Raw genomic sequence first — 111,296 nt, 5'->3', positions numbered from 1 at the left:
AGGAGAACCAGCGGCAGCTTGAACACGAAGCCCAGCGTCAGGAAGCCGGTCCATGTCTGCCGGAGCGCGGTCGACAGGTTGTAATGCTGGCTCGAATGGTGGTTCACATGGCTCGCCCAGAACCAGCGCACGCGGTGGCCGAAGCGATGGACCCAGTAATAGGCGAGATCGTCGAGCACGAAGCACAGGGCAAATGCCCACGAGGTCCACGGCACGTCGAACAGGCGGAACTGCCACACCCACAGGAAAAGCGCGAGGAAGGCGCCACCCGAAATCAGCCCCGCGACCGTGCTCCCCAAACCGAAGGCAAGGCTGGTAAGCGTGTCCTTCGGTTCATAGGCGTCGGGGCGTGAGCGCCACGCCCAGATCATCTCGATCAGCACGAGGGCAACGAAGCCAGGCACGGCCAGTTCGGTGGGTGAGAAATCGGGCATCCTGGACCTATCCTATGCCTTTGATCGCCTGCATCCAAGCTGAAGCGTCGGCCAGCTTGAGGCGCGCGGCACCGTAACGCTTTTCGGCAGTGTCGATCACCAGCGTACCACCTTCGATACGCGCAGTCGCCGCGCGCGTCAGGACCCGTCCGGCGTAGTGCGATCCATGCGGCCGGAGCAGCAGGATACGCCCCGACGCATCGCGAAGCAGCGCGCCGTGGCCATCCTCGTCGATTGCGCAATCGACTGCCAGGAAGCCGCTCACCGCCTCGTCGGCAGCGCGTAACGCCGCCTCCCGGTCGGCCAGCCGGGGCGTCGGACCAAGCTTGAGCCACCATGCGATGGCGGCGAGCGCAAGGATCGCAGCCAGCGAGCCGAGGAACTGGATCAGGGCAGGGGGAAGTCCGCTCATGGCTGCGCGGATTGGCACGCGCGCCCATTTCCGGCAAGCAGGTCGCAACAAGGGAGACACAGATGAAATCCGCACTCGCCATCGCCACGGTCATGCTTCTCGCCGGAACTGCCGCACCTGCAATTGCACAGCAGGCCGACCCTCTCGCCGAAGTCACTGCGCAAGGGGACCGCACGGCAAGGGTCGCCAAGCAGATCTGGGACTGGGCAGAGCTCGGCTACCTCGAAACCCGCTCGAGCGGTCTCCTGCAGGACGAGCTCGACCGTGAAGGGTTCAAGGTCAAGGCAGGCGTTGCCGAAATTCCGACGGCATTCGTCGCCGAGTGGGGCAAGGGTGGGCCGGTAATCGCCATTCTCGCCGAATTCGATGCGCTACCGGGGATCACCCAGTCGACCTCTTCCGCGCGTGATCCGCTTGCAGAGAAGCTCGCCGGCCATGCCTGCGGGCACAATCTGTTCGGGGCCGGATCACTGACCGCGGCGATCGCGGTGAAGCGCTGGCTCGAAAAGACAGGCACGCCGGGCCGAATCAGGCTTTACGGCACGCCTGCCGAAGAGGGCGGTTCGGGCAAGGTCTACATGGCGCGGGCGGGCCTGTTCAACGACGTTGACGTGGCGATCAACTGGCACCCGTCCGATGAGAACAGCGGGGCAGCGCAGACCAGCCTCGCCAACCGTTCTGCCAAATTCCGTTTCAAGGGCGTGTCGGCCCACGCCGCTGGCGCTCCGGAACGGGGACGCAGCGCACTCGACGGGGTTGAGGCGATGAACATGATGGCCAACATGATGCACGAGCACACCGACATGGACACGCGCATCCACTACGTCATCACGCAAGGGGGCTCGGCTCCCAATGTCGTTCCCGACTTCGCCGAGAGCTTTTATTACGTGCGTCATCCAGATGCGGACGAGGTGCGGCGCCTGTGGACCCGGCTCGAAGCGGCGGCGAGGGGTGCGGCCATGGGAACGGGTACCGAAGTCGAGTGGGAGATCATCCACGGCAACAACCCGCTGCTGGTCAACGAGACGCTGCAGAAGGTGATGGACGCCAAGTTGCGGAGCCTCGGCGGCGTCGAATACACGGCCGAGGAACGCGCTTGGGCCACGGAAATCGCCAAGAGTTTCGGCGAGAAAGCCGAGCCGTTGGAGGATGCGGCCAAGATCCAACCCTATGCGAAGTCGCTCGGCTATGGGTCTACCGATGTGGGCGATGTTTCGTGGACCACGCCCACAGTCGGCCTCGACACCGCGACCTGGGTCCCGGGAACCAGCGCCCACAGCTGGCAGGCGGTCGCGGCGAGCGGCTCGACGATCGGTTTCAAGGGGGCGCAACTGGCCGCCAAGGCGATGACCCTGATGGCGGCCGAACTGTTCACCAACCCCGATCTGCGTGCAGCAGCACGGGCCGAGTTCGACGCGTCGCGCGGTCCGGACTACGAATATGTATCGCTACTGGGCGATCGCGATCCGCCGCTCGACTATCGCAAGTAGTCAGGCGGCTTTCGCGGCCAGCTGCTTCATGACGGGCAGGATGAGCACCGGGTTGTAGCCCGCATCGCGCACCATTTCCGCGACGACGTCGGGATCGCGGCCCTGCTTTGCCTGCGAGAGCGCCCAAAGCATGCTCGAGCGATTGCCCGATCGGCAGAAGGCGAGGATGTCACCGTCCGCTTCGGCAAGCGCACAAGCCATTGCGTCGATCTGCTCGGGGCCGATGCCCTCGGCCCCGACGGGTATCGAGACATAGGCGACGCCGGCAGCCTTGGCCGCTGCGGCAATCAGTGCCCCGTCGGGCTGGTCGTCTTCCTCGGCATCGGGACGGTTGTTGATGATGAGCGCGAAACCGCGGTCGGCTGCGCGCGCTACGTCGTCGGGAGAAATCTGTCCTGCGACGAAAACGGCCTCATCGATGGGGGTCCATTCGGTCATTGTGCGTCGTCCTGCTATTCTTCGCCTTGCGCCTGTTGCGCTGCAGCATGTTGAGCAGTTCGACACCTAGTGCGAATCCCATGGAAGCGTAGACATATCCTTTTGGCACATGGAAACCCAATCCATCGGCCACCAGGATCGCGCCGATCATGACCAGGAACGCGAGCGCCAGCATGACCAGCGTCGGGTTCTTCTCGATGAACTGGGCCAGCGGATCGGCAGCGACCATCATGATGCCTACGGTGATCACGACTGCAGCAACCATGATCGGGATGTCATCGGTCATGCCCACGGCGGTGAGGATCGAATCGATCGAGAAGACCATGTCGATTGCGATAATCTGCGCGATCACTGCTCCGAAGGTAGCGGTCACGGCAGCTGCCGTGCCCGGCGTCTTGTCCAGCAGGTCGCCCGAATCATCTTCAGGCTCCATCGAGTGATGAATTTCCTTGGTCGCCTTCCACAGCAGGAAAAGGCCTCCCGTGAGCAGGATCAGGTCGCGTCCTGAAAAGGCAGTCTCGAAGCTGGGTTCGCCGTACTGGTTTGGCGCACCGGTCAGGCCCAGGTCGAAAAGCGGCGTTTGCAGGGTCACCAGCCAGCCGATCAGCATGAGCAGGCCGATGCGCATGACGAGCGCGAGTGCCAGGCCGATCTTGCGCGCCTTCTGCTGTTGATGCTCGGGCAGCTTGTTGGACAGGATCGCTATGAAAATGAGGTTGTCGACGCCGAGAACGACTTCAAGAGCGATCAGTGTCAGCAGGGCCAGCCAGGCGGCCGGATCGGTGAGCAAGGCCATGATTTCCATCGTCCCGCTCTGCCAACTCGTTCCGGCGGTGACAAGGGAAACGGCTGACAAATCCGGCCTTGCGAAAATGTCACAATTTTGCCGCGCATCGGACGGTTGAGCTAAATCATTCGCGTATGGCGATGTTTCGCGCTATGAGGAGGACAAAATGTGGCGAATGCGTCCGAAATCGGTGCGCATGAGTCCGTGTCCGGCGTATCCTGCTGCCCCGCGCCGAAGCACAGTTACCCAAGGGCGGCCGAAGGTAATGTTCGAGTTATGGGTTACGACAGAGGGCGCCGCCGCGGACGGGACAAGCGCGACGGTTTCGGGGAGGAAGGTTTCGATCCGTTTGGCGGACCGCCGGCGGATTTTGCTCCACACAATTCATTCCGTGACGACCGCGGCGGCGGCGATCGCTTCGGCGGTGGCGGCGACCGTTTCGGCGGCGGCAACCGCGGCGGCGGTGGCGGCGGCTTCGGCGGCGGCCCGCGTGGTGGCGGTGGCGGTGGCGGCGGCTTCAACCGCATGCCCGCGCAAGTCGTCGGCACCGGCAAGGGCACGGTGAAGTTCTTCAACAGCCAGAAGGGCTTTGGCTTTATCCAGCAGGAAACCGGTGGCGAGGACGTTTTTGTCCACATCAGCGCTGTCGAGCGTGCGGGTCTCGAAGGCCTGGCTGAAGGTCAGGAGCTCGAGTTCAACCTCGTCGATCGCGGCGGCAAGGTTTCGGCTCAGGACCTCCAGGTCGTCGGCGATGTCATCGCTGTCGCCAAGCGCGAAGACGCGGCACCGCGTCGCGAGCTGACAGGCGAAAAGGCCAGCGGAACCGTGAAGTTCTTCAATTCGATGAAGGGCTTCGGCTTCCTGACTCGCGATGACGGCCAGCCGGACGCTTTCGTGCACATCAGTGCGGTCGAGCGTTCGGGCCTGTCCGGAATCGACGAAGGCCAGCGCTTCGAGTTCGATCTCGAAGTCGACCGACGCGGCAAATATTCGGCGGTCAACCTGGTTCCGATCTCGGAATAAGGTGCGCGCCTCGGCCCTCCCGGGTTTGACCCGGCAGGCGAGACGCAATAGATCGCTGACAAACACGCAGATGGCGGTTCCCTGACGGGACCGCCATTTGTCTTTGACCCGAGAGAGCCCCCGGAGACACCATGTCGATTTCGCCCCTGATGCCCGTCTATCCCCGCTGCGGCGTGCGCCCCGTTGAAGGGGACCACTGTCACCTCATCGACGAAGACGGCACCCGCTATCTCGATTTTGCCAGTGGCATTGCCGTGAACCTGCTCGGCCACAGCCACGCTGGCCTGATCGGCGCGATCCAGCAGCAGGCTGCGAAGCTGATGCACGTCTCGAACCTCTACGGCAGCCCGCAGGGCGAGGCGCTTGCACAGCGTCTGGTCGACAAGACATTTGCCGATACCGTGTTCTTCACCAATTCGGGTGCCGAGGCGGTCGAGTGCGCGATCAAGACCGCGCGTGCCTATCACCAGCATGTCGGCAATGACGACAAGTTCGAACTCATCACCTTCACCAACGCCTTCCACGGGCGGACAATGGCGACGATCAGCGCCTCGAACCAGGAGAAGATGCACAAGGGCTTCATGCCGCTGCTCGCCGGGTTCAAATATGCAGAGTTCGACGATCTCGAGAGCGCCAAGGCGCTGATGGGCCCGAATACCGCAGGCTTCCTGGTCGAACCGATCCAGGGCGAAGGGGGCATCCGCCCCGGCAGCGAGGAGTTCATTCGCGGCCTGCGCCAGCTCGCTGACGAAAACGACCTCATGCTGGTGTTCGACGAAGTGCAGTGCGGCGTTGCGCGCACCGGCAAGTTCTACGCCTACGAACACTACGGTATCGAGCCCGACATCATGGCGACCGCCAAGGGCATCGGTGGGGGCTTCCCGCTCGGAGCCTGCCTTGCGACCGAAAAGGCAGCGCGCGGCATGGGCTTTGGTACGCACGGCTCGACCTATGGCGGCAATCCGCTGGCCATGGCAGCTGGCATGGCGGTGATGGATGCCGTCGCAAATGACGAATTCCTCGCCGAAGTGACCGAGAAGGGGGAGCGCCTGCGCAGCCGGCTCGAACAGTTCATCGGCAACTATCCGGAGCTTTTCGAGCTCGTGCGCGGCAAGGGATTGATGCTCGGCCTCAAGATGAAGGTCGAAAGCCGGCCGTTCTACGTGCACCTGCGCGACAATCACCAACTGCTGACCGTTGCTGCGGGCGACAACACACTGCGCATCCTGCCTCCGTTGGTGGCCGACGATGCCGAATTCGACGAATTCTTCGACAAGCTCTCCGCCGGTGCGGCGAGCTTCGATCCGGCCACGGCCTGAGGAGACGATGGCGGTGAATCACTTCCTCGACCTCTCGGATGCGGGCGGGGATGCGATTGCCGCCATGCTTGCCGACGCACAGGATCGGAAGGCGGCGCGTGCGGGCTGGCCGAAAGGCAAGCCCGACGCCGACGCGCCGCTTGCGGGTCACGTGCTGGCGATGATCTTCGAGAAGAATTCTACCCGCACCCGCGCCAGCTTCGACATAGCCATGCGCCAGCTGGGCGGTAGTGCGCTAATCCTTGATTCGGGGACAAGCCAGCTCGGCCGAGGTGAAAGCATTGCCGATACGGCACGCGTGCTCAGCCGTATGGCCGATGCAATCATGATCCGCACGGACGACCATGTGAAAGCCGAAGAACTGGCGCACTATGCCAGTGTACCGGTCATCAACGGCCTGACCGATCGCTCGCATCCCTGCCAGATCGTTGCCGACCTTCTGACCATGGTCGAACAGGGCAAGGCCCTGCCGGGTCTCGAACTCGCCTGGCTGGGGGACGGCAATAATGTCCTCCACTCGATCCTCGAGGCAGCAGGCATCTTCAAGTTCAACGTCCGCGTCGGCACTCCGCAGGGTTACGAGCCGGAGACCGAATTCGTCGAGATGGCCCGGGCCGGCGGTGCGCAGGTCACGCTGACCAAGAATGCAGCCGAAGCTGCCGAGGGCGCGGACATCGTCGTCACCGACACCTGGGTGTCGATGGGCCAGGAGCATGTTCACAACAAGCTTGCGGCGATGGAGCCGTTCCGCGTCGACGAGAAACTGATGGCCCGCGCCAAGCCCGATGCGCGCTTTCTCCATTGCCTGCCAGCGCATGTGGGAGACGAAGTGAGTAGCGGCGTCTTCGAAAGCCCCCAATCGGTGGTTTTCGACGAGGCGGAAAACCGCATCCACGCGCAGAAGTCGATCCTGCTTTGGTGCCACGGCAAGCTGTAGGCGGGGCCGAGCCCCTACCATTTTGCTGCCCACGCCCCATATGGCGGCGATGAACGATACCCCCCTCCAGCCCGAAGAAACTTATTCGGGCCGCCTCCTCGGCTTCACCATCCCTTCGCAGAACGCGCGTGGCCGGCTTGTCCGTCTCGACGGTGTCCTCGATGAAGTCCTGTCGGCACATGCCTATCCTGCGCCGATCACGCACCTACTTGCCGAGGCGCTGGTCCTGGCCACGCTCATCGGCGGTCTGCTCAAGGACGATGGGTCGCAGGTGACCATGCAGGCGCAGACCGAAGAGGGCGCCGTTCGACTGCTGGTGTGCGACTTCAAGGGTGGCGCGTTACGTGGCTATGTTGATTTCGACGAGAGCCGACTTGCCGAACTGGGGGCCAATCCATCCCTCTTTGCGCTCTTTGGCAAAGGCTATCTCGCGATCACTTTCGATATCCCGTCGGGCCAGGGCCGTTACCAAGGCATCGTACCGCTGGAGGGTGGCAGCCTCTCGGAAGCATGCGAGAGCTACTTCTACCAGTCGGAGCAGGTCCCCACACTCATCCGTTGCGCCGTACGCTCCGGAAGCGAGGGAACGGTGGCTGCGGGCATGCTTGTCCAGCATCTGCCCGACGGAGAGGAAGGACGCGAACGCCTCCATGCGCGACTAGACCATCCCGAGTGGGAACATGTCGCCGTCATGGGCGGCTCTATCCGCCATGAAGAGTTGCTCGACAACGATTTGTCGCTGGAGGCCATAGCCTGGAGGCTGTTCCACGATGAAGACGAGGTCCGCATTCAGCCGGGTGCCGCCATCGCGCGTGGATGCAGGTGCTCGATCGAGCACTACGAGCAGGTTCTTGGCCGTTTCCCGGAAGAAGACAGGGAAGAAATGCGCAATGACGACGGGCTCATTCTGGTCGATTGTGCGTTCTGTTCGAAGCAGTTTGCCATCGCCCGATAACGGTCTGTCGATGTTATACAACGGTTAAGCGCAGTTTTGCTGTAATATGGACGAATCGGGGCGGCGATTTCGCTCCGCTTGAAAGGTGGTTCGAGTGAAGATGCGTGTATCTGCAAAGGCGATAGCCATTGCGGCGGCTTGTCTGGCGGGTCCTGTGCTTGCGCAGGGATCGCTGGCGATGCTCGACACGCTGCAAAAGGGCGGTTGGGAAGTGCGCTATCGCGATGGTAGTGCCAGCCGTAAGGTCTGCGTGCGCTCGGGCCGCGAGTTCATCCAGCTGCGCCACACGGACAGTGGCTGCAATCGCTTCGTCGTCGAAGACGGCGCCAGTGAAGTGACCGTTCAGTACACCTGCCGTGGCAATGGCTATGGCCGGACGAACATTCGCAAGGAAACCCCGGCCCTCGTCCAAATAGACAGCCAAGGGATCGCGGACGGCAAGCCATTCCAGTTTTCTGCCGAAGCCCGACGGACTGCGTCCTGCGACTGATGATTGCAGCAGGACGCGATCCGTTCTAGCGGCTCGCACCATGCCCAATGAAAACGATACTAAGCCCGGCCCGGCGGTAATCCTCCTGTCCGGCGGCCTGGATTCCATGGTGACCGCCGCCATTGCGCGCGAGCGTGGCCATGAAATCCATGCACTGACGATTGATTACGGTCAGCGTCACGTTCGTGAGCTGGAATCGGCAAGGGCAATCGCGCAGAAGCTGGGTGTCGTCCGGCACGTCCTGCTTCCGCTCGACCTTCGCCAATTCGGCGGCTCGGCACTGACCGACGATATCGATGTGCCCAAGGGCGGTGTCGGGGAAGACATTCCGGTAACTTATGTTCCCGCCCGAAACCTGGTCTTTCTGGCTCTGACCACCGCCTTCGCGGAAACGTCCGGATCCCGCGATATCTTCATCGGCGTAAATGCGCTCGACTACTCGGGCTATCCGGATTGCCGGCCCGAGTTCATCGCCAGCTTTGCCGAAACCGCACGCCTCGGGACCAAGCAGGGCGTGGAAGGCATGCCTTTCACCATTCATGCGCCTCTTCAGCACATGTCGAAAGCGGACATCGCACGTGAATGCGATCGGCTCGACCTGAACCCTTCCTGGAGTTGGTCCTGTTACGATCCAACACCCGAGGGATTGGCATGTGGCGGATGTGATTCGTGTCGATTGCGCCGAAAGGGCTTTGCCGAAGCGGGGGTTGTCGATAGCACTCCCTACGCACAGGATGCGCCAGCACTGACGGAGTAAGTAATTGACCGAAGCCACAGACGCGACCGCCCCCGCAACTGAACAGAACGGGAGTGGCGCCGAAACCAAGGTCTCGGCCTATAGCTGGTACGCGCTCAGCGTCCTCGTCCTAATCTACGTGCTGAACTTCATCGATCGCCAGATTCTTTCAATCCTGGCGAACGATATCAAGGCCGACCTCGGTGTCGAGGATGACTACCTTGGCTTCCTCTACGGCACGGCTTTTGCCGTATTTTATGCGCTGTTCGGCATTCCGCTGGGTAAGCTCGCCGACAGCTGGAAACGCGTGCGCCTGATGGCAATCGGCCTGACCCTGTGGTCGACCATGACCGCGTTGTCGGGATTCGCGAAAAATGCCACCACCTTGACCGTTGCACGCATCGGGGTGGGCGTGGGCGAAGCTACGGCCAGCCCCTCTGCGTATTCTCTCATCAGCGACTGGTTCCCCGCGCGGCTGAGAGCGACTGCCTTGGCGATATATTCATCGGGCCTGTACCTAGGCGGCGGAATCTCGCTGCTCATTGGCGGCCTGATCGTCGAAAACTGGAACGCGGCCTATCCGGAAGGTGGGCCACTCGGCCTCGCAGGCTGGCAAGCGGCATTCCTCGCAGTGGGCATCCCGGGGCTGTTGCTGGCACTCTGGGTCCTAACTTTGCGGGAACCAGTGCGCGGTGCGATTGACGGCCTCCCGACTCCCGAAGATCCCGAACCTTTCAAGGGCTTCGTACGCGAGCTCTTCCAGGTAATTCCGCCGTTCACTATCTTCGGAGCGGCGGCTCGAGGGACGAGCGCGTTGGCGATGAACCTTGCTGGCGCGGCATTCTTCGCAGCGCTCGCTTGGATCCTCTGGCGCTGGACCGGAGTGCTCGAACAATGGGTATTCCTGGGAGTCGGCTATTATGCCGTCTTCAGCTGGGCGATGGGCCTGCGCGCCCGTGACCTCCCGACGTTTCGTCTGACCTGGGGTTCACCGGCGTTCCTGTGCACGATCCTTGGTTACGGCACAGTATCCTTCATTTCCTATGCCGCATCGTACTGGGGTGCCCCTTACGCGGAGCGCGCGCTGGGCGCATCCAAGTCCGATCTTGGCCTCTTGCTTGGCGCGCCGGCCGCCGTGGCTGGTTTCGTAGGGGTCATCGTCGGGGGCTGGATCGCGGACATGCTGATCAAGCGACGCCCCAACGGACGCGTCTGGATCATCATGCTGGGCCTGCTGGCACCGCTTCCCGTGATGTGGGTGGCCTACACCACGAGTGATGTGACCATCTTCTACATCGCCAGCTTCTTTGCCCAGATGCTCAGCGCATCGGCGCTTGGAGGAGCGGCTGCAACAAGCCAGTCCCTGGTGTTGCCACGGATGCGTGGATTGGCGACCGCGACTTTTTTCCTCGCAACGACTCTGGTTGGCCTCGGCCTGGGACCCTTTATGGCGGGCTATGTCTCGGCTACCAACGGCGATGACCTCTCCAAGGGAGTGCTGTCGACATTCATCGTCGCGCCGTTCGGTTTCGCACTCCTCGTCGGGGCGCTTTGGCTGGTCCCGCGGGCCAGTGCCAATGTGCGCAACTGGGCCCGCGAAGCCGGCGAACCGATCGAGGCCTAGTTCGCTTCGAATACTCCGCATGCAATGCGTGACCCGGCATTGCCTGTCGGGTCGGTGCGATAGTCGTCAGCATTTGCGTGAATGACGATGGCCGTACCGTCGGCATCGAACAGGTCGGCCATTACGTTGGACGGTTCGCCCGGCAGATCGACCACGGCAGTGGCGGTTCGATTGGACGCCACGTCCAGATTAGGCATGTCGCCGAGGTGCTTGCCACCGGCCGATAGCGATCCGTGTGCTTTGCCCCCAGGATTGAGGTGTCCACCCGCGCTCGTGAAGTCAGGTGCGATGCACTTGCCGGTGGTGTGAAGATGGAAGCCATGGATACCCGGTTCGATACCGGCAACCGCCGCACTGAGGGTCAGCCGGTCGCCCTTGCGCGTGATCTGGGCTGAGCCAATCGGGATGCCGCTTGGCAGCCTGATTGTAGCTTCTCCGAGCCGTTCTTCGGGCAGACTGTCGATCGTGGTGCAGCCGCTGACAACAGCAGCAAGCGCAAGGCTGGCGACAAAAAAGCGCATTACTCAGTTCTCCCTTCCATGGATCCGACACGATCCCAACGAAAAAGGGGCCGGATTGCTCCGGCCCCTCGTTCGATTTCGCAATGAAGCGAAGATTACATGCCCGAACCCGGACCGTAGGTGATTTCCACGCGACGGTTCTGGAGTTCGCGGACACCATCCGCCGTCGGGACGCGCAGCTGCGATTCACCGAAGGCTTCGCTGGAGATCCGGCCATCCGGAATGCCACGCGAGGTCAGGTAGCCACGGACCGACGAGTTACGACGCTCGGCGAGGCCCATGTTGTAAGCCGTCGAACCCGACGTGTCGGTGTGACCGGCCAGCATGACTGCGGCGGTGCCGCAGTTGGCGTAGGCCGAAACCGCGTTGTCGAGGATCGTCGCTGCTTCCGGAGTGATGTCCGATTCGTCCCAGTTGAAGAAGACGATGTACGGACCCTGCTCGCAGACCGGAGCCGGCGGCGGCGGCGGCGGCGGGGGGGGAGGCGGCGGCGGGGGCGGCGGCGGCGGGGGCGGCGGCGGAGGTGCCGGCGGCTCGCCGAAGTTGTAGGTGAACGTACCGAGCAGCGAGTGGCTGCGGATCGAGTCGTTCAGCGAACGACCAGCAACGTCGACCAGCGTCACGTCTTCGGCAGTGAAGAGGCGATACTTGAGGCCAACGTCGATGTTGTCGGTCAGGGGCGCGCGGATACCCGCGAGAACCTGCCATGCCAGACCGCTGTCCGAATCATCGAAGGCCTGCTGAACGCCGACAACCGTGTCGAGGCTGGTGCGAGCCACACCGATACCGCCGCCGACGAAGCCCTGGAGGCCGTCATCGGGACCGAAATCGAACAGGCCATTGAGCATGAATGCCAGCGAGGTGAGTTCACCGTCGGCGACTTCATACTGGTTGGCACCGATGACACTGCCACCGCCCAGGGTGGTCGGGCCATTCACGATCAGCGTGTTCGGGTTGGCACCGGCGTAACGGACTTCTGCTTCCAGACGGAAGGCGCCGAAGTCATAACCGATGAAACCACCAAAGTCGTAGCCGGTGTCAAAATCGACACCGAGCGAGCTAGCGCCGTCGTCGACGTTGAAATCGATATCCTCAACGATGCTCGGACCACCCTCGACGCCGACATACCAGCTGTCTTCCTTGGCGAGGGCGGGCGATGCAAGTGCCGTAGAGGCCATCGCCATACCTATGACGAATTTCCGCATTATTGTTTCCCCTTTTTGCGAATTAGAGCCACCGAGTGGAAGATATCTAACTTTCAACCCCTACAGTGGCAAGCGGACAATGTCCGGGAACTGTTGCAATTATGCCGCTCTTGCGAACGAGATTCTTGCGATAAGAGAATGGGATATCCTCCATGGCGGTGCGAACGGCGCTAGAACAATTTCGTTCCCAGATTGTTACGATGATATGAGTCCGGCCTGTTGCAGGAGTTCAACAATGGTCTCGATCGCCTCGCGCGCCTCGCTGTCGATGGTCGAACCACCCGTCGGCAGCACCGGCTCCGGCGGCAGATTCCATCCTTCGCGAAAACACCGTCTACGCCCGAGATTCTTATCAAAGACATTCATTTGCGCGGTCGGGTCGATGAAGGTCCATTGGTTACCGTCCCATCCGGCGATACGATCCTCCTGACCAATCCAGGCTCCTGTCGCAGGCGTAGCTACAAGGTAAGCCTGCCCCTTTTGCGGGGAGGAAGGCGGATCGCAGACCTCGCCTTCGACCACCGGATGAAGAAGTATATCGAGACGTTCGAGCGCCTCGTTGACGAAAAATTCCTTCTGGGCCTGTCCTGCGACAAGAAATGGCAATGAATATCGGGCGGTGGATTCTGGAAAGCTGACAAATTCGGTCACGGTATGATCCTTCAAGGCGAAGTTACCCGGCCAAGTGGCCGAGCATTAGCGGTTGTGATTTGCTGTAGTCGCCGCACTGCCTCACCCAGATCGGGCTATCGGGGTGCGTCGCGGTGAGATCGGCCAAGGTCGCAGCCCCAAGGACCAGATCCGGGGTCGGGGTAGTAAACGACCGCAAGGGTGCCGAAGGCGGACCGATCCCGACTTCGTAAAGTTCCTGCCGTTCGACGAGGGGCTGTTCGACCTCGTCTTGCCAGATCCAGCCACCGCGGGCTCTTCGGGTCCAGGAAATGGCCAGGGCGCCGTCGTCAGTATGCCGGACGCAGCCGTGGCACGGGCTGGGAGGGCGCCTGCTTGCTCCCTGGTTCTCCAGCGAAGCCTTCACGGGTTCGCTCTCGGCGAGTCCGATCGCTGCAAACTCGGTGCTGCCGGCCAGCGCTGGCAGATCGACACGCAGTAACAATAAATCCTCGTCCAGAAGTGTTGCTTCGCTGCCTGCCGCATGTCCGGCAAGCGCGGGCCGTTCACTCCCGCCGCGACCGCGAAGGAGGCCGGTCAGTTTCCACTCGCCTTCACCGAGGGGTTCGGCCTGGGCGAATTGCAGCACTTCTTCGCCAACCAGCATCCGGTTGACCCCGCGTGCCAGGCCTGCAGAGTCGGTCGAGACCAGTTCGGAACTGTGGTCCAGCATCTTTACCAGCAGCGATGCTGCCTGTTCGAAACGATGTGCAGGGCTGGGTTCCAATGGCTGGAGGAGTTTGCCAGTCGTGGCGCGGGACGGCCCGCTATTGCCGACAGGTTCGAGCGCGGTACCTTGCTGCGCAAACAGCGCTGCCCCGGCCCAGGGGCCAGCGGGCGCGCTGGTTGCCCCAAAGATGCGGACCTCTTCATTCGATCCGTGTCCGTCCCAAGGCAACTCGAAGACGCGGAGGCTCGTGGCCCCGATCTCACGATCCGGTGGATGCCAGCCGTCGCCGGGGTCGGAAGTCACCGCATGGAATGCGCCCTGTTGGAGATGGCGGACAAGCTGCAATTCTATGCCAGCGCCTCGCCACTCCCATTCCGCCACTCGCCATGTGCCGGGAATACCGGGCACCTTTACCTTCGAACCCGGACCCAACGCAGGATCGAGTTGTGCGACCCGCCAGGACAGTGTTTCCTGTCCAATTGCTTCTCGCATGGAGGCCTCACGCAGCAGCATGCGCGCGTCCTGAGCAGACAGGACGCCGGGGAACTCCAATGTCCTTCTCTGTGTGGCTGTGGCACCTCCCTCAGCCCGCTGCATGCCCGGCTGATAGTCGCGCGCGGGATCGTAGTACCGCAGGGCCGATAGAGCATTGGCCGTCAGCGATCCGCGTGCGCGAGCACGCCCGTCCTCGCGACCAAATTCACCCTGATCCCAAGTCGCGGGGGGCGGGAGGGACTTGGTCATCTGTTCCGCCGTGCTGCTCCCGGCAAGCCGCAATGCGCCTCCCCGATAAAGCGGAACGACCGGTTTCAATCGGTCGACCTGCGCCAGCACGCCGGCAAGGCTGCCACCGTCATGGCTGTAGCCTTTGAGCTGATCCATCAGTGCCGATGTATCTACGGAACCGAGATTTCCGACCATCTCCGGGAGCAGCCCGGCTCCATCACCGGCGAGGATTTCGAATGTAAGGGCGGGAATGCGATTGCCGAAATCGGCCAGAGAAAGGTCTTCGAAAACAACATAGGCGCAGCCGCGGTGAGCCGGGCATTTGTCGCCCAGCTCGGCCGCCAGGAGGGGATCTGGTCGCTGGTCCCCATGGCCGGAATGAATGCGCAGGGCACCTGATGACTTGAGGTCGCCGCCCGAGCCTCGCAATAGATTGCCATCGGCCCAGATGCGGCCGATCCCCTCGATCGGTCTGCTCGAAAGCGCCACCGCGAAGGAGACGCTGTAGACATAGGAGGTGCTCGAGGGGCGTCCCTTGCCGCCACCGGATTTCTGCTTCGTCTCCTTGAGGTCGGTCGCCCAGATGACGGTCCCGGCAGCGCGCACGCTGCCATAATGACGGGCGATCGGCTGGCCATAGCTCGAAGTGCTAACGGCGAGGTCCTTCAGGCGCGGACCTTCGCTTTTTGGGCCGCTGATGATGGCGCCGTCTATCTGGCGACCGATGAGCGTTCCGACTGCGCCGCCAAGCGGTCCTCCGAAGAGCGAGCCCAGCGTGGTGAGTACGACGGTCGCCATGATCTATTCCTCGATTAGGGGCAGGAGCCGGTAGTGTCGGTGGATGGACCAGGTCAGCGTGCCGGCATGGATCGCGACGCGTCCCAAGCTTGCATGAGCGTGCACGAAGCGATCCAGTGAAGTTGCAACCACCAGGTGCGTTTGTGCAGGACCGGGCCGGACCAGCAGCAGGTCGCCCCGAACGATTGGCCCGACCGCGATCTCGAAACCATTTCGCCCAGCGAAGGTGAGATAGGGCTCCAACGTTGCGTTACGTAACGCATAGCCCTCGGGGGTTTTCACCCATCCCCGCGCTGCAGAGAGTGCGCAGGAAACAAGTCCGACGCAGTCGAGACCAGTTGCCGGATTCCTCCCTCGCAGCCTGAACGAGGTGCCGACCAGTTTCTCCGCCTCTCTGGCGAAGTTTTCCGCAAGGGTCATCGCGGCATGGGATACTGGGCCAGCATGTCGTTGCCGGGCAGGAATGGCTCGCCACGGAAGTTGCAGGCATTGTCGAAGCGACCAGTGCAGGTGGCGATGGTCTTGTCGCAGCCCTCGCGAAGCTTCACCCTTGCTCCGGTTGCCAGAGCCGGGTCCACCGGACGGTCGAGTGTTAGCCCTACCTGCGAAGTGGCGATGATCCGCGCGGAAAGTCCCGCCATCGTCCCATCGAGGAAGGTCACGGTGCCAAAGGAATATCCGGAGTGGTCGGCCTCTTCGGTCGCGATCCTGTTGGCATCGGGGTCCACCGACCGGATTGTCGTGCGCGTCTCGTGATCGAGCGGGTTCAACGCGCATTCCGGGCCACAGAAGCTTGCGCGACAGGTCGGACTGGAAAGCGGCACGGGATCGACATCGAGGTCGGCCTTGGCCGAGCGCAGCTGGGCGGCGAACTTCCCGCCTTCCTGCGATACCGAACCAATCGACCCGCCGTGCAGGGTGGCAGTTTCGAGCGATTGCCAGTCGACGATGCCGCTTTCGACGCGAGCTCCGTCATACCTGCCCGCGACCAGGTCCTCCTCGCGGATGGCGGCGTGCGAGATTGCGCCCTCTACTTCGCTCTCGTCGTCGGAGAACCCGATCGTCTTGCGGATCGCCGAGGGCAGCATGCCGGGCGCTGCCCGATGCAGCACCCCGTCGAAGAGGAGGTCGCGGTCATGCGTGGTGAAGCCGAGCGTCACTCCATCGCTGCGATAGATCCGCCACAGAGCATCGCTTCGGCCCCGTTGGGCCAGCGCAGCCTCCGCAAGGAAGGTTCGAAAACAGGTCTCCGTTCGGGCGGCGAGCAGGCAAGGATGCCGCTCTCGCCCTCGACCATGACGCTGCGCGCCTCGCCCAGGCTCGCGCCGATCAGTGCGATACGCGCATGGCGGTTCGCTTCGGCGAGCGAGCGGACCCATTCGGCCCCTGCTCGCGTCTTGCCGAAACCGCGTCCGGCCATGATCAGCCAGGTCCGCCAGTCGCCCGACGGTGGTAGCTGCCCGTCGTGCGCGGTGTTGGCGAAGTCGAACGACCATTCGTCCTTTTCCTTCTGGTCCAGTCCGGCAACGAAGCTGTCGGTGAGATCGCACGAGGCCTGCGAGAACAGGCGCGGCCTGCCGCTCAAGTCAGTCACGGGCCTTGCGCGCCTGTTCGGCGGCGACCTGCTGGCGGAAAATCTCGACCTTGCGCTCGATCGAGGCGCGCACTTCCGCGGCGCTGACATTGGCGCGGGCCGCTCGCTCGGTGGCGATAGTATCCTTGTGCGCGGTCAGCAGGCGCAGCGCCGCGGCCACATCCAGCTTCCGGGTCGGAGCCGGATCGCGCAGGAAGCCGAGCACCTCCATTTCCAGATTGGCATAGCCTTCGAAGAGGGCCGTGCGCCACTCGCCCGCGAAATCCTCGTCCGACCGCCGGGTGCGATAGACCTCGCGCACCGAGACATTGGCTTCGCTGGCCGAAGCGGTGACGTTGGAAGTCTCCGCCAGCATGTCGAGGAAAGTACGCTTCCACTGCCGTGGTGCTGGCTTGTCGGCGCTGTTGCGGATGACCCTGCCGCCATTGGCATGGAAAGCCTCGCGGGCCTTCGTGCAAGCTTCGACGAACTCCTCGCTGCGCTGGCGCCGGTTATAGACGGGTCCGGTGGTGATCCCGGCTGCGCTGGCTGCGCGTTTGACCGAGCCATACTTCCTGAGCGCCTTCAGGAAAGGCGCTTCCCAGGCATGGCGGTCGCCAGACTTGGCTTTGCCCATCTTGCCCTCCCGCAATAAATCGACTGAACGCGAAAGGGCGGCCGCTCCGGCTGGTGGAGATGGCCGCCCTTCAGTGCGAATCACACTATCGCGATGTTCCTTTTATGTGCCCAAACAGCGTGACGATGTCAATCAAAAAGAACCAAATAGGTTATTCAGTCGCGCTTGCCTACGCCGGGATGCTCGCCTAGTCCGCAAGGGACCACGGGACGCGAGGAATTTCACCAGACCATGCTGCGCAAGCTCTACGACTGGACGCTCGAAAAGGCGTCCCACCCGCATGCCGAATGGTGGCTGGCGATGTTCGCCTTTATCGAGGCGAGCTTCTTCCCGGTCCCGCCGCACCCGCTGCTGGGCCTGATGTGCCTTGCCGAGCCGAAGAAGGCGATCCGCTTCGCGGTTATCGCGACGCTGGCCTCGGTCGCCGGGGGCCTCCTCGGATATGCGATCGGCTGGGGTCTCTACGATACCATCGGGGCGGACCTGTTGCGCTGGCTCGGCCTGTCGGAGAGTTTCCCGGTCGCGGCGTGCTACCTGCGCGAATACGGGGTCGAGATCCTGATCGTGAAGGGCGCGACCCCGATCCCGTTCAAGCTGCTTACCATCACCGCGGGCTTCATCGGCATGGCGCTGGTGCCCTTCATCCTTGCCAGCATCGTTTCCCGCTCGATCAGCTTCATGATCGTGGGCGTGCTGTTCCGCATGTTCGGTGCCCCGATCAAGCGCTTCATCGACAAGTACCTCGGCCTCGTGACCGTGGGCTTCGTGGCGCTGGTGATCGCCGGCTTCGTCGCCATCGCCTATCTCGACGGCGGGGAAGACCAGGCCACGGCCGAGAAATGCGCCGCCGCTACGCTGGAGCAGTAAGCGGGACCTAGCCGAGGGCGAATTGTGCCAGCCGGTCGCGGACGGGGATCGTGACCGCCCCGTAGCCGCGCTGGACGAGGCCGAGCTTCTGCAGTTCGCGCAGCGCCGCATTGGCAGTCGCACGGGTCACTCCGAGCAGGTCGGCGAGTTCCTGTTGTGTCACCACCACGCTCGCCGGCTGGTCCTGGTCGGAGGCCATGTTGGCGAGGATCGCCGCCAGCCGCTGCGGATTGGTCCCGCGCCTCAGGCCGGCAAGTTGCGCCAGCGTGTCCTGAAGCTGCTCGGACAGGGCACCCAGCAAGGCTCGGGTCGATGCGGGGTAGTTGCTCAGTGCTTCGAGGAACGGGCGCGCCGCGATCAGCCTGACCCGGCTGTTGCCACGCGAAACCGCGTCGACGATGCGCGGCTTGCCGGCGAAGACCGCCAGCTCGCCATAGGAATCGCCAGGGCCGAGCAGTGCGACCGCGCGAAATTCCCCTTCGGGCAGGAACTGACCGACCATGACCGATCCTTCTTCGATCAGCCAGAAGCCGTCGGCTCGCTCACCCCTCTGCTGGATGATCTGACCGTCGCCGAATTCGCGCACCGCGGCATTGCGCAGGAGATGGACCCGCAAGGCAGGATCTAGCGCCGAAAACAGCATCGGCGACATCAACGAACGTCGAGTCGCTGTAGAATGTAAACTATTGGACATTCTTATTCGTCAGTAAACGCTAGACCGCGAATCGACAAGACCGTCCTCTTGGGAGAGAGACATGCCCGGATCGACCATCGCCATCATCGCCATCTATCTGGGCTTTGCCCTTGCCGAGCTGTGGCGCTCGGACCTGTTCTCGAAATCCGAGCAGACCCGCGACGACGGGATCGTCGAAGCCGTCAGCATGACGATGCTGATCGCGGTGACCCAGCCGACCGTCCTGTTTGCCGCCGGAGCCTTGGCCAATGCGATCGCCCCGCAATACGCAGGAGCACTGGCCGGCCTCAGCGTCTTCGCCGCGATTGCGCTGTTCCTCGTTTGCGAGGACATGATGCAATACTGGTGGCACCGCGCGAGCCATTCGACATCCTGGCTCTACAACCTCCACCGCGCGCATCACAACGCCAAGTACATGAGCGTCCGGCTCGTCTACCGGAACAACATCATTTATTACGCGATGATGCCCAGCCTGTGGCTCGCGGGCGTGCTTGTCTGGCTAGGCCTCGGCTGGGTCTATGCGGGCTACATCGTCGTCAAGATGCTGGTCATCATCGGTGCGCATTCCGATGTCGCCTGGGACAAGCCGCTCTACGCCATCAAGTGGCTCTCGCCCATCATGTGGGTGGTTGAGCGGACCATCTCGACGCCTGCCACGCACCATGCCCACCATGGTCGCCACGCCGACGATCCGGCGGTCAACTACAAGGGCAACTACGGGAACCTGCTGTTCTTCTGGGACGTGCTGTTCGGAACCGCGAAGATCACCCGCACCTATCCCACAAGCTACGGTGTCGAGAACCTCGCCCCGGCGACACTCGGCCAGCAATTGCTGTGGCCGATCTTCCCCGAGAACAAGATCATGCCCGAAGGCGGGGAAAAAGTTGCAGAGCAGGCAGCGCCCAGCGCCGCCTGACCGGGCGTGCCGGCCGGGAAGGAGAGCCTGGCCGGCACCTTTATGCTAGCGGTCGCGGTAATCGGGCCGCCGCTTGTCGAGGAAAGCGCGCTGTGCCTCCAGTGCATCGGCCGTCTGGCTCAGCATCACCTGCTGACGATCCTCGATCGCCAGCGCTGCCTCGAAGCCGGGCGCATCGATATTGCGATTTAGGGCATCCTTGCTGAGCCTCAGGCCCATCGGTGCGGTCAGGAGCATGTCGTCGACGATTCCGGCCGCTGCGGCATCCAGCTGGTCGCTCGCGACCACTGCACTGACGAAGCCTGAGGCGAGCGCGCGATCGGCATGGATGAAGCGACCTGTGAGGATCATCTCCGAGGCCAGCGACGAGCCGACCAGGCGCGGCAGGAAGTAGCTCGATCCCATGTCGCACCCGCCGAGACCGATCTTGATATAGGCCGCGTTCATGCGGAAATCCGGCGTGCAAAACCGGATGTCGCTCGACAGCAGCAACGACAGGCCGCCCCCGCAGGCAGCGCCCTGTGCCAGGGCGATGATCGGCTGGGGGCAGCTGCGCATCAGCTGCATCACCGTGGCAATGGCCCGCTGGGTGCGCCAAGTGTGATGGATCGCCCCCTCGTTGCCGGTATTCTTCCAGCTGCCCAGATCGAGGCCCGCGCAGAATGCCCGGCCCGCAGCCCTGAGCACCACGACGCGCACATCGAGGCGATCGTGCAGGCCGCGGAAATAGTCCTGCAATGCATAGATCAACGCCTCGTCCATGGCGTTGAGGCGCTCGGGCCGGTTCAGCGTGACCGTCTCGACCGGACCATCGGAGTGGATGAGGATCGGGTCGGTCACTGGCTGTCCCTTCGTCAGATGATGCCCACGGCCTTCCCGGCAACCTCGAAGATGCGCAGGATCTCGCCCACTTCCTCCTCGGAATGCTCGGCGCACAGCGAGCAGCGCAGAAGGGTCATGTTCGCAGGCGTCGCCGGCGGGCGGGCGAGGTTCACGTAGAGCCCGTTCTTGATCAACGCCTCCCACATGGCTGCGCCGCGCTCGAGGTCGGGCATGATCACCGCGATGATTGCGCTCTGCGGTTCGTCAGTGCCGAGCTGGAAGCCGAGGTCACGCAGGCCCTTGTGGAGGTTCTTGGAGTTCTCCCACAGATGCGCACGCTTGTTCGACCCGTGCATCAGCTTGCGGATCGAGGTCTCGGCCGTCGCGACCACGCTCGGCGGCAGCGAGGCGGTGAAGACATAGGGACGGCAGACGAGGCGCATGATCTCGAACTTCGGATGGTTCGATACGCAGAAGCCACCGACGGTGCCGACACTCTTGGAGAAGGTGCCGATGATGAAGTCGCAATCGTCGATGACACCGGCCTGTTCGCACACGCCGCGGCCATGCTCGCCGATGAAGCCCATCGAGTGAGCCTCGTCGACCAGCACCATGGCGCCGTACTTCTTGGCGACCGCGACCATTTCCTTGAGCGGCGCAATGTCGCCGAGCATCGAGTAGACGCCTTCGAGGACGACCAGCTTGCCCGCGCCTTCGGGGATGCGCTTGAGCCGCTTTTCCAGCGCTTCGATGTCGTTGTGCTTGAAGGGCACGATCTCGGCATTGCCCATCGCGCAGCCGTCCCAGATGCTGGCGTGGCTGTCGATGTCGAGGATGACGTAGTCGCCCTTGCCGGCGATGGTGCTGATGATCCCGAGATTGGCCTGGTAGCCGGTCGAGAAGACCATCGCGTGGTCCATGTCGTAGAAGTCCTTGAGCGCCTGCTCGACTTCCTTGTGGCCCTGGTAGGTGCCGTTAAGCACGCGGCTACCGGTGGTGCCCGAACCGAAATCGGCAAGCGCCTTCTTGCCCGCCTCGACCACATCCGGGTCGAACGTCATGCCCATGTAGTTGTAGGTGCCGAGCAGGATCGTCTCGCGCCCGTTGCAGATCGCGCGGGTCGGCGAGAGGACCTTTTCCATTACCAGGTTGAAGGGATCCTCCACGCCGCTGGCGAGGAGGCCTTCGCGCATGGCGATGATGTCGTCGAACTTCGAGAAAAGGTCCTTGCCCTCTCCTTCGAGCGTCTCCGGCTGGTCCGGCTGCAGGATGCCCTCGCTCATCAGTCGGCCTGCAGCTTGGTCACGGCATCGACGAGCTGGCCGTAATTCTCGATCTCGGCCTGCTGGTTCATCGAGATGATGATGTCGAACGCGTCCTCGATCTCGGCAACGAAATCCATGACCGTGAGGCTGTCGAATTCGAGATCGTTGGCAAAAGTGGTGCTGTCGGTGATCGCGACTTCCTTCTTGTTGAAGGGCTCGATCAGCGAGCGGATCATGGTGTCGACTTCGGCGCGGTCCATAGGGGGTCCAGTTCTCTGCGTTCTTCCGGTGCGCAGGGCGTAGTCCTGCATGATGTCGGGGCCAAACGGTTTCGCGCGGCGCTTGTCAAGCTTGCCTAGTCGGGCAGCAACGCGCGCACGGCGGCCATGAAGGGGCCGATTGAGACGGGTTTGGCGAGGTAATCCGCCGCACCGGCATCGCGGATGCGCTCTTCGTCGCCCTTGCCGGCGTAGGCGGTCACCGCCAGAACCGGGATGTCGCGCAGCGAGTAATCCGATTTGAGCTGGACGATCAGGTCGACCCCGCTGACATTGGGCAACTGGATGTCCATGATGACCAGGTCGGGCGCGAATCGCTTGGCCGTAGGCAGCACGTTGGAACCGTCAGCGACAGGCACGACTTCGAAGCCGTTGGCCTTCAAAACGTCGCAGAACAGTTTCCGGTTGAGATCGTTGTCCTCGACAACGAGGATTCTCTTTGCCACCTGCGGGCCTCCTCAGGGCGTGTGCAAGGCGCCATATGGAAATCGAAGGGAACTGACAATTATCCGCGACGCATCATCTTCGCAGGCAGAGGGCAGGGCGCCCGAGGTCTTGGCACTCGAGGCACTCGGCTGGGCGTTGGCGGACGGTCAGCGGGCCGACCGCCTGCTGTCGCTGACCGGCCTGACGCCCGAGCGCCTGCGGCACGGGATCGAGGATCGCGGCGTGCAGGCAGCCGTGCTCGAATTCCTCGCCAACCATGAGCCCGACCTCGTGCTCGCCGCCGATGCGCTGGGCACGACGCCCGAAGCTCTGGTGGCCGCCAGCCGGGAGCTCGCTCGATGAGCCGGCCGCTGATCATCTCCGACTGCGACGAGGTCCTGCTCTACATGGTCGCGCCCTTCCGCGACTGGCTGGCCGAGACGCAGGGCGTCGAATTCCGCATGGTCGGCAACGATTTTTCAAAGGCGCTGCGTTGGCAGAATAGCGGCGACTATCTTGCGCCCGAGGACATCTGGAAGATGCTTGGCGGTTTCTTCGACACGCAGATGCATCGCCAGACGCCGATCCCTGGTGCGATCGAAGGCATCAACGCGCTTGCCGACCATGCAGACGTCGTGGTGCTGACCAATCTCAACGATGCGCGCCAGCAGATGCGGCGTGAGCAGCTCGCGGACCACGGTTTCCATGCGCGGGTCTTCACCAACCAGGGGCCGAAGGGTCCGGCACTCCAGGCGATTCTCGAGGAATACAATCCGTCGCACGCCATTTTCATCGACGATCTTGCCCAGCATCACCGTTCGGCACGCGAAACGCTGGGCGGGACCGGCGCCAATATCACGACCCTCCACCTGTGCGGCGAACCCATGCTCGCCCCGCTGATCGATTGCGCACACAAGTCCGGCCATGCCGACGCGCGGATCGACACGTGGGAGCACGCGCTGCCCTGGCTGATGGGCAAACTCGAAAAGGAAGACGCATGACTATCGCCGCACGGCTCCAGGAACTCGGCATCACCCTGCCCAAGGCCGCAGCCCCCGTCGCCAGCTACGTGCCGGTCGTTGTCGACGGCCGCCGCGCATACCTTTCGGGCCAGCTGCCCTTCGTCGACGGCAAGCTCGTCACCGGAAAGCTGGGCGACACCGTGAGCCTCGAGGAAGGCCAGGCGGCGGCCCGCGCTTGCGGGTTGATGATTCTCGCCCAGCTCGAGGCTGCAGGCCTGCTCGAGCGGGTCGAACAGGTGGTTAAGCTGGGTGGCTTCGTCGCATCGACGCCCGATTTCACCGACCAGCCCAAGGTCGCAAACGGCGCGTCCGACCTGATGGTCGAAGTGTTCGGCGATGCCGGCAAGCACGCTCGCAGCGCAGTCGGCGTACCGGTCCTGCCGCTCGATGCCGCGGTCGAGGTCGATGCGATCATTGCTATCACGGCTTGATCGCTTCTTCGTCGCTTCGCCCGACCCTGAGCGGGTCGGGTGGCTGCGGCAATGGACCTATGCCCATCGCGGGTTGCATGGCGAGGGGCGGGTAGAGAACTCGCCTGCCGCTTTTCGCGCGGCGGTCGAAGAAGGCTTGGGCATCGAGTGCGATATCCAGCGCAGCCTCGATGACTGGCCCATGGTCTTTCACGACTGGGATTTTGCCCGCTTGCTCGGGTCTCCCGACCAGGGCGAACATCGCACCAGGGCGCAATGGCAAGCCTTGCATTATGCCGATGGCGAGGCGCCGATAGACCTTGCCGCCCTGCTCGAAATCGTTGCAGGTCGGGTCCCGCTGCTGATCGAGGTGAAATCCAAGCCACGCTACGATGTGACGCGGACTTGTCGCCGCGTCGTCGATGCGCTCGACGGATATACCGGACAGCACGCGGTGATGAGCTTCGATCCCCGTGTCTCCCGGTGGCTCAAGCAGCACTCGCCCATGACCGTGCGCGGCCTGGTAATGCGCGAGGATAGCAAGGGGCATACACAGAGCGAGATCAGTCGCCACCTCGCGCTATGGGCCGCCCAGCCCGATTTCCTCGCCTATCACGTTCACGCACTTCCCAACCGGATGGTCACGGCTGCTCGCACCGCAGGGCTGCCGGTGCTCACCTGGACCGTCAGTTCCCCCGACCTGCGCGAACGGGCGCGGCAATATGCCGATGCACCCATCGCCGAAGGCGCCGGCCTGCCATGAGCGATGGCGGCCTTGCCGCCCGCGTCGGCGGGTCGGTCGGCGCTTTCGACCGCGCGGAATGGAACGCGCTCGCAGGTGCCGACAATCCATTCGTGAGCCATGAATTCCTGACCGCGCTGGAAGATTCGGGTAGCGTCGGACCGGGCACCGGGTGGCAGGCGACACCGATCGTCATCAACGAGGAGGGCGGCCCGATCCTCGCCGCCATGCCCGCCTATCTCAAAAGCCACAGCCAGGGCGAATACGTCTTCGACCATAGTTGGGCCGATGCCTACGAGCGCGCCGGCGGACGCTACTACCCCAAGCTCCAGATTGCCGCGCCGTTCACCCCGGCGACGGGGCCGCGACTGCTGCTGTCGAACGAGGCCTATGCCGGGCCGCTGCTCAATGCGGCCGAGCAGCTGTGCCTCCAGAACCGCTTCTCTTCGGCCCATGCGACCTTCATCGAACCGGCCCAGCAGCCGCTGTTCGAGAATGCGGGGTGGATGCTGCGCTCGGACATCCAGTTCCACTGGCACAATCGCGGGTATTCAACCTTCGACGATTTCCTCGCCACGCTGTCGTCACGAAAGCGCAAGGACCTGCGCAAGGAACGCGCGGCTGCACAGGCGGAGGTCGAGATTGTCAGGCTGACGGGAGGCGACATTCGTCCCGAGCATTGGGACGCCTTCTGGCATTTCTACCAGGACACCGGCGCACGCAAATGGGGCCATCCATACCTGACGCGCGAGGCTTTCGACCTGTTCGGCGAGCGGATGGGAGAGAAGATCATGCTGGTGCTGGCAGTGCAGGACCGCTTTCCCGTGGCCGGAGCGCTCAATTTCATTGGCGATGATGCGCTATATGGCCGCTACTGGGGCTGCACGCGCGACATCCGCTTCCTGCATTTTGAACTGTGTTACTACCAGGCGATCGACGCGGCGATCGAACTGGGCCTGTCGCGTGTCGAAGCCGGGGCGCAGGGCGGGCACAAGCTTGCCCGCGGCTATGAACCGGTGGAGACCGTCTCGGCGCACTGGATCGCCGACCCCGGTTTCCGCGAGGCGGTGGCGGAATTCCTCCAGCGCGAGCGTGCCGGAGTGGCCGCCGACCGCAACTACCTTTCCGGCCGAACCCCGTTCAGGAAGGGCGGATAGGCTTCAGGCGGCCTTGCGCTGTCCTTCGAGGAGCCATTCGCGCGCACGGCGCTGGGCCTCGGCGATTTCGCGGGCGGTCATTTCCTCGGAAATGTCGGCGCGGCACCAAGCAGCTTCCTCGTGCCCCTTCGAGGCCGCGATGTTGAACCACTTGTGTGCTTCGATCATGTCGCAGGTCACGCCGTGGCTGGCGGTCGAAAAGGCGACACCGAGGTCATAGAGAGCATCGAGGCTGCCATTGCCGTAAGCGGCGAGACATTCGGCGACGAGTTCGGCAGCAGCCTTGCCCTGCACGATGGCACCGGCGCCTCCCTGGATAGCGGTAAAAGCCATTGTCATTTCCCCCATTGAGCCCGGCATTTGCCCCACCGGACAGCCAAGAGGTCGGCTTTTATGGTCAACAATTGGTTAACGCCCCGGCGATTTTCTTTGCGGAGGAGGTAATTCGCGCTGTTTGGGGCACGTGCAGCATCAATTTGGCACCTTGCCGGGATTGCCGCTTGTGTGCCTAGGGGCGCTTGCCTATAGGCCCGCCCAACAGGGCGTCGGGCACCGGAAAAATTCGGGCCAGCGGGGCGGCGGTGACCTGCGACTACGGTTCTTACAGGTGAGAGGGTCGAATGGCCTCAACGGCTTCGAGCGACATGGAGAAACTGGCCAAGGCCCGCGCGGCGGTCGGTGACGATTACAATCCCAGCGAAGACGAAGAGTACATGAATGACAGGCAGCTGGATTATTTCCGCATCCTGTTGCTCGACTGGAAAAAGTCGATCCACGACGCTGCCGGACAGACGCTGCAATCGCTCCAGGATGGTCCGATACGCGAACCCGACCTAAACGACCGCGCATCTTCCGAAACCGACTGGGGGATCGAACTGCGCACGCGCGATCGCCAGCGCAAGCTCATCGCCAAGATCGATTCTGCCCTGCGCCGCATCGACCGGGGCGAATATGGCTATTGCGAAGTGACCGGCGACCCGATCGGCCTGAAGCGCCTGATCGCGCGTCCCGTCGCCACGATGACCGTCGAGGCGCAGGAAGCGCACGAGCGACGCGAGAAGATCTCCCGCGACGACTAGGTGCGTTAACCTTTTCGTTTTACCGCTCTTTCAAGTCTCCTCGGGCATATAGCTCCACACACGCCGCATTTGCGTGGTGGTTGTTAAGGCTTGGGAGACGGAAGCTTAATGTCTTCGCTGGAAACCCGGAATGTCGTGCGCGACAGCCTTTTCCTGTTTGCGGATCTGGCTTTCGACGGACGCACGGAAGTGGTGCGCGCGAAAGTGCGCAATCTGTCGGCCGGTGGCATGATGGCTGAATCCGGCGTGGCGGTGGCCAGCGGCGATCGCGTCACAGCCGGCCTGCGCAATGTCGGCGAGGTGAAGGGCGTGGTTGCCTGGGTCCAGGGAATCCGCTTCGGAATCGCGTTCGATCGCGAAATCGACCCGATCCTGGTGCGCGCGGCGAATTCGGCGGGAACGCAAGGAAGCGAGGCTCCGCGCCATACGCGACCAGTGCGGACGGGACGCATCTTCGACAATGAACATGGCGTTCGCTCGATCTGAGTGAAACTTGCGGCTGACGCGGCGGCCCATGACTGCTAGTCGCGGGCGATGCGCTTCATCCCTGCCCTGATACTGGCACTGGCAACCGCTGCATGCAGCGGCGGGGTCAATGACGGTGTAGTCGATGTCGCCTTCATTGCTGCGCCGAGTGAACTTGCTACCGGCGGCGTCCGATTGGCCTATCCCGGGCAGGAACTTCGTGCTGCGCAGGCGCAGGGGTTGGTGTCGCTCGATCCGGCAGGTTCGGTCGTTCCCGCGCTGGCAGAGCGCTGGATCGTCACCGATGACGGCTCCAGCTACATTTTCCGCATCCGCGAATTCGACCTTCCTGATGGCTCGCGCCTGACGGCCCAGATGGTGCGCGACAAGCTGGCTGTGACCTTGCGGCGGCTGGACGGGACCTCGCTCGGCCTCGACCTTGCCAAGGTGCGCGATATCCGGGCGATGACCGGCAGGGTGATCGAAGTCCGCCTGAAGAGCCCCATGCCCGACCTGCTCCAGCTGCTCGCCCAGCCGGAATTGGGCCTGTCGCTCGACAAGACCCAGATCGGGCCGATGCGCGCCACTCGAGAAGCCGACTACATCCAGCTCGATGCCATGCCGCCCGAAGACCGCGGCTTGCCGAGCCAGGAGGGTTGGGAGGAGGCAGTCTCGCCGGTGCGCGTTTATGCGAAGGATGCGGCCACTGCTGCGGAGGGTTTCGCGCAAGGCAAGTACGACCTCGTTCTCGGCGGACGGATCGAAAGCCTCCCGTTAGTGAACGCCGGCCCGTTGAGCCGCGGCACGATCCGGCTCGACGCAGCGCTGGGACTGTTCGGCCTTGATGTCGTCAATCCCGCAGGCTTCCTCTCCACAGCCGAGAACCGCGAGGCCGTGGCAATGGCGATCGACCGATCAACCCTGCTCGGTGCATTCAACATCGGTGGCTGGGTCCCGACGACGCGGATTGTCGCTCCGGGACTACCTAACGATCCCGGGACCGTGGGAGAGCGCTGGAGCGACATGGACATGGGCGCGCGGCGTTCGCGGGCTGCCTCGCGCGTGTCGCGCTGGAAAGGCCTCAATGGTGGCGAAGTGCGCGTCAGCATCGAATTGCCGCACGGGCCCGGTTCCGACCTGTTGTTCGAGGCACTTGCACGGGATCTGTCGCAGGTCGGCATAGCAGTCGAACGCACGGCAAAGGGCAAGAAGGCCAACCTCGTCCTGCGCGATCGCGTGGCACGCTTCGGGGGTCCGCGCTGGTTTCTCAACCAGTTCAATTGCCGCGTCTCGCGCCAGGTTTGCTCCGAGGGCGCGGATTACCTCGTCGGCCTGGCCGTGGATGCGCGCGATCCGGCAGAAGAGGCCTCCTTCCTCGCCGAAGCGGAGCAGGCATTGACGGCGTCAAACCTGTTTATCCCGCTGGGCGCTCCTATCCGCTGGTCACTGGTGCGCGGTGACACTACTGGCTTTTCCGAGAACGGCTGGAACGTCCATCCCTTGTTCCCACTCTCCCACGCCCCCATCTAGGGAAGATGGACGAACGCTTCCCCCGCGCCCGACCGCTGGGCTTCGAAATGCCGACCGGCACCGACCCTCTGTCCGTGCGCAAACGCATTGAGGCGATGGAGCTATTGCTCGAACGCAGTCTCGTCATTCCCGGCACCAGCTATCCCATTGGCCTCGACTCCATCGTCGGCCTGGTCCCGGTGATCGGCGATTTCGTTACGGCTGCGATGGGCGCCTACATCGTCTGGGAAGCGCGCAACCTCGGCATTCCCAAATGGAAGCTGTGGCGCATGGCGGGCAATATCGTCTTCGACAGCGCGGTCGGCGCCGTGCCCGTGCTGGGCGATGCCTTCGACCTCGCCTTCCGCTCGAACAGCCGCAATCTCAAGATCGTCAAAAACCACCTCGACAAGCATCATCCCGCGACCCGCGTTATCGAGGGGTAGTTTCAAGCGAGACGATTGCGCGCTAGGGGTGCGCGCATGGCGCAAGACGTTACCTACGGGTCCTATCTCGACCTCGACCGCATCCTCGCAGCGCAGCATCCGGCATCGGACGCGCATGACGAGATGCTGTTCATCATCGTCCACCAGGCTTCCGAGCTGTGGCTCAAGCTGTGCATCCACGAACTGCTCGCTGCGCGCGAGTGCATCGTGGCCGACAATTTGCGTCCCGCGTTCAAGATGCTCGCCCGCGTCGCCCGGGCTCAAGGGCAGCTGATCCAGAGCTGGGACGTGCTCAGCACCATGACCCCGCACGACTATTCGACCATCCGCCCGCATCTCGGCGGCTCCAGCGGCTTCCAGAGCGCACAATACCGGATGATGGAGTTCCTCCTCGGCGGCAGGAAACCCAAGATGGTGGAGATGCACGAGGCGACCCCCGAGGTCGCGCGCGAGCTGCGGGCCGAACTCGACCGCAAGAGCATCTATGCCGAAGCGGTCGCGCTGCTGGCACGGCGCGGGTTCACGATCCCCGCGGAGGTCCTCGACCGACCAGTTGGCGCGGCGTGGGAGCATTCGCCTGCAGTCGAAGCCGCATGGGCAGAGATTTACCGAGACCCGCAGAAACACTGGGACCTCTACGAACTGGCCGAGAAGCTCGTCGACCTCGAATACCACTTCCAGCGCTGGCGTTTCGGACACCTGAAGACCGTCGAGCGCATCATCGGCTTCAAGACCGGCACTGGCGGGACGCCTGGCGTTCCGTACCTCGAAGGCGTGCTGAAGGCGGCGTTCTTCCCCGAACTGCTCAGCGTCAGGACCGCACTGTGAGCCGCATCCGGGATATTTCCCAGACCTTGCGCCCCAGCCTGCCGGTCTGGCCGGGCGACACCGAATTCGCATTCGACCGCACGTGGAAGATGGAGGACGGCTCGCCGGTCAATGTCGGGCGCATGACCATGAGCACGCATTCGGGCACGCACGGCGACGCGCCGTTGCACTATTCGGCAACGGCCGAGGATATCGCCAGCGTCTCGCTCGACCCCTACCTTGGCGAATGCCTGGTGGTCGATGCGCGTGCGGCGCGGGGGTGGGTGCAGATCGCCGACTTGCCCGACCTCGGCGGTGCGACGCGGGTGCTGTTGCGGACCTACGAGCGCTTCCCGCATGATCAATGGGACAGCGATTTCACTGCCATCGCTGCCGAGATGATCGACTGGCTGGCCGGGCAGGGCGTTGTCCTGATCGGTACCGATGCGCCCTCGGTCGACCCGCAGGAATCGAAGACGATGGACGCCCACAAGGCGGTGCTCGCCAACGACATGCGCATCCTTGAAGGGCTGGTGCTCGATGACGTGCCGCCGGGGCGCTACGAGCTCATTGCCCTGCCGCTGAAGATCACGGGCGGGGATGCGGGCCTGTGTCGTGCGGTGCTGCGGGAGCTCCCGGATGCTTGAGCGTGCGCGCACCCTCGACGCGGGCGATCCGCTGCGCGAGTTCCGCGACCGTTTCGACGTGGCCGAAGGCGTCATCTATCTCGACGGCAATTCGCTCGGTGCATTGCCAAAGGCGACGCCCGACCGACTTGAAGAGGTCGTCCTGGGCGAGTGGGGCCAAGGCTTGATCCGCAGCTGGAATTCCGCTGATTGGATCACACTGCCCCAACGCGTCGGGGCCAAGATCGCGCCGTTGGTCGGAGCGCAGCCGCACGAGGTCATCGCCTGCGACTCCACCAGCGTGAACCTGTTCAAGCTGATCTCCGCTGCCCTCGCCATGCGACCCGGGCGCAAGGTTGTGCTGAGTGAACCGGGCAACTTCCCCACCGACCTTTACATGATCGCGGGGCTTGAACAGCAGGGGCTTGCCGAGCGCCGTCTGGCACCGCGCGAAGCGATGGCCGACGCGATCGACGAGAACGTCGCGCTGCTGATGCTGACCCATGTCCACTACAAGACCGGCGCGATCTTCGACATGGCCGCGCTCACCGAGGCGGCCCATGCCAGGGGCGCGCTGGTACTGTGGGACCTGTCGCATTCGGGCGGGGCGCTGCCGGTCGATCTGAACGCCTGCAACGCTGATTTCGCGGTCGGCTGCGGTTACAAGTATTTCAATGGCGGACCCGGTGCGCCCGGCTATCTTTTCGTTGCCGAGCGTCACCAGATCGAGGTGCAACAACCGCTCACCGGCTGGATGGGCCACGCCGCGCCTTTCGCCTTCAGCGACGATTATGCGCCCGCGCTCGGCGTCGACCGGATGCTCTGCGGCACACCGCCCATCCTCGGTCTCGCCGCGCTGGAGGTGGGAGTCGACCTGATCGCCGAAATCGGCGTCGAGCGGCTCTATGCCAAGTCGCAGCAGCTGTCCGAATTCTTCCGCCAGTGCGTGTCGGAACACGGTATCGAACTCGAGATCGTCAGCCCGACCGATCCGGCCCGGCGCGGCAGCCAGCTCTCCTTCCGTCATCCCGAGGCCTACGCCATCTGCCAGGCCCTCATCGCCCGCGGTGTCATCGGCGATTTCCGCGATCCCGACATCCTGCGCCTCGGTTTCGCGCCCGCCTACCTGCGCTTCGAGGACATAGCCGAGGCGGCACGGCATCTCACCGAGGTCTTGGAAACGGGAGAGTGGCAGCGCGACGAGTTCCGCGAGCGGGCGGCAGTGACGTAAGCAAGCGCCCAATCCGGGCCCAAAGTTGAATTCGTCGCCTCGATGCGTACGGTCAAACCCGTGATGATCTCGCGGGGGGAAGAATGTTGATAGCGAAGGCATGTAGACTTCGAGTGTTCGTCTTTGCGGTTGCGATGGCCTTTGCGGCTCAAGCTTCCGCTAGGCCGGTTGATCGATACTTACTTCGCGATGTCGATATCCTTCATCTCGATGTGGATAGTCCGCGGATCGAAAGGGACATGGCGATCCTCATCGAAGATGGCGTGGTTTCCCGCATAGCCCCTGCGAGCCGAGAAATTGCGGACGAGGGGCTCATGGTCATCGATGGCCAGGGGCGCATCGCGATGCCAGGGCTCGTCGACATGCACGTCCACATCTGGGATGAAGCGTCGCTCGGTGCCTATCTTGCCAATGGCGTGACGACAGTCCGAAACGCATCGGGAATGCCGTTCCACCTCCCGCTGGCAGATCGGATCGAAAATGGTGAGGTTCTTGGCCCCCGGCTGATCACCACGGGCCCGATCCTCAACAGTCATGGTGCGAATGAGCAGATAAATCATGAGATCGTAGCCACTGCCGAGGAAGCACGCGGCGCAGTGCGGCGGCAGTACGATGCCGGTTTCAGGCGACTGAAGGTCTATTCGAACCTCACCCGCGAAGCATACGACGCAATCCGGGACGAGGCCGGCAAATTGGGAATGACCGTCATGGGTCATACGCCTGAGGGGGTTCGGATGGCAGGAACTCCAGCTGCACGCCCATTCACGATCGGTTTCGACGAAATCCTCGACGATGGTTTCGTCACGATCGAACACGTGGAATCGATTGTCTGGCACGGTCTCCGCAACCGCTACGATGAGTCGGTTGCCAAGACGCTCGCTGCGAAAATCGCAGATGCGAATGTTCCGGTCGATCCGACGCTTCTTGCCTTTTCCAACCTACTTAGGGTCGCAGAGACTCGGGGTAAGTACCTCCAGCGACCCGGGACCGAGATGCTCAATCCCCTGCTCGTCGCTCAATCACAAGCTGAGTACGATCGCTGGTCCCACGAAGATATTCCGCAGAACCGCGCAGCTTTCGAGTTCTTCAAGACCATGACGCAGTACCTTCATGAAGAAGGTGCGCTGATGGTGGCGGGCAGCGATGCCGGCATTTTTACGAATATTCCCGGCGTCTCGTTGGTCGAGGAACTCGACTTGCTTGTCGAAGCTGGCCTTCAACCTCAAGATGCGCTGCGAGCGGCTACGCTCAATCCAGCCAAGGTACTGGGAGAGACGGACCGCTTCGGACGTGTCGCAGAAGGGCAGAGGGCGGACCTCCTGCTTTTGGATGCAGACCCCAGCATGGATCTTTCGGCGTTGAGGCGGCTGTCCGCCGTCATTGCCAAAGGGCGATACCTCGATCGCGAGAAGCTCGACGATCTAAGCAAGAGCGCGGCAGTGCATGATGTCGCAAGAACGCAGCGAAATCTGGCGGAAGCTCTCGAGGCGCAGGGCGTCGATATTGCCGGCCTCGGATTGTAGCCGGTGCGCGGGTGACCCGTGACCACCCGACAATCTCCTATTCCTCCAGCTCGATGTCCCAGTAAAGCCAGTCGCGCCAGGTTTCGTGGAGGTAGTTCGGCGGGAACATCTTGCCGTGCTGCTGCAACTGCCAGTGCGTTGGGCGGATCGGCTCTGCGTAGAGGTGCATCCCCGCCTGTTTCGGTGTCCGCCCGCCCTTCTTCATGTTGCAGGGTGCGCAGGCGGTGGCGATGTTTTCCCAAGTAGTCTTGCCGCCCAGCCGGCGCGGGGTCACGTGGTCGAAGGTGAGGTTGTGCATGTCGCCGCAGAACTGGCAGCTGAAGCGGTCGCGCAGGAAGACGTTGAAGCGGGTGAAGGCGGGAAATTCGCTCGGCTTCACATATTGCTTCAGCGCTATCACGCTGGGGATCTTCATGTCGAGCGAGGGGGAGTGGACTTCCCGGTCGTAGGTCGCGATGACATCGACCCGGTCGAGGAAGATGGCCTTGATCGCGGTCTGCCACGGCCACAGGCTCAGGGGATAATAGGATAGCGGTGTGTAATCGGCATTCAGGACGAGGGACGGACACGACTGCAGATTGCGCGTCGGATCCTCGAGCGTACTTCGGAACCTCGCGGCCCGTTCCAGCAGTTCGGCCCTGAACACGTTGGCGTTCCTCCCCGATCTCTTGGTTCGAAAAATGCACTTGCAAGGAAAAGGGTCAAGACTGTTACAGACAGGCTTTCCACAGGCTTATCCCGGGAATCGCGACATTATTGACTCACTCTCAAAGCAACCGTGTCCGCACCGATGACAGTCACACGGTTTGCCCCGAGCCCGAACGGCTCGCTCCACCTCGGCCATGCCTATGCGGCCATCGTCGCACATGACCGGGCGCGTGAAGGGCAGGGCCGCTTCCAGCTGAGGATCGAGGATATCGACGGCACCCGCTCGCGCGCCGAGCTGGCCGACGAGTTTCGAGCCGACCTCGAATGGCTGGGCCTCGAATGGGAGGAAGTCCCGGCGCAATCGACCCGCCTGGCGAGCTATGATGCTGCAGCGCGCAACCTACTCGAACGCGGCCTGCTCTATCCATGCACCTGCACCCGCGCCGAGATCGAGGCGCTCGAACCGCATCTCGGGCCCGACGGGCTGGTCTATCCCGGCACCTGCAAGGGCCGCGAACTCGATATCGGCAAGCCACTCGCGCTGCGCTTCGACGTCGGCAAGGCCATGGCGGAAGTTGGCGATATCTGGTGGGAGGATGAGCTGGCTGGCAGGATGCGCGCCGATCCGCGCGAGGCGGGCGATGTCGTCATCGTGCGCAAGGATTCGCCGGCCAGCTACCACCTCGCCGCGACGCTGGACGATGCGGCCGACGGGGTAACGCTGGTGACGCGGGGACAGGACTTGTTCTACGCCACCAATGTCCACCGCCTGCTCCAGGCACTGCTCGGCCTTCCTGTGCCGCGCTGGCACCACCATGGCCTGCTGATGGACGCCGACGGCAAGAAGCTGTCGAAGAGCCGTCACTCGCCTTCGCTCGCCGATCGGCGCCGTGCCGGCGAGGACGGGCTGGCGCTGGCAGAGGAAATGCGGCAGGGGCGGTTTCCGGCTGGAATTACGCTCGCCAGTACCTAGATCGGGGTCACTATGAACACATTCCTCATCATCGTCCTCGTCGTGCTGATGATCCTGGTGGTCGTCAGCCTGGTTCGCGGCATCGTCGCCTTTCTCAAGAGCACCAAGATCGACCTCCAAAGCGGGGAACAGGTGGACGCCACCGAGATGCAGCTGTTGCAGAACCGGATGATGTTCAACCGCATCAAGTACCAGGCACTTGCGATCGTCGTGGTCGCGGTCATCCTCGCCATAGCCAACTGAGGCGCGGCGCCTCGTGGTCAAACTCAACAAGATTTACACCCGCACCGGCGACGACGGCACGACGGGCCTCGTCGACGGATCGCGCCTCCCGAAACACGCATCGCGCATGGAGGCAATCGGCGCGGTAGACGAAGCGAACAGTGTATTGGGCCTTGCTGCTGTTGCGTTGAAGGGCAGCGACCACGCCGAAGCGCTCTACCGCATCCAGAACGACCTTTTCGACCTCGGCGCCGATCTTGCGACACCGGGGGACGACTTCGCCCCGTCCGAGATGACGCTCCGGATTGTGACCTCGCAGGTCGAGTGGCTGGAGCGGTCGATCGACGCGGCCAACGAAAGGCTGGCCCCGCTCACCAGCTTCGTCCTCCCAGGCGGCTCGGAAGCTGCCGCGCGCCTCCACGTCGCCCGCGCCTCGGCCCGTCGTGCGGAACGCGCCATGACGGCGATGGCTGCCGATGTGCCGACCAACCCCCAGGCTCTCGCCTACATCAACCGCCTGTCGGACTACCTCTTCGTCCTCGCGCGTGTTGCCAATGCCGACGGTGCCGACGACGTAAAGTGGATTCCCGGAGCAAACCGCTAGCCAGCGCCTTCGCCGCTCGCTAGGGCAGCGCCTTTGCTGCACGTGCGAAGGGATTTCTGGATGAGCAAGACGGTCGCCATCATCGGCGCGGGACAGATGGGTTCGGGCATCGCCCAGACCGTTGCCGCCAACGGCATGGACGTGATGCTCGCCGACATCAGCCTCGAAGTTGCGCAGAAGGCGCACGCAGGCATCGACAAGGCGCTCGGCAAGCTCGTCGGACGCGGCAAGATGGAAATCGCCGAAGCGGAAGCCATCCTCAAGCGCATTACGCCGGTGGCCGACTACACGCCGATGAAGGATGCCGACCTCATCATCGAGGCGGCGACCGAGAAGGAAGAGATCAAGAAAGCGATCTTCCAGAAGGCCGGCGAGTTCCTTTCGCAAGGCGCGATCATGGCGTCGAACACCAGCTCAATCCCTATCACCCGCATGGCGAACTATTCGCCCGATCCGGCGCGGTTCATCGGCCTGCACTTCTTTAATCCGGTGCCGGTCATGGGCCTGATCGAGGTCATCCCCGGACTTGCCACTGCCAAGGACACCACAGACCGGACGGTCGCCTTCGCCGAAGGGCTCGGCAAGGAAGTGGTCCTCTCGCAGGACGAGCCCGGCTTCGTCGTCAACCGCATCCTCCTGCCGATGATCAACGAGGCAATCTTCGTCCTCGGTCAGTCGACCGCGGGGATCGAGGACATCGACACGGGCTGCCGCCTCGGCCTCAACCACCCGATGGGGCCGCTGCAGCTGGCCGATTTCGTCGGCCTCGACACCTGCCTCGACATCATCATGGTGCTCTACAAGACCACCCGCGATGCCAAGTACCGCCCTGCTCCGCTGCTGGTGAAGTACGTCGAGGCCGGCTGGCTCGGCCGCAAGACCGGTCGCGGTTTCTACGACTATTCGGGCGAGATGCCAGTGCCGACCCGCTGAGGGAACCCGCATCGGGGCGGGGCCGTTCATCGGGAAAGGAGATTTCCCGATGACTACCCCCCCGAACAACCTTCCGCCCGAGACCCATAATGACGAGCAAGACGACGAGCGCAGTCAGGCGCAGACCGTCGCCGAGCAGGCACAGCGCGATCACTCGTCCAGCCCCACCGAAAGCATCAAGAGTTCCAACGAATCCGGCCTGATGGGTGATACAACCCAGGACGTCATCGACCACATGCGCGACATGGAAAGTTCCGGCAGGATCGACATGGGCGCATATGACGGCGAGTCCAACATGGACGACAATGCCGGCAAGTACGGCGAGGGCCATGATGTCGAGTTCGAGGAAGACGACAGCTAGGCCGTCAACCGGCGTGCAGGGAGCCGTCGTTCAGGATCCATAGTCCGGCGGTGAGGATCAGCGACCCCGCCGCCACGCTATAGGCGAGCACACGAAAGTTCGGGGTCGATATGGCCTCGAACCGGTGCGCGTCGAGCCTGTCCAGCGTGGCGCAGGCGCGACGCTGTGCGGTTACCGCCAGCCAACCTCCCGACAGGATGAAAACGGTGGCTATGGCCTTTGCAAGCCAAGGCGGATCGAAAGCTCCGAACAATGCCTTGAATGCCAGACCGATACCGATCGCTGCGAATGCGGTTCTCATCCATCCGGCGAAAGTGCGCTCCATCGCCATGATGTTGCGATCTTCGGCGAGATCGGTGCGCAATTCCGCCCAGGCGGTGCTTTTATCTATGTCGTCGTCTTCGGGATCTGCCTGCGCCATGCCCTAGGAATGGGTGAGCGGGGCGGGGGGTTCCTCAGAACTCGTAGTCCCCGCCTTGCGGCTCGGCACTGACGGCGGGCTGGGTGTCATTGATGAGGTAGCTTTCATCGACCGGCTGCGGATCGACCGGTTCGGAGGGGCCTGCTTCGGCGTACCAGTCTTCGAGGCTCGTATCACTCGCACTCGGCCGCTCGACCGGGCGGGGATCACGTACAACTACTTCGGGCTCGGAATAGGTGCTGGCGCTCGCAACACTGGCCGTCGGCGCGGATTGCGTGCCTTCCTGGTCGCTGATCTGCGCGATCATGCCCGGGTCCTCTTCGCCGCCAACCAGTGCTGCGACCAGCACCAGGAAAATGGCCACGAAAAGGAGCTTCTTGCCCTGATTGGTAAACAGCCCGTCTTCCATGACCGGTGACTATAGAAGAACGCGGTTAAGCCTTCGTTTCGTTTGCTTCGGCCTTGAATTGGTAGAGTTTTTCAAGCGCCTCGCGCGGGCTGAGCGAATCAAGGTCGAGTTCCCTTAGGGCCTCCCGTAGGCCATCCACCTTCGCTTCCGCGGTCGCCGCCGTCACTGCAAATAGCGGGAGGTCGCCAAGGCCCGCCGCCAGTCCGCCTGTCTCGGCACGCCCCTTCTCGAGCTTGTCGAGGACGGCGCGGGCGCGCTTGATGACCGGCTGCGGCACGCCCGCAAGACGCGCCACATCGAGGCCGTAGCTACGGTCTGCCGCTCCGCCGGCAAGTTCATGGAGCAGCACGAGATCGCCCTTCCATTCGCGTGCACGAACATGGTGGAGGCTCAGCGCATCGCATGTGTCGGCGAGGCGCGAGAGCTCGTGATAGTGCGTGGCGAACAGGCAGCGGCATTTCAATTGTTCGTGCACCGCCTCGACCACCGCCCAGGCGAGCGCCATGCCATCGTAGGTCGATGTGCCACGACCGACCTCGTCGAGGATGACGAAACTGCGCTCTGTCGCCTGGCTCAGGATGGCGGCGGTTTCGACCATCTCGACCATGAAGGTCGAACGGCCACGGGCGAGATTGTCTGACGCTCCGACCCGGCTGAAGAGGCGGTCCGCAATACCCACCCTCGCAGAGCTTGCCGGGACGTAGCTTCCCGCCTGGGCGAGGAGGACGATCAGCGCGTTCTGCCTGAGGAAGGTCGACTTGCCGCCCATATTGGGGCCCCCGATCAGCCACAGGCGATCGTCGTTCCCCAGTCGGCAGTCATTGGCGACGAAACGCTCGCCGCCGCGCGCCAGGGCCTGCTCGACCACCGGGTGGCGCCCACCGACAACCTCAAGGCAAGGCTGGTCGATGACTTCGGGACGCGCCCAGTCGTCTTCAACGGCACGCTCCGCCAGGGCAGCGCTGACGTCGATCCGCGCCAAGGCGGCGGCGGTTGCCGCGATGGCTTCGCGCGCTGCGAATATCTCGCCAACGAGCTCCTCGAAATGCGCTTCCTCGGCGGCCAGGGCGTGGCCGCCCGCTTCGGCAATGCGGCTCGCCTCCTCGTGCAGGCCGAGCGAGTTGAAACGGACCGCGCCCGCCATGGTCTGGCGATGGCTGAAGCCGCTGCCGGGTGCCATCAGCTTGTCGCCATGCTTGGCAGGCACTTCGATGAAATAGCCGAGCACCTTGTTGTGCTTGATCTTGAGCGAGGGGGTGCCGGTCTCGTCGCGATACTTCGCTTCCAGCGCGGCAATGGCGCGGCGGGCGTTGCCGCTGGTTTCGCGCAGGGCATCGAGCGCATGGTCGTAGCCCGGCGCGATGAAGCCGCCCTGTTGGCGCTCGGTCGGGGGGGAAGCGACGAGCGCACGGGCGAGGTGGTCGACAAGGGCTGCATGGCCACCCAGCGCTGACGTGGCGTCCTGCAGAAGCTCCGGCAGGTCCGGACTGGACTGTAGGATATCGCGGATCCGTCGTGCCTCCGAGAGCCCGTCGCGGATCTGGCCAAGGTCACGGGGCGATCCCCGGCCCGCCACGATGCGGCCGAGCGCGCGACCGATATCGGGCGCTTGCCTGAGCATTGCTCGCAGGTCGGCGCGCAGGAGCGGATCGGCATGGAAGTGGTGCACGGCTGCGAGGCGCGCCTCGATCGCCTTGGCATCTGCGAGCGGCGCGGAGAGGTCTTCAGCCAGCTGGCGCGCGCCCGCGCCGGTAACGCAGCGGTCGATGCAGGCGATGAGGCTTCCCTCGCGACCTCCGCCCTGCGCTTGCAGGATTTCGAGACTGGTGCGTGTCGCGGCATCCATCGCGAGGTGCGCACCAGTACTGCGCGCAACCGGCGGCAGGAGGAAGGGCAATTTGCCCCGACCGGCGTGGTCGAGATAGGCGACGAGGCCGGCTGCTGCAGCCAGCATCGGGCGGGTGAAGTCGCCCAGCCCGTCGAGCGTTGCGATTCCATGGAGCGCCTTCAGCCGCGCCTCGCCCTCTTCACTGCGGAAATCCGAACGCGGGCGGGAAATTGTGCCGAAAGGCGCGTCTTCCCAGTCGTCGGGGGCCACCACCTCGCTCGCCCCGAGGCGCGCCAGCGCTGCGTCGATCGCCTCGGGTCGACATTGCTCCAGCTCCATCCGGCCGGTCGAGATATCGCACGCTGCAAGCCCGATCCCGTCGCGCACCGGTGCCACTGCGACCAGCAGGTTCGCCCGCCGCGGTTCGAGCAGAGCCTCTTCCGTGAGGGTACCTGCAGTGACGAAGCGCACGATGTCGCGGGCGACCAGCACCTTGGACGAGGGCAGTCCCTCGCGCTTGGCCCTGACCTTGGCCTCGTCGGGCGTTTCGGTCTGTTCGGCAATGGCCACGCGGCATCCTGCCTTGATCAGCCGCGCGAGGTAACCTTCCGCCGCGTGTACCGGCACACCGCACATCGGCACCGGCTCCCCGCCATGCTCGCCGCGGCTGGTGAGCGCGATGTCGAGCACACCCGAGGCCACTTTCGCGTCGTCGAAGAACAGTTCGAAGAAATCGCCCATGCGGTAGAACAGCAGCGCATCGCCCGCCTCGCGCTTCAAGGCGAGATATTGCTGCATCATCGGGGTGGGCTGGCCGGACATGGCTTCCCGCTTATCGAGTCATCGCCCGTGGGTCATGACCCGTTGCCAGCGCTTTGGGGAAAACCGGTGTATTGGGTCCATTCCACCGGACATTGCTTGACCTCGAGCGGTTCGTTCGAAGTTCCGTCATCCACCCAGCAAGCATCGAAAACCGAGCAATAGCAGGTGGCGATTTCAAGCTGGAATCGTTCGGAGTTGAACCTCTCCCACGCCTCGGAGTTCTGCTCACTGCGCGGCAGGACGGCGAACATCATTTCCTCGCCAGGGCGGATCACTTCACCGTTGACCGTGCCAATCCCGATGGAGAGATTTTGCGCATCGCCTGAACAGCAATCGGCAAGGATGGATCGGAAATCGACGTAGGATTTGCCCTTGTAACTTACCTGCATCCCGCGGACGATTGCAGGGCCGACACCCTTGTTGAGCAGTGCCAGCTTGATGTCGGACTCGCCTTCTTCGTCCATGTTCGAAGTCGAGTAGGTCACACGCGGCCAGACTTCTGCGATCTGCATTTTCTTCGTCGCTTCGGCCTGCTCGAAAGCGAAATAGGCCACAGCCACCGATATGATCATCGCGGGCGCGGCGACGAAGGCATTCCCAAGCGCCAGCAGGGGCAGGTATCGCATCACCCGATCCACCATGCCGCCCCGCTTGCCCGTCTGGTCGATTTCGGTGAGCCGCGCCTCCAACTGCGCAATCCGCGCCTCGGTTGCGCCTGATTCGTGGGTTTCATCAGCCATCGCGACAGACTGCTATGCCCGGCATCCGGAGCGTCAAGAAATTTGGCGCAGGTGCATTGACCCTATGACTCCTTCCGAAGTGACGTTAGGGCAGCCCCCAAGCGACTAGAGGAATATGATGTCCGACGAAAAGCCGACCGGTTTCACCACGCGCGAGGCGCTGTTTTACCACGAGACGATCCGACCGGGTAAGATCGAGATCATCGCCAGCAAGCCCATGGCGACCCAGCGCGACCTGAGCCTGGCCTACTCGCCCGGCGTTGCGGCCCCCGTCGAAGCGATTGCTGCCGACCCGTCGCTGGCGGCGAAGTACACCGCCCGTTCGAACCTCGTCGCAGTCATTTCCAACGGCACCGCCATCCTCGGCCTGGGCAATCTCGGCGCGCTGGCGTCGAAGCCGGTGATGGAAGGCAAGGCGGTCCTGTTCAAGCGCTTCGCCGACGTCGATTCGATCGACATCGAGCTCGCCACCGAGGATCCGGACAAGTTCATCGAAGCCGTGGCGCTGATGGAGCCGAGTTTCGGCGGCATCAATCTCGAGGACATCGCCGCACCCGAATGCTTCATCATCGAGCAGGCCCTGCGCGAGCGGATGAACATTCCCGTCATGCATGACGACCAGCATGGCACTGCCATCATCGCCACTGCCGGCCTCATCAACGCCTGCCACCTGACCGGCCGCGATCTGAAGGACGTGCGCATGGTCGTGAACGGGGCGGGTGCCTCGGCGCTCGCCTGTACCGCGCTGATCAAGTCGGTCGGCGTGCCGCACGAGAATGTCATCGTCTGCGACCGCTCGGGCCCGATCTATCCGGGTCGCGAAGGCATCGACCAGTGGAAGAGCGCACACGCCGTGGCAACCGAGGCACGCAGCCTGGAGGAAGCGCTGGTGGGCGCCGACATCTTCCTGGGTCTCAGCGCCGCAGGGGCATTGAAGCCCGAATGGGTCGCCAGGATGGCCGACAAGCCGATCATCTTCGCCATGGCCAACCCGACGCCGGAAATCATGCCGGAAGAAGCCAAGGCCGTGCGCCCCGACGCAATTATTGCAACTGGGCGGTCGGACTATCCGAACCAGGTCAACAACGTCCTCGGTTTCCCCTTCATCTTCCGCGGCGCGCTCGACGTACAGGCGACCGCAATCAACGAGGAGATGAAGGTTGCCGCCGCCCGCGCCATTGCCGAACTCGCGCGCGAACGCGTGCCCGAGGAAGTGGCGGCTGCCTATGGCGTGACCCACCAGTTCGGCGAGGATTACATCATCCCGGCCCCCTTCGATCCTCGTCTGATGGAGGTGGTTTCGAGCGCAGTGGCCAAGGCGGCGATGGATTCGGGCGTCGCGCAGGCCCCGATCGCCGATTTCGACGAGTACCGCCATTCGCTGAAGGCGCGCCTCAATCCGACGACGGCCGCGCTCACCAATATCTACGAGCTCGCCAAGGCCAATCCCAAGCGGATGGTCTTCGCCGAGGCGGAAGAGGACGTGGTGCTGCGCGCCGCGATCCAGTTCCGCGACTTCGGCTATGGCACTCCGATCCTCGTCGGCCGCACGGAGAAGGTGCGCGAGAAGCTGGTAGAACTGGCAGTGGACGATCCGGACGACTGGATCATCGAGAACTCGGCCGTGTCGGACAAGGTGCCGGCGATGGTCGACTATCTCTACAAGCGGCTCCAGCGGCGCGGCTACACCGAGCGTGACGTGGGTCGGATGGTCAACCAGGAACGCAACGTCTTTGCTGCCCTGCTGGTCGCGCTTGGCCACGGCGATGGCATGATTTCCGGCCTTACGCGGACCTTCGCACAGACCGCACGAGAAGTGGCTCGCGTCCTCGATCCGGCGCCGGGTGCGATCTCCTTCGGCATCCACCTGATGATCGGCAAGAACCACACGACCTTCCTTGCCGACACGACGATCAACGAGCGCCCGACTGCCGAGCAGCTGGCCCATATCGCCCGCGAAACGGCAGCGGTCGCGCGCCGCATGGGCCACGAGCCGCGTGTGGCATTCCTGTCCTATTCGACCTTCGGCAATCCTTCGGGACAGTGGCTCGACAACATCCGCGATGCCGTTGCCATACTCGATGCCGAGGAGTGCGAGTTCGAGTACGAAGGCGAAATGGCCCCGGACGCCGCGCTCAACCCCAAGGTGATGGAGCTCTATCCCTTCAGCCGCCTTTCGGGTCCGGCCAATGTGCTGATCATGCCCGGGCTGCAATCGGCCAATCTTTCGGCCAAGCTGCTGCGCGAACTGGCTGGGGCGACGACCATCGGTCCGATGCTGATCGGCATGGAAAAGCCGGTGCAGATCGCACCGATGACCGCCATTGCGCCCGACGTGCTGACGCTGGCGGTTCTCGCTGCGGCTGGGGTCGTCGGCTAGGCGCCTCCTGCAATGGGCGCGATACGGTCCCAGCGACACCGCTTCGCCATCCCCGACGATGTGCATTACATCAACTGCGCCTATATGGCGCCGCTGTCGCATGATGTGAGCGAGGCCGTTGCACGTGGCGCTCGGCTGAAGCAGCAGCCATGGGATTACCGCCCGGCCGACTTCTTTTCGATCACCGAGGACTTCCGCAGCCGTGCCGCAAGGCTTGCGGGCGTCCCTGCGGACTGCGTAGCCGTGGTGCCCTCCGCCAGCTACGCGCTGGCCATCGCAGCCGCGAACCTGTCATTGGCGAAGGGTCAGAAGATCGTCACCCTGGCGGACCAGTTCCCCTCCAACGTCTATGCCTGGCAGGAACTGGCGCGGACATGCGGGGGAGAGGTCGTCCAGGTGCAGCGCCCGTCGCAGGACAGCTGGACCGATGCGGTGCTCGACGCGATCGGCCAGGATACCGGGATCGTCGCTCTCCCGAACTGTCACTGGGCCGACGGTCGAGTGGTCGACCTCGTCGCGGTGGGCGAGAAATGTCGCGCAATGGGTGCGGCGCTCGTCCTCGACCTAACGCAGTCTCTTGGCGCGATGCCTATCGACTTTGCAGCGGTTCGGCCCGATTTCGCGGTGGCGGCGTGCTACAAGTGGCTGATGGGACCCTATGGCATCGGCATGCTCTATGTCGATCCCAAGCACCATGCGGGACGACCGATCGAGCACAACTGGATCAATCGTGCAGGGTCCGAGGATTTTTCGCGGCTGGTCGACTATCGCGATGATTTCCAGCCGGGGGCGAGGCGGTTCGACATGGGCGAGAAATCGAACCCGCCGCTGCTGATGGGGGCGGGTGCCGCCATCGATTTCCTGCTCGAATTCGGTGTCGATGCGATCGCTGGAACCTTGGCGGATTCGACTGAAGCGATAGCGGCCGAGGCGCGCGAACTGGGTCTGTTGGCTGCTCCCGTCGGCAACCGCGCCGCACATTTCCTGGCGCTGGAATTTCCCGATGGCGTGCCTGATGGCCTGACCGAGACACTCGCCGCCAACCACGTGTTCGTATCGCTGCGCGGCGCGTCGCTGCGCGTTACTCCACACCTCTACAACAGTGACGCCGACCGCGAAGCGCTGATCGGTTCGCTCAGGGCCTGCCTTGGCTAGAAGGGCAGTTCGCGGCCGCTATAGTCGATGTAGCGGAAGCCGCCACCGCCCGATCCTTCGATGACATTGGCGAGGCCGTTGACGCTCTCGTCGACGGTCAGCGTCGCGTTGGGGCCTCCCATGTCGGTCTGCACCCAGCCCGGGTGCAGCGACAGCACCTCGATGCCGCGCGGCCCGGCATTCTGTTCGGCAATGCCCTTTGCCAGCATATTGAGCGCCGCCTTGCTCGACCGGTAGAGCTCGTATCCGCCCGAACTGTCGGCGATCGAGCCCATCAGCGAGGACATGAAGCCGAGCGTGCCGCCGTCCTTGAGCTTGGGCAACAGCGCCTTCGCCGCGCGTGCAGGCCCGAAGGAATTGGTCATCATGACATGCGCCACTTCGTCGGCAGTCGCCTTTTCCACCGACTGGTGCGCAGCGCCGGTGATTCCGGCATTGACGATGATTGCATCGAGGCTTCCATCCGCGATGGGGAGGCTGGCGAAGCTGGCGGGATCGGTGACGTCGGCAGTGACGATCTGCACGCCCTTGCCCTCGAGCGCATGCAACTTCTCGCTATGCGACCGTTCGCTCGCGACGACTTTCCACCCGCGGGCGAGGAATTCCTGGACCAGTCCCAGCCCGATGCCGCGCGACGCGCCAAGAATGAAGATCGTACCGTCAGCCATCTCTGGTCCCCTTTGCTCTGAATGTCTCGGCGTAGCAGGTCATGAGCCGTTCCTCTGCTTTTTCTGTCGCTCCGTCGCGCCCCGGCATGGATTCGCCATCCGGTTCATCATCGCGCAAGCGGGTGGGAGAAATCGAGCCCTTCCGTGCACAAGTCAGCACGCGAAAGGACTGACAATGAAGAAGACAATCACACTGGTCGCGATCGCACTCGGCAGCATGGCTGCTCCCGCCTTGGCGCAGGAAGCCACCACCGCTCCCGGTGGGCTCTATGTCGGCGTTCTGGGCGGCTATGAGGGCCTCAATGTCGATTCCGGCGACGGCAGCGTCTCGGCCGATGCAAGTTCGGCGGTCTACGGCGTCAATGCGGGCTACGACCTTTCGCTCGGCAGCGCGTTCGTCGGCGTCGAAGGCGAGATCTCGACGAGCACCGGATCGACCCAGTTTCCTTCCAGCTTCGGCGGCGCGCGCGACGGCCTTGAAGCCAATGGCCAGTACTATGTGGGCGCCCGCGCCGGCTTCGCGCTGACCCCGGGCATCGCGGCCTATGGCAAGGTCGGCTACACCGCGCTCGACACCAAGGCCTTCACTTCGGCAGGTTCGCTCGCCGACCTCAAGGACAACACCGACGGCCTGCGCTTCGGCGGCGGCGTTCAGGTGCAGCTGCCCGGACCGCTCGAAGGTCGCATCGAATACCGTCGTTCGAAGTACAAGAACGTCGCCGACGCCGATTTCGGCGATGCCTCGACGGACCAGATCGTCGCAGGGCTCGGCCTGCGCTTCTGAGATTAGCATCCAATAAGGGAAGGGCCGCTCCGTCGGGGCGGCCCTTTCTGTTTCCGGCCTACTTGCGGCGGAAGCGGAAGTACCAGACTTCGTGGCCGTACACCGTGCGCGCCTTGTGTTCGTAGCGTGTTTCGGGCCAGCCTGAGGGGCGGTTTTCCCAGCTCGACCGGCCCTCGACCACCCATTCGAACTCGTCGGTGAAGCGGCGCATCACCATCAGTGCATGACGCAGGTAAACCGCATGGTCGGTGCCGAAGCGGAACTCGCCGCCGGGCTTGAGCTTGTCGGCGATCATACGCACCGGCCCGTCGTTCATCATCCGCCGCTTGGCGTGCTTGTTCTTGGGCCAGGGATCGGGGTGGAGAAGGTAGACCATGGTCAGCGCCCCATCGGGCACGCGCTTGAGGACATCGAGCGCATCGCCATGATGGATGCGGACATTGGCGAGCGTCCGGTCGCGGACGTGGGTCAATGCCTGGGCGACGCCGTTGACGAAGGGTTCGGCACCGATGAAGCCGTGGTCGGGCAGCATGTCGGCGCGTTCGGCCATGTGTTCCCCGCCGCCGAAGCCGATTTCGAAATGAAGCGGACGGTCGAAGCCGAACAGCAAGTCCGACGTCACCGGCCCTTCTGCCGGAACCGAGATCTGCGGCAACAGGCGGTCGACCAGCTCCTGTTGGCCTGCGCGCAGGGGCTTGCCCTGGCTGCGGCCATAGAGCCGGTTGAGGGTTGTCGGATCGCCTTCCTTGAATGCTGACATGGCGCGCCCGCTAGGCGAGGCAGGGGTCCGCTGTCCAGTCGTTCCGTAGAGCGACCGTTGCGCTTCAGGCGGCGTGTGCCCAGACGACAGCGTCCACCTCTTCTTGTGCCGCTCCCGTGCGAAGCGTCGCGAGGCAGTCGAGCAGCTCGCCTGGCATGACCGGCTTTGCCAGCACGGCACCGGGCCCGACATAGGCGAGCCTGTCCTGCACCACAGCGAGGTCCCAGCCGGTCACGAGGATGGTTGCGAGGTCCGCCTGTTCGCTCATGACGCGATGCAGCAACTCAAGGCCATCGCGACCATCGTCGAGGGCGAAATCCGCGATCACCACATCTGGAGAAGCACCGGTAACCAGGCGGCACGCTTGCGAAAAGCTGGTCGCGATGCCCACAACCTCATATCCCGCCGCGCGGCAGGTTTCCTTCCACAGCATAGCGAGGATTTCATCGTTTTCGACGATAGCAATCTTTCTTCCCGGTCCCGTTGTCACCGACGATCCCCCAACCGTTCTTCAGGAATGTGCTCCTGCGGGAGGGATTCTATCAGCGACGATGCGTCGCCGCGCCTCAGGAGAATCACCTATGATGGAACCTGTCCTGCGCTTGTCCTTCTCGGCGGTGGCTGAAGTGAGGCACCAGCTCGGTCCCAAAAAAATCGTGCTGGACGCTCTCACCGGCTTGTGATGATCTCGCCTCATGTCACGCCCGCTGATCCCGAAGAGTTCCCTGGCCGCACTCAACGACAACGAGCTGGAAATACTCCACCTGCTGGCGAACGGGCATACGGCCAAGTCGATCGCGGCGAGCCTCGGGCGTTCCGAGACAGCGATCAACGAGCGGCTGCGCGAAGCGCGACGCAAGACCGGGGTGGGCAGCAGCCGCGAGCTTGCCCGGCTCCTCGATGCCCAAAAAATCTGGGACGAGAATATCGATCTGGCGAACGCTGGGACCACGACCAAGAGTTCGGCATGGCCCGACAAGGCGGGCCGCAATTGGTCGAAAGGAACCGCGCTTATGCTTCTCTTGCTACCCATCGCCGTTGCCGGCGCTCTCTACGCTGCCAACCAGTCCCCCACCGGAGCCGAAGCTGCTCCCCCGACGGAGGCTGCCGCCCCACAGACCTCGCCGCTGGTAGGCAGCTGGTCGCTCGATATCGCGCGGATACCCGAAGCCGAGCGTCCCCAGAAGGTAACCATCAGTTTCGATGTCTCCCCCAAGCAGGCATGGACCACCCGCGTCGCAATCGTCGCGCCCGACGGCTCAGTCATGGAAGCAGCCTCGACCGCGTTGGCCGACGGGGTGCCTGTTCCGATTTCCGGCAACATGGGCTTCATCGACACGGTCTCTCTGCGCCAGCCTTCGCCGAACACGCTGGTCATGACATTGGGCAAGGCCGGGAAGCGCGTCTCGACGCGGGTCTATACCGTCGCCAATGACGGGCGGTCGATGACGGAGACGATCGTCTGGGCGGGCGAAGGGATCCCCGACCTCCCCACGACCTATTTCAACCGGGTCGGCTGATCGGCGCCCGCGAGAAAGCGAAACGCCCGGAGTGCATGGCACCCCGGGCGTCCTCGCTATTCCCGTCCAGGATTATTCTGTCAGGCGGCTTCCGCCTCTTCGCCGGCGTCGCGCAGCACGTAGCCGCGGCCCCACACGGTCTCGATGTAGTTGTCGCCGCCGCACGCATGGCTGAGCTTCTTGCGCAGCTTGCAGATGAAGACGTCGATGATCTTGAGTTCGGGTTCGTCCATGCCGCCGTAAAGGTGGTTGAGGAACATTTCCTTGGTCAGCGTGGTGCCCTTGCGGAGCGAGAGCAGCTCCAGCATCGCATATTCCTTGCCGGTCAGGTGGACGCGGGCGCCGTCGACTTCGACGGTCTTCGCATCGAGGTTCACGGCCAGCTTGCCGGTGCGGATGATCGACTGGCTGTGGCCCTTCGAGCGGCGCACCACGGCGTGGATGCGGGCAACCAGCTCTTCGCGGTGGAAGGGCTTGGTCACGTAGTCGTCGGCACCGAAGCCGAACGAGCGGATCTTGCTGTCCATCTCGGCAATGCCCGAGAGGATCAGGACCGGGGTCTGCACCTTGGCGACGCGCAGCTTCTTGAGCACGTCGTAGCCGTGCATGTCCGGCAGGTTGAGGTCGAGCAGGATGATGTCGTAGTCATACAGCTTGCCCAGATCGAGGCCTTCCTCGCCCAGGTCGGTCGAGTAGACATTAAACCCTTCGGTCGTGAGCATGAGCTCGATCGCTTTCGCGGTTGTCGGCTCGTCTTCGATCAGCAGTACACGCATGGGTGGTCCCCCCGGTTGCCCCTAACTTGCGGTAACCCCTCGATAAGAGGTGTTGTCGCTTATTAACCACACGAGGTCTGAACGGAAAAGGTTAACGTCAGGTAAAGCGCGTTAAGACTTTTTACTGTTGCAGGGAGGACTCACAGTTCGATTCCGATATTCCGCGCCACCGCGGCCTGGTCGTAATACGGGCGTTCGACGAGGATGCGGTCGCTCCCTTCCTCGAACTCGAAACTTGCAGCCATGCGCATGCGCAGTTTTCGCCCTGTAGGCTCGATGACCCGGTCGCCAATGCGCATTTCGCCGAGATGCGTGCCGGTCAGCCAGAACTCGACGAGAACGGTATTTCCGGTGTGCGCGATTGCAATGACCTCGTTACCCTGGTCCGGGAAGACCGAACGCGAGGCGTTGAAATAGCCGCGCACGGACGCTTCGCCGTCGAACACCTGTCCGGTCGACATCTCGTAGCGGGGATGCCCGGCAAAGGTCGCGATCACGCCGTCCCAGTCATAGACCGTTTCGAGGTGCATGTGGTCGCGAACCACCCGGATGCGGCGTTCGGCAAGGTCGGACATCGCGCTCTCCCGTCGATTGGCGTGAACCTGCCACGGCTGAGCGGACTTGTCAGCCGCCCATCGCGCGAAGCTTCTTCGCGCGGCGCCGTTCCGCGCTGGAGCCGATGCCGATGGCTTCGCGGTACTTGGCAACGGTGCGCCGGGCGAGGTCGTAGCCTTCCTGCTTCAGCAGTCCTGCGAGTGCTTCGTCGGAGAGAACCTTTTTCGGGTCTTCGGCATCGCACAGCGCCCGGATACGGGCCTTGATCGCTTCCGAACTCGCGCCCTCGCCATCGGCTGCGGCAACCCCGCTCGAGAAGAAGTACTTCAGCTCGAAGGTGCCGCGCGGGCAGGCGAGGTACTTGTTGCTCGTGACGCGGCTGACCGTGCTTTCGTGCATCTCGATGGTCTCGGCGACCTCGCGCAGGGTCAGCGGACGCATGGCGGTGACGCCTTCCTTGAGGAAGCCCTCCTGGCGCTTGACGATCTCGGCAGCGGTCTTGAGGATGGTCTTCTGCCGCTGGTCGAGCGCGCGGATCAGCCAGTCGGCCTCACCCAGCTGCTCGTTAAGCCAGACCATGGACGCCTTGTCGCGCGCACCCGCCTTGAGTTCGACATAGTATTCGCGATTGACCACCAGGCGGGGCAGGCTCGCTTCATTGAGGCGGATGTCCCACCCGCCATTGTCGGTCGGCGAGACCAGCACGTCCGGCACGATTGCGGCTTCGGTTCCGCCGCCGAAGCGCAGGCCGGGCTTTGGATCGTATGTCCGCAGCTCGGCAAGCATGTCGGCGAAATCCTCGTCATCGACTTCGCACATGCGCTTCAGCCGGGCGATCTCTCCCGAAGCCACGAGATCGAGGTTGTCGATGAGACGCGCCATGCAGGGGTCGTAGCGGTCGACCTCCTTCGCCTGCAGTGCGAGGCACTCGGCCAGGTTCCGCGCACCGACGCCGGTCGGGTCGAGCGACTGGACGAGCGCGAGGGCGCGTTCGACTTCGGCGAGCGGCGCACCCAGTTCCTCGGCGATGAACCTCAGTTCGGTGGTGAGGTAGCCTGCCTCGTCCAGCTCGCCGACGAGGCGATGCGCGATCAGTGCCTCGCGCGCGTCGTGTGCCGATGCGCCGATCTGGTCGGACAGGTGCTCGGCAAGCGTCGGGCCTTCTGCCGACCGGTTTTCGAGGTCGGGAAGGTCATCCGATGAAAGCGAGGGACCATCACCGCGACTCCAGTCGCCCATGTCGCCGGGCGCCGCCTCGGGATCGATCGCGTGATCGGCGACATCGAGCGCAGCCTCGCCATCGAAGTCGGGGGCACTGTCATGCTCGCCGGATTCGGGTGCCGTGTCCTCGCCAGCCTCGCGACGTACTTCGCCGATGTCGAGCAGCGGGTTCGATTCGAGCGCCTCGGCAACGAAAGTCTCGATCTCGAGATTGGACAGCGCCAGCAGCTTGATCGCCTGCTGCAGCTGCGGCGTCATGACCAGCGATTGGGTTTGCCTGAGGTCTAGCCTCGGACCGAGCGCCATGACCTATCTCCGGGCGCGCCCGTCGGTCACAGCGAGAAGTTCTCGCCGAGATAGAGCCGCTTGACGTTCTCGTCCGCCACCAGTGCCTGCGGCGTCCCGGCGAACAGCACCTGCCCGCCATAGATGATGCAGGCGCGGTCGACGATCTCGAGCGTCTCGCGCACGTTGTGGTCAGTGATGAGGACGCCGATGCCGCGCGTCTTCAGGTCCTTTACCAGGTCGCGAATGTCGCTGATCGACAGCGGGTCGATGCCCGCAAAAGGTTCGTCGAGCAGCATGATCGAGGGCTTGGCTGCCAGAGCGCGGGCGATTTCGCAGCGCCGCCGCTCGCCGCCCGACAGCGCCATTGCGGGGCTGGTGCGCAGCCGCGTGAGCCCGAATTCCTCGAGCAACCGCTCGAGTTCGGCCGCGCGCGTCTCGTCGTCCGGCTCGACCATTTCGAGCACGCAGTTGATGTTCTGTTCGACCGTCATGCCGCGAAAGATGCTCGTTTCCTGCGGCAGGTAGCCGAGGCCGAGGATCGCGCGGCGGTACATCGGCAGCTTGGTCACATCGTGGCCATCCATCAGGATGCGGCCAGCATCCGGCCTGACGAGACCCATGATCGAATAGAAACAGGTCGTCTTGCCAGCACCATTCGGGCCGAGCAGGCCAAGCACTTCGCCCTTGCCGACGGTCAGCGAAATGTCGGTCAGGACGTTGCGCTTGTCATAGCTCTTGGCGATCGAAATGACCTCCAGCCCGCCCTGCGGGATGGGCGGTGCGGCATCGTGTACCGGGTCGGCTACACTGGCTTGATCGATGTCTGCCATGCGCGCGACATAGGCAGGTCTGCCGCTGGTGAAAACCCCGCGCGGCCCATTGTTCGACGAATTGGCAGGATTCCTGCATGGACCGCAACGGGACGGTCCACCAGCGCAGGTCGAGCGGCGCTTGCCAGCGGGAAGCAAATTTGAAACAATGTGATTCGGGTGAGACTGACAGGGGAAAGCGCATGGTAAAGGCGCTCGAGGAGAATACCGTGGGATCCGTGCATGCGAAGGAGCGCAAGCGCGACTACCGCAAAAGCATGAGCGACCACGTCGCGACCGCGCTCCTCGTCTATACCGGCCTCCAGATATTCGCGACCGTCCACGCCATGCGCGAAGGCATGAACAACATCGCGCCTTACGTTATCCTTGTCATACTCGTCGCCGGCATCATTCCCTTCTGCCACAAATACGAACGCCGCTGGACCTCGCTCAGCAACGAGCAGGCACGCAATCCCGAGATGGGAACCGCATTCAAGCGCGATGTCATAATGTTGTGGGCGCTCGCCCTGATTGTGCCGATCGCGCTGACGGCCTTCTTCAAGCTCGTCTTTTCCTGATTTCTTTCGCGCGGTTGCCTCGCCGCAATCCCGTCCCTACTTGCGGGACGATGCTCCCAAGACATGACAATTTGCGATGATCGGCGGCGATGAAGCCCTGTCGCGCTGCCGCGAACTGGTCGACCTCGCGATAGCGCGTGGCGCCGACGCTGCCGATGCAGTGTGCCGGGCAAGCTCTTCCGAAAGCGTCGGTGTGCGGCTCGGTGCGCTCGAGGATGTCGAGCGATCGGAGAGCGAAGAGATCGGCCTGCGGGTCTTCGTGGGTTCGCGATCCTCGTCCATCCATACCAGCGATTTCGCCCCCGAGGGGCTGGCGGTGCTGGCGGAACGGGCGGTGGAAATGGCGCGACTTGCGCCCGAGGACCAGTATGCGGGCCTCGCCGGCCAGGACCAACTGTTCACCGGCGAGATGCCCGATCTCGACCTGCTCGATCCAGTGGAACCATCTCCCGATGCGCTGCGCGATGCGGCGCTGGCAGTAGAAGACGCTGCGCGCGCCGTGGCAGGGGTGACCAATTCCAACGGCGGCAGCGCCAGTTCGGCGCGCAGCGTCTTCGCGCTCGCCACCTCGACAGGGTTCGGCAGATCGCATGCGGGTGGCTCGCATTCGCTCTCGGCCAGCGTGGTCGCGGGTGAGGGTGCTGACAAGCAGACCGACTATTCCTATCGCACGGTTCGCCATCTGGGCGACCTGCCCGAAGCCTCGATAATCGGAACAGAGGCGGGCGAACGTACTGTCCGCAAGGTCGGGCCGGGTTCGATCCTTTCGGGCAAGATGCCGGTCGTCTTCGATCCGCGCGTCGGCAATGGTGTCATCGGCCACCTCCTCTCGTCCATGAGTGCGCCCTCGATTGCGCGCAAGGCGAGCTTCCTGATTGGTCGCGAGGACCAGCAGCTGTTCGACAGTTCGGTACGCGTTCTCGAGGACCCTTTGCGCGTTCGCGGGCTACGCTCGCGCGTGTTCGACGGCGAGGGTGTCGCCTGCGGCCCGCGCACGCTGGTGGATGGCGGCAGGCTCGGCGGATGGCTGACCAATGTGGCTTCGGCCCGCCAGCTTGGGCTTGGCCTGACCGGTCACGCGGGGCGGGGTAGTGGCGGCGCTCCGGGCGTTTCATCAAGCAATGTCTGGATGGAGCCGGGGAGCGTTTCGGTCGCGGAGCTGATTGCCGACATCGAGGACGGCCTGTTCGTAACCGGCCTTTTCGGTCAGGGGGTCAACCTCGTCACCGGCGACTATAGTCGTGGTGCGAGCGGGTTTCGCATCCGCAATGGCGAAATCGCCGGGCCGGTCGCCGAAATCACCATCGCGGGTACACTGCCGGAAATGTTCAAGGCGTTGGTCCCCGCGAACGATCTCGAGTTCCGTCACGGGATCGACGTACCTACCTTCCGTATCGACGGGATGGCGGTGGCGGGACAGTGATACTCCGCCTGCTCGCCTTTCTCGCACTGGCGCTCGCCGCACCTGCGGTAGCTCAGCTCGGAGAAGCAGCAGATCCGGCACCGGTCGAAACCGCGACGCCGCAGACGATTGCCGCCACGCAGGATGACGGCGCCGACCAGCGCATCACCGACCGCATCTCGGGAATCTTCGCCGAACTGCCCGCCTTCGCCGACGTAGAGGTGTCGGTAAGCCAGGGCGTGGTTTCGCTGGCGGGAACCGTGCCCAAGGCCGAGGACATCGATCGCGCCGAAGCGATCGCAGGGCGCATTTCGGGCGTGGTGACGGTCGAGAACCGGCTCAAGCGCGACGTTTCGATTTCTTCGGACGGCGCAGGGATCACCAGCCTTGCGGATCGCTGGGCAAGCTTCGTGCGCATCCTGCCGCTCATCGCCGCGGCGCTGGGTGTATGGGTGCTCGTAACGATGGTCGGCTATGTCATCGCGGGTCTCGGGACCTTGTGGCACCGGCTGGCACCGAACAGCTTCCTTGCCGAACTGATCTCCAGTGCGATCCGTTTCGTGTTCTTCATCGGGGGTCTCGTCATCGCGCTCGACATGATCGGCGCGACCGCACTGCTAGGCGCAGTACTTGGCGGCGCGGGCGTCGTCGGCATCGCGCTCGGTTTTGCGATGCGCGACACGATCGAGAACTACGTCGCCTCGCTAATGCTGAGCCTGCGCCAGCCCTTCCGGGCCAACGACTGGGTGAAGATCGACGAATACGAAGGGCGCGTAATCCGCCTGACGAGCCGCGCCACCGTGCTCATGACGCTCGACGGTAATCACCTGCGCATTCCCAACGGACAGGTCTTTCGCGCGGTGATCCTCAACTACACGCGCAATCCGCACAGGCGGTTCCAGTTCGACCTGGGCGTCGATGCGGATGACGATGCGTTGGCCGCGCGTAAGCTCGGTCGTGACACGCTGGCAGCGCTCGATTTCGTGCTCGACGAGCCGCCGCCGGAGGGGCGCATCGTCGAGGTGGGCGATTCGAATGTGGTGATCCGCTTCCTCGGCTGGATCGACCAGCGCGAGGCGGATTGGTGGAAGTCGCAGACCCATGCCATCGCGGCGGTCAAATCTGCGCTTGAGGATGCAGGATTTGCCTTGCCGGAACCGATCTATCGTTTGCGTTTCGATCAGCGGACGCGGCCCCTCCCATTCGAAAACGTGGGCGAGGGGAAGCAGCCGGAAGCTCCGGCAAAACACAGGAAGCCTGCGTCGGCCCCTGCGCAGCAAGCCGCGGATACCGCCCCCAAGGACGAAATCAGCGAAATGGTCGAAGCCGAACGGCGCCAGTCGGGCGGCGGGCAGGAAAAGGACCTGCTCGACCAGTCCCGACCGGTCGAATAGCGCCTACTTGTTCTTGTTGGCTTCGTAGCGCTCGATGCATTCGAGCACGATGCGCTTGGCATCTTCCGCATCGCCCCAATTGCCGATGCGCACCCACTTCTCGGCCTCGAGGTCCTTGTAGTGGGTGAAGAAGTGCTCGATCTGCTGGAAGATGATCGAGGGCAGGTCCTTCGTCTGGCCGACGTCGGAGTAATAGGGGAAGGTCGTGTCGACGGGCACGCAGATCAGCTTCTCGTCGCCGCCGTGTTCGTCTTCGAGGTTGAGCACGCCGATGGGGCGGGCACGCACGACGCAGCCCGGGATGAAGGGCGAGCGCGAGATGACCAGCGCGTCGAGCGGGTCGCCGTCGTCCGACAGGGTGTGCGGCACGAAGCCGTAGTTGGCCGGATAGCGCATCGGCGTGTGGAGGATGCGGTCGACGAACAGTGCGCCCGATTCCTTGTCGAACTCGTATTTCACGGGCTCGCCGCCGGTCGGCACTTCGATGATGACGTTGAGGCTCTCGGGCGGATTGTCGCCCACGGGGATCTTGTCGATGCGCATGACTACTCTTCTTCGTTGCGTGCGGCCCCTCTCCCCAGAAAGACTTCGCGGCGCGCACTAGAGTGCGTGGCCCCGCCGGGCAACCCCTGCTTTCGTCCTATTTGCGGCGCGGATCGAGCAGGCGGTCGAGCCCGACAGGCTTGTCGCCGACGCGTTCCAGCCATGGATAACGCACGCCGTCGAAATAGGGCAGTGCGATGGTCTCGAAACGCTCGCCCCGCTTGACGATCAGCTGCGGCGCGACCTTGCTGGCCTTCGCCGATTCGAGCGCTTCGGCGAGCCGGGCTTGCGTGAAGGCGAGGCTGTTGACCGCGACGATGCGCGTGTCGGGGGTCAGGCCTGCGGCGAAGCCGGGCGAGTTCCATTGCGTGGCGGAAACATTGCCGTCGCCCGATACCCTGATGCCAAGCGATCCGCTGAAGTCGCCCTTCGCCCCGCTCCGCGCCTGCTTGGTGTAGGGGTTGGGCTCGCTCCGCCAGGTCAGGCGATAGCCGGCCGCCTCGATCCCCGCGAGCGGTGCGGGCTGTCCGGCCTCGCCCATGCGGCTCTTGAGGAAACCCGTCCAGTCATACGGATAGACCGCGTCCAGCGCGGCGACCACATCGGCGAATTCATAGGGAAGGACCTGCCACGAACCGTCCTTCACGCCGAAGAACAGTTTCGCGAAATCGTCGAGCCCACGCTTGCCCTTGGTACCCTTGCGGATGATCTGGTCGACCTCGAGCCACACCAGCCCCGCCTCGCTGTAATAGTCGCGGTTGCGGCTGAGCGAAGGGAAGGGGCGGTCGGCCCTGTAGCCGAGCATGGGGTCGAAGGTGGAATCCTCGACACTGCGCCATTCGCGGCCGGCCTGGCGGCTGTAATAGGCTGCATCCTCGGCCAGCGATCCCAGAACCACGTCGCGCGGCATGAAGCCGGAACGGGCCGCCAGCACCCAGTCCCAGAACGAGGTCTGCCCTTCGTAGACCCACAGCAGCCGCGCATCGAGCGCGGTGTGGAAGTCGGGTGCGACGAGACCCGCGGGACGGCGGAACTTGCCATTCCAGCTGTGCGTGAACTCGTGCGGCAGCAGGGAGTTGTCGTGCGTGTTGCCGGCGAAATCGCTGAGATCGTCGGGCGACTGCGTGTTCTCGCTCGAACGGTGGTGTTCGAGCCCGATGCCGCCGAGCTGGTCGGTCAGCGCAAGCAGGAAATCGTAGTGGTCGAAGTGCTTCGACCCGAAGGTTGCGACAGCTTCGGCGACCAGCGCCTTTCCTGCAGCAATGGCCTCGTCCTTGGCGACCAGGTTCTTGGCCTCGTCGCCGAAAGCCTCCAGCTCGACGCCCTGGCCAAGGTCCCAGCGCCTGTGGTGCTTGCCTGCGAACAGCGGCGAGTCGGCGAGCGTGGCATAGTCGGTCTCGGCATAGCTGACCCTGTTGCCCTCGCGGACCTCGCCATCCAGCGCGCCCGCAACCGCCCAACCATCGGGCAGGAGGACGCTCGGCTTCACGCGCATGCGGTTGATGTCCCAGCCTGCGGGATAGAGCGACATCTTCTCCCACTGCAGGTTCAGCATGGCGTCGGTCATCAGCACGCGCCACGCGTCGCCCGGGAAGGGCGAGGTGTAGGTGAGCTCGACCATGACCTTGCTCGCCCCATCGGGCAGGGCGAGGCGGAAGGCATAGGGCTCGCTCGGCACGCGCTGCCATTCGACCGGACCCTTGTCGCTGGTGAACGCCAGCCGCGAGACACGCTGTATCTGGCCCGAGGGCGCGTGGTTGCCCTGCAGCCACTTGGGATAGACCAGCACCAGATCGCGCGTGCCCGCGACGACGGGGATGGTCTGTGTCGTGGTGAAGGCTCGGCTGACCGTGTCGCGCGCATCGACCTCGATCGCGATTGTCCCGGGATAAGCCGCCGCCTGCGTGACGGGCAGAGCCGGGGTCGGCGCCGGATCACCGGCTGACAGCGGTACGGCGGTGGCGAGAAAGACGAGCGACACGAAGCGATTGATCATGCGCGCCTCCCTGCCCGCAACGCGCCTCCAAGGCAATCGCTGCCCATTGCGGTGCGGCCCTGTGCCGAGTAACGGGCGGGCCATGTCGAAAACACCGCAAGCTATCCGTGGGACCCAGGACATCTTCGGCGCCGATGCCGAGGCTTTCGCCTTCGTGGTCGAAACCTTCGAGCGCGTGCGCAAGCTCTATCGTTTCCGCCGCGCGGAAATGCCCGTGTTCGAGAAGACCGAGGTTTTCGCTCGCTCCATCGGCGAGACGACCGATATCGTCTCCAAGGAGATGTATTCGTTCGAGGATCGCGGCGGCGAGAGCCTGACGCTGCGCCCCGAGTTCACGGCGGGCATTGCACGCGCCTATCTCACCAACGGCTGGCAGCAGCACGCGCCGCTGAAGCTGGCGGCGCACGGCCCGCTGTTCCGCTACGAGCGCCCGCAGAAGGGTCGCTATCGCCAGTTCCACCAGATCGATGCCGAGATCATCGGTGCTGCCGAACCGCAGGCCGACGTCGAACTGCTGGCCATGGCCGACCATATCATCCGCGAACTCGGCATCGAGGGCGTGACACTGCATCTGAACACGCTCGGCGACGGCGACAGCCGCGAGGCCTGGCGCGCCGCACTGGTCGAGCATTTCCGCGCAGTGCAGGGCGATCTGTCCGAGGATTCGCAGGAGCGTCTGGAAAAGAACCCGCTGCGCATCCTCGACAGCAAGGACCCGCGTGACCGCAGGTTCGTGGCCGATGCGCCGAAGATCGACGCCTACCTGTCGGACGACGCACGGGCCTTCTTCGAGGCGGTGACCAGCGGCCTCGATGCAGCTGGGGTCAGGTGGACGCGCGCCGAAAGCCTCGTGCGCGGTCTCGACTATTACCGCCACACCGCCTTCGAGTTCATTCCCGACGAGGGTAGCGAGGCAGCAGGCAGGCTCGGCAGCCAGAGCACCATCCTCGGTGGTGGGCGCTATGACGGATTGATGGAAAGCCTTGGCGGCGCGCCGACCCCTGCGGTCGGCTGGGCTGCGGGGATCGAGCGGCTGGCGATGCTCGTCGGCGACAAGGGCGAACCCAAGGCCGACGTCATCGTCGTGGTCGAGGACGACCAGCTGCTTAGCCATGCGATTGCCGCCATCGGGCGCATCCGCTCCGCGGGACATTCGGCGGAACTGATCGCCACCGGCAGCCCGCGCAAGCGCTTCGACAAGGCAGTCAAGGCGGGTGCGGAGAAGATCGTCGCCTTCGCGATGCGCGATGGCGAAGAGCACGTCCGCATCAAGGCCGACGACGAAGGCCGGATCCGTCTCGAAGGCCTGCTCGCCTGACCATGAGCATACCCGCTGAACGCCTTGACCAGATCACCCATCGCTTTGCCGAGCTCGAGGCGCGAATGGCTTCGGGTACGCTCGAAGGCGAGGAGTTCGTCAAGGCGAGCCGCGACTATGCCGAGCTCGAGCCGGTCGCCAAGGTCGCGCGCGAGGTAAAGGAGATCCGCGCCGAAATCGCCGAACTCTCGGTCCTGACCGAAGACCCGGAGATGAAGGCGCTGGCGGACGAGGAACTGGCCGAATTGCGCCAGCGCCTTCCCGCGGCCGAGCGCGAACTTGCCATCGCCATGCTGCCCAAGGACAGCGCCGATGCCCGTCCGGCCATGCTCGAAATCCGCGCCGGGACCGGCGGCGACGAGGCGGCACTGTTCGCGGGCGACCTTTATCGCATGTACGAACGCTATGCCGCCGAACAGGGCTGGCGCGTCGAGCCGGTCAGCATGAATGCGTCCGAGGTCGGCGGCTTCAAGGAAATCGTCGCCAACGTCACCGGCAACGGGGTCTTCGCCAAATTGAAGTTCGAAAGTGGCGTGCATCGCGTCCAGCGCGTGCCCGAGACGGAAAGCGGCGGGCGCATCCATACCTCGGCCGCGACGGTCGCCGTCCTGCCCGAACCTGATGAGGTCGATGTCCAGATCGAGGACAAGGACCTCAAGATCGACATCTACCGCGCGAGCGGCGCGGGCGGGCAGCACGTCAACACGACCGATTCCGCCGTGCGCATCACCCACCTGCCGTCGGGCCTCGTGGTGACGCAGCAGGACGAGCGCAGCCAGCACAAGAACAAGGCCAAGGCCATGCAGGTGCTGCGCGCGCGTCTTTACGAGAAGATGCGCGAAGAGGCGCATGGCGAAGAAGCCGCGGCGCGCAAGGCGATGGTCGGTTCGGGCGATCGTTCCGAACGCATCCGCACCTACAATTTCCCGCAAGGCCGCGTGACCGACCACCGCATCGGGCTGACGCTGCAGAAGCTGCCGCAGATCATCGCCGGGCCCGGCCTTGGCGAACTGGTCGACGCGCTGATCGCCGAGGACGAAGCCAAGCGGCTCGCCGCGATGAATGACTGAGACGGTCGGCGAAGCGATCCGCGCTGCAGCAGAGCGCCTTGCCAAGACCAGTGATACCGCCCGGCTCGATGCCGAATTGCTGATGGCGCATGCGCTGGGCATCGCGCGTTCGGACATGCTGCTGAAAGCAATGCGCGATGCTGCGCCAGCCGTGTTCCCCGACCTCGTCGAACGGCGTTCCAGCCACGAGCCGGTCGCGCATATCCTCGGACGGCAGGAATTTTTCGGTCTCGAACTCGCGGTAACGCCGGATACGCTGATCCCCCGTGGCGACAGCGAAACAATCGTGGAGGCGGCGCTGGAGGCCGCACCATCCGCCGGCCGGGTGCTCGACATGGGCACGGGTACGGGCGCCCTGCTGCTGGCATTCCTCAGCCAGCGCGAGGCGGCGCGGGGGCTGGGGATGGACGCCTCCGAAGCGGCAATCGCAGTTGCGCGAGGCAATGCCGATCGCCTGGGTCTCGGGGAACGGGCGGAGTTTCGCCTCGATTCCTGGCTGGCAGAGGATTGGACCGTTGGGCTGGGACAGTTCGACCTCGTCCTCTGCAACCCACCTTACGTCGAGGACGATGCCGCTCTCGATCCCGATGTGAGCGATTATGAACCGGCCGGCGCGCTATTCGCAGGCCCCGAAGGCCTTGACGACTATCGCGCGATCATCCCGCAGCTTGGCAAGCTCCTTTTGCCGGATGGCATCGCGGTGCTCGAAATCGGCGCGACTCAAGCAGATAGCGTCGCGGCCATCGCACGCGACTCGGGGTTTGAATCCGAACTCCGTCACGACCTCGGCGGACGTCCGCGTGCACTGATTCTCAGATAAGACTTGGCAAAGCCGATTCGACCCTCTACCTCTGGCCGCAGGCCAGTGGTGCGCGACATGCTCGACCCGCCGGCCTGAGCTCCGAAATATGCAGTTACGGTGCGCGGCTTCGGCCTCGCATACCATGCACAAGACTGGGGCACACGACTGGCGATGTTCGCGGTCGTGCAAGGGGTCACGCAGCCATTTCCAAGCGAATTCGCGCCGCGTCATTTATGAGGACAGGTAACCCTTGAACAACAATCGCAATAACCGTCGTCGCGGACGCGGGAACAATCGCAACCAGGGCGGCGGCAACAATGCCAACCGCATCGACAGCCGCGCGCGTGGCAATGCCCCGCAGCTGCTCGACAAGTACAAGAAGCTGGCCCAGGATGCGCAACACAACGGCGACCGGGTGCAGATGGAATACTACCTGCAGTTCGCCGACCACTATTTCCGCGTGATCGCCGACAACAAGGCGCGCCAGGACGAAGCCAAGGGCAAGCGCCAGGACGACCGCGACGATCGTGACGATGATGGCGATGACGGTTTCGACGACCGTCGCGGCCGCAGCGACAACCGCCGCCAGCGTAGCCGCCGCGAAGATCGCGACGACCGTGACGAACGCGACGACGACGTGCAGGACAGCGACGGCGACGACAGCGATTTCGAACCGGCCGACAACCCGTTTACCCGCCGCTCGGACAATGAGCCGAAAAAGCGCCGCAACCAGCGTCGCCCGCGCAAAGACGCGGAAGGCGAAGCGGGCGTGGAAGGCGAGATCGACGCAACCGTCCTGCCGCCCGCATTCGGCTCGAACGACGACGACCGCGAGGAAAAACCCGCGCCGCGCCGCCGCCGCCGCAAGCAGGAAGACGACAGCGAGGTCAGCGCGGTCGGCTGATCGCGCTTGATTGACTGAACCAAGGCCGTAAGGGCGAAGCCGATGGACGCTTTCCTCGGTTTCGCCCGGCGGCACCCCAACTGGACCGCACTCGTGCTGGGCGCGCTAGCCGCGCTCGGCTTCCCCCCGCTCCAGCTGTGGCCGGTAGCATTGGCCGCCATGGGTGCCTTTGCGCTGCTGGTCGCCGACAGCCCGACCCGCAAGGCCGCCTTCCTGCGCGGCTGGCTGTTCGGCGTCGCGCATTTCACCATCACCGACAACTGGATCGCCACTGCCTTTACCTACCAGGCGGAGATGCCCGCCGTCCTTGGCTGGGCGGCGGTGCCGCTCCTGTCGCTCTACCTCGCGGTCTTTCCCGCGATCGCCGTGACGCTGGCGTGGTCATTGGTGCCACGGCGTCCCGGTGTAGCCTTTGCCCTGGCGCTCGGCGCGGCGTGGGTGCTGGCAGAGTGGCTGCGCAGCTGGGTCTTTACCGGATACGCCTGGGGACCGTTCTCGCTCGCCCTGATGGGTATCTGGGACCGACCCGGCCTTGGCCTGTTGCTGCCTTTCACCGGAACCTACGCCCTTTCGGGCATCGCCATCACCCTCTGCGCGATGCTCGGCATCTGGGTGCAGGGCCGCCACTGGCTCCCGCTCGGGATTGCCTCGATTGCGCTTGCCGTGGGAATGTTCCTGCCTGCCGGGAAGGCTGCGCAGGGCAATCTTCCACTCACCCTCGTCCAGCCGAACCTGCGGCAGGAGGAGATCGACGACCCGACCAAGTTCGAGAGCCAGTTCCAGAATATCGCGCGGCTGAGCCTGCCGGAACGACCGCTTTCGCATCGTCTGGTCCTGTGGCCCGAGAGCGGGGTGCCCGACTACCTGCGCGACGGCTATCCGCAGCGCTATTACGACCAGATGACCGCAGCCGGCGACCCCGCCTTCGCACGCCAGCGGATCGGCGCCGTCATCGGAGAGGGTAGCCTGCTGCTGACCGGCGTGACCGACCTCATTATCGGCGAAGTGGACGGCCGCCGCCGCGCCGTCGGCGCCTACAATACGATCACGCCGATCGATGCGCAGGGCAACCTCGGCAAGCGCTATGCCAAGGCCCACCTCGTGCCCTACGGCGAATATCTCCCGCTACGCGATATCCTCGAACCACTCGGCGCGTCGCGGCTTGTCGCCGGCTCGATCGACTTCCTGCCCGGCCCTGGCGCTGCGACGGTCGATCTGGGCGAGCACGGCAAGGCCGGGATGCAGATTTGCTACGAGATCGTCTTCTCGGGCGAGGTGGCCGATCGTGCCGACCGCCCCGACTATATCTTCAATCCCTCAAACGACGGCTGGTTCGGATCTTGGGGTCCTCCGCAGCATCTCGGCCAGGCGCGCATGCGTGCAGCAGAGGAGGGGCTGCCGGTCCTGCGCGCCACCACCACCGGGATCAGCGCCGTCATCGACGCGCGCGGGGTCGTGAGGGAGCACATCGGACGCAACGTCGCGGGGCGGATCGACACCGTGGTGCCTCCCGCCGCCGCGCCGACACCCTTCGCGCGACTTGGCCACTGGCTCACTTTGCTCTGGGGAATTGCCCTTGCCGGCGCATCGCTGGTTGCCATGCGGCGACGGGGCGGCTAGGTGACTTCGAGCACATAAAGCTTTCTTTATATCCATATCTCGGGGTCCCAATGCGCGCCAACTTCCTGTTCACTTCCGAGAGCGTCTCAGAGGGTCATCCCGACAAGGTCTCGGACCAGATCAGCGATGCCATCGTCGACCTGATGCTGGCCAAGGATCCCGAGGCGCGGGTTGCCTGCGAGACCATGACCACGACGCAGAGGGTGATCCTGTCCGGCGAGATTCGCTGCGCACCGATGTACGATGCCAACAACCCCGACTGGGCGGAGAACGGCGGCTGGGCGCCGGGCGCAAAGGAAGAAATCGAGAAGGCTGTCCGCCGTACGGTTCGCGAAATCGGTTACGAGCAGGATGGTTTCCACTGGCAGACACTGACCTTCGAAAACCACCTCCACGGCCAGAGCGCCCATATCGCGCAGGGCGTCGATGCCAGCGGCAACAAGGACGAGGGCGCAGGTGACCAAGGCATCATGTTCGGCTTCGCCTGCGACGAGACGCCCGACCTGATGCCGGCACCGATCGACTACAGCCACAAGATCCTCGAACGCCTTGCGGCTGATCGCAAGAGCGGTACCGCGCCCTTCCTCGAACCCGACGCCAAGAGCCAGGTCACGCTGCGCTACGAAAACGGCAAGCCGGTCGCCTGCACCGCCGTCGTCGTCAGCACGCAACATGCTCCGGGCTACGACGAAGGCGAGAAAGAGGCAGAGCTCCACGCCTATGTGAAGAAGGTCGTCGGCGAGATCCTGCCCGAAGGCTTCCTGTCGGACGAGACGACTTGGCATATCAACCCGACCGGTTCGTTCGAGATCGGCGGGCCCGATGGTGACGCTGGCTTGACCGGGCGCAAGATCATTGTCGACACCTATGGCGGCGCGGCTCCGCACGGTGGCGGCGCCTTCAGCGGCAAGGACCCGACCAAGGTCGACCGCTCGGCAGCCTATATTACCCGCTACCTTGCCAAGAACGTCGTCGCTGCGGGCCTTGCCCGGCGATGCACGATCCAGATCGCCTATGCCATCGGCGTTTCGCAGCCGCTGTCGCTCTATGTCGACACCCACGGCACCTGCGCCCCGGGTGTGACCGACGAAGCGCTTGAGGAAGCGATCGCAAGTATCGACAAGCTGGGCGGGCTGACCCCGCGCGCGATCCGTACCCATCTCGGCCTCAACAAGCCGATCTATCGCCAGACCGCCGCATACGGCCACTTCGGCCGCAAGGCGGAAGGCGACCTGTTCCCGTGGGAGCGGATCGACCTCGTCGACGACCTGAAGGCAGCCCTGGCCTGATCTAGCCGTCGCGCCCCTTGCGCGGGCTGGGACGGTCCAGTGCAAGCTCGGCTTCGGAGAAGGTGAAGGGGCTGCGCACGCCGGGGATGCCGTCGAGATCGACGCGCATGCCGCGGGCGAGGACTTGCCGGTCGGCAAAGACCTGATCGATGGCGTTGATCGGCCCTGCGGGGATGCCGTCCTCGGCGCAGTCGGCCAGCAATTCGTCCATTTGCCACTTCGATGTTTCGCTCGCGATCAAGGCGTCCAGCTCGGCGCGATTGGCGAGGCGGGCCTCATTGGAGGCGAAGCGGGTTTCGGTGAGCAGGTCGTCGCGCCCGAGCAGCTTGAGCAGGCGCCGGAACAGGCCATCGTTCGCGGGTGCCAGGACCACCTCGCCGTCGGCAACCGGGAACACACCATAGGCGCTCACCTGCGCGTGTTCGTTTCCCATCCGGGGCGGGTTCGTGCCCGTCGTCAGGAAGTGCAGCGCCTGGCTGGCGAGCAAGCCAACCGAACAGTCGAGCAATGCCATGTCGACATGCTGCCCGCGGCCCGTGCGCTCGCGCATCGCCAGCGCGGCCTGGATGCCGATTACCGAATAGAGCCCGCAACTGAGGTCGGAGATCGACACCCCCATCTTCATCGGCTGCCCCTGCGGCTCGCCGGTCAGGGCCATGAAACCACTCATGCCTTGAATGACGAAGTCATACCCTGCTTCATGCGCGCGCGGTCCGGTCTGCCCGAAGCCCGTGATCGAGCAGTAGACGAGACCGGGGTTGGCTTCGGACAAGACCTCGTAGTCGAGGCCGAACTTGGCCAACGTGCCGGTCTTGAAGTTCTCGAGAACGACGTCCGCGCTTTCGGCGAGCGCCCGCACGCGCGCAAGATCGTCGGGGTTCTTGAAGTTGGCGACCACGCTGCGTTTGCCGCGATTGGTCGCATGGTAATAGGCTGCCGAGCGCTCGCCCTCGTGCTCGACCCAGGGCGGCCCCCACAGGCGGGTCCCGTCGCCTTCCGGGCTTTCTACCTTGATCACGTCCGCGCCTAGGTCGGACAGAATCTGTCCAGCCCATGGCCCGGCGAGGACGCGGGCAAGTTCGAGGACTTTTAGCCCGGCAAGCGGGGCATTCGGATTACGGGGTTGGTCGAGCCACATGATTGGTGCTGCTGCGCCAGTGGCGGCAGGCGGTCAAGCCTCAGATGGCATAGGCGTTCGGGTCTTCGTCGGGCCAGGTTTCGAGCCGGGCGCTCTTCCGGTTGAGGAAGACCGCCGGGAGCTTTGCCAGCATCAGCGACTTGTGGATCCAGTAATCGGTCCACTTCTCGCGCCAGCGCGGCCTGGGCCTGCGGCCATGCGCGCGCAGCCATGCGTCATAAGGCATCCAGTGGCTGGGCTCGTCCTTCTCGACCACCTCGAAGATCCGCCTCATCGCCTTGTCCGAGCGGATGTGGCTGTTTTTAAGCAGCACCTCGACCTGGTCCATGCCGCGCTGTTCGGTGATCATGATAACGCGGCACAGCTTCTCGAACTCGTCGCCGTCGGCGACGATCGCGGCGGTGTCGAGATCGTCGATGGTGCAGCCGAACACGGTCTCGATGAAATGGTCGATGTGGCCGCAGGTGCGGTCGACCTTCAAGGGCATTACACCGCGTAGTTCGAACCAGCGACGGAACATGCGGTAATGCTTTTCCTCGTCCGCCCGGTGCTTCTCGACGGCCGCGATAAAGGCATGGTCGTCGGGACAGCGCGCCCGGACCGCCTCGAGCACGCGGTCGAGCGAGGTGTACCCCCGGTGCTCGTTGTAGATGTAGATCGAGCCTAGGACGTCGAGGAACCGATTCCGGAAGGAAGTGCGCAAACCCATAGGTGTTCCCTCGCACGAAACGTCGGTCAGGGTAAGCGCTTATTCGGCAAGCATTCCGCTAAGCCCTGAAACCGCCTCGATAAATTCCTCGCGGAAGTCTTGCACTACCTGGCGACTCGAGCGGACCTGCTCCACCAGCCCCACGCCCTGGCCGACGAAATAGGTTACCAGCTCGCGTGCGCCCTCGTTTCCGGCCGCTGCCTCGCGCTCGATCCGGGCGAAGGCGGGTTCCGACACCATGCCCATCAGCGGCATGGGCAAAGTGCCCGGGCCGTCGGGAGCATCCCAGGCATCGTGCCATGCGGTCTTGAGCTGGCGCGCGGGCTTGCCGGTGCGCGCACGCGAGCGGACCGTGTCGCGGCTGCGCGCGGCGATCATTTTCTCGCGGAAGGCCTCGGAAGTCTCGGCCTCCGGCGTCGCCAGCCAGATCGACCCGGTCCAAGCACCTTGCGCTCCCGCAGCCATCATCCCGGCCATCTGTCCGCCGGTCATGATGCCGCCCGCTGCCAGCACCGGAATGTCGTGCCCGGCCCGTGAAAGTTCGCGCACCACCTCGGGAATGAGGACAAGCGTCGAGACCTCACCGCAATGCCCGCCGGCCTCGGTGCCCTGCGCGACAATGATGTCGACCCCCGCCTCTGCCTGTCGAATGGCATGTTCCTTGGCGCCGACCAGCGCGGCCACGGGAACGCCGCGCTTCTTGCCCTCCTCGATCATCGCCGGTGGCGCGATGCCGAGCGCATTGGCGATCAGCCTGATCGGATGGCGGAACGCGACCTCCATCAGCGCGAGGCCGTTCTCGGGCGTGATCCCCATCCGCTCGCGCAGGATCGGCATCTCGGCTTCCGGGGTGATGCCGTAATGACCAAGGACCTCATTGACGAAGCCCTGGTAGGCAGGATCGATCGCTGCAGCTCGGCTCTTGTTGTCGGACAGCTCGCGGACGCGCGGATCGATTACTTCAGGGACGAGGACGTCTACGCCATAAGGTGCGCCGTCTACATGAGCGTCGATCCATGCCAGCTCCTCTTCGAGCTGGTCCGGGCTGAACCGCGTCGCGCCGAGCACGCCGAACCCGCCTGCCTTGCTGACCGCTGCGACCACGTCGCGGCAGTGACTGAAGGCAAACAGCGGGAACTCCGCCCCGGTCAATTCGCAAACTCGGTTCATCGGCATCGCACTCTCCCCTCGAATTCTCTCGCGGGGCATGGTGCGTGGCGAATCGGGGGCTGGCAAGACCCGTTGCGTTAGGAAACGTAATGCGCCGTCGTCTTGGCGGCGATCTCGTCTGCCGTGATGCCCGGCGCGGTCTCGATGAGGCGGAACGGGCTGTCGTGATCAGGCCGCTGGAACACGGCGAGATCGGTGATGATCATGTCGACCACGTTGCGTCCTGTAAGCGGCAGGGTGCAGGCGGGGATGAACTTGGGGCTGCCGTCCTTGGCGTTGTGCTCCATCACCACGATGATCTTCTTGACGCCGGCGACGAGATCCATCGCGCCGCCCATGCCCTTGATCATCTTGCCCGGGATCATCCAGTTGGCGATGTCGCCATTCTCGGCAACTTCCATCGCCCCGAGCACGGTCAGGTCGATATGCCCGCCGCGGATCATCGCGAAGCTCGCCGCGCTGTCGAAATAGGCGCTGTGCGGCAGTTCGCTGATGGTCTGCTTGCCCGCGTTGATGAGGTCGGCATCCTCTTCGCCCGCATAGGGAAAGGGTCCGATGCCGAGCATGCCGTTCTCGCTCTGCAACGTGACGTGCATGCCTTCGGGAATGTGGTTGGCGACCAGTGTGGGGATGCCGATGCCAAGGTTGACGTAGTAGCCATCCTTCAATTCACGCGCCGCGCGCGCAGCCATTTCATTGCGGTCCCAGCCGGTTTTGGTGGCGGTATCGGTCATCTTACTTGCTCTTTTCCATAATGGCGGGGGCGTCTGTCTTCTCGGCGGGCATCCAGCGGCTTTCGGGCGGGAAGACATCGTCGAGCGTGCCCTTCTGCCAGGCTCCGTAGGCCGAATTCGGGATGAGGAACCAGCCATTGCCCCACAGTTGTGCATATTCGCCACGGGCAACCAGTGCGCGGCGTTCCTGAACGCCAAGCGCGGGATCGTTGAATGCATCGGCGAAGTCGCCGAGGTTGTCGCCTGCCATCGCAATGACGCAGTACTTGGCGGAAATGGTGGCGCGGCGTCCGTCCTTGCGTCCGCCCATGGCGTCGTCGCCGCGAAGGAAGAGATTGTCGAGATGGACTGCGGGACCTGCGCCAGCAGCCTCGATCGCGGCAGCAGTGCCGGCCGCGGTGTCGGAATTGCGGTTGGTGTTGAAGATCACCGCAATGCCCGCTTCGCGCAAGCGCCGGAGGCCAGTGACGGCCCCCGGGACCGGTGCTGCAATGCCCGCGCCGCCATTGGCCCACTGCTCCCATTCTTCGGGAACGTACGGCTTGCCCGAATAGGCCTGCCAATACTCGTAGCCGGTGTTGAGGAGAACGGTCTCGTCGACGTCGAACACGGCGGCGAATGGCTTCATCTTCCCATCGGCCGCTACGCACGACGGGGTCGCTATGCCACCCGCCACGTCGGGGAGGCCGAGCGGGATCGACTGCGGAACCTTGCGCTGGCGCGAGACCGCGATCGCGTAGTCGGCCAGCTGACGCCAGGCCTGGATCGAAGCGCCAGCCGCCTCGCCCGAGCCGTACAGCCAGCGCATCGTATCGGGCGCGTCCTTCTCACCAACGCTTGCGGCGGAAACGGGAGCGGCCGGTGCGCTCGCCACTTCGGTTGCTTCGGTGGTCGCGCAGCCGGCAAGGAGGATGGCGAGAATTGCGGGGGTCGCGGCATTCCTCATGCGGCTTTCTCCATGTCCTGGGGGAGGGGAAGGTCGGGCGTTGCGACCTGCCACAGCAGTGACAGGACGCGCCAGCTACCGTCGGCCTGGCGCATGAACTGAAACGAGTTGATCCCCGTGGTCGCACCCCTGGCACCGTCGGGTTCTGTCCAGCCACCCGAATAGGACGACCATGCATGGGCAATATCGCCATAGACTGCGATGCGGTTGACCAAGGTGCCCTCGCTAAATCCGTTGGCGACCAGGAAATCGCGCTTGCTGGCGATATATTCTTCCAGCGTACCGCTCTCTATCCCGTCGGCACGGATTGCGGTCAGCCGCGCATCGGGCAGGTACAGCGCGCGCATGGCATCCCAGTCGCGCTCTTCGCCGACACCGCCCGAGATGGCAGCGTAAACTGCGTCGACGGTGCGATCGACAGCCGCGATATCGTCGGCCAGCGAAGGCATCACGCGCTCTCGCGCTCGCGCGTCGTGACGAATTCGATCTTCTTGTCGTAAGGCGCGCCCACGATCATTCGCTGGACGTAGACGCCGGGCAGGTGGATGCAGTCCGGATCGAGGCTGCCGACGGGCACGATTTCCTCGACCTCTACGACGCACACCTTGCCGCAGGTGGCGGCAGGCAAGTTGAAATTGCGCGCGGTCTTGCGGAACACGAGGTTGCCGGTCTCATCGGCCTTCCAAGCCTTGACGATGGCGAGGTCGGCAAAAATGCCGCGCTCGAGGATGTACTCCTCGCCGTCGAAGACCTTGCTCTCCTTGCCCTCGGCGACCTGCGTGCCGACACCGGTCTTGGTGTAGAAACCGGGAATGCCCGCACCGCCTGCACGCATGCGTTCCGCGAGCGTGCCCTGGGGGCAGAATTCGACTTCCAGCTCGCCCGAGAGAAACTGCCGCTCGAATTCCTTGTTCTCGCCGACATAGGAGCTGATCATCTTCTTCACCTGCCGCGTGCGCAGCAGCATGCCGATGCCTTCGTTGTCGATACCGGCATTGTTGCTGGCGAAGGTCAGGCCCGTCACCCCACTGTCGCGAATCGCGGAAAGCAGCCTTTCGGGGATGCCGCAAAGGCCGAAACCCCCGCTGGCGATCAGCATGTCATCCTTGAGAACCCCTTCGAGGGCGGCGGCGGCATCGGGGAAGAGCTTGTTCATGGGAGCGCGGCTTAACGGCTTAAATGACGTCTGTCACGCGCATGCCGTAGCGTCACCGCCAATAGGCCTTGGCATTGTGCGTCGCAGCGCAAATATTGCAACGCGCAATCGTATGCATTGTTCTTTTTCAAAGCGTTAACCCAATCAGTCATCCACCTAGTTGCAGTTTTTGCAAGCATCCTTGTTTATTTCGCACTTGCACAAAATAGGCCTCGCCAGCATATCTGCACCTGCCTTTCAGGCATCCTCTCCCAAGACTTTCCAAGCCCGGCGGGTTCTCCTGCCGGGCTTTTTTCTTGCCCGCGCCGGACCCTTGGCGGCGAGTTGTTCATTGCATCGGCATGGCCCCGACCCCAGCTAGGGGCCGAACGACTGGACGGACAAAGGGAAAACACCCCCATGGCGGAAGCTGAAGCCGCGGTAGCGGACAAGACGGTCAGACTGCAGGTCGCGGCTGCGCGTCAGGAAGAAAGCGGGCAGGGCATCGCCCGCATGCCGCGCTCGGCCTTCCAGGCACTCGGCATCACCGAAGGCGATGTCGTCGAAATTACCGGCAAGCGGTCCACCGCAGCCATCGCCATGGCCGCCTATGACGAGGACCAAAGCCTCGATGTGGTGCGACTGGACGGTCTCCAGCGCGGCAATGCCGAGGTGGGTTCGGGCGAACACGTCAATGTCGTGGCCGCCCAGTCCCGCCCCGCAACGCGCGTAGTCTTCGCCCCGGCCCAGCGCGAAATGCGGTTGCAGGGCCCGGCCCAGGCACTCAAGCGCAATTTCTTCCGCAAGCCGATCGTCGCGGGTGATCTGGTCGCGACCACCGGCCAGCAGCCGGTCCAGAACATGCCGCCCGAAGTGCGCCGGATGTTCAACGCGCCGGCCTACGCACTGACCCAGATCCGCCTCAGCGTCGTCTCGACCACGCCCAAGGGCATCGTCCATATCGATGAGGACACCGAGGTAGAGCTGCGCGCCGAGTTCGAGCCGCCGCGCGACGCACGCGCGGTCGTCAACTACGACGATGTCGGCGGCATGGGCGAAACCATCCAGGCTCTGCGCGAGATGGTCGAGCTGCCCCTGCGCTATCCCGAACTCTTCACCCGCCTCGGCGTTGATCCGCCGAAGGGCGTGCTCCTCCATGGTCCGCCGGGCACGGGCAAGACCCGTCTTGCGCAGGCGGTTGCGAATGAAAGCGACGCCAGCTTCTTCACCATCAACGGACCCGAGATCATGGGTTCCGGCTATGGCGAGAGCGAGAAGGCGCTGCGCGAGGTATTCGAGGAAGCGACCAAGTCTGCACCTGCGATTGTCTTCATCGACGAGATCGACTCGATCGCGCCGAAACGCGATCGCGTTCCTGGCGAGGCGGAGAAGCGCCTCGTGGCCCAGCTGCTGACGCTGATGGACGGGCTGGAGGCACGCAACAACCTCGTCGTCATTGCTGCCACCAACCGGCCGGACGCTATCGACGAGGCCCTGCGCCGTCCGGGCCGCTTCGATCGCGAAATCGTGATCGGCGTTCCGGACGAGCATGGACGCCGGGAGATTCTGGGCATTCACACCCGCGGCATGCCGCTCGGCGACAAGGTCGACCTGAACGAACTGGCCCGCGCGACCTACGGCTTCGTGGGCGCCGACATCGCCGCATTGACCCGTGAGGCTGCGATCGACGCGGTACGCCGGATCATGCCGCGCATCGATCTCGACGAACGGACGATCCCGCCCGAAGTGCTCGATGATCTTTATGTGGGTCGCGAAGACTTCCTCTCGGCGCTCAAGCGTATCCAGCCTTCGGCAATGCGCGAGGTCATGGTCCAGGTGCCCAACGTCGGCTGGTCCGATATCGGCGGCGTGGGCGAGGCGATCGACAAGCTGAAGGAAGGCATCGAACTTCCGCTCAAGAACCCCGACGCCTTCCGCAGACTGGGCATCCGCCCGGCTAAGGGCTTCCTGCTCTACGGTCCTCCGGGGACCGGCAAGACCCTGCTGGCCAAGGCGGTCGCCAAGGAGGCCGAAGCGAACTTCATTTCGATGAAGTCGAGCGACCTCTTGTCAAAATGGTATGGCGAGAGCGAGCAGCAGATTGCGCGCATGTTCAAGCGTGCCCGCTCGGTCGCACCCTGCGTCATCTTCATCGACGAGATCGACAGCCTCGTACCTGCGCGCGGCAGCGGGCAGGGCGAACCCGCCGTGACCGGACGTGTGGTGAACACCATTCTGGCCGAGATGGACGGTCTCGAGGAACTGCAGTCCGTCGTGGTGATCGGTGCCACCAATCGTCCCACGCTGGTCGATCCGGCTCTGCTACGACCCGGACGTTTCGACGAACTCGTCTACGTCGGCACTCCCGACAAGGCCGGGCGCGAGCAGATCCTCGGCATTCATACCGCCAACATGCCGCTGGCAAAGGACGTCTCGCTCGCTGATGTGGCTGGCAAGACCGAGCGCTTTACCGGGGCCGATCTCGAGGATGTCGTGCGCAGGGCCGGCCTCAATGCGCTTCAACGGGCGGGTGGCGATGTCGAAAACGTCACTGCCGCCGACTTCGAGGAAGCCCTGAAGGACAGCCGTGCGACCGTCACCACCGAGATGGAGGATGAGTACAAGAAGATGCGGGGCGAGCTGAAGAAGCGCGCGGCAGAGGTCCACCCGATCGGCTTCATCCATGAAGGCATGATCGAATCGACGCGCAGCCAGAAGCACGGCGCGCCGATCACGGACTAGCTCAGGCGTTAGCTTCCCGCGCGCGCTGGTTGGCCGCGTCGACCTCGAGCCGGTGGCGGATCAGCGCCCCCGGCTGGTTCTTGCGCAACCATGCGAGCATGTGCTCGCGCACTGCGCAGCGCAGCGTCCACAGATCGCCGATCGTATCTGCGCTCATCGAAAGACGAAGCTCGATGCTTTCGGGATAGGCTTCGGTCATGAGCAGCGCGAGGTTGCGCCCGTCCCAAAGCGGATGGGCCTTCACGAAGCGCTCGAATTCCTCGCGGATCGGCTCGACCTCGGTATCCGGGTCGAGGTGGAGGAAGACCGGCCCGGTCAGCTTCTCGCTCACCCGCGACCAGTTTTCGAAACTCTGGTCGAGGAAGCGGCTGGTCGGCACGACGAGGACGCGCTCGTCCCAGGTCCGCACGGTGACGAAGCTCATGCGGATTTCCTCGACCCGGCCGGCTTGTCCGTCCACCTTTACCAGGTCGCCGATGCGCAGTGGTTGCGTAATCGCCATCTGGAGGCCTGCGATCAACGACTTCAGCGCCGGCTGCGCCGCGGCGCCGACTGCCAGGGCAGCGAGCCCTGCCGAAGCAAGCATGGTCGTACCCACATCCCGGACGCCCGGGATATTGAGCATGACCAGCGATACGGTGATGATGACGATGGCCACCCTGACTGTGCGCGAAAGGATGGCGATCCGGGTCATCCGCCCGCGGTGGGCCACCAGGTCGTCGACCCCTGCCATTTGCACGGCATATCCCTTGGCGAGACCCTTGACCGTGGCAAAGGCAACCCAGCCCAGGACTGCAGGAACAAGAAACCCGGCAAGCATGTCCCAGCCACGACCGACAAGCGCCTCGTTCTCGGCTGCTATGGAAATGGCAAGAGCGACCATTGCCAGCCGGAGCGGGCGACGTACCGCATTGAGCACGACATCGTCGATCTGGCTTTCGGACCGGGCGACCACGCGCCGCAAGATGGCGAAGAGCACCCAGTGGAGGAGCCAGGCCGCGACTACCGCGATGCCCAACGCAATCAGTGTTTCTATCAGCGCCTCGGTCGAGACGGGCCAGTTCCTTGGGTCAAAACGCTCTAGCATTGCGGGCATGCCTATGGGCGCGGGCCACGCCTTTCAAGGGCGGAGATCAATCGCCCAATGGCAGGTCGATGCGGACCACGATACCATCGCGTCCGAATTCGCGTTCGATGCTGCCTCCGAACTGGCGCGCGGCGCTGGTCATCAGCAGGCTGCCGAAGCCCTTGCGATCGGGCGTCTCTTGCGCCGGCACACCGGTCTCGCGCCAATTCAGTCGCACTCGATTGTCGAGCTCTTCCCAGTCGACCAGGATCTGCCCGCCGTTGGCCCATGCACCATATTTCACCGCATTGGTGGTCAGTTCGTGAAGCACGAGTCCAAGCGGCGTGACCCTTTTTGCGGGTAGCATCACTTCAGGACCGTCGATCTGCGCAGTCTGGCTGGACGAGCGATAGGGGGCGAGCGAAGTCTCGATCAATTGCTGGAGCGATGCCACCGGACGCTCGAGCTCGCCCTGGCTGACCTCGTGTGCTGTCAGGAGTGCGCGGATGCGCTGGGCTATGCTCTCCGTCACCTCCTTGGCTTCCGGCTTGTCGCGGGCGCTCATCTGAACGATGGCAAGGACCACGGCGAAGAGGTTCTTCACGCGGTGATTGAGCTCGCGCGCAAGCAAGTCTGCACGATCGCGGGCCTCGCCCAGTGCCGCTGCCTGCGCGGCTTCGGCCTCTGCCCGTGCCGCGCGGCTTACAAGTCGACCGCCGCCGATCATGGCCAGGATGAGGAGGAACAGGAGTGCGCCGAGCAAGGGAAGAACCCGTCCTTCCGAACGTGAAGTGTTGGCAATCGCATCGGTAAGGATACCGTTCTCGATTTCTTCCATCTCACGGATCGCGCGGGCAAGTCGCTCCATGGTCTCGACACCCTCGTCGGTCAGCACAGCGCGACGGGCATCAAGCAGGCGTCCTTCCTCGACCATGGAGACACTATCGTCCATTTCCCGGAACTTGGCCCGGGCAAGCGCCTCGATCTCGTCCACCAACTCGGTCTGGCGTGGGGTCGCGACGTCCTGAAGAAGTGCGCGCAGGCGATCGAGCGCTGGGTCGATCTGTTCCTGGCCGGCCTCGTACGGAACGAGGTATCTCCGGTCGAGCGTGATGAGGTAGCCGCGTTGTCCGGTTTCGCCATTGAGAGTGGCCCGGCCGATCCGGCGCAGCTGGTCGAGGATCTCCGAAGTCTTTTCGACCTGCGCGCGTTGCGCGCGCTCCGCCTCGACGGTCTTGTAGACCAGGAAGATGAGCGCAAGCATCGCCGCGCCAATCGTGGCCAGCAGGGCCAGATTGACCCAGCGGAACCCGCGGTCCCGCAAGGCAAAGGTCATGGTCCGTTTCAGTGTGCTGCTCCCCAGCTCGGACCGGTACCGATTTCGACCCCCAGCGGGACACTGAGTTCCACGGCTGGACGTGCAGCCTCTGCCATGACCCGTTCGATCACCGGGCTCGCGGCCGCGACGTCGCCCTCGGGCAATTCGAAGACCAGTTCGTCATGCACCTGCAGCAGCATACGTACATGACCGAGGCCGGCACCGTCGAGCGCGGGCATCATGCGCGCCATGGCCCTTTTGATGATATCCGCGCTTGTGCCCTGGATCGGCGCGTTGATCGCGGCACGTTCGCTCCCGGCGCGTTCGTTTGGATTCTTCGAATTAATCCGCGGGAACCACGTCTTGCGACCGAACAGGGTCTCGGAGTAGCCGCGTTCTCGCACGCTCTCGAGCGTTTCCATAATGTAACGCTGGATGCCCGGGAAGCGCTGGAAATAGGTGTCGATCATCGCCTGTGCTTCCTCCGGCGTTACGCCGAGTCGCCCGGCGAGCCCCCAGCGCGATATACCGTAAAGGATTGCAAAGTTGATAGTTTTTGCGCGGCCGCGCGTGTCGCGATCGACTGTGCCGAACATTTCCTGTGCGGTGCGCGCATGAATGTCTTCGCCCGCCGCGAAGGCTTCCTTGAGGCTGGGAACATCGGCCATATGCGCAGCAAGGCGCAGCTCGATCTGCGAATAGTCGGCGGCGAGCAGGACATTGCCCTCCTCTGCTACGAAAGCATCGCGGATCTGACGGCCGATCTCGGTACGGATGGGGATGTTCTGCAGGTTCGGATCGGTTGAGGACAGGCGACCCGTCTGCGCACCGACGAGGCTGTAGCTGGTATGGACGCGACCGGTCTCGGGATTGATCGCCTCCTGCAGGGCATCGGTATAGGTCGACTTCAGCTTGGCGAGCTGGCGCCATTCAAGGACCTTGTCGGCGATCACTGCTCCCTCGCCCGAAAGCCGCTCGAGTATGGCTTGGTCGGTCGAATACTGGCCACTCTTGCCCTTGCGCCCGCCCTTGTAACCGAGCTTGTCGAACAGGATGTCGCCCAGTTGCTTGGGGCTGCCGACCGTGAACGGCTCGCCTGCCAATTGGTGGATTTCACCTTCGAGACGAGCGGTTTCCTTCGCGAATTCCTCGGATAGTCGTGAGAGGTGTGCGCGGTCGACCTTGATGCCGTGACGCTCCATTTGCGCCACAACCGGGACCAGTGGTCGATCGACCCGCTCGTAAATGCGCGTTCCGCCCTCTTCAGCCAGTCGGGGTTTGAGCAGCTGGTAGAGGCGCCAGGTGACGTCCGCATCCTCGGCAGCGTATTCGGTGGCCTTGTCCAGCGGAACCTCGCCGAATGGGATCGCCTTCTTTCCCGAGCCACACACGTCCTTGAACGCGATACACAAGTGGCCGAAATGGCGCTCGGCGAGTTCGTCCATGCCGTGGCCGCCACCGATCCCGTCGAGGCTGCGGCCTGCGTCGAGGTCGAAGCTGATGACCATGGTGTCGTCGATCGGGGCAACGGTTATTCCGTTCCTTGCGAGAACGTTGAGATCGTATTTCCCGTTGTGGAAGATCTTGAGGACGGCATCGCTCTCGAGAAGCGGTTTCAGAGCGGCGAGGGCGGCGGCCTTGTCGACCTGTGTCGGCTTGTCGGAGAACATGTCGCTGCCGCCGTGGGCGAGCGGGATGTAGCAGGCTTCGTCAGGGCCGACCGCCAGACTGACGCCGACGAGGTTGGCGCGGATTGCGTCGAGACTATCGGTCTCGGTATCGACGGCCACGACACGCGCAGCGCTGGCGCGAGCGACCCAGTGTTCCAGTCGCTCCAGTGTCTGAACGCATTCGTACTTGGTGCGATCGATATGCGGGAGGTCGGGCAAGTCTTGCCGGTTTCCACCATTGGTGGCGGGCGCGCTGGCAGTGTCCTGCTTGGCGGGATTCAGGTCGGTCGGACGGGAGGGACTTCCACGACCCGCGTCGAGACGCTTCAACAGACTGGTGAACCCGTGCTTGGCGAGGAAGGCGGCAAGCGGTTCGGGAGGGACGCCGTCGAGCTTGAAATCGTCGAGCGGCTCGGGAAGGTCGCAATCCTCCTTCAACGTGACGAGAACGCGGCTGAGTTCGGCCATCTCGCGACCTTCGATCAGACGTTCCTGCAGCTTCGACTTCTTCATGTCCGGCGCAGCATCGAGCGCGGCGGTCAGTGAACCGTGTTCGTCGATGAGCTTGGAGGCAGTTTTCGGCCCAACCCCGAAAATACCCGGGATGTTGTCGACACTGTCGCCCATCAACGCGAGCACATCGCCGACCAGCTCGGGATACACCCCGAACTTCTCCTTCACTTCGTCGCGATAGATGCGCGCGCTCTTCATCGTGTCGAGCATGTCGATGCGAGCGCCATCTTTCTCGCCAACCAGCTGCATCAGGTCCTTGTCGGAGGAGACGATTGTGACGTTCCAGCCCCGATCCTGTGCAGCGCGGGCATAGGAGGCGATAAGGTCGTCTGCTTCAAGGCCCTCTTCCTCGATGCAGGGCAGGCTGAAGGCGCGGGTCGCATCACGGATCAGCGGGAACTGCGGGCGCAGGTCCTCAGGCGGCTCCGGACGGTTGGCCTTGTATTCCGGGTAGATGTCGTTGCGGAAGCTGTACGAACCCTTGTCGAGGATGACCGCGAGGTGCGTCGGGCCATCGGCCTTGTCGAGATCGTCGGCCAGTTTCCACAACATGGTGGTGTAGCCATAGACGGCGCCGACAGGCGTGCCTTCGGGGTCGGTTAGCGGGGGCAACCTGTGATAGGCGCGAAAGATATATGCGGACCCGTCAACGAGGTAGAGATGCGGTTTTTCGGCCATGGCGAGCGGGCTTAGCAGCGCCTCAAGCGCTTGGGGAGCCGTTTTGGAGTTTGACCTGAAACCCTTTACAAGCAAGTTTTTGGCTCGGGGGCAGGCGTGGGATGATGGCCGAAATAGGGCAAAAAAGCTTGCTCTGCCACAATCCCGCCACTATTTAGGCACCGTGAGGTCCGAATCCGGGGCTCGCGCGGGAAGCGTCTCTTGGGTCGTGGAACGCACCTTAACTCGCTGACTAAGGAATTCATCCTATGCGTAAGATCGCTCTTTTCGCTGCCGCTTCGGCCGCTGCTCTTACCCTCGCCGCTTGCTCGGAAGCTACCGAAGACGCTGCTGACGCAACCGTCGAGAACGCTGCTGCCGACACCGAAGCAAACATGGAAGCCGCTGGTGACGCCGTTACCGACGCTGCTGACACCACTGCTGAAGCTGCCGACGACGCTGCTGCAGCCGTAGAAGCCGACGTGCAGGACGAAACCACCGCAGAAGCCAAGGCCGACTAATCGGACCTGGGTTTTCGCGGACGGGTTTCCGTCACGAAACAGGAAAGGGCGGTGCCATCCGGCACCGCCCTTTTTCTATGTCCATCAAACTTTTTAAGTTTTTCCTCAGCGACCGCCGTACTTCGCGCTGGCCCAGTTACGCTGGTTTTCCGCTGCATAACCATCGTGCAATGCGCGGGCGATCTGGGCGATCTTTCCTTCGCGATCCAGCCTCGTGCCCTGGCCAGTGACGTAGATTGCCACAGCAATGGCGCGACCGTCTGAAGTCTCGATGATGCCGATGTCGCTCGAAGTGTTGTTGAGTGAGCCTGTCTTGTGGCTGACTTTCACGCTGGCCGGCATGAGAGCGGGAATGCGGCGCTTGCCTGTGCGCGTGCGGCTCATCGCGCCAAGTAGCACGCGGCGACTATCCTCGCTCAGATACTTGCCCTGATAGAGGCCCGTCAGGAGGGTGACCATCGCCTTGGGCGTGGCGCTGTCTCGCAGGTCGATATGGTTCGCAGGATTAAACTCGCCGTCGTCGCGCACCAGGGTAGCGATATCGCGATCGATGCTGAAATTCTTGATACCCTGCCTCCGGACCCAGTCGTTGACTTTCTCGGGGCCACCGACGACGCGGAGAAGGGCATCGGTCGCGGGATTGCTGGAACGGGTAATCATGATCTCGATGAGATCGATCGCCTTCATGTATTGGCCTTCGTAGACCGGTGCGACCTTGCTCGAAAACGGTGCCGAGCTGCGTGGCAGCAACAAGGGAAACTCACTGGTCAGCGACCACCGGCCTTTTTCAACGCCTTCGAGGAAAGTTGCGGCAATAGCGACCTTGCTCGTGCTGGCCATGGGGAAGCGCTGGTCACCCAGCACACCGACATACTGACCCGTTGAAAGATCGATTGCTGCCACGCCGATGCGGCCGCGTGACCCTTCGGCCAGTTCGGCAATCCTCTGCTCCAGCGCGCTGTCATAGACCGCGTCAAACGACTTCGGCGTTCTGGCCTCAGTCCCCAGGACATTGTCGAAATTGGCTTCAAGAGCCTTGCCGCCGGAGTCAGCGCTTGCAGGAGCCGCGATCAACATCGCGAAAGACGCTATGATGGTGCTGAAAAACCCTGTCCGCATGTAACCTATTTACCGCCCCTATGGTTACCTGAAGCTTAAGGCCCCTACGGAATCTGGCGCAAGTGCCTAAGCGATGAGAAGTGTCGCTACAGCGACCGGACCTGATTCCATCAGGCAATATCAGGCAAGTCCCACGACCGAAATGCAGGTGCGCACCGTGCACAGCGTGCCCTCACTGCGGCCAAGCGACCCGTCAGAACCCATGACCCTCAGTTCCGGGGTTGAGCGGCGGACTGTTTCCCTGCAAGCATCGGCTGCATGGGAGTCGAGGAACGCGGTGCCGCCATCGAGAGCGGGCTGGAGAGAGCGCTTGCGCGCGTCGGAATTGAACGGCCATCAGGCTTCACCCGATTGACGGGTGGGGCAACGATGGAAAGCTGGCGCTTCTCAGCGGGCGGGGAAGATTTCGTCCTGAGGCGGGCACCATCTGCAGCCATGATGGAAGGCCGCGCTATCGGTCACGATATTGAGGCGGCCGCAATCAGGGCAGTTCATGCCGTCGGCGTCCTTGCCCCGGAGATCGTGGTCGAGCTGGAGGAAGCCGATGGCCTCGGAACGGGGTTTGTCATGCGTGCGCTTCCTGGAACCCCCGATCCGCGGACGATCCTCGGCGATAATTCCGGAGATGCGGAGGGGCGTGCGCTGGGTGGCCAGCTCGCGCGTGAGCTTGCGGGCATTCACAACATCGATCCCGGCTCTCTGCCGACTGGCTTGCCTACCCTCGACCCGGCGGAGGGAGTGGCCGGCCTTCGCACTCAGTACGAAGAGGCCGGTGGCAATCGACCGATCGTCGCGCTGGCATTGCGCTGGCTGATCGACAATCTGCCCGGGCCTACCGAGCCCGCGCTCATCCATGGCGACTACCGGCTCGGCAACGTACTCGTCGCCGGCACCCAATTGACCGGTGTCCTTGACTGGGAATTGGCGCACCTCGGCGACCCGCATGAAGATCTCGCCTATGCTTGCCTGACCGTTTGGCGATTTGCGCGAATAGACCGCCCGGCCGCCGGACTCGCCAGCCTCGACGATTGGTTTGCAGCTTATGAGTCTGCTGGCGGTCGCAGAGTCGACCGCGCAAGGTTTCACTGGTGGCTCGTCTATCGCACCTGTTGGTGGGCGCTCGGCTGCTGGCGCATGGGCAGGACATGGCGTGAAGGTGCGGACCGGACCGTCGAGCGAGCGATCATCTCGCGCCGGACCAGCGAACAGGAACTCGACCTCCTCTTGCTGCTGGAGGGCGAGGCACCCGAAGAAGAACGGACGAAGCCTTTGCCCGCGTCGTCGCCACCTCCTCCGCCGACCGGTGAGGCCACGGCTGGAGAGCTCGCGACCGCAATCTCCGAGTGGCTGGCAACGGTGAAGGATCGCATGGAAGGTCACGACCGCTTCCAGCATGCCGTTGCGCGCAATGCGCTGGGCATCATTGCCCGTGACTACGCAGCGCAGGTCATCGCTACCGATGAGCAACTGGCTCGAGCATTGCTCGAGGGCGAACGCACGCTTGCGGAACCCGGATTGCTTGCCCGCTTGCGCCGCACGACGCTCGACAAGCTGGGGGTCGACATGCCCAAATACCCTGCGCTCGCTGTCGCACGGCGCAAATGGACAGGAGAGGATTGATGGATTTCACCGTGCCGCAGGATCTCGAGGATTATTACGCCGAGCTCGTCGATTTCATTGAGCAGAAGATCGATCCGCTGGTGGCCAAGGATGACAACATCCGGTTTTTCGACCATCGCCGCGAGTGGGCGCGCACCAATTTCGAGGAAGGGGGGCTGCCGCGCCACGAGTGGGAAGACCTGCTGCGCCAGGCCCGCAAGGCAGCGGACGAGGCCGGTCACTGGCGTTTCTCGGCACCGAAAAGGTACGGAGGCAAGGACGGCTCGAACCTGTGGATGGCAGTCATCCGCGATCGCTTTGCCGCGCGCGGCCTCGGGCTTCACAACGACTTGCAGAATGAACACTCGATCGTCGGCAACTTCCCCTTCGTGGCCATGTTCGAGACCTTCGGGACCGAGGAACAGAAGCAGGAATTCATCCTCGGCGGCTTTGAAGGGACGCGGCGCGTCGCCTTCGGCCTGACGGAGCCACACCATGGTTCGGACGCCACCTTCATGGAGACCAAGGCCGTGCGCGAAACGCGTGACGGTGTCGACGGCTGGCGCATCGACGGCGAGAAGATGTGGATCACCGGCATGCACGTAGCGACGCATTGCGCAATGTTCGCCCGCACCAGCGGCAAGGACGGCGATGCCAGCGGCATAACCTGCTTCCTCGTGCCCAATCCCACTCCCGGTCTGGAAATCGAGGAGTGGATGTGGACTTTCAACATGCCGACTGACCACCCACGGCTGTCGGTCAACAATGTCTGGGTCCCCGACAGCGCCATCCTTGGCGTCGAGGGGCGTGGTCTCGCGCTCGCCCAAAGCTTCGTCCACCAGAACCGCATCCGTCAGGCCGCATCGAGCCTTGGTGCGGCAACTTACTGTGTCGAGGAGAGCGTCCGCTACGCACGCGAACGCAAGCCCTTCGGCGAGGAACTGGCGCGCAACCAGGCAATCCAGTTCCCACTGGTGGAACTTGCCACCCAGTGCGAGATGCTGCGCCTGCTTATCTACAAAACTGCCTGGGAAATGGACAACATGCCGCACGAGATGATCGAGAAGACGATCTCCGACAAGGTCAGCATGTGCAACTACTACGCCAACCGACTGGTCTGTCAGGCGGCCGACCGGGCGATGCAGGTGCACGGCGGGATCGGCTATTCGCGGCACAAGCCGTTCGAGCATATCTACCGCCATCACCGCCGCTACCGGATCACCGAGGGCGCGGAGGAAATCCAGATGCGCAAGGTCGGGGCATACCTGTTCGGCTACCTGGGGCCCAAGCGCGGCAAGTATGGCTAAGCCATTGGTGGTCCGTCACAAGTCGTTCGCAGAACGACTGCTTGACGCAGGGACCACGATGACAGCCTAATCCGATTTCAACTTTGGGGACTGACATAATGACAAACTCGCTGCGGGCGCTTGCCGCCAGCCTTCTGCTTACGACTTCCAGCGTTGCGCTTGCGGAGAGCGTGCCCATCGTTCAGCCGGGTGCTCCGGGCGAGCCGGTCAAAGCCCTGACCCCGGCGGAAGCGATCAAGCTGGCCGACATGCGATATTCGCCTGGCGACGTCGCATACATGCAGCACATGATCGTCCACCACCGCCAGGCGACCGAAATGACCGCGCTGGTAGAGGCACGGACGACCAATCCCGACATTCGCCGTATCGCCCGTCGCATCAATGCGAGTCAGGCCGATGAAATGAAGTTCATGACCGAGTGGCTCACCAGCCGCGGCGAGACGACCGAAGCGCCCGGCATGGGCAAGGACGCACCGATGGACCATTCCCATATGGGCCACGACATGCCGTCGGCAGGCAAGGGCATGGTCGTCATGGAGGGCATGGCGACACCGGCGCAGATGGCTGCCTTGGCTGCCTCTGAGGGTGTGGCGTTCGATCGCATGTTTCTCCAGCTGATGATCGCGCACCACCGCGGCGCGGTCGATATGACCGAGAACCTGCTTAACTGGTATGGCACGGCTTCGGACCCCGAAATGAACCAGTTCACCGGCGACGTGGTAAGCGACCAGAAGGCCGAAATCACCCGCATGAATAAACGGCTTGCCACCCTGTCTGCGGATCCGCGCGCGACCCTCAAGGCCGGTTTTCGCGATGGCGGCGAAGCTATCAAGGGACTGAAGAAGCTCGCCAGCCTTGAAAAGCCTGCCGGCTTCTACGATCCCACCAATCCCGCCGGCCTCGCACTTCCGGCCGCCAAGTCCAAGGAAGAGAAGGAAGCTGAGGCCAAGGGGACTAAGGACGCCAAGCCTGCCGAGAAGAAAGAAGATAAGGCGGTCGATCCCAACGATCCCATGGCCCTCGCCGAGGACGAGAAGGAACCCGAGAAGCCCAAGCTGGTCGATCGCGGTTCGATGCTGGATTTCGCCAACACCGACATGGCGTTTTCCGGCGACATGCTGGTCGCGGGCAATTACCACGGCTTCAATATCTACCGGCTGGGTACTGACGGCATTCCGGGGCTCGTCAGCTCGGTTGTTTGTCCGGGCGGTCAGGGCGATGTCTCGATCGCGGGCAAGCTTCTCATCATGAGCGTTGAAGAAGGCCGTGGTCGTGTCGATTGTGGTCTGCAAGGCAACATGCAGCGCGCGACCGCCGAACGGTTCCGTGGCCTTCGCATCTTCGACATTTCCGACCCGGCGGCTCCGCGCCAAGTGGGCCAGGTGCAGACCTGCCGCGGCAGCCACACGCATTCGATCGTCAGCACGGACGACAAGCGACTGGTGATCTATGCCTCAGGAACCGGCGGTGTGCGCCGGACCGAGGAATTGTCGAGCTGCACCGACCTGCCGGGCGACAACACCGCGCTGTTCTCGATCGACGTGATCGAGGTGCCGGTTGGCAATCCTGCAGCGGCGCGCATTGTCGACCGCCCCCGCGTCTTCGCCACTGGCGGGCAGATCGCGGGCCTGTGGCGTGGCGGCGACCATGGCGAGGGTACGCAGGATACCAACGAAACCAACCAGTGCCACGACATCACTGTCTTCCCCGGCAAAAAGCTGGCGGCAGGCGCCTGTTCGGGCAACGGTATCATCCTCGACGTGTCAGATCCGTTGAAGCCGAAGCGTATCGATGATGTGACCGACAAGGGCTTTGCCTACTGGCACTCGGCGACGTTCAACAATGACGGGACCAAGGTCCTCTTCACCGACGAATGGGGCGGTGGTGGCCGTCCGCGTTGCCAGGCTGGCGACCCCACCAACTGGGGCGCCGACGCCTTCTACGGCATCGAGAACGGCAAGCTGGTCTATCGCGGCACCTACAAACTGCCTGCGCCGCAGAGCGACAAGGAGAACTGCGTCGCACACAACGGCTCGATCATCCCGGTGCCGGGGCGCGACATCTTCGTCCAGGCCTGGTACCAGGGCGGCATCAGCGTGATCGACTTCACCGATCCCGCCAACATCCACGAGATCGCCTATTTCGACCGTGGCCCGATCGCGGCAGACCAGATGGTACTGGGCGGTTACTGGTCGGCATACTGGTACAAGGGACGCATCTACGCGACCGAGATCGCCCGCGGAATCGACGTGTTCGCTCTCGAACCGGGCGAGTATCTGACCAAGGAGGAAATCGCCGCTGCGGAAGGCGCGATCTATCCGGGCGATATCTTCAACCCGCAGACCCAGACCCAGGTCTCTTGGCCCGCGGAACTGGTCGCCGCAGCCGAGGCAAGCCGTAAGGGCGGCTGACCGCCCCGACAGCAATGAGGCAACAAGATGGGCCCGGCGGATCGCTCCGTCGGGCCCACTTCGTTTACGCCATAATCAGGCCGGTTCAGGCTGTCGGGCCATTGCCTGGACGTCGGCCGCCTTGAGCAACTGGCCGCCAATTCCCCAGTCGCCCTGTTCGACTTCCATGATCCGGACCCAGGTGACCGGGCGCAGGGCTTCGCCTTCGATCGACACCATGGTCTCGGTGACCTTGCTGATGATCTCCTGCTTCTGCTCGGCGGTGAAAACGTTCTTAATTACGTCGATGGTTACGAGAGGCATGTGCATTTCCTTCTGGTTGGTTTGGCCGGGAACTGCCCCGGCGACAGGAATGCTTTTGCCCGCAAGCTGGCGCTCAGTTGAGTTCAGCGAATGAAGCTGCGTGCTACAAATTCTGAAGAAAGCTGCTACAGTTCCGGAAATAAGCAGGGTCGCATGTGGACGCTACGGGAGAGCACGCATGCAGTACGGACAGTTCTGTCCCATATCCAAAGCCGTTGAAATCCTTGGAGAACGCTGGACGATCCTGATCGTGCGCGAGCTGCTCTGCGGGGGCCGGAGGTTCAACCAGATCCAGCGCGGCCTGGGCGACATTTCGCCAGCATTGCTGACCGCGCGACTGAAGTTCCTGGAGCAGGAAGGCATGCTGGTGCGCCGGAAAATTCCGGGACAGCGTGGTTATGAATACTTCCCCACACCTGCCTGTGAAGCCTTGCTTCCGCTGATCGTGAACCTCGGTGAATGGGGGCTGCTATGGGCGCGTCACAATGTTGTCGACGCGGACCTCGATGTCGAATTGCTGATGCTCTACCTCGAACGGAGCATCGATCCCGCGATGATTCCCGGCAAGGAAAGCATCATCCAATTCAAGTTCCGTGACCTGACCGAACAGCAGAACTGGTGGCTTCTGGTAAAACAGGACGGGGTGGACACCTGCATTTCCGATCCGGGCCGCGATGTCAGCGTCTACGTTACCTGCACCCTGCGTACGATGCACGATGTGTGGATGGGTGATCGGACCTATCGCGAGGCGATGGATGCCGGTGACCTTCTGATCGAAGGCGAGCCTTCGCTCGTCCGCAACCTCAGGAACTGGCTCAAGCCGAGCATCTTTGCCGAAGCTGATCGGGCTCCGCTACCCGCCCGGCTGGCGGCATAGAACTTCGCAGATATCAAAAAAGGCCCGGCGGATCGCTCCGCCGGGCCTTCCCTTTGTCCGGTAGGTTGGACGGGCTTAGAAGCCCATGCCGCCCATGCCACCCATGTCGGGCATCGCCGGGGCCGGCTTGTCTTCCGGCTTTTCGGTGATGGCTGCTTCGGTGGTGATCAGCAGGCCGGCAACCGAAGCTGCGTCCTGCAGCGCGGTGCGGACGACCTTGGTCGGGTCGATGACGCCGGCAGCCACGAGGTTCTCGTAGGTGTCGGTCGCGGCGTTGAAGCCGAGCGAATCGTCATTGGCGTCCATCAGCTTGCCCGAGATGACCGCACCGTCGTGGCCGGCGTTGGTCGCGATCTGGCGAACCGGAGCCTGGATGGCACGACGGATGATGTCGATGCCGCGGGTCTGGTCGTCGTTCGCGCCGGTCAGGCCGTCAAGCGCCTTGGTCGCGTAGAGCAGGGCGGTACCGCCGCCCGGGACGATGCCTTCTTCAACGGCTGCGCGGGTTGCGTGCAGCGCGTCGTCGACGCGGTCCTTGCGTTCCTTCACCTCGACTTCGGTCGCACCGCCGACCTTGATCACGGCAACGCCGCCGGCGAGCTTGGCGAGACGCTCCTGGAGCTTCTCGCGGTCGTAATCGCTCGAGGTGTTGTCGATCTGGGTGCGGATTTCGCCGACGCGGGCCTTGATGTCGTCCGCTTCACCGGCACCGTCGACGATGGTCGTGTTATCCTTGTCGATGGTGACCTTCTTGGCCTGGCCGAGCATGTTCAGCGTGACGTTCTCGAGCTTGATGCCGAGGTCTTCGCTGATCATCTCGCCCTTGGTCAGGATGGCGATGTCCTGCAGCATGGCCTTGCGGCGATCGCCGAAGCCCGGTGCCTTCACTGCCGCGACCTTGAGGCCACCGCGCAGCTTGTTGACCACGAGGGTGGCCAGCGCTTCGCCTTCGATGTCTTCCGCGATGATCAGCAGCGGACGGCCCGACTGGACCGCGGCTTCGAGCACCGGCAGCATCGCCTGGAGGTTCGACAGCTTCTTCTCGTGGATGAGGATGTACGGGTTCTCGAGTTCGACCGTCATCTTCTCCGGATTGGTGATGAAGTAGGGCGAGAGGTAGCCGCGGTCGAACTGCATGCCTTCGACGACATCGAGTTCGAATTCGAGACCCTTGGCCTCTTCCACGGTGATCACGCCTTCCTTGCCGACCTTTTCCATGGCTTCGGCGATCTTCTCGCCGACTTCACGGTCGCCATTGGCGGAAATGATGCCGACCTGGGCGATTTCGCTCGACCCGGCGACGTCCTTCGAGCGGCTCTTGAGGTTCTCGACGACCTTCTCGACAGCGAGGTCGATGCCGCGCTTGAGGTCCATCGGGTTCATGCCGGCGGCAACCGACTTCATGCCTTCGTTGACGATGGCCTGGGCCAGAACGGTGGCGGTGGTGGTGCCGTCACCCGCAGTGTCGTTCGCCTTGCTGGCGACTTCCTTGATCATCTGCGCGCCCATGTTCTCGAACTTGTCCTTCAGTTCGATTTCCTTGGCGACGGTGACGCCGTCCTTGGTGATGCGGGGTGCGCCGAAGCTCTTGTCGATCACGACGTTGCGGCCCTTGGGGCCCAGCGTGACCTTGACGGCATTGGCGAGGGTGTCGACGCCGCGCAGGATGCCTTCGCGCGCGTCGCGGCCGAACTTTACGTCCTTGGCTGCCATTGGTGTTTCTCCTGGAATTCGGTGTTAGTTGAGGAAGTACATTCGTGAGGGGGCTATCAGCCGATGATCCCCATGATGTCGCTTTCCTTCATGATCAGCAGGTCTTCGCCGTCGATCTTCACTTCGGTGCCGGACCACTTGCCGAACAGCACGCGGTCGCCGGCCTTGACGTCGCAAGGGGTGACGGTGCCGTTTTCGCTACGGGCGCCAGAACCGACAGCGACGACTTCGCCTTCGCTCGGCTTTTCCTTGGCGCTGTCGGGAATGATGATCCCGCCGGCGGTCTTTTCTTCGGCTTCGATGCGACGGACCAGAACGCGGTCGTGCAGCGGACGAAATGCCATGATGATGACCTCTCTTCTAAGAGTGTGAAACGATGATTGGCACTCACTGGGTGAGAGTGCCAGCGCGGCGCATTTGGGAGCGGCGCTTCGCCGAGTCAACGGGTCGGAACGGAAAAAAGTTGCCGGAGGCGGGGTGAGGCGTGGCTGGCGTGGGTCGGCTCAGGTCGCCGTAAGTCCCAGCCTGTCGCGCCGTGCCCAGCGCCAGGTCAGGAGGCTCGCCGCGAAGACGAGGCCCGTGGCAAGCCCGATCCACACGCCGGTCCCCTCGAGCGGTGTGTAGAAGCCGAGCCATAGCGAAATGCCAAGCCCCGGGACCCAGTAGCTGAAGACCGCGATCAGCATCGGCATGCGCGTGTCCTGCAGCCCGCGAAGCGAACCTGCGGCCACGGCCTGCACGCCGTCGAAAAGCTGGAAGGCGGCGGCGACGACCATGTATTGCACGGCGAAGCCGACCATGGCCGCGTTCTGCGGTGCCGCGGGATCGACGTAAATCCGCAGCAGGGTGAGCGGTGCGAGGATCATCGCCGCGGCCGTCGTACACATGAACCCGCCACCCATTACGATACCGACCCAGCCGGCGCGTCCCATGGCAACCCTGTCGCGCGCGCCATAGTGATAGCCGACGCGGATGGTCGCCGCCTGGCCGATACCGAAGGGTATCTGGAAGGCGAGCGCGGCGACCTGCAATGCAACCGTGTGGCCCGCAAGCTCGGACGCGCCGATCCGTCCCATCAGCAGTGCGGCCGCGCTGAACAGGCCCGCCTCGGCGATGATGATGACCATGACCGGGCTGCCCAGCCGGACCAGCTCGCGCAGCCGGTCCCATTCTGGCCGCCACCAATTGCCGAAGATACGATAGCGCCGCAGGCGCCGGTCCCAGTGGACCGCGACCACGTAACTCGAGAACTGGACCAAGGCAGTGACCACGCTGGCCAGCGCCGAGCCCTTCAGCCCCATCGCCGGGGCGCCGAAATGACCGAAGACAAAAGCGTAGTTGCCGATCAGGCTGGCGATGAGGGCAACTCCGGTTATCGCTGTTGCGAAGACCGGCCGGCCCAAAGCGGAAACGAAACTGCGCAGCACTGCCGATCCGATCATGGGGATCATCGCGAACATGATGACCTGAAGGAACATGTCGGTTTGTGCGGCAATCTGCGGCTCCTGACCGGTCGCGATCATCAACCGCTCGCCAAGCAGGCAGATGCCCATCCCGACGAGGCCGGTGGCGACCGCCAGCCACAGGCCCATGCGGACCGATCGGCGCACTTCGCGCACCGAATGGCGGCGGCGGCCCAGCTCCTCGGCAATCAGCGCCGCGACCATGCCGACAAGTCCGGTGAAAGCCCACATGGTGAGGCCGAAGACGGAAATGCCCAATGCCGAAGCTGCCAGCTCGCGTTCCCCCAGGCGCGCTACGAAGATCACGTCGACCGCATGCACGAGCATCTGCAGCAGGTTGGCAAGCGCCAGCGGCCAGGCGAGCCTGAAGGTCGCGCGGATCTCGTCGCGCCAGCCGTCACTGCCGATAGGCAGGGGTTTCAGGGCGTGGTCGTGCGTCATGCAGCCGGCCCGGATAGGCGAAGGTGCGAGCGGGAAAAAGCTTGCATGGTCGCAACCCGAGCGATTGGCCGAACGGCGCGGCTATCGGGTCACACGACACGGGGGCTGCCCTCAAATGGAAACCGGAGGATACCGGTCCTTAACCGGTGGATGCGCACGATCGTGTGTCAAGGGCGGTGTAGGAAAGCCGCGTTCAGAGGATTCGGGAATGAAGGGTCGCATCGAGGACAAGGCCAGCGTCGCGGATGGCCGCAGCGAGGAGCGGCGGCGGATTTTCCTGACCGCCAGCGCGGCGCAGGGTGACGGGTCAAGCGGGGTCGAAATCCTCGACCTGTCGGCAAGCGGCCTCCTGATGAGTACCAGCGCATCGCTCGATCTCGACGAACCGGTCGCAGTCGTGCTTGCCGATGGTGAAGAGCATTGGGCACGGATCATGTGGCACACAGGGCGTCTTTACGGTTGCCGGTTCGAACAATCGCTTTCACGGGCGGAACTGGGTGCGAACCTGCTGCGCGCCCATCCGCCGCGCGACTTGCCGGAGGTGGGTGCCGTGGAGAGCGGTACTGAAACGCTCGGCGACCGGCTTCGCCGACTGCGCATGGACTCGCCACACACGATGGAGGAGTTGGCGAGCCTCGTCGGTGTAACCAAGCCGACCTTGTGGAAGTGGGAGACGGGCAAATCACGCCCGCGACACGACGCGATCATACGGATTTCCGATGTTTTCGGGGTGGCCGAAGCCGAATTGCTATACGGCGAGCGGGGATCGGGCAGAGGCGTGTCGGTTTCCCGTGCCGCCAGCAATGCGACCTTGGCCATGACGGTGGCCGAAGCGCGGCGCATGATCGCGCAAGCCGCAGGAATCGATCCTGGACAGGTCTCTATTTCCATCGATTTCAATTAGATCGAGCGATTGGTGTGACAGTGCCATTGCGGCACTCCATGCGGTTGCGATTCGCGTAACCGTCGCTCGCGTGATATGTCGCAGCCAAGACTCGGGGAGGGCCTGGGGTGTCGGCAACGCGAATCTCATTGCTGGTCATGGCTGCCGGTGTCGCTTTTGCGGCAACCGGCGCGCAGGCCGATGGCGATGGCGACGTCGCTGTAAATGTTGCTGCGGCGAGCATTGCCAATATGCAGGCCGACGAACTTCTCGAGGATTACGGAGACCTTTCGCTCGAAGATGAGGCCGGGGCTCCGGTGATCCACTTCGGTCGCGCCGTCGACCTCGCCGGACGTGACATCGAGCCTGTGCCGAAGACATTACCGGGCAAGATCATCGGCGGCATGCCCGGCGGACTGCCCATGTCGGGGGCCCGCCTCACCAGCGGCTTCGGGATGCGCTACCATCCGACATTGGGCGGGACGCGGTTCCATGCTGGGGTCGACCTTGCCGCACCTTACGGATCACCGGTCACCGCGACGGGCTCGGGCCAGATTTCGCGCGCCGGCTGGGCGGGCGGCTACGGTATTCTCGTATCGATTGCTCACGGCGGCTCGGTCGAGACGCGTTACGCGCACCTGTCGGCCATTGCAGTCAGGCCCGGACAGGCCGTCGTGAAGGGGCAGGTGATCGGCTACGTCGGGTCGACGGGTCGATCGACCGGGCCGCATCTCCATTACGAGACGCGCGTTTCCGGCCAGCCGACAAATCCGTTTTCCTCGCGCTAAGGCGCGCTCAGCCGATCGTCAGGACCACGCTGTCGCTGGTAGGGTCATAGCGCAGGTCGACACCGTCCTTGCGCAGATCGCCAAGCGTGCGCAGCTCGTTGGAGCCCGAACCTTCGCGAAATTTGTCTTCCTGTCCTGCGTTCGCGAGGACCGACCTTAGGTCACTTGGCCGGATCAGCAGGCGCGAGCGCGAATCGACATGGATCGGCAGTTTGCCAAGGTCGCGCGAGCCGAGCCGGACGCTCTTGCGCACGACGATCTCGTCGCCGCCCACCACCTCGTCGCCAAGGCCCGGGCTCTCGATATCGAACTTGACCGGGATGATGTTCCCCGGCGCGATCTTGGGCAGCACGGTCGGGCGGGACCCTGCGTCGGCTTGCGGTGCAAGGCTGGCCTCCTCCACGGCAAGGGCCGCCGTATCCTCGATGGCTTGGGGATCGGCGAGTGTCGTATCTACCACGTCCCCTTCGCCGACACCCGGCAGGGTAATCCTGGTATAGGTGGGGAGCACGACGCGCATCACGCCGGTATACGGGGCGGCAATTGTCTGCAGGCGCGGAAGGAGAGGCAGGCTGACGGCAAGCGCTGCCAGCACGGCAGCACCGCTCAAAATCAACCGCTTGCGTCCGTGCGTGAGCACCATGACTTCCCGCTGCCCTCCAGCTTCTTCGCAAGCTGCCGTCTAGCATAAGCCCATCGGGCAGGCGAGGGGGCAGGCGGGGTAGAGCGGGGCTCAGCGCGCGAGGCGATGACGGTAGGTCAGGTTCACCCGCTTCGACAGAAGGAGATAAGGCAGCCAGATGAAGATGCTGATGCAGACCTTCTGGACATTGCCCTGCAATACTCCGGTCAGAGCGATCGCGACGTCGGGTGGAAGCGCTTCGTGTGAACCGACTATGGTCGCGGTACGCAGCTGGAAGGCAAGGTCGACAATCCACGTTGCCACCAGCATGCGCGGGAAAGCGGGGACCGCGCGCAGGGCCATGACGAAGCAGACCATGTAGAGGAAGTTCATCGCCATGGTCTCGAACGCCATGGAAAGGAACAGGGCGCGGGCCCAGTCTGGTGCTGCGGTACCTATGGCGGGCACTGCCAGGAGGAACTCGCCGCTGCGCAATACGACGTTGAGCAGCATGCCGATCGTGAGCGAGGCGAGAAATCCAACCGGCCCGAACAGGCGGTGCTCGCGGGCGGTCTCCACCGCGACATCGCGCCAGCGACCGATTCGGGCGAGGCGCGTGCGCGGTGTCCACGCCGTGGATCGGTCAGTAAAAGCGCTCTCGGCCAACCGCAGGGCTACGACAGGGGCGAGGGCGATGAGCAGATAGGGAAGCACGGTGTAAGCAACATCAGATCCCGAGGGCCCCTCACCCAGGGCGCCGGACACCTTCCATGCCGACAGGACAAGCCAAGTTACGATCCACCAGGGGATTGCGCTTTCGATGGTGGGGCGGAGCTTGCTGACGAGGACACGGGTCTTGCGATCGAAGCTGCGCGAAGCGCGCGCAATGAACTGCAATCTGTGCCGTTTTGATACCATTTCGACCATTCAACACCAATCGGCGATTTTGGTTTCCTTTGCGGCAACTGCAGTGACTCGCGGTTTGACTCGCAGAATCCCACGGATTCCCGAGGGTTATGGTGCAGCCAGTAGCCAAATCAGAATCGTTGCAATTAACCAACACTGGCAACGCATTTTTCCATAAATCACTGTTTTTCGGAGAAAAATTAAATGGGTTACCGAAACGTTGACGTAGGTTACACTGTTGGTGATGATTTAATCGTTCCGTGAGGGAACAGGCGTTTCTTGGACCGGCGTAACCGTCGGTTAAAAATAGAAAACGGTCGCGCCGGTTCCAGAAATACCCGCACGGACAAGGGCAAGCCGGAAATAGATGCCGGAGCCTTTTGTGAAATGAGGGGGACACGTCCCCGCTTGGACTAGGGTATTTGTATCATGACCAACTTCATCAAGAACTTCGTCGCTGACGAATCCGGCGCTTCGGCTGCCGAATACGCTCTCATCCTTGTGATGGTCGGCATTGCGATCATTCTCGGCGCGCGCTTCCTCGCCACCTCGATTTCGGGTGCGATGAGCACGGCCGGCGACTGCATCACCAGCTCGCGCACCGTTAACGCTGGCGGCGTTTGCGGCTGATCACTGCCAATCGGTTTTTTCGAACTTCACACAAGGATTTGAATCATGACCAACTTCATCAAGAACTTCGTTGCTGACGAATCGGGCGCTTCGGCTGCCGAATACGCCCTGATCCTCGTCATGGTCGGTATTGCAATCATCCTCGGCGCTCGCTTCCTCGCCACCTCGATTTCGGGTGCGATGAGCACGGCCGGCAACTGCATTACCTCGTCGCGTACTGTCAATGCTGGCGGCGTCTGCGGCTAATTAGCCAGTAAGGTTACCGGCCCTTCCCTGATTGCGGGAAGGGCCGGTATACTGCGTTTGAAGGGGCAGCTTGAGGGGGATGCGCGATGGAACGGCGCAATTTGATCATCATCGGCGTGGCAGTGGTCCTGGGGCTTATCGCTGTCTATCTCGCCAATGCCTATTTCTCCGGTGTCGAAGAACAGCAGGAACGCGTTGCTGAGGAACAGCAACTGGTTCGCATCGCTGTGGCGTCGCAGGACCTCGACTTCGGATCCCCGCTCACGCCCGACAATGTCCGCCTGGTGAACTGGCCGGCCCAATCAGTTCCGGCCGGAGCTTTCACCGATATGGCCCGCTTTGCCGGCCGCGACGTTGCGATCCGTCCGATCGCCCAGGGCGAACCCATTCTCCAGTCGCGCATCTCCGAACGCGCGATCCTTTCGGAAAACATTCCCGACGACATGCGAGCCGTCACCATCCCCGTGAACGAAGTGGCCGGCGTCGCCGGTTTCGTCACTCCGGGCGATGCGGTCGACGTGCTCATGACGCGTACCATTCCCGGCGGCAACGACGAGAAGATGACTTCGGTGATTCTCGAGAACGTCCAGGTCATCGCGATTGACCGCCGCGCATCGGAAAGCAGCACAGAACCTCAGGAGCTCAAGATGGCGACCCTGCTGGTCGACCAGGACAATGCCCAGAAGCTGACCCTCGCTGTCGAGAGCGGTCGCCTGAGCCTGGCGCTGCGCAACGTCGAGAACCAGACTGTCGGTGCCACCCGCGTCGTCACGACCCGCGATCTTCCCGGTGGTGCGATCCGCTATTCGCAGCGCAGTACCGGGGGTGGTGGAGGTGGCACCCCGGCGCCGCGCGCCGCTCCCTACCGCGCTCCGAGCGGCCCTGCTGCTTCGGGAACGACGACCTTCGTTCCCAGTTACGGCGGCCCGTCGATGGTAATTTACCGCGGCACCGAGGGTGCTCGCCAGGAGGTGAACCGTGGCAACTAAGACTTTCATCGGACGCGCGCTTTGCGCCGCAGCCCTACCCCTCGCTCTCATCGCTTCGGTTCCTGCGCAGGCGCAGCAATATGCCGGCGGGGGCATCCATGCCGGAACGTTGGAAATCCCACTTAACAAAAGCCAGGTGGTCACAGCCGACCGGGCGATTGCCAAAGCGCTGATCGGCAATGCCGAGATTGCCGATATCGTCGCTCTTACCGAGAATTCGCTGTACGTGCTGGGCAAGGGCATGGGAACCACCAGCCTGACGCTCTATGATGCGCGTGGCCGTGTGCTCTCCGTTATGGATATTTCGGTGGGCCCGGATTCGGAAGCGTTCCGCACCCAGGTCTCGCAGTTGATCCCGGGTAGCCAGATCGACGCACATATCTCGGGCAATGCGCTGGTCCTGACCGGCCTTGCCAATGATCCCGGTGCAATCGATCGCGCAGTCCTGCTTGCGAGGACCTATGCCGGCGAGAACGTCGTCAACATGATCAGCCTGGGCAGCAGCCAGCAGGTCATGCTCGAGGTCAAGTTTGCCGAGGTCAACCGCTCGATCGGTGAAGATGTCGGCGTGCGCGGTTTCGGTATCGACCGGGGCGGTGATTTCGGTTCGGTTAGCGGTCCGGGCGCCGGTCTTACACCCGGAACGCTCACCAATCCGGTCGATGTCCTTCGCTTCTCTGCAATCCAGGACAGCTTCGGTGTGATCGGCGGTGCGTTCAGCGCACTCGGAATTGATTTCAACGGCTACCTCAACGCCCTTGAGGACAAGGGTTTCGCCAAAACCCTGGCCGAACCGACGCTCGTCGCCTTGTCAGGCGAAAGGGCCTCTTTCCTTGCAGGCGGTGAATTTCCCATTCCCGTCGTCCAAAGCGGCGGCGGAGGTGGCGGCGGCGCCGGTAACGGCGGCAACAACGGCATCTCGATCGAGTTCAAGCCGTTTGGTGTCAGTCTCGGCTTTACGCCGACCGTGCTAGGTGATGGCGTCATCAACATGATTGTTGAGCCCGAAGTCAGTTCGATCGATCCCGCGGCTTCGATCCAGCTTAATGGTATCAGCATTCCTGGCTTGCAGACCCGTCGCGCGTCGACCACGCTCGAACTTCGCGATGGTGAAAGTTTCGCGATTGCGGGCCTGCTGCAGCAAGATTTCAAAACCACGGTCAACCAGGTCCCATTGCTTGGTAACATCCCTATCCTGGGTGCGCTGTTCCGCTCGACCCAGTTCCAGAAGGGTGAAACCGAACTGCTGATCGTGGTTACGCCGCGGCTGGTGAAGCCGATCAAGCCTTCGCAGGTAAAGCTGCCCACAGACCGCGTGCATGATCCGGATGCGCTCAAGACAATCCTGTCGGGCGAAGCATACGATCCGGTGCCGGCGAGCGAACTTGCAGCGCCCAAGGCACCCGTGGTCGTCAAGGAGGGTGAAGACTATGACTACTAAGGTTCTTCGTTTCACCCTTGCGATCTCGGTACTGCCGCTTGCAGCAGCGTGCGCGGACAATGCGGTTTTCGACCGTCCGGGCGATGCTGCTTTTGGTGAAGCCAATCGCCAGACTATGATGGCGCAGGTCGTCAATCCCGATCCCGTTTACGAAGACGATATGGTAACAAGTGGCGATCACGCCGCGCAGGCTGTCGAACGGTATCGCAAGGATGCCGTGAAGCAGCCCGAGACCATAAGCACGACCGAGGGTTCGGGCCCAAACTGAGCGTGATGTGAGGCATGTATGACCTGGTTGGGGAAGTTCTGGAGTGACGAGAGCGGCGCGAGTGCCGCCCTCTACGCGCTTATGCTCCCTGCGCTTGTAGGGGCTGCGGGCATAGGTTTCGATTACGCTCGCATGGCGGCGCTCGACACCGAACTCCAGAATGCTGCTGACCAGGCTGCACTCGCAGGTGCAACGCAGCTCGACCAGACCACCGGTTCCATCAATCGAGCGATCGCCGTTGCACGCAATGGCCTCGTTACAAACCTGACGGTGTTCGGAAACGACGGTGACACGATGACCGTCGACATCCCGGTGGCCGGCACAGGCGTGTTCTTTTACGAGACGCTGGCCCAGGCCGAAGCCGATACCAACCGGTTGGACACAACACTTGCAGCGTCGGACGCCAAGGCGAATTTCATTCGCGTGAAGGTGGAGGACCGCAAGGCCAAATACGCGCTCACTCCGGTCGTCGGATGGTTCGAAAACACTTTGTCGGGCGAAGCAGTCGCCGGGATCGGCGCTGCCCTGTGTCGCACTCCGCCCTTGATGATCTGCAACCCCAGTGAGCCCACCACCAACACCGACAAGAGCCTCCCATTCAACGCCGACAATTACCGCGGCATGGGCCTCTTCCTCAAAGGCGGGGCGTCGGGCGGCGGCGGTTCATGGGCGCCAGGCAATTTCGGCTTCCTCGATACGATCCCCGGTACGGGCGGCGGTACGCCGGACCTGCGCAAGGCGCTGGGCTGGGATACGCCTCCGGGTGAATGCGTATCGAAATCCGCGAACGACGCGGTGGATACCGACACCGGTAACAAGACCGACGTCAGTGATTCCATGAATACGCGCTTCGACATCTACAATGGCGACGTGTCCTGCCCGACCGGCGGCAATTGCCCCGCGTCGATCAACGTCCAGAAGGACGTCGTGCACACTGATGTCTTTACTGACACGAACTCGTGCAAGGACCACAACAACGGCTGGCACGAGACAACGGGAACGAAGTACCTCCCGGGCTCGAACAATGCTCTCGATCTCTCAAGTGCAGCGAACATCCCGACATCGATGGGTCATCCGCGCGATGTCTGCCATGCGATGAACACCAAGGCCTGCACCGGGCCGGTCGGCGACGGATTTTGGGATCGCAACGCCTATTTCGCGACGCACTACCGGCGCACCGAGGACGGCCTAACCGGCTATTGGTCGGAAGCCGAATGGCAGACCAACACGGGTCTTACACTAAGCGGTTGCAGTGGCACACCGGCCCGCTGCCGTTTCCCGACGCGCTACGAAGTCTACCTCTGGGAAATTGAGAAGCGCGGAACCGTAGTCGATGGTGTCAGAGTGCTTGGCGGCCCCAATTCGAACTCGGCATACGGAACGCCGCAGTGCAGTCCTCGCAAGGGCTTCGGAGCGGGCGTCGTGCCGACTTCAACGGTGGCCGACCGTCGCCGCCTGTCCGTCGCGGTCATCAATTGCAAGGCGCTCGACGTGAAAGGCAATTCGCGGTCGGTACCGGTTGTGGAGTTCATGGACGTGTTCCTGGTCGAACCTTCGCTCAACCGTAGCCGACCAGGCAACGCCAACTACACCCAGAAGGACGAGATCTACGCCGAAATCATCGGCAAGACGGCCTCGGGTTCGCGTGGCGAAACTGCAGGGACGGTCATCCGCCGCGATGTCCCGTACCTGATCAGGTGAGCATCATGCGCGCCTTTGTCCGTTGCGAGCGCGGTGCGGCTGCCGGCGAAATGGCGCTGCTGCTGCCACTTCTGATTCTGATGGTCTTCGGAGCCGTCGAGATGGGCTACTATTTCTACAACCAGCACCAGGTGGTGAAGGGTGTGCGCGACGGGGCGCGCTTCGCTGCGCGCCAGAGCTTCGTCGATATCAATTGCACGGCAGGATACACGCTCCCCAGCGCAACCGAAACGGCGATCAAGGAAGTAACCAGGACTGGCCAACCCTCGGGTGGCACGACCCGGGTCTTCGGCTGGGTAAATTCGAATGTGACCGTGGCCGTCAATTGCCCGACGACCGCATTGCGGACGGGCATCTATCGGGACGAACCGAATGCGCCGGTCGTCACGGTCAGCGCGCGGGTGAATTTCCCCTCGCTGTTCCACGGCCTCGGTTTCCTGACCAATTCCTACGAACTCTACGCCACCCAGCAAGCCGCGGTGATGGGCATATGAGGTTGGTTCGTTTCTTCAAGGCCTTCTGGCGCGATCAGAGGGGCGCAGGCGCGGCGGAGTTCGCTCTGATCCTGCCCATCTTCATCCTCTTCGTCATCGCGATCATCGATGCAGGGCGGTATGCCTACCTGTTCAACCAAGGCGAAAAGGCATCCCAGGTCGGCGCGCGTGCCGCAGTGGTAACCGATCCACTCGTGACCGAGCTTGCGACATATACTTATACTGGAAGAACCGTTGGGGGGGTCCTTATCAATCAGGGGGATCGCATTCCCGCTAGCGCGTTCGGAAAGATCACCTGCCGCTCGACCGGTTGCACTTGCGTCAGCGGGACCTGTCTCGACGGGACGCTGACGCTCGATACCACTTCCTTCAATCGCGTCGCGGGCCGTGTGAAGAACATTTACCCGAGGGTGGCACTGGCAGATATCGCAATCGATTACTCTGGGTCCGGGCTGGGCTATGCAGGCAATCCTACCGGAATGGACATCGCGCCCTTTGTAACCGTGCGCCTGCTCAATCAGACTTTCCGGTCATATTTGCTGTTCGGGAGCACTGTAGGTTTTCCCGATTTTGCATATACTTTGACGATGGAAGATGGTCAGGGGACGAATTTCAACTGATGTTCGTACTCTGCATCCTTATGAATTCTCTGGAATTATCGGGCCAAAGTTGCCGCAAAGAGCGACAAGGTTCGGGTTGTCTCGTTTTTCGACAGGGAGGGACTGCGCCTCGCGCAACAAGTATTGAAGGTGTTATCTGGTGATCGATATGGGCCATGGTGAATACATACTCGACCGCGGGAAGGAACTGGAGTTGCAGCTTACTGCGCCCATTACGGTCGTCGCGTCCGGCGAGTACATCGACTCCCTGAAGGCGTCGGCAGGGGCCAACTGGATTTCAGACGCGAATTTCATTGCGGTCGATCCGGGTGACACCATCCCAGAAGCCGAGGTCAATACCTCTGGCATCATCGTCTTCGAAGTGGATCCGACAGTTCCTCGCAGCATGGAGCGGATCCGCAAGCTCCACGCGATCCGTCCTGGCATGCCCCAGATCGTCGCCATGAAGAACGTCGATCTCAAGCTGGTTCGCACACTCGTTCGCGAAGGCGTGGCCGACGTGGTGGAACTGCCCTTTGCGGCCGAAGAAATTCTCCAGACCGTCGTCGCGGTCCTCGAGACAAAAGGGCACCCTGCCGAACAGGAAGTCGAGCTGGCGCCGGTCATTGCGGTTACCCGCGCGGTTGGCGGCTCGGGCGCCACGACGATCGCCAGTCACCTGGCCGCATCTCTCGCCGATGACGATGCGCGGCCGCGCGTTTGCATCTTCGACCTCGACATCCAGTCGGGCAGGTTGGCCGAAGTGCTTGGTATCACACCCCGCCGTACGCTCAGTGACCTGCTCGAAGCGGGCAAGCGGATCGACGCATCGTTGATGCAGTCTGTTGCCGAGCGACACGCCAGCGGCGTTTCCGTAATCGCTGCACCTGGAGAGATTATTCCTATCGAAGCCGTTAAGGCCGAAGATCTTGCGCGGATCCTGGAAATCGCGCGAAACGAATACGATTACGTCGTGCTCGATCTCCCGTCGAACCTGACCAACTGGACGCTGAACGTCCTGTCGAAAGCCGATAGTGTCGTCATGGTCGTCGAACAGACGCTGGCCAGCCTGCGGCAGGCGCGGCGACGACTTGATCTGTTCAAGAATCTCGGGCTCGACCATCGCCTGATCTCGATCGTGGTCAACAAGACCGAGCGCAAGCTTTTCAGCGCGATCAGCCTCGGCGACGTCGAAAAGGCTCTCGGGCGACCTGTGACTGCCGGAATTGCGCTCGACAGCGCCACCCTTGCTTCGGCGCAGGACCAGGGTGTCCTTGCCCGGTCGATCAAGCGCAAAAGCGCCTTCGTCAGCGATTTGGACGGGCTTGCGGAAACGATCGCCGCAGCCGTGGAAGGTGCGCACCGATGAAATGGCAGTTCATAGGCGGAGGGAAGAGCGAGAACGCCGATATTGTCGGCAGCGATGCCCATGCCGCTCAGCCCGTGCCGATGTTTGAGGTCGATGAAGAACTCGACAAGCTCCTCGCGCTGAAGACTTCCATCCACCGCAAGCTTCTGGATCGCATCAACCTCAGCCTGCTCGACCGCATGTCGCGCGAGCAGATCGAAGAGGAAGTTGGCGACATCGTCCTGGGCCTCCTTGTCGAAGAGGACGCCGCGCTCAACGCAAGCGAGCGCAAGCGCCTCGTGGGCGAAGTACTCGACGAGCTCCTCGGCCTAGGACCGCTCGAACCCTTGCTGGCCGACGAGTCCATCACCGACATTCTCGTCAACGGGCACCGTGATGTTTTCGTCGAACGCTTCGGCCTGCTCGAACGCGCCACGACCCGCTTCCAGGATGAAAAGCACTTGCTGCGCATCATCCAGAAAATCGTCAGCGCGGTTGGTCGCCGCGTCGATGAATCCTCGCCATTCGTCGATGCACGTCTCGCAGATGGCAGTCGCGTTAATGCCATCGTCGCCCCGCTGGCGATCGACGGCTCGCTGCTCTCCATTCGTAAGTTTGCCAAGAAGCGGATCGGCATGGAAAAGCTGGTCGAGCTGGGCAGTATCCCGGCCGCCGTCGCCGAGGTTCTTGCAGCCATCGTGCGGTCGCGCCGCAACGTCCTGATTTCCGGCGGTACCGGCTCGGGCAAGACGACGCTGCTCAACGCCCTGTCGTCCTACATCGACGGGCGTGAGCGCATCGTCACGATCGAGGACTCGGCAGAACTCCAGTTGCAGCAGGAACACGTTGCCCGTCTCGAAACGCGCCCGGCCAACATCGAAGGCCGCGGCGAAGTCAATCAGCGCGATCTCGTAAAGAATGCCCTGCGCATGCGCCCAGACCGAATCATCGTGGGCGAAGTCCGCGCTGGTGAAGCCTTCGACATGCTGCAGGCAATGAACACCGGCCACGATGGCTCGATGACCACGGTCCACGCCAATACCGCGCGCGATTCCCTCTCTCGCGTCGAGCAGATGGTCGGCATGAGCGGTATCGACATCTCGCCGACTGCGGCCCGTGCGCAGATCGCATCGGCCATCAATGTGGTGGTCCAGATCGGGCGCCAGGCAGATGGCAGGCGCCGCCTGCTCAGCGTTTCCGAACTGGTGGGCATGGAAGGCCAAACCATCACGATGCAGGAAATCTTCCGCTTCAAGATGGAAGGCCGCGGAGAGAACGGCGAGGTCCTCGGTCGGCATGAAGCCACCGGCATCCGCCCTAAGTTCCTGGAAACGGCCGCCGAGCACGGCATAGATCTGCCCGCTGATCTATTCCGGCCCAACCTCGATCTAGGTAAAGTCTGATGCTGACCGGAGACGCCACCCGTGTCCTGATCCTGGTCGCCATATTTGCGTCCATCTTCCTGATGTCTCAGGTGGCCTTGCGGATAGGTCTTGCGGGACGTGCCCACGCCGGCGCGGTCAACAAGCGACTGAAGCTGATTGCCAAGGGTCAGAAACGCGAAGAAATCCTGGGCGCGCTGCGCAAACATGATCCTATCGGCAACCCGGTCAACATCGGCTTGCTGAGCAAACCGATAAACAATTTCCGCCGTGACCTCATGATGGCTGCAGTGCCATTCGGCTTTGCCCAGATATCACTTGGGATGGTGGTGCTGTTCGCCGCACTCATGCTTGTCGTGACCACCATGGCAGTGTCCTACGGCTATTCCCTGACACTCGGCGTCATCCAGATCATCCTCGCCTTCGCTGCGGCGGGCGCAATCGGGCTGCCGATGCTCGTGGTCAGCTTCCTCGCCCAGCGCCGCCGCAAGGTGATGCAGGAACAGTTCCCCGTTGCTCTCGACATTTTCGTCCGTGCGCTCCGTTCTGGACACCCGGTCTCGTCGGCGATCGACCTGCTGACCCAAGAGATGAACGATCCGATCGGCACCGAATTCGGCCTGATCTCGGACGAGATTTCCTATGGTGCAGACTTGCATGAAGCGCTCGAGGATATGGCCGAGCGCTGGGACCTTGACGACATCCGCATGTTCGTTGTCTCGCTTTCGGTACAAAATGAAACGGGCGGTAATCTCGCCGAGATTCTTGAAGCGCTTTCCAAGGTCATCCGCGAGCGCGCTACCTTGTACCTGAAGGTACGCGCACTGAGTTCCGAAGGGCGCATGACGGGATGGCTGCTCACAGCGCTCCCGGTGATCGCTTTCCTGATCCTCTTCACGTCGAACCCGAAGTTCTATCTCGACGTCTCGACCGATCCGATTTTCTACATTGGCTTCCCGTTGATGGTCGCCTGGTTCTTCGTCGGCGTTTTCTGGATCAAGAACATGGTCAATTTGAAGGTCTAGCATGATCAATTTCCTGATCACCAATCCGATTGCCCGTATATCGCTTCTGGCGCTGATCTTCGCGTTGGTCATTTTCGCTGTTGTGACTTTCGGCAGGTTGTCATCGCGGCGGATCCAGGCGCGTCACAATATCCAGCAGATCGCGGGTGGCGGGGCGGTCAAGAGGGAGTCACTCCAGGATCGCCGTACCAGCGCATGGTCTGATCTCGCCGATCGTGTTGAACGGGCAGGGCTCAGCTTGGCCGATACCAAGGGCGACGTCCTGCGCGACAAGCTCACTGCCGCCGGTTATACTTCGCCGTCTGCGCCGAAGGTCTTCACCCTGACGCGGTTCGCATTGGTTATCCTGTTGCCCCTGCTGTTCTTTGTCGCGCAACGATTTGGCGGCGGTGGCGAAATATCTGCGGTCAAATCATATCTCTACGGTATGGGTCTGGCAGTCGCCGGCCTCTACGTACCCAACTTGCTGGTTACGGCTAAGGCGGACCGCAGACGGGAAGAAATCACCAACGGGTTCCCGGATTGCCTCGACCTTATGCTAGTTTGCGTGGAAGCAGGCCTCGGTCTAGAAGCGGCGATGGACCGCGTAGGGCGCGAAATGGTGCACTCGCATCCCTTGGTCGCCAACATGCTTCTTGAAGTAACCTTGCAGCTACGCGCCGGTGCCCGCCGTGAAGAGGCGCTGCGCCGGATGGGCGAAAAAAGCGGCGTCACCGAAATCAAGAGCTTTGCGACACTGCTTATCCAATCGGACAAGCTGGGTACGAGCGTTGCCGACACTTTGCGCGTCTACTCGACGGAGATGCGCGAGAAGCGTCGCTTGCGTGCAGAAGAGAAGGCTCACCGCTTGCCGGTGCTCATCTCGATCCCGCTTGTGTTCTGCATGCTTCCGACGATGATCGGCGTGCTGATGCTGCCGGGTGTCGTCCAGATCGTCCGTGTTATTGTGCCTGCCTTGGGAGGTTGAAGATGTCGAAATCCATATTTGCGACGGGAATGGTGGTTCTTGCCGCCGTCACGGTGTCAGGTTGCCAATCCTCGCCACTCGCCGGATGGTCGTTCAACCGAGACGGAGACAAGCGCCTGGCCGCTAATCCTGAACTTGATGGTCCGGTCGTGCTGGAAGAAGGTCGCCGCTACCTGAGAGATGGGAACATCTCAAAGGCAGTCGCCTCGTTCCAGCTCGCCCGTCTCGACAAGGCGAGTGCTGCCGCCGCCAACAATGGACTGGCGGTTTCGTATGCTCGTCTCGGTCGCGCAGATCTTGCCGAGCGTTATTTTCGTACGGCGGCCTCTCTCGATCCGAATGAGCCAAAATATGTAGCGAACCTACTGCGGCTGCAGGGGAATATGATGCTCGCCAAGCAGGCTCGAGTAACAGAGCAGCTTGCATCGACCGAATCCGTGCCCAGTAGCGAACTTGCCGCTCGTGAAGATCGCACTTCCGAAGTTCACCGAGTTTCCCACGGCGAGTTTCGCATCACGACAACCGAGCCCGCGGCTGCCCCGACCATGCAGGTAAGCTCGCGACAGGCAGCTGCTTCGCCGGTCGTCGAGAAGGTCGAGCCCAAGGTTACCGAAGTGGCCGCGGTCGATACGCAAAAAGTCTCCAAACAATTCGAGGTCGTGTTCGGCAAATGGTTGCAGAAATAGCGCTCTGGGCGGCCTTGGCCACGGCAGTGGTCGGGGCGGTCTGGGATGTCCGAACGCGTCGCATTCCTAACTGGCTGGTCGGAATTCTTGCGGTATGCGCCATCACCACGACGGTAGCGTCAGGGGGCCTCGAACTGCTTGGATCTGCCGCTATCCATGCCGGAATCGCTCTGGCGATCGGAGTAGGTTTGTTCGCCCTGAAGGCGATCGGGGCAGGCGATGCGAAGTTCTATACCGCCGCGGCACTCGCTGTGCCTCTGGACCGCGCCTGGTTCATGTTCGGCTGGGTGGTACTGGCGGGTTTCCTCCTCATGATTGTCCTGATGATCTACTATCGCGGTCTCAAGATCATGACGGACGGTAAGAAGCGCAGCTGGACGCTGCCCTACGGCCTCCCGATTTGTTGCGGCTTCATCGCCGCCTTCCTGTCGGATTCTAACAGCCTTATATTCTGATTCTCCCGACGGAATTCCTTCTAGGGCCCCCGAATGGTTACCGCATTCGGGGGCCGTTCCGTTTTGGGGCGATCCGTAGAAACGGTTTCAAACCAAACTATCTCATGAAAACAACGGCATGCATCACCGCTTTCGGATAGGGGCGCTTGGCGTCGTGGTTAAGCGAAGTAGTTAATATCCTTGCAACTATTTCGGCCCGGGTGTCATATCGAGCCAACGAATCGTCGCTCTCAAGGCACAGCCTGCCGAGTGGCGGAAAACAGACAAACGGGCCGCGAAGCAGCAAGTTACGACTGCGGTCGCATCTTGTCGGGTTTCGGGCAGCCGATTTTGGCTCCTTCCCCGCGCTGTTTCGCGTGCGCATCGGTGACCCCGGTGCCGTCCGTCGAATGCGGAGGAGCATCCGATGATGGATTTTGACGGTCGTTCTGAGGGCGGTTTCGTGCCCGAGAACCAGGACGAGCTCTCGAACGAGCTGATGCAGGGCCAGAGTGCCGCAGCGCCGCTCGCCGGCCTTGGCCGGGAGCGGATCGTGCAGGCGGGTCCGGACAATGTCATCGTCCTTCCTGCCGGTGCCGACCTCGAAGGCTTTGCCGTCGATGGACGCGATCTCATCATCACGCTCGAAGACGGCTCCGTCATCCGCATCCCGGATGGCGCGATTGTCGTTCCCCAGTTCGTCATCGATGGCGTTTCCATCGCTCCGCAGACCGTAGCCGCGCTCCTCACCGGCAACGAACCCGAGCCGGAAGCCGGAAACCCGCAGAGCTCGGGCGGCAATTTTGCCGGCGACGTGGGCGACATCCAGGCGGCCTATGCGATCGGCGACCTGCTTCCCTACACGGAGCTGTTCCGTCCGCAGTATCCCGAAAAGGAAATCATTCCGTTCGCTCCGAACGATCCGCCCGAAATCATCGTCATCACTCCGGACAATCCGGCAGGCGCCGTGAATGCTTCGGACGAAGTCAACGAAGCAGGCCTGCCTGCGCGTGAGGGTGAATCGGCAGGGACCAACTCGTCCAGCAACTCCGAAATCACCAATGGCACGATCGTCTACACCACGCCCGACGGCTTCGCTTCGCTGAGCATCAACGGCGTCGCGATCACCGCTGTCGGCCAGGTCATCCAGGGTGAATACGGCACGCTTCTGATCACCAGCATCGGCGGTGGCCAGGTCGGCTACACCTACACGCTGACCGACAACCTCCTCGACGTCGAAGTGGACAGCTTCGCAATCACAGTGACCGACGCCGATGGCGACATGGCCACTGCCACGCTCGACATCCGCGTCATCGACGACGCGCCGATCGCCAACAACGACAGCGCCAGCCAGACCGAAGAAGGCGCGGCCGTCACCGTCGACGTCTTCGACAACGACGTGCCCGGCGCCGACAGCGTCGCGATCGGAACTGTCCAGTACGTGCAGGGCTCGCTCAGCGGCACCGGCACGCTCGTCAACAATGGCGATGGCACCTTCACCTACACGCCCGGTCCGGGCGAGCAGGGAACGGTGACCTTCCAGTACAGCATCACCGATGGCGACAACGACAGCGACACCGCGACCGTCACCATCACCCTGCTGCCCGACTCGATCCCGACCGGTGGCACCGTCACCGCGACCGTCGACGATGATGCACTCGCGGGTGGCAACCCCAATTCCACGACCGGTGATCTCGATGCCAATGCCGGCGACAATCCGGCCGACACCAGCGAGGCCACCTTCACCGGCACTCTGGCCTTCAGCGCGGGCAACGACGCCCCTGCAACCATCACCTTCGACCCCGCGCTCAACGGCGCCACCGCCACGGTCGGCACCGAGCAGGTCACCTATTCGCTCGCGGGCAACGTGCTGACCGCAACCGGTCCGCGCGGCGTGCTCTTTACCGTCGAACTGACCGATCCCGCCACCGGTGCCTATCGCGTCACCTTGGTCGACAACGTCCTCCATGCTGGCGGACCGAACGACGAGGCAACCGATGCCACGGTTTCGGTGGGCTTCGTCGTCACCGACAGTGACGGCGATCCGGTCGCAACCACGCTTTCGATCGTCTTCGACGACGACGCTCCGACTGCATTTGCCAACAGCAACAGCGTTACAGAGGGTGACAGCGTTTCGGGCAATGTCCTGACCGACGGGACCGCCGACATCGCCGGCGCTGACGGTTTCGGCGGTGTTGTCGCCATCACCAGCTCGAACACCGAGAGTGAGACCACCTCCGTGGTCGAAGGCAGCCTGGTCATCCAAGGCCAGTACGGTACGCTGACGGTCGATGCCGCCACCGGTGCCTACACCTACGTTTCCAATGCCAACTCGACCAATGCTGACGCAGTCGACAGCTTCACCTACACCATCGTCGATGGTGACGGCGACACTGCCACTGCTACGCTGACGATCAACATCGGCAATGTTGCCGGCGTCGTGACCGACAGCGACGCGCTGGTTAACGAAGCCGGCCTTCCTGCGGGCAGCGATGCTGCCAGCAACAGCGAGATTGCCAGCGGCCAGATCACCGTGACCGGCGCAACCGGCACGCTGACCTATGTGCTCACCAGCCCTGCCGACGGCACCTATGGCACGCTCGTGCTGAATTCCGCGACGGGCGAGTACACCTACACGCTCGATACGCCCTACAACGACGGCGACACGGCAGAGAACACCACCAACACGGTGAGCGGTGCTGAAGGCTTCGGCTACGAAGTCTACGACAGCCTTGGCAACTTCATCGGTTCGGGCACGATCAGCGTCAGCATCATCGACGATGTCCCGACCGCCGCCGACGAAGCCCCGCTGAGCATCGCGGAAGATGCAGCCGGCACCCTGTCGGGCAATGTCCTCGGCAATGACGTGCAGGGCGCAGACGGTGCCACCGTAACCTCGGTCAACATCGGCGGCACCGACCACGCGATCGCGGCCACCGGCACGACCAGCGTCTCCACCGCGAACGGCGACTATACCTTCGACGCCGCAGGCAACTGGACTTTCGATCCGGCCACCGGCCTCGACCAGAGCGCCGGCGATGTGGACGCGTCATTCACCTATACGCTGACGGACGGTGACGACGACTTCGACACCGCGACGCAGCCGATCACCATCTCGGACGGTGCAGGTCCGCAGGCCGGCGAACCCGTTTCGCTGCAGGTCGACGACCAGAACCTGGCCGACGGCTCGGATCCGGCGGCGCCCGTCACCGACAGCGGCGACATCGTCTTCACCGCCGGTTCGGACGCGATCGCCTCGATCATCTTCGACGACAGCGCGACCGCACTCGACTCGCTTGGCGGCGGCCTCACCTGGGAGCGCGTTTCGGACACCCAGATCGTTGGCCGCGACGGCGCCGACGTCATCGTCACGCTCGATCTCTCGGTCAGCGGCACGACCGCCACGGTGACCCTGACTCTCTCGGACAATTACGCGCTCCACCCCGACCTTGGCGACGACCTCGCCGCGCTCGGCTCGGTGTTCGTTGTCGCGACCGACATCGACGGCGACCAGGCCTCGGCCGCAGTCTCGCTCTCGGTTTCCGATGACCTTCCGACCCTTTCGACCAGCGCTCCCGAGGCGGGCTCGCTGGAAGTCGACGAAACCTCGCTCGGTACCAATGCGACGGCCGATTTCTCGGGCCTGTTCACGCCCGACTACAACGCCGATGGTCCCGGCAGCGTTTCGGGCTACACGCTCGGCGTCGCAGCCGGTTCGACCGGCCTTGTGGACACGCTTTCGGGTGAAGCCGTCGTGCTCACGCTGGAAAGTGGCGCGGTCGTGGGCCGCACCGAAACCGGCGGCGATATCGTCTTCATCCTCAGCGTCGATGCTGCCGGGACGGTGACCCTCGACCAGCAGCGCGCTGTGGTCCACGCCGACGATACCAAACCCGACGACGCGACCGGCCTTGCCAGCGGTGACCTCATCACGCTCAGCGCGACGGTCACGGACGGTGACGGCGACACCGCCAACGCAACCGTCTCGATCGGCGATGCCATCAGCTTCCGTGATGACGGGCCGACCATCGATGCCTCGCTCACCGACGGAAACGAAATCCTGCTGACGACGCAGGACGCCGAGACAATCGGCGCTGCGTTCGACACGGCTTCCACGACTGCCGATTTCGGTGGCTCCTTCACCATCGACAGCTCGAGCTATGGCGCAGACGGCGCTGGCAGCATCGGCTGGAATTACGGCTTCGTGATCGACAATGCGAACTCGGGCCTGTTCAGCAACGGGGTGGAAATCACCTTGGCCTTCGACGGCGCGGACATCGTCGGCTCGGCTGGCGGCACCGAAGTGTTCCGCCTTTCGGTCAATGCCGACACGGGCGTCGTGACGCTGACCCAGTACGAGGAAATCGACCACGCTCTCCCAGGCGACGGCGCTGCTCCCTACGACACGCAGTTTGCGGTCCTCGGCGACGGCATCCTGACCCTGCAGGGCACGGCGACGATCATTGATGCCGATGGCGACGAAGCGAGCGAAACGCTCGACCTCGACCTCGGCGGCAACATCCGCTTCGCCGACGACGGTCCGACCGCCAATCCCGACACCGACTCGACAACCGAGGGGGTCGAGGCGACCGGCAATGTCCTCACCGGTTCAGACACCGACTCTGGCGCGGCTGGCGCGGACGTCGGCGGAGCCGACGGTTTCGGCAGCCCGACGGTGGTGGGCGTTGCTGCAGGCAGCGACACCAGCACTCCCGCCACTGGCGGCGTCGGCACCCAGGTTGCCGGCACTTACGGAACGCTCACCCTCAACGCCGACGGCAGCTACAGCTACCTCGTCGAGGCGAATGCCATT

Annotated in this window: 113 protein-coding genes (2 of these 113 only partly in view); 64 read left to right on the top strand and 49 right to left on the bottom strand. The window is 63.3% G+C overall.

The genetic code is table 11. The annotated features are described in order from the left end of the window. Together IRL76_RS12070 and IRL76_RS12065 are read right to left on the bottom strand one after the other, a co-directional pair. A protein-coding gene (locus tag IRL76_RS12070) for a sterol desaturase family protein (RefSeq protein WP_200981576.1) crosses the window boundary here: on the bottom strand, positions 1 to 434 show its beginning. It extends 505 nt beyond the left edge of the window; the window shows 434 of its 939 coding nt (coding positions 1-434); its start codon is at positions 432 to 434; the stop codon falls past the left edge of the window. 7 nt (positions 435 to 441) lie between these two features. Further along, a complete protein-coding gene (locus tag IRL76_RS12065; protein ID WP_200981575.1) occupies positions 442 to 846 on the bottom strand; it encodes a hypothetical protein in 405 nt (134 codons plus the stop codon). A 62-nt stretch (positions 847 to 908) separates the two neighbouring features. Here IRL76_RS12065 and IRL76_RS12060 point away from each other — a divergent pair, with 62 nt between their 5' ends. Further along, positions 909 to 2,336, top strand: coding sequence for an amidohydrolase (locus IRL76_RS12060; protein ID WP_200981574.1), 1,428 nt, complete (start codon positions 909 to 911; stop codon positions 2,334 to 2,336). Here IRL76_RS12060 and IRL76_RS12055 read toward each other — a convergent pair whose 3' ends face one another. Together IRL76_RS12055 and IRL76_RS12050 are read right to left on the bottom strand one after the other, a co-directional pair. Then, positions 2,337 to 2,774, bottom strand: a complete 438-nt coding sequence (locus IRL76_RS12055) for a protein tyrosine phosphatase family protein (protein ID WP_200981573.1) — start codon at positions 2,772 to 2,774, stop codon at positions 2,337 to 2,339. Next, on the bottom strand, positions 2,749 to 3,579 hold the full coding sequence (locus tag IRL76_RS12050; RefSeq protein ID WP_200981572.1) for a TerC family protein: 831 nt from the start codon (positions 3,577 to 3,579) through the stop codon (positions 2,749 to 2,751). The genes IRL76_RS12055 and IRL76_RS12050 overlap by 26 nt, the downstream gene beginning before the upstream one ends. Positions 3,580 to 3,837: 258 nt before the next feature. On the opposite strand from IRL76_RS12050, the gene IRL76_RS14660 reads away from it, so the two are divergent. From IRL76_RS14660 to IRL76_RS12015, 7 genes are all read left to right on the top strand, one after another. Next, the gene (locus tag IRL76_RS14660; protein ID WP_200981571.1) at positions 3,838 to 4,584 is read left to right on the top strand and encodes a cold-shock protein; all 747 of its coding nucleotides are present in this window, start codon (positions 3,838 to 3,840) and stop codon (positions 4,582 to 4,584) included. A gap of 131 nt (positions 4,585 to 4,715) precedes the next feature. Beyond that, positions 4,716 to 5,903 carry an aspartate aminotransferase family protein gene (locus IRL76_RS12040; protein ID WP_200981570.1) on the top strand — a complete coding sequence of 396 codons (1,188 nt, stop codon included), beginning with the start codon at positions 4,716 to 4,718 and terminating at the stop codon, positions 5,901 to 5,903. Between the two features lie 7 nt (positions 5,904 to 5,910). Next, positions 5,911 to 6,840, top strand: coding sequence for an ornithine carbamoyltransferase (argF, locus tag IRL76_RS12035; protein WP_200981569.1), 930 nt, complete (start codon positions 5,911 to 5,913; stop codon positions 6,838 to 6,840). Positions 6,841 to 6,889: 49 nt separating this feature from the next. Continuing rightward, positions 6,890 to 7,795 (top strand): Hsp33 family molecular chaperone HslO, encoded by a 906-nt coding sequence (hslO, locus tag IRL76_RS12030; protein WP_200981568.1) that lies wholly within the window; start codon positions 6,890 to 6,892, stop codon positions 7,793 to 7,795. A gap of 100 nt (positions 7,796 to 7,895) precedes the next feature. Further along, positions 7,896 to 8,285 (top strand): hypothetical protein, encoded by a 390-nt coding sequence (locus tag IRL76_RS12025; RefSeq protein ID WP_200981567.1) that lies wholly within the window; start codon positions 7,896 to 7,898, stop codon positions 8,283 to 8,285. Between the two features lie 40 nt (positions 8,286 to 8,325). Then, positions 8,326 to 9,042, top strand: a complete 717-nt coding sequence (gene queC / locus IRL76_RS12020; RefSeq protein WP_200981566.1) for a 7-cyano-7-deazaguanine synthase QueC — start codon at positions 8,326 to 8,328, stop codon at positions 9,040 to 9,042. Between the two features lie 4 nt (positions 9,043 to 9,046). After that, a complete protein-coding gene (locus IRL76_RS12015) occupies positions 9,047 to 10,645 on the top strand; it encodes an MFS transporter (RefSeq protein ID WP_200981565.1) in 1,599 nt (532 codons plus the stop codon). On the opposite strand, the gene IRL76_RS12010 is transcribed toward IRL76_RS12015, so the two are convergent. The 8 genes from IRL76_RS12010 to IRL76_RS11980 all read right to left on the bottom strand — a co-directional run bounded on the left by IRL76_RS12010 (position 10,642) and on the right by IRL76_RS11980 (position 17,444). Continuing rightward, positions 10,642 to 11,166 carry a superoxide dismutase family protein gene (locus tag IRL76_RS12010; RefSeq protein WP_200981564.1) on the bottom strand — a complete coding sequence of 175 codons (525 nt, stop codon included), beginning with the start codon at positions 11,164 to 11,166 and terminating at the stop codon, positions 10,642 to 10,644. The two genes, IRL76_RS12015 and IRL76_RS12010, sit on opposite strands and share 4 nt — an antisense overlap. 95 nt (positions 11,167 to 11,261) lie before the next feature. Beyond that, positions 11,262 to 12,371, bottom strand: a complete 1,110-nt coding sequence (locus IRL76_RS12005; protein ID WP_200981563.1) for an OmpA family protein — start codon at positions 12,369 to 12,371, stop codon at positions 11,262 to 11,264. 195 nt (positions 12,372 to 12,566) lie between these two features. Further along, complete coding sequence (locus IRL76_RS12000; RefSeq protein ID WP_200981562.1) at positions 12,567 to 13,022, bottom strand: DUF2793 domain-containing protein; 456 nt, start codon at positions 13,020 to 13,022, stop codon at positions 12,567 to 12,569. A 22-nt stretch (positions 13,023 to 13,044) separates the two neighbouring features. Further along, positions 13,045 to 15,234, bottom strand: coding sequence for a phage tail protein (locus IRL76_RS11995; RefSeq protein WP_200981561.1), 2,190 nt, complete (start codon positions 15,232 to 15,234; stop codon positions 13,045 to 13,047). A 3-nt stretch (positions 15,235 to 15,237) separates the two neighbouring features. Continuing rightward, complete coding sequence (locus IRL76_RS11990; protein WP_200981560.1) at positions 15,238 to 15,654, bottom strand: NlpC/P60 family protein; 417 nt, start codon at positions 15,652 to 15,654, stop codon at positions 15,238 to 15,240. After that, positions 15,651 to 16,394: a DUF2163 domain-containing protein gene (locus IRL76_RS11985; protein ID WP_246449751.1), complete on the bottom strand. Its 744-nt coding sequence runs from the start codon at positions 16,392 to 16,394 to the stop codon at positions 15,651 to 15,653. The genes IRL76_RS11990 and IRL76_RS11985 overlap by 4 nt, the downstream gene beginning before the upstream one ends. Next, positions 16,391 to 16,819, bottom strand: a complete 429-nt coding sequence (locus tag IRL76_RS14590; protein ID WP_425504496.1) for a terminase large subunit domain-containing protein — start codon at positions 16,817 to 16,819, stop codon at positions 16,391 to 16,393. Before IRL76_RS14590 ends, IRL76_RS11985 begins: the two co-directional genes overlap by 4 nt. A 1-nt stretch (position 16,820) precedes the next feature. After that, entirely contained in the window at positions 16,821 to 17,444 is a 624-nt protein-coding gene (locus IRL76_RS11980) for a hypothetical protein (RefSeq protein ID WP_200981558.1), read from the bottom strand. 231 nt (positions 17,445 to 17,675) lie between these two features. Here IRL76_RS11980 and IRL76_RS11975 point away from each other — a divergent pair, with 231 nt between their 5' ends. Next, on the top strand, positions 17,676 to 18,311 hold the full coding sequence (locus IRL76_RS11975; RefSeq protein WP_200981557.1) for a YqaA family protein: 636 nt from the start codon (positions 17,676 to 17,678) through the stop codon (positions 18,309 to 18,311). Positions 18,312 to 18,318: 7 nt separating this feature from the next. Here IRL76_RS11975 and IRL76_RS11970 read toward each other — a convergent pair whose 3' ends face one another. Then, on the bottom strand, positions 18,319 to 18,954 hold the full coding sequence (locus tag IRL76_RS11970) for a Crp/Fnr family transcriptional regulator (RefSeq protein WP_216629293.1): 636 nt from the start codon (positions 18,952 to 18,954) through the stop codon (positions 18,319 to 18,321). Positions 18,955 to 19,066: 112 nt separating this feature from the next. Here IRL76_RS11970 and IRL76_RS11965 point away from each other — a divergent pair, with 112 nt between their 5' ends. Continuing rightward, positions 19,067 to 19,921, top strand: a complete 855-nt coding sequence (locus IRL76_RS11965; protein WP_200981555.1) for a sterol desaturase family protein — start codon at positions 19,067 to 19,069, stop codon at positions 19,919 to 19,921. 45 nt (positions 19,922 to 19,966) lie between these two features. On the opposite strand, the gene IRL76_RS11960 is transcribed toward IRL76_RS11965, so the two are convergent. The 4 genes from IRL76_RS11960 to IRL76_RS11945 all read right to left on the bottom strand — a co-directional run bounded on the left by IRL76_RS11960 (position 19,967) and on the right by IRL76_RS11945 (position 22,732). Then, the gene (locus IRL76_RS11960; protein WP_200981554.1) at positions 19,967 to 20,761 is read right to left on the bottom strand and encodes an enoyl-CoA hydratase/isomerase family protein; all 795 of its coding nucleotides are present in this window, start codon (positions 20,759 to 20,761) and stop codon (positions 19,967 to 19,969) included. 14 nt (positions 20,762 to 20,775) lie between these two features. Next, on the bottom strand, positions 20,776 to 22,026 hold the full coding sequence (spt, locus tag IRL76_RS11955) for a serine palmitoyltransferase (protein ID WP_200981553.1): 1,251 nt from the start codon (positions 22,024 to 22,026) through the stop codon (positions 20,776 to 20,778). Beyond that, positions 22,026 to 22,268 (bottom strand): acyl carrier protein, encoded by a 243-nt coding sequence (locus tag IRL76_RS11950; RefSeq protein WP_200981552.1) that lies wholly within the window; start codon positions 22,266 to 22,268, stop codon positions 22,026 to 22,028. Before IRL76_RS11950 ends, spt begins: the two co-directional genes overlap by 1 nt. A gap of 95 nt (positions 22,269 to 22,363) precedes the next feature. After that, positions 22,364 to 22,732, bottom strand: coding sequence for a response regulator (locus tag IRL76_RS11945; protein ID WP_200981551.1), 369 nt, complete (start codon positions 22,730 to 22,732; stop codon positions 22,364 to 22,366). A gap of 109 nt (positions 22,733 to 22,841) precedes the next feature. On the opposite strand from IRL76_RS11945, the gene IRL76_RS11940 reads away from it, so the two are divergent. The 5 genes from IRL76_RS11940 to IRL76_RS11920 are packed head-to-tail and all read left to right on the top strand — an operon-like array spanning position 22,842 to position 26,043. Then, positions 22,842 to 23,075, top strand: coding sequence for a DUF3572 family protein (locus IRL76_RS11940; protein ID WP_200981550.1), 234 nt, complete (start codon positions 22,842 to 22,844; stop codon positions 23,073 to 23,075). Next, entirely contained in the window at positions 23,072 to 23,713 is a 642-nt protein-coding gene (locus IRL76_RS11935) for an HAD family hydrolase (RefSeq protein ID WP_200981549.1), read from the top strand. The genes IRL76_RS11940 and IRL76_RS11935 overlap by 4 nt, the downstream gene beginning before the upstream one ends. Then, on the top strand, positions 23,710 to 24,165 hold the full coding sequence (locus tag IRL76_RS11930; RefSeq protein WP_200981548.1) for a RidA family protein: 456 nt from the start codon (positions 23,710 to 23,712) through the stop codon (positions 24,163 to 24,165). The genes IRL76_RS11935 and IRL76_RS11930 overlap by 4 nt, the downstream gene beginning before the upstream one ends. Further along, positions 24,140 to 24,907, top strand: a complete 768-nt coding sequence (locus tag IRL76_RS11925; protein WP_200981547.1) for a glycerophosphodiester phosphodiesterase family protein — start codon at positions 24,140 to 24,142, stop codon at positions 24,905 to 24,907. Before IRL76_RS11930 ends, IRL76_RS11925 begins: the two co-directional genes overlap by 26 nt. Beyond that, complete coding sequence (locus IRL76_RS11920) at positions 24,904 to 26,043, top strand: GNAT family N-acetyltransferase (RefSeq protein WP_200981546.1); 1,140 nt, start codon at positions 24,904 to 24,906, stop codon at positions 26,041 to 26,043. The genes IRL76_RS11925 and IRL76_RS11920 overlap by 4 nt, the downstream gene beginning before the upstream one ends. Before the next feature lie 3 nt (positions 26,044 to 26,046). Here the strand turns inward: IRL76_RS11920 and IRL76_RS11915 are convergent, their stop codons facing one another. Beyond that, positions 26,047 to 26,376, bottom strand: a complete 330-nt coding sequence (locus IRL76_RS11915) for a hypothetical protein (protein WP_200981545.1) — start codon at positions 26,374 to 26,376, stop codon at positions 26,047 to 26,049. 287 nt (positions 26,377 to 26,663) lie between these two features. Between IRL76_RS11915 and dksA the strand changes: the two genes are divergently transcribed. From dksA to IRL76_RS11875, 8 genes are all read left to right on the top strand, one after another. Continuing rightward, positions 26,664 to 27,122 carry an RNA polymerase-binding protein DksA gene (gene dksA, locus IRL76_RS11910; RefSeq protein ID WP_200981544.1) on the top strand — a complete coding sequence of 153 codons (459 nt, stop codon included), beginning with the start codon at positions 26,664 to 26,666 and terminating at the stop codon, positions 27,120 to 27,122. Positions 27,123 to 27,230: 108 nt separating this feature from the next. After that, the gene (locus IRL76_RS11905) at positions 27,231 to 27,608 is read left to right on the top strand and encodes a PilZ domain-containing protein (RefSeq protein ID WP_200981543.1); all 378 of its coding nucleotides are present in this window, start codon (positions 27,231 to 27,233) and stop codon (positions 27,606 to 27,608) included. Positions 27,609 to 27,656: 48 nt separating this feature from the next. Next, positions 27,657 to 29,117 carry an ABC transporter substrate-binding protein gene (locus tag IRL76_RS11900; protein ID WP_200981542.1) on the top strand — a complete coding sequence of 487 codons (1,461 nt, stop codon included), beginning with the start codon at positions 27,657 to 27,659 and terminating at the stop codon, positions 29,115 to 29,117. 5 nt (positions 29,118 to 29,122) lie between these two features. Further along, positions 29,123 to 29,542, top strand: a complete 420-nt coding sequence (locus tag IRL76_RS11895; RefSeq protein ID WP_200981541.1) for a DUF4112 domain-containing protein — start codon at positions 29,123 to 29,125, stop codon at positions 29,540 to 29,542. A 36-nt stretch (positions 29,543 to 29,578) separates the two neighbouring features. Beyond that, positions 29,579 to 30,370 (top strand): tryptophan 2,3-dioxygenase, encoded by a 792-nt coding sequence (locus IRL76_RS11890; protein WP_200981540.1) that lies wholly within the window; start codon positions 29,579 to 29,581, stop codon positions 30,368 to 30,370. Then, entirely contained in the window at positions 30,367 to 30,996 is a 630-nt protein-coding gene (gene kynB, locus IRL76_RS11885) for an arylformamidase (RefSeq protein WP_200981539.1), read from the top strand. Before IRL76_RS11890 ends, kynB begins: the two co-directional genes overlap by 4 nt. After that, positions 30,989 to 32,206, top strand: a complete 1,218-nt coding sequence (gene kynU, locus IRL76_RS11880) for a kynureninase (RefSeq protein ID WP_200981538.1) — start codon at positions 30,989 to 30,991, stop codon at positions 32,204 to 32,206. The genes kynB and kynU overlap by 8 nt, the downstream gene beginning before the upstream one ends. Before the next feature lie 239 nt (positions 32,207 to 32,445). Further along, positions 32,446 to 33,729, top strand: a complete 1,284-nt coding sequence (locus IRL76_RS11875; protein ID WP_200981537.1) for an amidohydrolase family protein — start codon at positions 32,446 to 32,448, stop codon at positions 33,727 to 33,729. A 37-nt stretch (positions 33,730 to 33,766) separates the two neighbouring features. On the opposite strand, the gene IRL76_RS11870 is transcribed toward IRL76_RS11875, so the two are convergent. After that, complete coding sequence (locus tag IRL76_RS11870; RefSeq protein WP_200981536.1) at positions 33,767 to 34,375, bottom strand: HNH endonuclease; 609 nt, start codon at positions 34,373 to 34,375, stop codon at positions 33,767 to 33,769. Between the two features lie 144 nt (positions 34,376 to 34,519). Between IRL76_RS11870 and gluQRS the strand changes: the two genes are divergently transcribed. The 5 genes from gluQRS to IRL76_RS11845 are packed head-to-tail and all read left to right on the top strand — an operon-like array spanning position 34,520 to position 37,470. Then, positions 34,520 to 35,350 carry a tRNA glutamyl-Q(34) synthetase GluQRS gene (gluQRS, locus tag IRL76_RS11865; RefSeq protein WP_200981535.1) on the top strand — a complete coding sequence of 277 codons (831 nt, stop codon included), beginning with the start codon at positions 34,520 to 34,522 and terminating at the stop codon, positions 35,348 to 35,350. 12 nt (positions 35,351 to 35,362) lie between these two features. After that, entirely contained in the window at positions 35,363 to 35,593 is a 231-nt protein-coding gene (locus tag IRL76_RS11860) for an HIG1 domain-containing protein (RefSeq protein ID WP_200981534.1), read from the top strand. 13 nt (positions 35,594 to 35,606) lie between these two features. Beyond that, positions 35,607 to 36,176: a cob(I)yrinic acid a,c-diamide adenosyltransferase gene (locus IRL76_RS11855; RefSeq protein WP_200981533.1), complete on the top strand. Its 570-nt coding sequence runs from the start codon at positions 35,607 to 35,609 to the stop codon at positions 36,174 to 36,176. A gap of 60 nt (positions 36,177 to 36,236) precedes the next feature. Continuing rightward, the gene (locus tag IRL76_RS11850) at positions 36,237 to 37,109 is read left to right on the top strand and encodes a 3-hydroxyacyl-CoA dehydrogenase family protein (RefSeq protein WP_200981532.1); all 873 of its coding nucleotides are present in this window, start codon (positions 36,237 to 36,239) and stop codon (positions 37,107 to 37,109) included. A gap of 49 nt (positions 37,110 to 37,158) precedes the next feature. Further along, positions 37,159 to 37,470: a hypothetical protein gene (locus IRL76_RS11845; RefSeq protein WP_200981531.1), complete on the top strand. Its 312-nt coding sequence runs from the start codon at positions 37,159 to 37,161 to the stop codon at positions 37,468 to 37,470. Between the two features lie 4 nt (positions 37,471 to 37,474). On the opposite strand, the gene IRL76_RS11840 is transcribed toward IRL76_RS11845, so the two are convergent. The 4 genes from IRL76_RS11840 to IRL76_RS11825 are packed head-to-tail and all read right to left on the bottom strand — an operon-like array spanning position 37,475 to position 41,690. Next, positions 37,475 to 37,891, bottom strand: a complete 417-nt coding sequence (locus tag IRL76_RS11840; protein WP_200981530.1) for a YidH family protein — start codon at positions 37,889 to 37,891, stop codon at positions 37,475 to 37,477. A gap of 34 nt (positions 37,892 to 37,925) precedes the next feature. Further along, positions 37,926 to 38,300 (bottom strand): hypothetical protein, encoded by a 375-nt coding sequence (locus IRL76_RS11835; RefSeq protein WP_200981529.1) that lies wholly within the window; start codon positions 38,298 to 38,300, stop codon positions 37,926 to 37,928. A gap of 25 nt (positions 38,301 to 38,325) precedes the next feature. Further along, a complete protein-coding gene (gene mutS, locus IRL76_RS11830) occupies positions 38,326 to 40,950 on the bottom strand; it encodes a DNA mismatch repair protein MutS (RefSeq protein ID WP_216629292.1) in 2,625 nt (874 codons plus the stop codon). Between the two features lie 32 nt (positions 40,951 to 40,982). Next, positions 40,983 to 41,690: a hypothetical protein gene (locus tag IRL76_RS11825; RefSeq protein WP_200981528.1), complete on the bottom strand. Its 708-nt coding sequence runs from the start codon at positions 41,688 to 41,690 to the stop codon at positions 40,983 to 40,985. Positions 41,691 to 41,808: 118 nt separating this feature from the next. On the opposite strand from IRL76_RS11825, the gene IRL76_RS11820 reads away from it, so the two are divergent. Together IRL76_RS11820 and IRL76_RS11815 are read left to right on the top strand one after the other, a co-directional pair. Then, the gene (locus IRL76_RS11820; RefSeq protein WP_200981527.1) at positions 41,809 to 44,070 is read left to right on the top strand and encodes an NADP-dependent malic enzyme; all 2,262 of its coding nucleotides are present in this window, start codon (positions 41,809 to 41,811) and stop codon (positions 44,068 to 44,070) included. A gap of 12 nt (positions 44,071 to 44,082) precedes the next feature. Further along, positions 44,083 to 45,225 (top strand): aminotransferase class V-fold PLP-dependent enzyme, encoded by a 1,143-nt coding sequence (locus tag IRL76_RS11815; protein ID WP_200981526.1) that lies wholly within the window; start codon positions 44,083 to 44,085, stop codon positions 45,223 to 45,225. Here IRL76_RS11815 and IRL76_RS11810 read toward each other — a convergent pair. Continuing rightward, a complete protein-coding gene (locus tag IRL76_RS11810; RefSeq protein ID WP_200981525.1) occupies positions 45,222 to 45,893 on the bottom strand; it encodes an SDR family NAD(P)-dependent oxidoreductase in 672 nt (223 codons plus the stop codon). The two genes, IRL76_RS11815 and IRL76_RS11810, sit on opposite strands and share 4 nt — an antisense overlap. A 175-nt stretch (positions 45,894 to 46,068) precedes the next feature. Here IRL76_RS11810 and IRL76_RS11805 point away from each other — a divergent pair, with 175 nt between their 5' ends. After that, entirely contained in the window at positions 46,069 to 46,677 is a 609-nt protein-coding gene (locus IRL76_RS11805; RefSeq protein ID WP_200981524.1) for an outer membrane protein, read from the top strand. Positions 46,678 to 46,735: 58 nt separating this feature from the next. Here IRL76_RS11805 and trmB read toward each other — a convergent pair whose 3' ends face one another. Continuing rightward, on the bottom strand, positions 46,736 to 47,437 hold the full coding sequence (trmB, locus tag IRL76_RS11800) for a tRNA (guanine(46)-N(7))-methyltransferase TrmB (protein ID WP_200981523.1): 702 nt from the start codon (positions 47,435 to 47,437) through the stop codon (positions 46,736 to 46,738). Between the two features lie 64 nt (positions 47,438 to 47,501). Then, on the bottom strand, positions 47,502 to 47,927 hold the full coding sequence (locus tag IRL76_RS11795) for a response regulator (protein ID WP_200981522.1): 426 nt from the start codon (positions 47,925 to 47,927) through the stop codon (positions 47,502 to 47,504). Between the two features lie 205 nt (positions 47,928 to 48,132). Here IRL76_RS11795 and IRL76_RS11790 point away from each other — a divergent pair, with 205 nt between their 5' ends. Next, complete coding sequence (locus tag IRL76_RS11790) at positions 48,133 to 48,957, top strand: helix-turn-helix transcriptional regulator (RefSeq protein ID WP_200981521.1); 825 nt, start codon at positions 48,133 to 48,135, stop codon at positions 48,955 to 48,957. Positions 48,958 to 49,037: 80 nt separating this feature from the next. Here the strand turns inward: IRL76_RS11790 and ctrA are convergent, their stop codons facing one another. The 4 genes from ctrA to lptB all read right to left on the bottom strand — a co-directional run bounded on the left by ctrA (position 49,038) and on the right by lptB (position 52,627). Beyond that, complete coding sequence (gene ctrA / locus IRL76_RS11785; protein WP_200981520.1) at positions 49,038 to 49,733, bottom strand: response regulator transcription factor CtrA; 696 nt, start codon at positions 49,731 to 49,733, stop codon at positions 49,038 to 49,040. A 140-nt stretch (positions 49,734 to 49,873) separates the two neighbouring features. Continuing rightward, positions 49,874 to 50,308, bottom strand: a complete 435-nt coding sequence (locus tag IRL76_RS11780) for an ester cyclase (protein WP_200981519.1) — start codon at positions 50,306 to 50,308, stop codon at positions 49,874 to 49,876. 49 nt (positions 50,309 to 50,357) lie between these two features. Continuing rightward, entirely contained in the window at positions 50,358 to 51,815 is a 1,458-nt protein-coding gene (rpoN, locus tag IRL76_RS11775) for an RNA polymerase factor sigma-54 (protein ID WP_200981518.1), read from the bottom strand. 26 nt (positions 51,816 to 51,841) lie between these two features. Further along, a complete protein-coding gene (gene lptB, locus IRL76_RS11770; protein ID WP_200981517.1) occupies positions 51,842 to 52,627 on the bottom strand; it encodes an LPS export ABC transporter ATP-binding protein in 786 nt (261 codons plus the stop codon). 182 nt (positions 52,628 to 52,809) lie between these two features. Between lptB and IRL76_RS11765 the strand changes: the two genes are divergently transcribed. The 3 genes from IRL76_RS11765 to IRL76_RS11755 all read left to right on the top strand — a co-directional run bounded on the left by IRL76_RS11765 (position 52,810) and on the right by IRL76_RS11755 (position 55,980). Beyond that, positions 52,810 to 53,184, top strand: a complete 375-nt coding sequence (locus IRL76_RS11765; RefSeq protein ID WP_200981516.1) for a hypothetical protein — start codon at positions 52,810 to 52,812, stop codon at positions 53,182 to 53,184. 76 nt (positions 53,185 to 53,260) lie between these two features. After that, positions 53,261 to 54,607, top strand: a complete 1,347-nt coding sequence (locus tag IRL76_RS11760) for a TldD/PmbA family protein (protein ID WP_200981515.1) — start codon at positions 53,261 to 53,263, stop codon at positions 54,605 to 54,607. Next, entirely contained in the window at positions 54,604 to 55,980 is a 1,377-nt protein-coding gene (locus tag IRL76_RS11755; RefSeq protein ID WP_425504495.1) for a mechanosensitive ion channel domain-containing protein, read from the top strand. The genes IRL76_RS11760 and IRL76_RS11755 overlap by 4 nt, the downstream gene beginning before the upstream one ends. Before the next feature lie 3 nt (positions 55,981 to 55,983). On the opposite strand, the gene ppa is transcribed toward IRL76_RS11755, so the two are convergent. Beyond that, complete coding sequence (ppa, locus tag IRL76_RS11750; RefSeq protein WP_200981514.1) at positions 55,984 to 56,523, bottom strand: inorganic diphosphatase; 540 nt, start codon at positions 56,521 to 56,523, stop codon at positions 55,984 to 55,986. A gap of 97 nt (positions 56,524 to 56,620) precedes the next feature. Then, on the bottom strand, positions 56,621 to 58,519 hold the full coding sequence (locus tag IRL76_RS11745; RefSeq protein ID WP_200981513.1) for a M61 family metallopeptidase: 1,899 nt from the start codon (positions 58,517 to 58,519) through the stop codon (positions 56,621 to 56,623). A gap of 82 nt (positions 58,520 to 58,601) precedes the next feature. On the opposite strand from IRL76_RS11745, the gene hisS reads away from it, so the two are divergent. The 6 genes from hisS (at position 58,602) to metK (ending at position 65,522) form a co-directional block, all read left to right on the top strand. Beyond that, positions 58,602 to 59,837, top strand: coding sequence for a histidine--tRNA ligase (gene hisS / locus IRL76_RS11740; RefSeq protein ID WP_200981512.1), 1,236 nt, complete (start codon positions 58,602 to 58,604; stop codon positions 59,835 to 59,837). A 2-nt stretch (positions 59,838 to 59,839) separates the two neighbouring features. After that, positions 59,840 to 60,907, top strand: coding sequence for a peptide chain release factor 1 (gene prfA, locus IRL76_RS11735; RefSeq protein WP_200981511.1), 1,068 nt, complete (start codon positions 59,840 to 59,842; stop codon positions 60,905 to 60,907). Beyond that, entirely contained in the window at positions 60,900 to 61,727 is an 828-nt protein-coding gene (prmC, locus tag IRL76_RS11730; protein ID WP_200981510.1) for a peptide chain release factor N(5)-glutamine methyltransferase, read from the top strand. Before prfA ends, prmC begins: the two co-directional genes overlap by 8 nt. Positions 61,728 to 61,959: 232 nt before the next feature. After that, positions 61,960 to 62,613 carry a DUF4167 domain-containing protein gene (locus IRL76_RS11725; protein ID WP_200981509.1) on the top strand — a complete coding sequence of 218 codons (654 nt, stop codon included), beginning with the start codon at positions 61,960 to 61,962 and terminating at the stop codon, positions 62,611 to 62,613. A gap of 42 nt (positions 62,614 to 62,655) precedes the next feature. Then, positions 62,656 to 64,233 (top strand): apolipoprotein N-acyltransferase, encoded by a 1,578-nt coding sequence (gene lnt / locus IRL76_RS11720; RefSeq protein WP_200981508.1) that lies wholly within the window; start codon positions 62,656 to 62,658, stop codon positions 64,231 to 64,233. A gap of 50 nt (positions 64,234 to 64,283) precedes the next feature. Further along, positions 64,284 to 65,522, top strand: coding sequence for a methionine adenosyltransferase (gene metK / locus IRL76_RS11715; protein WP_200981507.1), 1,239 nt, complete (start codon positions 64,284 to 64,286; stop codon positions 65,520 to 65,522). Between the two features lies 1 nt (position 65,523). Here the strand turns inward: metK and IRL76_RS11710 are convergent, their stop codons facing one another. The 7 genes from IRL76_RS11710 to IRL76_RS11680 all read right to left on the bottom strand — a co-directional run bounded on the left by IRL76_RS11710 (position 65,524) and on the right by IRL76_RS11680 (position 71,375). Next, positions 65,524 to 66,660 carry a CaiB/BaiF CoA transferase family protein gene (locus IRL76_RS11710; RefSeq protein WP_200981506.1) on the bottom strand — a complete coding sequence of 379 codons (1,137 nt, stop codon included), beginning with the start codon at positions 66,658 to 66,660 and terminating at the stop codon, positions 65,524 to 65,526. A gap of 40 nt (positions 66,661 to 66,700) precedes the next feature. Next, the gene (locus IRL76_RS11705) at positions 66,701 to 67,369 is read right to left on the bottom strand and encodes a ferritin-like domain-containing protein (RefSeq protein ID WP_200981505.1); all 669 of its coding nucleotides are present in this window, start codon (positions 67,367 to 67,369) and stop codon (positions 66,701 to 66,703) included. Positions 67,370 to 67,408: 39 nt separating this feature from the next. Beyond that, on the bottom strand, positions 67,409 to 68,545 hold the full coding sequence (locus IRL76_RS11700) for a nitronate monooxygenase (protein ID WP_200981504.1): 1,137 nt from the start codon (positions 68,543 to 68,545) through the stop codon (positions 67,409 to 67,411). A 71-nt stretch (positions 68,546 to 68,616) separates the two neighbouring features. Then, entirely contained in the window at positions 68,617 to 69,273 is a 657-nt protein-coding gene (locus IRL76_RS11695) for a CoA transferase subunit B (protein ID WP_200981503.1), read from the bottom strand. A gap of 1 nt (position 69,274) precedes the next feature. Then, entirely contained in the window at positions 69,275 to 70,219 is a 945-nt protein-coding gene (locus tag IRL76_RS11690) for an HAD family acid phosphatase (RefSeq protein WP_200981502.1), read from the bottom strand. Further along, positions 70,216 to 70,668 (bottom strand): YybH family protein, encoded by a 453-nt coding sequence (locus tag IRL76_RS11685; RefSeq protein WP_200981501.1) that lies wholly within the window; start codon positions 70,666 to 70,668, stop codon positions 70,216 to 70,218. The genes IRL76_RS11690 and IRL76_RS11685 overlap by 4 nt, the downstream gene beginning before the upstream one ends. Beyond that, a complete protein-coding gene (locus tag IRL76_RS11680) occupies positions 70,668 to 71,375 on the bottom strand; it encodes a CoA transferase subunit A (RefSeq protein ID WP_200981500.1) in 708 nt (235 codons plus the stop codon). The genes IRL76_RS11685 and IRL76_RS11680 overlap by 1 nt, the downstream gene beginning before the upstream one ends. Before the next feature lie 399 nt (positions 71,376 to 71,774). Between IRL76_RS11680 and IRL76_RS11675 the strand changes: the two genes are divergently transcribed. Next, complete coding sequence (locus tag IRL76_RS11675) at positions 71,775 to 74,096, top strand: CDC48 family AAA ATPase (protein ID WP_200981499.1); 2,322 nt, start codon at positions 71,775 to 71,777, stop codon at positions 74,094 to 74,096. Between the two features lies 1 nt (position 74,097). Here IRL76_RS11675 and IRL76_RS11670 read toward each other — a convergent pair whose 3' ends face one another. The 3 genes from IRL76_RS11670 to polA are packed head-to-tail and all read right to left on the bottom strand — an operon-like array spanning position 74,098 to position 79,341. Continuing rightward, a complete protein-coding gene (locus IRL76_RS11670) occupies positions 74,098 to 75,183 on the bottom strand; it encodes a mechanosensitive ion channel family protein (protein ID WP_200981498.1) in 1,086 nt (361 codons plus the stop codon). Positions 75,184 to 75,229: 46 nt separating this feature from the next. Continuing rightward, a complete protein-coding gene (locus IRL76_RS11665) occupies positions 75,230 to 76,498 on the bottom strand; it encodes a sensor histidine kinase (RefSeq protein ID WP_200981497.1) in 1,269 nt (422 codons plus the stop codon). Positions 76,499 to 76,506: 8 nt separating this feature from the next. Beyond that, positions 76,507 to 79,341, bottom strand: coding sequence for a DNA polymerase I (polA, locus tag IRL76_RS11660; protein ID WP_200981496.1), 2,835 nt, complete (start codon positions 79,339 to 79,341; stop codon positions 76,507 to 76,509). Positions 79,342 to 79,589: 248 nt separating this feature from the next. Here polA and IRL76_RS11655 point away from each other — a divergent pair, with 248 nt between their 5' ends. After that, positions 79,590 to 79,841 (top strand): hypothetical protein, encoded by a 252-nt coding sequence (locus IRL76_RS11655; protein WP_200981495.1) that lies wholly within the window; start codon positions 79,590 to 79,592, stop codon positions 79,839 to 79,841. Between the two features lie 105 nt (positions 79,842 to 79,946). Here IRL76_RS11655 and IRL76_RS11650 read toward each other — a convergent pair whose 3' ends face one another. Beyond that, on the bottom strand, positions 79,947 to 80,918 hold the full coding sequence (locus tag IRL76_RS11650; protein WP_246449749.1) for a serine hydrolase: 972 nt from the start codon (positions 80,916 to 80,918) through the stop codon (positions 79,947 to 79,949). A 300-nt stretch (positions 80,919 to 81,218) separates the two neighbouring features. Between IRL76_RS11650 and IRL76_RS11645 the strand changes: the two genes are divergently transcribed. From IRL76_RS11645 to IRL76_RS11635, 3 genes are all read left to right on the top strand, one after another. Next, complete coding sequence (locus IRL76_RS11645; protein ID WP_200981493.1) at positions 81,219 to 82,580, top strand: phosphotransferase family protein; 1,362 nt, start codon at positions 81,219 to 81,221, stop codon at positions 82,578 to 82,580. Beyond that, on the top strand, positions 82,580 to 83,866 hold the full coding sequence (locus tag IRL76_RS11640; RefSeq protein WP_200981492.1) for an acyl-CoA dehydrogenase family protein: 1,287 nt from the start codon (positions 82,580 to 82,582) through the stop codon (positions 83,864 to 83,866). Before IRL76_RS11645 ends, IRL76_RS11640 begins: the two co-directional genes overlap by 1 nt. 98 nt (positions 83,867 to 83,964) lie before the next feature. Beyond that, positions 83,965 to 86,277, top strand: coding sequence for a DUF305 domain-containing protein (locus IRL76_RS11635; protein WP_200981491.1), 2,313 nt, complete (start codon positions 83,965 to 83,967; stop codon positions 86,275 to 86,277). A gap of 75 nt (positions 86,278 to 86,352) precedes the next feature. On the opposite strand, the gene IRL76_RS11630 is transcribed toward IRL76_RS11635, so the two are convergent. Continuing rightward, positions 86,353 to 86,580 carry a tautomerase family protein gene (locus IRL76_RS11630; RefSeq protein ID WP_200981490.1) on the bottom strand — a complete coding sequence of 76 codons (228 nt, stop codon included), beginning with the start codon at positions 86,578 to 86,580 and terminating at the stop codon, positions 86,353 to 86,355. Between the two features lie 178 nt (positions 86,581 to 86,758). On the opposite strand from IRL76_RS11630, the gene IRL76_RS11625 reads away from it, so the two are divergent. Next, positions 86,759 to 87,457 (top strand): winged helix-turn-helix transcriptional regulator, encoded by a 699-nt coding sequence (locus tag IRL76_RS11625; protein WP_200981489.1) that lies wholly within the window; start codon positions 86,759 to 86,761, stop codon positions 87,455 to 87,457. A gap of 75 nt (positions 87,458 to 87,532) precedes the next feature. Here IRL76_RS11625 and groL read toward each other — a convergent pair whose 3' ends face one another. The 3 genes from groL to IRL76_RS11610 form a co-directional block, all read right to left on the bottom strand. Continuing rightward, positions 87,533 to 89,170 (bottom strand): chaperonin GroEL, encoded by a 1,638-nt coding sequence (groL, locus tag IRL76_RS11620; RefSeq protein WP_200981488.1) that lies wholly within the window; start codon positions 89,168 to 89,170, stop codon positions 87,533 to 87,535. A gap of 56 nt (positions 89,171 to 89,226) precedes the next feature. After that, positions 89,227 to 89,514 (bottom strand): co-chaperone GroES, encoded by a 288-nt coding sequence (groES, locus tag IRL76_RS11615; RefSeq protein ID WP_200981487.1) that lies wholly within the window; start codon positions 89,512 to 89,514, stop codon positions 89,227 to 89,229. 159 nt (positions 89,515 to 89,673) lie between these two features. Then, entirely contained in the window at positions 89,674 to 91,074 is a 1,401-nt protein-coding gene (locus IRL76_RS11610; protein ID WP_200981486.1) for an MATE family efflux transporter, read from the bottom strand. Between the two features lie 208 nt (positions 91,075 to 91,282). Here IRL76_RS11610 and IRL76_RS11605 point away from each other — a divergent pair, with 208 nt between their 5' ends. Then, on the top strand, positions 91,283 to 91,978 hold the full coding sequence (locus tag IRL76_RS11605) for a helix-turn-helix domain-containing protein (protein WP_200981485.1): 696 nt from the start codon (positions 91,283 to 91,285) through the stop codon (positions 91,976 to 91,978). Between the two features lie 107 nt (positions 91,979 to 92,085). Beyond that, positions 92,086 to 92,745 (top strand): M23 family metallopeptidase, encoded by a 660-nt coding sequence (locus IRL76_RS11600; protein WP_246449747.1) that lies wholly within the window; start codon positions 92,086 to 92,088, stop codon positions 92,743 to 92,745. A gap of 7 nt (positions 92,746 to 92,752) precedes the next feature. Here the strand turns inward: IRL76_RS11600 and IRL76_RS11595 are convergent, their stop codons facing one another. Together IRL76_RS11595 and IRL76_RS11590 are read right to left on the bottom strand one after the other, a co-directional pair. Next, positions 92,753 to 93,388: a hypothetical protein gene (locus IRL76_RS11595; RefSeq protein ID WP_200981484.1), complete on the bottom strand. Its 636-nt coding sequence runs from the start codon at positions 93,386 to 93,388 to the stop codon at positions 92,753 to 92,755. A 90-nt stretch (positions 93,389 to 93,478) separates the two neighbouring features. Further along, positions 93,479 to 94,264 (bottom strand): DUF2569 domain-containing protein, encoded by a 786-nt coding sequence (locus IRL76_RS11590; RefSeq protein WP_200981483.1) that lies wholly within the window; start codon positions 94,262 to 94,264, stop codon positions 93,479 to 93,481. A 438-nt stretch (positions 94,265 to 94,702) separates the two neighbouring features. Between IRL76_RS11590 and IRL76_RS11585 the strand changes: the two genes are divergently transcribed. The 15 genes from IRL76_RS11585 to IRL76_RS11515 all read left to right on the top strand — a co-directional run. After that, complete coding sequence (locus IRL76_RS11585; protein WP_200981482.1) at positions 94,703 to 94,903, top strand: Flp family type IVb pilin; 201 nt, start codon at positions 94,703 to 94,705, stop codon at positions 94,901 to 94,903. Positions 94,904 to 94,948: 45 nt separating this feature from the next. Further along, on the top strand, positions 94,949 to 95,149 hold the full coding sequence (locus tag IRL76_RS11580) for a Flp family type IVb pilin (RefSeq protein WP_200981481.1): 201 nt from the start codon (positions 94,949 to 94,951) through the stop codon (positions 95,147 to 95,149). An 86-nt stretch (positions 95,150 to 95,235) separates the two neighbouring features. After that, complete coding sequence (gene cpaB / locus IRL76_RS11575; protein ID WP_200981480.1) at positions 95,236 to 96,138, top strand: Flp pilus assembly protein CpaB; 903 nt, start codon at positions 95,236 to 95,238, stop codon at positions 96,136 to 96,138. Beyond that, positions 96,128 to 97,579 carry a type II and III secretion system protein family protein gene (locus IRL76_RS11570; RefSeq protein ID WP_246449746.1) on the top strand — a complete coding sequence of 484 codons (1,452 nt, stop codon included), beginning with the start codon at positions 96,128 to 96,130 and terminating at the stop codon, positions 97,577 to 97,579. Before cpaB ends, IRL76_RS11570 begins: the two co-directional genes overlap by 11 nt. Further along, on the top strand, positions 97,569 to 97,847 hold the full coding sequence (locus tag IRL76_RS11565; RefSeq protein WP_200981479.1) for a hypothetical protein: 279 nt from the start codon (positions 97,569 to 97,571) through the stop codon (positions 97,845 to 97,847). Before IRL76_RS11570 ends, IRL76_RS11565 begins: the two co-directional genes overlap by 11 nt. A gap of 18 nt (positions 97,848 to 97,865) precedes the next feature. Then, on the top strand, positions 97,866 to 99,548 hold the full coding sequence (locus IRL76_RS11560) for a TadE/TadG family type IV pilus assembly protein (RefSeq protein ID WP_200981478.1): 1,683 nt from the start codon (positions 97,866 to 97,868) through the stop codon (positions 99,546 to 99,548). 5 nt (positions 99,549 to 99,553) lie between these two features. Next, positions 99,554 to 100,042, top strand: a complete 489-nt coding sequence (locus tag IRL76_RS11555) for a TadE/TadG family type IV pilus assembly protein (protein ID WP_200981477.1) — start codon at positions 99,554 to 99,556, stop codon at positions 100,040 to 100,042. After that, positions 100,039 to 100,662, top strand: a complete 624-nt coding sequence (locus IRL76_RS11550; protein ID WP_200981476.1) for a TadE/TadG family type IV pilus assembly protein — start codon at positions 100,039 to 100,041, stop codon at positions 100,660 to 100,662. The genes IRL76_RS11555 and IRL76_RS11550 overlap by 4 nt, the downstream gene beginning before the upstream one ends. 148 nt (positions 100,663 to 100,810) lie before the next feature. Beyond that, positions 100,811 to 102,010: a CpaE/TadZ family protein gene (locus IRL76_RS11545; RefSeq protein WP_246450090.1), complete on the top strand. Its 1,200-nt coding sequence runs from the start codon at positions 100,811 to 100,813 to the stop codon at positions 102,008 to 102,010. After that, positions 102,007 to 103,392, top strand: coding sequence for a TadA family conjugal transfer-associated ATPase (locus tag IRL76_RS11540; RefSeq protein WP_246449743.1), 1,386 nt, complete (start codon positions 102,007 to 102,009; stop codon positions 103,390 to 103,392). Before IRL76_RS11545 ends, IRL76_RS11540 begins: the two co-directional genes overlap by 4 nt. Next, a complete protein-coding gene (locus IRL76_RS11535) occupies positions 103,392 to 104,396 on the top strand; it encodes a type II secretion system F family protein (RefSeq protein ID WP_200981474.1) in 1,005 nt (334 codons plus the stop codon). Before IRL76_RS11540 ends, IRL76_RS11535 begins: the two co-directional genes overlap by 1 nt. Position 104,397: 1 nt before the next feature. Then, entirely contained in the window at positions 104,398 to 105,363 is a 966-nt protein-coding gene (locus IRL76_RS11530; protein ID WP_200981473.1) for a type II secretion system F family protein, read from the top strand. A 2-nt stretch (positions 105,364 to 105,365) separates the two neighbouring features. Then, a complete protein-coding gene (locus IRL76_RS11525) occupies positions 105,366 to 106,049 on the top strand; it encodes a tetratricopeptide repeat protein (protein WP_200981472.1) in 684 nt (227 codons plus the stop codon). Next, positions 106,034 to 106,504: an A24 family peptidase gene (locus IRL76_RS11520; RefSeq protein ID WP_200981471.1), complete on the top strand. Its 471-nt coding sequence runs from the start codon at positions 106,034 to 106,036 to the stop codon at positions 106,502 to 106,504. Before IRL76_RS11525 ends, IRL76_RS11520 begins: the two co-directional genes overlap by 16 nt. Before the next feature lie 406 nt (positions 106,505 to 106,910). Continuing rightward, positions 106,911 to 111,296: the 5' portion of a DUF5801 repeats-in-toxin domain-containing protein gene (locus IRL76_RS11515; RefSeq protein WP_200981470.1), read on the top strand. 216 nt of this gene lie beyond the right edge of the window; 4,386 of the gene's 4,602 nt are visible here — the first part of the coding sequence; its start codon is at positions 106,911 to 106,913; the stop codon falls past the right edge of the window.

It is taken from the genome of Qipengyuania soli (assembly GCF_015529805.1).
In the GTDB taxonomy this organism is placed as follows: domain Bacteria; phylum Pseudomonadota; class Alphaproteobacteria; order Sphingomonadales; family Sphingomonadaceae; genus Qipengyuania; species Qipengyuania soli.
This window is presented reverse-complemented; position numbering and strand designations above follow the sequence as displayed.

What these genes read in the sequence shown, in the direction of transcription:
- ppa (WP_200981514.1), bottom strand. Translation starts at nt 56,523, where the DNA reads ATGCGCATCGACAAGATCCCCGTGGGCGACAATCCGCCCGAGAGCCTC.
- IRL76_RS11690 (WP_200981502.1), bottom strand. Translation starts at nt 70,219, where the DNA reads ATGAGGAATGCCGCGACCCCCGCAATTCTCGCCATCCTCCTTGCCGGC.
- IRL76_RS11900 (WP_200981542.1), top strand. Translation starts at nt 27,657, where the DNA reads ATGCGCTTCATCCCTGCCCTGATACTGGCACTGGCAACCGCTGCATGC.
- IRL76_RS11890 (WP_200981540.1), top strand. Translation starts at nt 29,579, where the DNA reads ATGGCGCAAGACGTTACCTACGGGTCCTATCTCGACCTCGACCGCATC.
- IRL76_RS11545 (WP_246450090.1), top strand. Translation starts at nt 100,811, where the DNA reads ATGGGCCATGGTGAATACATACTCGACCGCGGGAAGGAACTGGAGTTG.
- IRL76_RS11835 (WP_200981529.1), bottom strand. Translation starts at nt 38,300, where the DNA reads ATGGAAGACGGGCTGTTTACCAATCAGGGCAAGAAGCTCCTTTTCGTG.
- IRL76_RS11580 (WP_200981481.1), top strand. Translation starts at nt 94,949, where the DNA reads ATGACCAACTTCATCAAGAACTTCGTTGCTGACGAATCGGGCGCTTCG.
- IRL76_RS12055 (WP_200981573.1), bottom strand. Translation starts at nt 2,774, where the DNA reads ATGACCGAATGGACCCCCATCGATGAGGCCGTTTTCGTCGCAGGACAG.
- IRL76_RS11805 (WP_200981524.1), top strand. Translation starts at nt 46,069, where the DNA reads ATGAAGAAGACAATCACACTGGTCGCGATCGCACTCGGCAGCATGGCT.
- IRL76_RS11980 (WP_200981558.1), bottom strand. Translation starts at nt 17,444, where the DNA reads ATGGGCAAAGCCAAGTCTGGCGACCGCCATGCCTGGGAAGCGCCTTTC.
- IRL76_RS11950 (WP_200981552.1), bottom strand. Translation starts at nt 22,268, where the DNA reads ATGGACCGCGCCGAAGTCGACACCATGATCCGCTCGCTGATCGAGCCC.
- IRL76_RS11760 (WP_200981515.1), top strand. Translation starts at nt 53,261, where the DNA reads ATGATCGGCGGCGATGAAGCCCTGTCGCGCTGCCGCGAACTGGTCGAC.
- IRL76_RS11825 (WP_200981528.1), bottom strand. Translation starts at nt 41,690, where the DNA reads ATGGCTGATGAAACCCACGAATCAGGCGCAACCGAGGCGCGGATTGCG.
- IRL76_RS11930 (WP_200981548.1), top strand. Translation starts at nt 23,710, where the DNA reads ATGACTATCGCCGCACGGCTCCAGGAACTCGGCATCACCCTGCCCAAG.
- IRL76_RS11650 (WP_246449749.1), bottom strand. Translation starts at nt 80,918, where the DNA reads ATGTTGATCGCGGCTCCTGCAAGCGCTGACTCCGGCGGCAAGGCTCTT.
- mutS (WP_216629292.1), bottom strand. Translation starts at nt 40,950, where the DNA reads ATGTCCGGCCAGCCCACCCCGATGATGCAGCAATATCTCGCCTTGAAG.
- IRL76_RS11820 (WP_200981527.1), top strand. Translation starts at nt 41,809, where the DNA reads ATGTCCGACGAAAAGCCGACCGGTTTCACCACGCGCGAGGCGCTGTTT.
- IRL76_RS11525 (WP_200981472.1), top strand. Translation starts at nt 105,366, where the DNA reads ATGTCGAAATCCATATTTGCGACGGGAATGGTGGTTCTTGCCGCCGTC.
- groL (WP_200981488.1), bottom strand. Translation starts at nt 89,170, where the DNA reads ATGGCAGCCAAGGACGTAAAGTTCGGCCGCGACGCGCGCGAAGGCATC.
- IRL76_RS11560 (WP_200981478.1), top strand. Translation starts at nt 97,866, where the DNA reads ATGACCTGGTTGGGGAAGTTCTGGAGTGACGAGAGCGGCGCGAGTGCC.
- IRL76_RS11565 (WP_200981479.1), top strand. Translation starts at nt 97,569, where the DNA reads ATGACTACTAAGGTTCTTCGTTTCACCCTTGCGATCTCGGTACTGCCG.
- IRL76_RS11670 (WP_200981498.1), bottom strand. Translation starts at nt 75,183, where the DNA reads ATGCTAGAGCGTTTTGACCCAAGGAACTGGCCCGTCTCGACCGAGGCG.
- IRL76_RS11975 (WP_200981557.1), top strand. Translation starts at nt 17,676, where the DNA reads ATGCTGCGCAAGCTCTACGACTGGACGCTCGAAAAGGCGTCCCACCCG.
- IRL76_RS11585 (WP_200981482.1), top strand. Translation starts at nt 94,703, where the DNA reads ATGACCAACTTCATCAAGAACTTCGTCGCTGACGAATCCGGCGCTTCG.
- IRL76_RS11915 (WP_200981545.1), bottom strand. Translation starts at nt 26,376, where the DNA reads ATGGCTTTTACCGCTATCCAGGGAGGCGCCGGTGCCATCGTGCAGGGC.
- rpoN (WP_200981518.1), bottom strand. Translation starts at nt 51,815, where the DNA reads ATGGCGCTCGGTCCGAGGCTAGACCTCAGGCAAACCCAATCGCTGGTC.
- spt (WP_200981553.1), bottom strand. Translation starts at nt 22,026, where the DNA reads ATGAGCGAGGGCATCCTGCAGCCGGACCAGCCGGAGACGCTCGAAGGA.
- IRL76_RS12060 (WP_200981574.1), top strand. Translation starts at nt 909, where the DNA reads ATGAAATCCGCACTCGCCATCGCCACGGTCATGCTTCTCGCCGGAACT.
- IRL76_RS11610 (WP_200981486.1), bottom strand. Translation starts at nt 91,074, where the DNA reads ATGACGCACGACCACGCCCTGAAACCCCTGCCTATCGGCAGTGACGGC.
- IRL76_RS11625 (WP_200981489.1), top strand. Translation starts at nt 86,759, where the DNA reads ATGCAGTACGGACAGTTCTGTCCCATATCCAAAGCCGTTGAAATCCTT.
- trmB (WP_200981523.1), bottom strand. Translation starts at nt 47,437, where the DNA reads ATGTCAGCATTCAAGGAAGGCGATCCGACAACCCTCAACCGGCTCTAT.
- lnt (WP_200981508.1), top strand. Translation starts at nt 62,656, where the DNA reads ATGGACGCTTTCCTCGGTTTCGCCCGGCGGCACCCCAACTGGACCGCA.
- IRL76_RS11840 (WP_200981530.1), bottom strand. Translation starts at nt 37,891, where the DNA reads ATGGCGCAGGCAGATCCCGAAGACGACGACATAGATAAAAGCACCGCC.
- prmC (WP_200981510.1), top strand. Translation starts at nt 60,900, where the DNA reads ATGACTGAGACGGTCGGCGAAGCGATCCGCGCTGCAGCAGAGCGCCTT.
- IRL76_RS11990 (WP_200981560.1), bottom strand. Translation starts at nt 15,654, where the DNA reads ATGACCCTTGCGGAAAACTTCGCCAGAGAGGCGGAGAAACTGGTCGGC.
- lptB (WP_200981517.1), bottom strand. Translation starts at nt 52,627, where the DNA reads ATGGCAGACATCGATCAAGCCAGTGTAGCCGACCCGGTACACGATGCC.
- prfA (WP_200981511.1), top strand. Translation starts at nt 59,840, where the DNA reads ATGAGCATACCCGCTGAACGCCTTGACCAGATCACCCATCGCTTTGCC.
- IRL76_RS11850 (WP_200981532.1), top strand. Translation starts at nt 36,237, where the DNA reads ATGAGCAAGACGGTCGCCATCATCGGCGCGGGACAGATGGGTTCGGGC.
- polA (WP_200981496.1), bottom strand. Translation starts at nt 79,341, where the DNA reads ATGGCCGAAAAACCGCATCTCTACCTCGTTGACGGGTCCGCATATATC.
- IRL76_RS11520 (WP_200981471.1), top strand. Translation starts at nt 106,034, where the DNA reads ATGGTTGCAGAAATAGCGCTCTGGGCGGCCTTGGCCACGGCAGTGGTC.
- cpaB (WP_200981480.1), top strand. Translation starts at nt 95,236, where the DNA reads ATGGAACGGCGCAATTTGATCATCATCGGCGTGGCAGTGGTCCTGGGG.
- IRL76_RS12065 (WP_200981575.1), bottom strand. Translation starts at nt 846, where the DNA reads ATGAGCGGACTTCCCCCTGCCCTGATCCAGTTCCTCGGCTCGCTGGCT.
- dksA (WP_200981544.1), top strand. Translation starts at nt 26,664, where the DNA reads ATGGCCTCAACGGCTTCGAGCGACATGGAGAAACTGGCCAAGGCCCGC.
- IRL76_RS11710 (WP_200981506.1), bottom strand. Translation starts at nt 66,660, where the DNA reads ATGTGGCTCGACCAACCCCGTAATCCGAATGCCCCGCTTGCCGGGCTA.
- IRL76_RS11555 (WP_200981477.1), top strand. Translation starts at nt 99,554, where the DNA reads ATGCGCGCCTTTGTCCGTTGCGAGCGCGGTGCGGCTGCCGGCGAAATG.
- IRL76_RS11695 (WP_200981503.1), bottom strand. Translation starts at nt 69,273, where the DNA reads ATGACCGATACCGCCACCAAAACCGGCTGGGACCGCAATGAAATGGCT.
- IRL76_RS11535 (WP_200981474.1), top strand. Translation starts at nt 103,392, where the DNA reads ATGCTGACCGGAGACGCCACCCGTGTCCTGATCCTGGTCGCCATATTT.
- IRL76_RS11970 (WP_216629293.1), bottom strand. Translation starts at nt 18,954, where the DNA reads ATGCTGTTTTCGGCGCTAGATCCTGCCTTGCGGGTCCATCTCCTGCGC.
- IRL76_RS11665 (WP_200981497.1), bottom strand. Translation starts at nt 76,498, where the DNA reads ATGACCTTTGCCTTGCGGGACCGCGGGTTCCGCTGGGTCAATCTGGCC.
- IRL76_RS11635 (WP_200981491.1), top strand. Translation starts at nt 83,965, where the DNA reads ATGACAAACTCGCTGCGGGCGCTTGCCGCCAGCCTTCTGCTTACGACT.
- gluQRS (WP_200981535.1), top strand. Translation starts at nt 34,520, where the DNA reads ATGACAGTCACACGGTTTGCCCCGAGCCCGAACGGCTCGCTCCACCTC.
- IRL76_RS11780 (WP_200981519.1), bottom strand. Translation starts at nt 50,308, where the DNA reads ATGTCCGACCTTGCCGAACGCCGCATCCGGGTGGTTCGCGACCACATG.
- IRL76_RS11540 (WP_246449743.1), top strand. Translation starts at nt 102,007, where the DNA reads ATGAAATGGCAGTTCATAGGCGGAGGGAAGAGCGAGAACGCCGATATT.
- IRL76_RS11530 (WP_200981473.1), top strand. Translation starts at nt 104,398, where the DNA reads ATGATCAATTTCCTGATCACCAATCCGATTGCCCGTATATCGCTTCTG.
- IRL76_RS12005 (WP_200981563.1), bottom strand. Translation starts at nt 12,371, where the DNA reads ATGCGGAAATTCGTCATAGGTATGGCGATGGCCTCTACGGCACTTGCA.
- IRL76_RS11550 (WP_200981476.1), top strand. Translation starts at nt 100,039, where the DNA reads ATGAGGTTGGTTCGTTTCTTCAAGGCCTTCTGGCGCGATCAGAGGGGC.
- IRL76_RS11640 (WP_200981492.1), top strand. Translation starts at nt 82,580, where the DNA reads ATGGATTTCACCGTGCCGCAGGATCTCGAGGATTATTACGCCGAGCTC.
- IRL76_RS11920 (WP_200981546.1), top strand. Translation starts at nt 24,904, where the DNA reads ATGAGCGATGGCGGCCTTGCCGCCCGCGTCGGCGGGTCGGTCGGCGCT.
- IRL76_RS11875 (WP_200981537.1), top strand. Translation starts at nt 32,446, where the DNA reads ATGGCGATCCTCATCGAAGATGGCGTGGTTTCCCGCATAGCCCCTGCG.
- IRL76_RS11745 (WP_200981513.1), bottom strand. Translation starts at nt 58,519, where the DNA reads ATGATCAATCGCTTCGTGTCGCTCGTCTTTCTCGCCACCGCCGTACCG.
- kynU (WP_200981538.1), top strand. Translation starts at nt 30,989, where the DNA reads ATGCTTGAGCGTGCGCGCACCCTCGACGCGGGCGATCCGCTGCGCGAG.
- hisS (WP_200981512.1), top strand. Translation starts at nt 58,602, where the DNA reads ATGTCGAAAACACCGCAAGCTATCCGTGGGACCCAGGACATCTTCGGC.
- IRL76_RS11655 (WP_200981495.1), top strand. Translation starts at nt 79,590, where the DNA reads ATGCGTAAGATCGCTCTTTTCGCTGCCGCTTCGGCCGCTGCTCTTACC.
- hslO (WP_200981568.1), top strand. Translation starts at nt 6,890, where the DNA reads ATGAACGATACCCCCCTCCAGCCCGAAGAAACTTATTCGGGCCGCCTC.
- metK (WP_200981507.1), top strand. Translation starts at nt 64,284, where the DNA reads ATGCGCGCCAACTTCCTGTTCACTTCCGAGAGCGTCTCAGAGGGTCAT.
- IRL76_RS11765 (WP_200981516.1), top strand. Translation starts at nt 52,810, where the DNA reads ATGGTAAAGGCGCTCGAGGAGAATACCGTGGGATCCGTGCATGCGAAG.
- IRL76_RS11860 (WP_200981534.1), top strand. Translation starts at nt 35,363, where the DNA reads ATGAACACATTCCTCATCATCGTCCTCGTCGTGCTGATGATCCTGGTG.
- IRL76_RS11845 (WP_200981531.1), top strand. Translation starts at nt 37,159, where the DNA reads ATGACTACCCCCCCGAACAACCTTCCGCCCGAGACCCATAATGACGAG.
- IRL76_RS14660 (WP_200981571.1), top strand. Translation starts at nt 3,838, where the DNA reads ATGGGTTACGACAGAGGGCGCCGCCGCGGACGGGACAAGCGCGACGGT.
- IRL76_RS12025 (WP_200981567.1), top strand. Translation starts at nt 7,896, where the DNA reads ATGCGTGTATCTGCAAAGGCGATAGCCATTGCGGCGGCTTGTCTGGCG.
- IRL76_RS11595 (WP_200981484.1), bottom strand. Translation starts at nt 93,388, where the DNA reads ATGGTGCTCACGCACGGACGCAAGCGGTTGATTTTGAGCGGTGCTGCC.
- IRL76_RS11605 (WP_200981485.1), top strand. Translation starts at nt 91,283, where the DNA reads ATGAAGGGTCGCATCGAGGACAAGGCCAGCGTCGCGGATGGCCGCAGC.
- IRL76_RS11705 (WP_200981505.1), bottom strand. Translation starts at nt 67,369, where the DNA reads ATGGGTTTGCGCACTTCCTTCCGGAATCGGTTCCTCGACGTCCTAGGC.
- IRL76_RS11925 (WP_200981547.1), top strand. Translation starts at nt 24,140, where the DNA reads ATGCGATCATTGCTATCACGGCTTGATCGCTTCTTCGTCGCTTCGCCC.
- IRL76_RS11995 (WP_200981561.1), bottom strand. Translation starts at nt 15,234, where the DNA reads ATGGCGACCGTCGTACTCACCACGCTGGGCTCGCTCTTCGGAGGACCG.
- IRL76_RS11630 (WP_200981490.1), bottom strand. Translation starts at nt 86,580, where the DNA reads ATGCCTCTCGTAACCATCGACGTAATTAAGAACGTTTTCACCGCCGAG.
- IRL76_RS11680 (WP_200981500.1), bottom strand. Translation starts at nt 71,375, where the DNA reads ATGAACAAGCTCTTCCCCGATGCCGCCGCCGCCCTCGAAGGGGTTCTC.
- IRL76_RS11700 (WP_200981504.1), bottom strand. Translation starts at nt 68,545, where the DNA reads ATGCCGATGAACCGAGTTTGCGAATTGACCGGGGCGGAGTTCCCGCTG.
- IRL76_RS11935 (WP_200981549.1), top strand. Translation starts at nt 23,072, where the DNA reads ATGAGCCGGCCGCTGATCATCTCCGACTGCGACGAGGTCCTGCTCTAC.
- IRL76_RS12050 (WP_200981572.1), bottom strand. Translation starts at nt 3,579, where the DNA reads ATGGAAATCATGGCCTTGCTCACCGATCCGGCCGCCTGGCTGGCCCTG.
- ctrA (WP_200981520.1), bottom strand. Translation starts at nt 49,733, where the DNA reads ATGCGTGTACTGCTGATCGAAGACGAGCCGACAACCGCGAAAGCGATC.
- IRL76_RS12010 (WP_200981564.1), bottom strand. Translation starts at nt 11,166, where the DNA reads ATGCGCTTTTTTGTCGCCAGCCTTGCGCTTGCTGCTGTTGTCAGCGGC.
- groES (WP_200981487.1), bottom strand. Translation starts at nt 89,514, where the DNA reads ATGGCATTTCGTCCGCTGCACGACCGCGTTCTGGTCCGTCGCATCGAA.
- IRL76_RS11965 (WP_200981555.1), top strand. Translation starts at nt 19,067, where the DNA reads ATGCCCGGATCGACCATCGCCATCATCGCCATCTATCTGGGCTTTGCC.
- IRL76_RS11895 (WP_200981541.1), top strand. Translation starts at nt 29,123, where the DNA reads ATGGACGAACGCTTCCCCCGCGCCCGACCGCTGGGCTTCGAAATGCCG.
- IRL76_RS11815 (WP_200981526.1), top strand. Translation starts at nt 44,083, where the DNA reads ATGGGCGCGATACGGTCCCAGCGACACCGCTTCGCCATCCCCGACGAT.
- IRL76_RS11685 (WP_200981501.1), bottom strand. Translation starts at nt 70,668, where the DNA reads ATGCCTTCGCTGGCCGACGATATCGCGGCTGTCGATCGCACCGTCGAC.
- argF (WP_200981569.1), top strand. Translation starts at nt 5,911, where the DNA reads ATGGCGGTGAATCACTTCCTCGACCTCTCGGATGCGGGCGGGGATGCG.
- IRL76_RS12040 (WP_200981570.1), top strand. Translation starts at nt 4,716, where the DNA reads ATGTCGATTTCGCCCCTGATGCCCGTCTATCCCCGCTGCGGCGTGCGC.
- IRL76_RS11905 (WP_200981543.1), top strand. Translation starts at nt 27,231, where the DNA reads ATGTCTTCGCTGGAAACCCGGAATGTCGTGCGCGACAGCCTTTTCCTG.
- IRL76_RS11790 (WP_200981521.1), top strand. Translation starts at nt 48,133, where the DNA reads ATGTCACGCCCGCTGATCCCGAAGAGTTCCCTGGCCGCACTCAACGAC.
- IRL76_RS11645 (WP_200981493.1), top strand. Translation starts at nt 81,219, where the DNA reads ATGGGAGTCGAGGAACGCGGTGCCGCCATCGAGAGCGGGCTGGAGAGA.
- IRL76_RS11675 (WP_200981499.1), top strand. Translation starts at nt 71,775, where the DNA reads ATGGCGGAAGCTGAAGCCGCGGTAGCGGACAAGACGGTCAGACTGCAG.
- IRL76_RS11810 (WP_200981525.1), bottom strand. Translation starts at nt 45,893, where the DNA reads ATGGCTGACGGTACGATCTTCATTCTTGGCGCGTCGCGCGGCATCGGG.
- queC (WP_200981566.1), top strand. Translation starts at nt 8,326, where the DNA reads ATGCCCAATGAAAACGATACTAAGCCCGGCCCGGCGGTAATCCTCCTG.